At 49.6% G+C, this 115,343-nt stretch carries 103 protein-coding genes, 1 other RNA gene and 1 pseudogene (2 of these 105 cut by a window edge); 43 read left to right on the top strand and 62 right to left on the bottom strand.

Going from position 1 to position 115,343, the window contains the following annotated elements; all coding sequences use genetic code 11:
• A protein-coding gene (locus tag ACO6UX_RS24720; protein ID WP_422451040.1) for a DUF1601 domain-containing protein crosses the window boundary here: on the top strand, nt 1–241 show its 3' end. Its footprint begins 2,636 nt before the window's first position; the window shows 241 of its 2,877 coding nt (coding positions 2,637–2,877); the start codon falls outside the window, past its left edge; the stop codon is at nt 239–241.
• A 328-nt stretch (nt 242–569) separates the two neighbouring features.
• Here the strand turns inward: ACO6UX_RS24720 and ACO6UX_RS24715 are convergent, their stop codons facing one another.
• From ACO6UX_RS24715 to ACO6UX_RS24685, 7 genes are all read right to left on the bottom strand, one after another.
• The gene (locus tag ACO6UX_RS24715; RefSeq protein ID WP_422451039.1) at nt 570–1,316 is read right to left on the bottom strand and encodes a YebC/PmpR family DNA-binding transcriptional regulator; all 747 of its coding nucleotides are present in this window, start codon (nt 1,314–1,316) and stop codon (nt 570–572) included.
• A gap of 60 nt (nt 1,317–1,376) precedes the next feature.
• Nucleotides 1,377–3,161, bottom strand: a complete 1,785-nt coding sequence (gene aspS / locus ACO6UX_RS24710) for an aspartate--tRNA ligase (protein WP_422451037.1) — start codon at nt 3,159–3,161, stop codon at nt 1,377–1,379.
• Between the two features lie 94 nt (nt 3,162–3,255).
• Entirely contained in the window at nt 3,256–3,528 is a 273-nt protein-coding gene (locus tag ACO6UX_RS24705) for an FmdB family zinc ribbon protein (protein WP_422451036.1), read from the bottom strand.
• Nucleotides 3,529–3,741: 213 nt separating this feature from the next.
• Nucleotides 3,742–5,277, bottom strand: a complete 1,536-nt coding sequence (locus tag ACO6UX_RS24700; protein WP_422451034.1) for a hypothetical protein — start codon at nt 5,275–5,277, stop codon at nt 3,742–3,744.
• Nucleotides 5,278–5,361: 84 nt separating this feature from the next.
• Nucleotides 5,362–5,838, bottom strand: coding sequence for a tetratricopeptide repeat protein (locus ACO6UX_RS24695; RefSeq protein ID WP_422451032.1), 477 nt, complete (start codon nt 5,836–5,838; stop codon nt 5,362–5,364).
• A 406-nt stretch (nt 5,839–6,244) separates the two neighbouring features.
• Nucleotides 6,245–7,567, bottom strand: coding sequence for an OprD family outer membrane porin (locus tag ACO6UX_RS24690; protein ID WP_422451031.1), 1,323 nt, complete (start codon nt 7,565–7,567; stop codon nt 6,245–6,247).
• Between the two features lie 395 nt (nt 7,568–7,962).
• Nucleotides 7,963–8,304, bottom strand: a complete 342-nt coding sequence (locus ACO6UX_RS24685; protein ID WP_101746367.1) for an HU family DNA-binding protein — start codon at nt 8,302–8,304, stop codon at nt 7,963–7,965.
• 1,114 nt (nt 8,305–9,418) lie between these two features.
• Here ACO6UX_RS24685 and ACO6UX_RS24680 point away from each other — a divergent pair.
• Nucleotides 9,419–9,679 (top strand): cold-shock protein, encoded by a 261-nt coding sequence (locus ACO6UX_RS24680; protein WP_332328248.1) that lies wholly within the window; start codon nt 9,419–9,421, stop codon nt 9,677–9,679.
• Nucleotides 9,680–9,746: 67 nt separating this feature from the next.
• Here ACO6UX_RS24680 and ACO6UX_RS24675 read toward each other — a convergent pair whose 3' ends face one another.
• The gene (locus tag ACO6UX_RS24675; RefSeq protein WP_209202664.1) at nt 9,747–9,947 is read right to left on the bottom strand and encodes a SlyX family protein; all 201 of its coding nucleotides are present in this window, start codon (nt 9,945–9,947) and stop codon (nt 9,747–9,749) included.
• A gap of 133 nt (nt 9,948–10,080) precedes the next feature.
• The gene (locus ACO6UX_RS24670) at nt 10,081–10,524 is read right to left on the bottom strand and encodes an HIT domain-containing protein (protein WP_422451028.1); all 444 of its coding nucleotides are present in this window, start codon (nt 10,522–10,524) and stop codon (nt 10,081–10,083) included.
• Nucleotides 10,525–10,685: 161 nt separating this feature from the next.
• On the opposite strand from ACO6UX_RS24670, the gene ACO6UX_RS24665 reads away from it, so the two are divergent.
• Both ACO6UX_RS24665 and ACO6UX_RS24660 read left to right on the top strand, forming a co-directional pair.
• Entirely contained in the window at nt 10,686–12,404 is a 1,719-nt protein-coding gene (locus tag ACO6UX_RS24665; protein ID WP_422451026.1) for a proline--tRNA ligase, read from the top strand.
• 231 nt (nt 12,405–12,635) lie between these two features.
• Nucleotides 12,636–13,253 (top strand): lytic transglycosylase domain-containing protein, encoded by a 618-nt coding sequence (locus ACO6UX_RS24660; RefSeq protein WP_422451025.1) that lies wholly within the window; start codon nt 12,636–12,638, stop codon nt 13,251–13,253.
• On the opposite strand, the gene ACO6UX_RS24655 is transcribed toward ACO6UX_RS24660, so the two are convergent.
• The 4 genes from ACO6UX_RS24655 to ACO6UX_RS24640 form a co-directional block, all read right to left on the bottom strand.
• The gene (locus tag ACO6UX_RS24655; protein ID WP_422451024.1) at nt 13,250–13,522 is read right to left on the bottom strand and encodes an acylphosphatase; all 273 of its coding nucleotides are present in this window, start codon (nt 13,520–13,522) and stop codon (nt 13,250–13,252) included. The two genes, ACO6UX_RS24660 and ACO6UX_RS24655, sit on opposite strands and share 4 nt — an antisense overlap.
• Entirely contained in the window at nt 13,515–13,988 is a 474-nt protein-coding gene (locus ACO6UX_RS24650) for a TlpA family protein disulfide reductase (RefSeq protein ID WP_422451022.1), read from the bottom strand. The genes ACO6UX_RS24655 and ACO6UX_RS24650 overlap by 8 nt, the downstream gene beginning before the upstream one ends.
• An 85-nt stretch (nt 13,989–14,073) precedes the next feature.
• Nucleotides 14,074–14,205: a hypothetical protein gene (locus ACO6UX_RS24645; RefSeq protein ID WP_422451020.1), complete on the bottom strand. Its 132-nt coding sequence runs from the start codon at nt 14,203–14,205 to the stop codon at nt 14,074–14,076.
• Nucleotides 14,206–14,211: 6 nt separating this feature from the next.
• Complete coding sequence (locus tag ACO6UX_RS24640; protein ID WP_422451019.1) at nt 14,212–15,447, bottom strand: YihY family inner membrane protein; 1,236 nt, start codon at nt 15,445–15,447, stop codon at nt 14,212–14,214.
• 169 nt (nt 15,448–15,616) lie between these two features.
• Here ACO6UX_RS24640 and arsC point away from each other — a divergent pair, with 169 nt between their 5' ends.
• Together arsC and ACO6UX_RS24630 are read left to right on the top strand one after the other, a co-directional pair.
• Entirely contained in the window at nt 15,617–15,964 is a 348-nt protein-coding gene (gene arsC / locus ACO6UX_RS24635; RefSeq protein ID WP_422451018.1) for an arsenate reductase (glutaredoxin), read from the top strand.
• Between the two features lie 2 nt (nt 15,965–15,966).
• Nucleotides 15,967–16,329 carry a DUF2069 domain-containing protein gene (locus ACO6UX_RS24630; protein WP_422451016.1) on the top strand — a complete coding sequence of 121 codons (363 nt, stop codon included), beginning with the start codon at nt 15,967–15,969 and terminating at the stop codon, nt 16,327–16,329.
• Here the strand turns inward: ACO6UX_RS24630 and ACO6UX_RS24625 are convergent.
• The 3 genes from ACO6UX_RS24625 to ACO6UX_RS24615 form a co-directional block, all read right to left on the bottom strand.
• The gene (locus tag ACO6UX_RS24625) at nt 16,315–18,342 is read right to left on the bottom strand and encodes a hypothetical protein (protein WP_422451015.1); all 2,028 of its coding nucleotides are present in this window, start codon (nt 18,340–18,342) and stop codon (nt 16,315–16,317) included. The genes ACO6UX_RS24630 and ACO6UX_RS24625 overlap by 15 nt on opposite strands.
• A gap of 97 nt (nt 18,343–18,439) precedes the next feature.
• Nucleotides 18,440–19,156: a DnaA regulatory inactivator Hda gene (gene hda / locus ACO6UX_RS24620; protein WP_101746377.1), complete on the bottom strand. Its 717-nt coding sequence runs from the start codon at nt 19,154–19,156 to the stop codon at nt 18,440–18,442.
• 513 nt (nt 19,157–19,669) lie between these two features.
• Complete coding sequence (locus ACO6UX_RS24615) at nt 19,670–20,836, bottom strand: ankyrin repeat domain-containing protein (protein ID WP_422451014.1); 1,167 nt, start codon at nt 20,834–20,836, stop codon at nt 19,670–19,672.
• Nucleotides 20,837–20,882: 46 nt separating this feature from the next.
• On the opposite strand from ACO6UX_RS24615, the gene ACO6UX_RS24610 reads away from it, so the two are divergent.
• Nucleotides 20,883–21,065, top strand: coding sequence for a hypothetical protein (locus tag ACO6UX_RS24610; RefSeq protein WP_422451012.1), 183 nt, complete (start codon nt 20,883–20,885; stop codon nt 21,063–21,065).
• 98 nt (nt 21,066–21,163) lie between these two features.
• Here ACO6UX_RS24610 and ACO6UX_RS24605 read toward each other — a convergent pair whose 3' ends face one another.
• On the bottom strand, nt 21,164–22,327 hold the full coding sequence (locus ACO6UX_RS24605; RefSeq protein WP_422451010.1) for a DUF2066 domain-containing protein: 1,164 nt from the start codon (nt 22,325–22,327) through the stop codon (nt 21,164–21,166).
• A gap of 345 nt (nt 22,328–22,672) precedes the next feature.
• Between ACO6UX_RS24605 and purM the strand changes: the two genes are divergently transcribed.
• From purM to gloA, 4 genes are read left to right on the top strand one after another with little or no spacing between them, the layout of a single operon-like run.
• Nucleotides 22,673–23,719 carry a phosphoribosylformylglycinamidine cyclo-ligase gene (purM, locus tag ACO6UX_RS24600; protein WP_422451008.1) on the top strand — a complete coding sequence of 349 codons (1,047 nt, stop codon included), beginning with the start codon at nt 22,673–22,675 and terminating at the stop codon, nt 23,717–23,719.
• On the top strand, nt 23,694–24,473 hold the full coding sequence (gene purN, locus ACO6UX_RS24595) for a phosphoribosylglycinamide formyltransferase (RefSeq protein ID WP_422451007.1): 780 nt from the start codon (nt 23,694–23,696) through the stop codon (nt 24,471–24,473). Before purM ends, purN begins: the two co-directional genes overlap by 26 nt.
• Nucleotides 24,470–25,333: a DUF3108 domain-containing protein gene (locus ACO6UX_RS24590; protein ID WP_422451005.1), complete on the top strand. Its 864-nt coding sequence runs from the start codon at nt 24,470–24,472 to the stop codon at nt 25,331–25,333. Before purN ends, ACO6UX_RS24590 begins: the two co-directional genes overlap by 4 nt.
• A gap of 40 nt (nt 25,334–25,373) precedes the next feature.
• Nucleotides 25,374–25,781 (top strand): lactoylglutathione lyase, encoded by a 408-nt coding sequence (gloA, locus tag ACO6UX_RS24585; protein ID WP_163372178.1) that lies wholly within the window; start codon nt 25,374–25,376, stop codon nt 25,779–25,781.
• 332 nt (nt 25,782–26,113) lie between these two features.
• Here the strand turns inward: gloA and ACO6UX_RS24580 are convergent, their stop codons facing one another.
• Nucleotides 26,114–26,242: a hypothetical protein gene (locus ACO6UX_RS24580; RefSeq protein ID WP_422451003.1), complete on the bottom strand. Its 129-nt coding sequence runs from the start codon at nt 26,240–26,242 to the stop codon at nt 26,114–26,116.
• A gap of 121 nt (nt 26,243–26,363) precedes the next feature.
• On the opposite strand from ACO6UX_RS24580, the gene ACO6UX_RS24575 reads away from it, so the two are divergent.
• The 3 genes from ACO6UX_RS24575 (at nt 26,364) to ACO6UX_RS24565 (ending at nt 27,828) form a co-directional block, all read left to right on the top strand.
• Nucleotides 26,364–26,558: a hypothetical protein gene (locus tag ACO6UX_RS24575; RefSeq protein WP_422451001.1), complete on the top strand. Its 195-nt coding sequence runs from the start codon at nt 26,364–26,366 to the stop codon at nt 26,556–26,558.
• A 483-nt stretch (nt 26,559–27,041) separates the two neighbouring features.
• Nucleotides 27,042–27,275 carry a hypothetical protein gene (locus ACO6UX_RS24570; RefSeq protein ID WP_422451000.1) on the top strand — a complete coding sequence of 78 codons (234 nt, stop codon included), beginning with the start codon at nt 27,042–27,044 and terminating at the stop codon, nt 27,273–27,275.
• A 25-nt stretch (nt 27,276–27,300) separates the two neighbouring features.
• Entirely contained in the window at nt 27,301–27,828 is a 528-nt protein-coding gene (locus tag ACO6UX_RS24565) for a murein transglycosylase domain-containing protein (protein ID WP_422450998.1), read from the top strand.
• Between the two features lie 189 nt (nt 27,829–28,017).
• Here the strand turns inward: ACO6UX_RS24565 and ACO6UX_RS24560 are convergent, their stop codons facing one another.
• A complete protein-coding gene (locus tag ACO6UX_RS24560) occupies nt 28,018–29,427 on the bottom strand; it encodes a glycosyltransferase family protein (RefSeq protein WP_422450996.1) in 1,410 nt (469 codons plus the stop codon).
• A 99-nt stretch (nt 29,428–29,526) separates the two neighbouring features.
• Between ACO6UX_RS24560 and ACO6UX_RS24555 the strand changes: the two genes are divergently transcribed.
• On the top strand, nt 29,527–30,894 hold the full coding sequence (locus tag ACO6UX_RS24555) for a hypothetical protein (protein WP_422450994.1): 1,368 nt from the start codon (nt 29,527–29,529) through the stop codon (nt 30,892–30,894).
• A gap of 74 nt (nt 30,895–30,968) precedes the next feature.
• Here the strand turns inward: ACO6UX_RS24555 and ACO6UX_RS24550 are convergent, their stop codons facing one another.
• The 5 genes from ACO6UX_RS24550 to ACO6UX_RS24530 all read right to left on the bottom strand — a co-directional run bounded on the left by ACO6UX_RS24550 (nt 30,969) and on the right by ACO6UX_RS24530 (nt 37,122).
• Nucleotides 30,969–32,201 (bottom strand): hypothetical protein, encoded by a 1,233-nt coding sequence (locus ACO6UX_RS24550; protein WP_422450992.1) that lies wholly within the window; start codon nt 32,199–32,201, stop codon nt 30,969–30,971.
• A 216-nt stretch (nt 32,202–32,417) separates the two neighbouring features.
• Nucleotides 32,418–33,245 carry a TIGR02452 family protein gene (locus ACO6UX_RS24545; protein WP_422451125.1) on the bottom strand — a complete coding sequence of 276 codons (828 nt, stop codon included), beginning with the start codon at nt 33,243–33,245 and terminating at the stop codon, nt 32,418–32,420.
• Nucleotides 33,246–33,499: 254 nt separating this feature from the next.
• Nucleotides 33,500–34,678: a hypothetical protein gene (locus ACO6UX_RS24540; RefSeq protein WP_422450991.1), complete on the bottom strand. Its 1,179-nt coding sequence runs from the start codon at nt 34,676–34,678 to the stop codon at nt 33,500–33,502.
• A gap of 208 nt (nt 34,679–34,886) precedes the next feature.
• Nucleotides 34,887–35,594, bottom strand: coding sequence for a hypothetical protein (locus ACO6UX_RS24535; RefSeq protein WP_422450989.1), 708 nt, complete (start codon nt 35,592–35,594; stop codon nt 34,887–34,889).
• A 313-nt stretch (nt 35,595–35,907) separates the two neighbouring features.
• Entirely contained in the window at nt 35,908–37,122 is a 1,215-nt protein-coding gene (locus tag ACO6UX_RS24530) for an argininosuccinate synthase (RefSeq protein WP_422450988.1), read from the bottom strand.
• A gap of 299 nt (nt 37,123–37,421) precedes the next feature.
• On the opposite strand from ACO6UX_RS24530, the gene pyrC reads away from it, so the two are divergent.
• Together pyrC and rnt are read left to right on the top strand one after the other, a co-directional pair.
• A complete protein-coding gene (gene pyrC, locus ACO6UX_RS24525; RefSeq protein WP_422450986.1) occupies nt 37,422–38,459 on the top strand; it encodes a dihydroorotase in 1,038 nt (345 codons plus the stop codon).
• A 133-nt stretch (nt 38,460–38,592) separates the two neighbouring features.
• On the top strand, nt 38,593–39,192 hold the full coding sequence (gene rnt / locus ACO6UX_RS24520) for a ribonuclease T (protein ID WP_209278595.1): 600 nt from the start codon (nt 38,593–38,595) through the stop codon (nt 39,190–39,192).
• Between the two features lie 60 nt (nt 39,193–39,252).
• Here rnt and ACO6UX_RS24515 read toward each other — a convergent pair whose 3' ends face one another.
• Nucleotides 39,253–39,789 carry a methylated-DNA--[protein]-cysteine S-methyltransferase gene (locus ACO6UX_RS24515; RefSeq protein WP_422450984.1) on the bottom strand — a complete coding sequence of 179 codons (537 nt, stop codon included), beginning with the start codon at nt 39,787–39,789 and terminating at the stop codon, nt 39,253–39,255.
• Between the two features lie 252 nt (nt 39,790–40,041).
• Here ACO6UX_RS24515 and ACO6UX_RS24510 point away from each other — a divergent pair, with 252 nt between their 5' ends.
• The 4 genes from ACO6UX_RS24510 (at nt 40,042) to ACO6UX_RS24495 (ending at nt 43,511) form a co-directional block, all read left to right on the top strand.
• On the top strand, nt 40,042–40,806 hold the full coding sequence (locus tag ACO6UX_RS24510; protein WP_422450982.1) for a hypothetical protein: 765 nt from the start codon (nt 40,042–40,044) through the stop codon (nt 40,804–40,806).
• Between the two features lie 116 nt (nt 40,807–40,922).
• Nucleotides 40,923–41,597, top strand: a complete 675-nt coding sequence (locus ACO6UX_RS24505) for a type 1 glutamine amidotransferase domain-containing protein (RefSeq protein ID WP_422450980.1) — start codon at nt 40,923–40,925, stop codon at nt 41,595–41,597.
• Between the two features lie 240 nt (nt 41,598–41,837).
• A complete protein-coding gene (locus ACO6UX_RS24500) occupies nt 41,838–42,890 on the top strand; it encodes an NADP-dependent oxidoreductase (protein WP_422450979.1) in 1,053 nt (350 codons plus the stop codon).
• A 12-nt stretch (nt 42,891–42,902) separates the two neighbouring features.
• Nucleotides 42,903–43,511: a glutathione S-transferase family protein gene (locus ACO6UX_RS24495; RefSeq protein WP_422450977.1), complete on the top strand. Its 609-nt coding sequence runs from the start codon at nt 42,903–42,905 to the stop codon at nt 43,509–43,511.
• A gap of 265 nt (nt 43,512–43,776) precedes the next feature.
• On the opposite strand, the gene ACO6UX_RS24490 is transcribed toward ACO6UX_RS24495, so the two are convergent.
• The 4 genes from ACO6UX_RS24490 to clpB form a co-directional block, all read right to left on the bottom strand.
• Entirely contained in the window at nt 43,777–44,739 is a 963-nt protein-coding gene (locus ACO6UX_RS24490) for a hypothetical protein (protein WP_422450976.1), read from the bottom strand.
• Nucleotides 44,740–44,831: 92 nt separating this feature from the next.
• Nucleotides 44,832–45,515, bottom strand: coding sequence for a hypothetical protein (locus tag ACO6UX_RS24485; RefSeq protein WP_422450974.1), 684 nt, complete (start codon nt 45,513–45,515; stop codon nt 44,832–44,834).
• 621 nt (nt 45,516–46,136) lie between these two features.
• Nucleotides 46,137–46,940 carry a Cof-type HAD-IIB family hydrolase gene (locus ACO6UX_RS24480; protein WP_422450973.1) on the bottom strand — a complete coding sequence of 268 codons (804 nt, stop codon included), beginning with the start codon at nt 46,938–46,940 and terminating at the stop codon, nt 46,137–46,139.
• A 137-nt stretch (nt 46,941–47,077) separates the two neighbouring features.
• Nucleotides 47,078–49,660, bottom strand: a complete 2,583-nt coding sequence (clpB, locus tag ACO6UX_RS24475) for an ATP-dependent chaperone ClpB (RefSeq protein WP_422450971.1) — start codon at nt 49,658–49,660, stop codon at nt 47,078–47,080.
• Nucleotides 49,661–49,884: 224 nt separating this feature from the next.
• Between clpB and ACO6UX_RS24470 the strand changes: the two genes are divergently transcribed.
• A complete protein-coding gene (locus ACO6UX_RS24470; RefSeq protein ID WP_422450970.1) occupies nt 49,885–50,259 on the top strand; it encodes a hypothetical protein in 375 nt (124 codons plus the stop codon).
• 147 nt (nt 50,260–50,406) lie between these two features.
• On the opposite strand, the gene pgeF is transcribed toward ACO6UX_RS24470, so the two are convergent.
• Together pgeF and rluD are read right to left on the bottom strand one after the other, a co-directional pair.
• Nucleotides 50,407–51,159, bottom strand: a complete 753-nt coding sequence (gene pgeF / locus ACO6UX_RS24465; RefSeq protein ID WP_422450969.1) for a peptidoglycan editing factor PgeF — start codon at nt 51,157–51,159, stop codon at nt 50,407–50,409.
• Nucleotides 51,160–51,176: 17 nt separating this feature from the next.
• Nucleotides 51,177–52,148, bottom strand: coding sequence for a 23S rRNA pseudouridine(1911/1915/1917) synthase RluD (gene rluD / locus ACO6UX_RS24460; RefSeq protein WP_422450968.1), 972 nt, complete (start codon nt 52,146–52,148; stop codon nt 51,177–51,179).
• A gap of 249 nt (nt 52,149–52,397) precedes the next feature.
• On the opposite strand from rluD, the gene ACO6UX_RS24455 reads away from it, so the two are divergent.
• Nucleotides 52,398–53,330 carry an outer membrane protein assembly factor BamD gene (locus ACO6UX_RS24455; protein WP_422450967.1) on the top strand — a complete coding sequence of 311 codons (933 nt, stop codon included), beginning with the start codon at nt 52,398–52,400 and terminating at the stop codon, nt 53,328–53,330.
• Nucleotides 53,331–53,366: 36 nt separating this feature from the next.
• Entirely contained in the window at nt 53,367–53,567 is a 201-nt protein-coding gene (gene yacG / locus ACO6UX_RS24450; protein ID WP_422450966.1) for a DNA gyrase inhibitor YacG, read from the top strand.
• A 144-nt stretch (nt 53,568–53,711) separates the two neighbouring features.
• On the opposite strand, the gene ACO6UX_RS24445 is transcribed toward yacG, so the two are convergent.
• From ACO6UX_RS24445 to secA, 4 genes are all read right to left on the bottom strand, one after another.
• Nucleotides 53,712–55,175 carry a hypothetical protein gene (locus ACO6UX_RS24445; RefSeq protein WP_422450965.1) on the bottom strand — a complete coding sequence of 488 codons (1,464 nt, stop codon included), beginning with the start codon at nt 55,173–55,175 and terminating at the stop codon, nt 53,712–53,714.
• A gap of 204 nt (nt 55,176–55,379) precedes the next feature.
• Nucleotides 55,380–56,345 (bottom strand): Nudix family hydrolase, encoded by a 966-nt coding sequence (locus ACO6UX_RS24440; protein ID WP_422450963.1) that lies wholly within the window; start codon nt 56,343–56,345, stop codon nt 55,380–55,382.
• A gap of 59 nt (nt 56,346–56,404) precedes the next feature.
• Nucleotides 56,405–57,622, bottom strand: coding sequence for a bifunctional glutamate N-acetyltransferase/amino-acid acetyltransferase ArgJ (gene argJ / locus ACO6UX_RS24435; protein ID WP_422450961.1), 1,218 nt, complete (start codon nt 57,620–57,622; stop codon nt 56,405–56,407).
• A gap of 133 nt (nt 57,623–57,755) precedes the next feature.
• Complete coding sequence (gene secA, locus ACO6UX_RS24430) at nt 57,756–60,497, bottom strand: preprotein translocase subunit SecA (protein WP_422450959.1); 2,742 nt, start codon at nt 60,495–60,497, stop codon at nt 57,756–57,758.
• 317 nt (nt 60,498–60,814) lie between these two features.
• Here secA and cysK point away from each other — a divergent pair, with 317 nt between their 5' ends.
• Both cysK and metX read left to right on the top strand, forming a co-directional pair.
• A complete protein-coding gene (gene cysK, locus ACO6UX_RS24425; protein ID WP_422450957.1) occupies nt 60,815–61,771 on the top strand; it encodes a cysteine synthase A in 957 nt (318 codons plus the stop codon).
• Nucleotides 61,772–61,778: 7 nt separating this feature from the next.
• Complete coding sequence (metX, locus tag ACO6UX_RS24420) at nt 61,779–62,861, top strand: homoserine O-acetyltransferase MetX (RefSeq protein ID WP_422450956.1); 1,083 nt, start codon at nt 61,779–61,781, stop codon at nt 62,859–62,861.
• Nucleotides 62,862–62,915: 54 nt separating this feature from the next.
• Here metX and ACO6UX_RS24415 read toward each other — a convergent pair whose 3' ends face one another.
• From ACO6UX_RS24415 to rnpB, 18 genes are all read right to left on the bottom strand, one after another.
• Complete coding sequence (locus ACO6UX_RS24415) at nt 62,916–63,851, bottom strand: M23 family metallopeptidase (protein ID WP_422450954.1); 936 nt, start codon at nt 63,849–63,851, stop codon at nt 62,916–62,918.
• Nucleotides 63,852–64,226: 375 nt separating this feature from the next.
• Nucleotides 64,227–65,141 (bottom strand): UDP-3-O-acyl-N-acetylglucosamine deacetylase, encoded by a 915-nt coding sequence (gene lpxC / locus ACO6UX_RS24410; RefSeq protein WP_422450952.1) that lies wholly within the window; start codon nt 65,139–65,141, stop codon nt 64,227–64,229.
• A gap of 102 nt (nt 65,142–65,243) precedes the next feature.
• Complete coding sequence (ftsZ, locus tag ACO6UX_RS24405; protein ID WP_422450950.1) at nt 65,244–66,431, bottom strand: cell division protein FtsZ; 1,188 nt, start codon at nt 66,429–66,431, stop codon at nt 65,244–65,246.
• Between the two features lie 77 nt (nt 66,432–66,508).
• Complete coding sequence (gene ftsA, locus ACO6UX_RS24400) at nt 66,509–67,744, bottom strand: cell division protein FtsA (protein ID WP_101746660.1); 1,236 nt, start codon at nt 67,742–67,744, stop codon at nt 66,509–66,511.
• Nucleotides 67,745–67,797: 53 nt separating this feature from the next.
• Nucleotides 67,798–68,613 carry a cell division protein FtsQ/DivIB gene (locus ACO6UX_RS24395; protein WP_422450949.1) on the bottom strand — a complete coding sequence of 272 codons (816 nt, stop codon included), beginning with the start codon at nt 68,611–68,613 and terminating at the stop codon, nt 67,798–67,800.
• The gene (locus ACO6UX_RS24390) at nt 68,606–69,541 is read right to left on the bottom strand and encodes a D-alanine--D-alanine ligase (RefSeq protein WP_422450947.1); all 936 of its coding nucleotides are present in this window, start codon (nt 69,539–69,541) and stop codon (nt 68,606–68,608) included. Before ACO6UX_RS24390 ends, ACO6UX_RS24395 begins: the two co-directional genes overlap by 8 nt.
• Before the next feature lie 33 nt (nt 69,542–69,574).
• The gene (gene murC, locus ACO6UX_RS24385) at nt 69,575–71,032 is read right to left on the bottom strand and encodes a UDP-N-acetylmuramate--L-alanine ligase (protein ID WP_422450946.1); all 1,458 of its coding nucleotides are present in this window, start codon (nt 71,030–71,032) and stop codon (nt 69,575–69,577) included.
• The gene (murG, locus tag ACO6UX_RS24380; protein WP_422450944.1) at nt 71,025–72,146 is read right to left on the bottom strand and encodes an undecaprenyldiphospho-muramoylpentapeptide beta-N-acetylglucosaminyltransferase; all 1,122 of its coding nucleotides are present in this window, start codon (nt 72,144–72,146) and stop codon (nt 71,025–71,027) included. The genes murC and murG overlap by 8 nt, the downstream gene beginning before the upstream one ends.
• Nucleotides 72,139–73,383, bottom strand: a complete 1,245-nt coding sequence (ftsW, locus tag ACO6UX_RS24375; RefSeq protein ID WP_422450943.1) for a putative lipid II flippase FtsW — start codon at nt 73,381–73,383, stop codon at nt 72,139–72,141. Before ftsW ends, murG begins: the two co-directional genes overlap by 8 nt.
• A complete protein-coding gene (murD, locus tag ACO6UX_RS24370) occupies nt 73,377–74,807 on the bottom strand; it encodes a UDP-N-acetylmuramoyl-L-alanine--D-glutamate ligase (RefSeq protein ID WP_422450941.1) in 1,431 nt (476 codons plus the stop codon). The genes ftsW and murD overlap by 7 nt, the downstream gene beginning before the upstream one ends.
• Before the next feature lie 22 nt (nt 74,808–74,829).
• Nucleotides 74,830–75,912: a phospho-N-acetylmuramoyl-pentapeptide-transferase gene (gene mraY / locus ACO6UX_RS24365; protein WP_422450940.1), complete on the bottom strand. Its 1,083-nt coding sequence runs from the start codon at nt 75,910–75,912 to the stop codon at nt 74,830–74,832.
• On the bottom strand, nt 75,912–77,327 hold the full coding sequence (locus tag ACO6UX_RS24360; RefSeq protein ID WP_422450938.1) for a UDP-N-acetylmuramoyl-tripeptide--D-alanyl-D-alanine ligase: 1,416 nt from the start codon (nt 77,325–77,327) through the stop codon (nt 75,912–75,914). The genes mraY and ACO6UX_RS24360 overlap by 1 nt, the downstream gene beginning before the upstream one ends.
• On the bottom strand, nt 77,324–78,907 hold the full coding sequence (locus ACO6UX_RS24355; RefSeq protein ID WP_422450937.1) for a UDP-N-acetylmuramoyl-L-alanyl-D-glutamate--2,6-diaminopimelate ligase: 1,584 nt from the start codon (nt 78,905–78,907) through the stop codon (nt 77,324–77,326). The genes ACO6UX_RS24360 and ACO6UX_RS24355 overlap by 4 nt, the downstream gene beginning before the upstream one ends.
• Nucleotides 78,908–78,918: 11 nt before the next feature.
• Entirely contained in the window at nt 78,919–80,754 is a 1,836-nt protein-coding gene (locus tag ACO6UX_RS24350) for a peptidoglycan D,D-transpeptidase FtsI family protein (protein ID WP_422450935.1), read from the bottom strand.
• Nucleotides 80,751–81,062 (bottom strand): cell division protein FtsL, encoded by a 312-nt coding sequence (gene ftsL, locus ACO6UX_RS24345; protein ID WP_101746671.1) that lies wholly within the window; start codon nt 81,060–81,062, stop codon nt 80,751–80,753. Before ftsL ends, ACO6UX_RS24350 begins: the two co-directional genes overlap by 4 nt.
• A gap of 2 nt (nt 81,063–81,064) precedes the next feature.
• On the bottom strand, nt 81,065–82,006 hold the full coding sequence (gene rsmH, locus ACO6UX_RS24340; protein ID WP_422451123.1) for a 16S rRNA (cytosine(1402)-N(4))-methyltransferase RsmH: 942 nt from the start codon (nt 82,004–82,006) through the stop codon (nt 81,065–81,067).
• 105 nt (nt 82,007–82,111) lie between these two features.
• Complete coding sequence (mraZ, locus tag ACO6UX_RS24335; RefSeq protein ID WP_101746672.1) at nt 82,112–82,567, bottom strand: division/cell wall cluster transcriptional repressor MraZ; 456 nt, start codon at nt 82,565–82,567, stop codon at nt 82,112–82,114.
• A 485-nt stretch (nt 82,568–83,052) separates the two neighbouring features.
• Nucleotides 83,053–83,461, bottom strand: an RNA gene (rnpB, locus tag ACO6UX_RS24330) — RNase P RNA component class A.
• A gap of 341 nt (nt 83,462–83,802) precedes the next feature.
• On the opposite strand from rnpB, the gene ACO6UX_RS24325 reads away from it, so the two are divergent.
• Entirely contained in the window at nt 83,803–85,095 is a 1,293-nt protein-coding gene (locus ACO6UX_RS24325) for an ankyrin repeat domain-containing protein (protein ID WP_422450934.1), read from the top strand.
• Between the two features lie 150 nt (nt 85,096–85,245).
• Here the strand turns inward: ACO6UX_RS24325 and rsmI are convergent, their stop codons facing one another.
• Nucleotides 85,246–86,091 carry a 16S rRNA (cytidine(1402)-2'-O)-methyltransferase gene (gene rsmI / locus ACO6UX_RS24320; protein ID WP_422450933.1) on the bottom strand — a complete coding sequence of 282 codons (846 nt, stop codon included), beginning with the start codon at nt 86,089–86,091 and terminating at the stop codon, nt 85,246–85,248.
• 465 nt (nt 86,092–86,556) lie between these two features.
• Here rsmI and ACO6UX_RS24315 point away from each other — a divergent pair, with 465 nt between their 5' ends.
• Nucleotides 86,557–87,582, top strand: coding sequence for a hypothetical protein (locus ACO6UX_RS24315; protein WP_422450931.1), 1,026 nt, complete (start codon nt 86,557–86,559; stop codon nt 87,580–87,582).
• A 266-nt stretch (nt 87,583–87,848) separates the two neighbouring features.
• Here the strand turns inward: ACO6UX_RS24315 and ACO6UX_RS24310 are convergent, their stop codons facing one another.
• The gene (locus ACO6UX_RS24310; protein WP_422450929.1) at nt 87,849–89,021 is read right to left on the bottom strand and encodes an RNA-guided endonuclease TnpB family protein; all 1,173 of its coding nucleotides are present in this window, start codon (nt 89,019–89,021) and stop codon (nt 87,849–87,851) included.
• A 65-nt stretch (nt 89,022–89,086) separates the two neighbouring features.
• Here ACO6UX_RS24310 and tnpA point away from each other — a divergent pair, with 65 nt between their 5' ends.
• The gene (tnpA, locus tag ACO6UX_RS24305) at nt 89,087–89,515 is read left to right on the top strand and encodes an IS200/IS605 family transposase (RefSeq protein WP_422450927.1); all 429 of its coding nucleotides are present in this window, start codon (nt 89,087–89,089) and stop codon (nt 89,513–89,515) included.
• Entirely contained in the window at nt 89,515–89,769 is a 255-nt protein-coding gene (locus tag ACO6UX_RS24300) for a hypothetical protein (protein ID WP_422450926.1), read from the top strand. Before tnpA ends, ACO6UX_RS24300 begins: the two co-directional genes overlap by 1 nt.
• Here ACO6UX_RS24300 and ACO6UX_RS24295 read toward each other — a convergent pair.
• The gene (locus ACO6UX_RS24295; protein ID WP_422445646.1) at nt 89,766–90,950 is read right to left on the bottom strand and encodes an ISAs1 family transposase; all 1,185 of its coding nucleotides are present in this window, start codon (nt 90,948–90,950) and stop codon (nt 89,766–89,768) included. The two genes, ACO6UX_RS24300 and ACO6UX_RS24295, sit on opposite strands and share 4 nt — an antisense overlap.
• A 448-nt stretch (nt 90,951–91,398) precedes the next feature.
• Between ACO6UX_RS24295 and ACO6UX_RS24290 the strand changes: the two genes are divergently transcribed.
• The 7 genes from ACO6UX_RS24290 (at nt 91,399) to ACO6UX_RS24260 (ending at nt 101,051) form a co-directional block, all read left to right on the top strand.
• Nucleotides 91,399–92,154 (top strand): efflux RND transporter periplasmic adaptor subunit, encoded by a 756-nt coding sequence (locus ACO6UX_RS24290; RefSeq protein ID WP_422450924.1) that lies wholly within the window; start codon nt 91,399–91,401, stop codon nt 92,152–92,154.
• On the top strand, nt 92,151–95,171 hold the full coding sequence (locus tag ACO6UX_RS24285) for an efflux RND transporter permease subunit (protein WP_422450922.1): 3,021 nt from the start codon (nt 92,151–92,153) through the stop codon (nt 95,169–95,171). The genes ACO6UX_RS24290 and ACO6UX_RS24285 overlap by 4 nt, the downstream gene beginning before the upstream one ends.
• 72 nt (nt 95,172–95,243) lie before the next feature.
• A complete protein-coding gene (locus tag ACO6UX_RS24280; RefSeq protein WP_422450920.1) occupies nt 95,244–95,921 on the top strand; it encodes a response regulator transcription factor in 678 nt (225 codons plus the stop codon).
• Nucleotides 95,921–97,186: a histidine kinase dimerization/phospho-acceptor domain-containing protein gene (locus ACO6UX_RS24275; protein ID WP_422450919.1), complete on the top strand. Its 1,266-nt coding sequence runs from the start codon at nt 95,921–95,923 to the stop codon at nt 97,184–97,186. Before ACO6UX_RS24280 ends, ACO6UX_RS24275 begins: the two co-directional genes overlap by 1 nt.
• Nucleotides 97,187–97,274: 88 nt before the next feature.
• Nucleotides 97,275–97,409: a hypothetical protein gene (locus ACO6UX_RS24270; RefSeq protein WP_422450918.1), complete on the top strand. Its 135-nt coding sequence runs from the start codon at nt 97,275–97,277 to the stop codon at nt 97,407–97,409.
• A gap of 65 nt (nt 97,410–97,474) precedes the next feature.
• Nucleotides 97,475–99,841, top strand: a complete 2,367-nt coding sequence (locus tag ACO6UX_RS24265) for a hypothetical protein (RefSeq protein ID WP_422450917.1) — start codon at nt 97,475–97,477, stop codon at nt 99,839–99,841.
• A 184-nt stretch (nt 99,842–100,025) separates the two neighbouring features.
• The gene (locus tag ACO6UX_RS24260; RefSeq protein WP_422450915.1) at nt 100,026–101,051 is read left to right on the top strand and encodes a hypothetical protein; all 1,026 of its coding nucleotides are present in this window, start codon (nt 100,026–100,028) and stop codon (nt 101,049–101,051) included.
• A 12-nt stretch (nt 101,052–101,063) separates the two neighbouring features.
• Here ACO6UX_RS24260 and ACO6UX_RS24255 read toward each other — a convergent pair whose 3' ends face one another.
• The 3 genes from ACO6UX_RS24255 to ACO6UX_RS24245 form a co-directional block, all read right to left on the bottom strand.
• Nucleotides 101,064–102,002 (bottom strand): hypothetical protein, encoded by a 939-nt coding sequence (locus ACO6UX_RS24255; RefSeq protein ID WP_422450914.1) that lies wholly within the window; start codon nt 102,000–102,002, stop codon nt 101,064–101,066.
• 553 nt (nt 102,003–102,555) lie between these two features.
• Nucleotides 102,556–103,512: a hypothetical protein gene (locus ACO6UX_RS24250; protein ID WP_422450912.1), complete on the bottom strand. Its 957-nt coding sequence runs from the start codon at nt 103,510–103,512 to the stop codon at nt 102,556–102,558.
• Nucleotides 103,513–103,550: 38 nt separating this feature from the next.
• Nucleotides 103,551–104,201: a hypothetical protein gene (locus tag ACO6UX_RS24245; RefSeq protein ID WP_422450911.1), complete on the bottom strand. Its 651-nt coding sequence runs from the start codon at nt 104,199–104,201 to the stop codon at nt 103,551–103,553.
• Between the two features lie 278 nt (nt 104,202–104,479).
• Between ACO6UX_RS24245 and ACO6UX_RS24240 the strand changes: the two are divergent.
• The 5 genes and pseudogenes from ACO6UX_RS24240 to ACO6UX_RS24220 form a co-directional block, all read left to right on the top strand.
• Nucleotides 104,480–104,668, top strand: a pseudogene (locus ACO6UX_RS24240) (transposase); the annotation flags it as partial.
• A gap of 166 nt (nt 104,669–104,834) precedes the next feature.
• Nucleotides 104,835–106,814, top strand: a complete 1,980-nt coding sequence (locus tag ACO6UX_RS24235) for a penicillin-binding protein activator (protein WP_422450909.1) — start codon at nt 104,835–104,837, stop codon at nt 106,812–106,814.
• A complete protein-coding gene (locus tag ACO6UX_RS24230; protein WP_209201170.1) occupies nt 106,792–107,166 on the top strand; it encodes a YraN family protein in 375 nt (124 codons plus the stop codon). The genes ACO6UX_RS24235 and ACO6UX_RS24230 overlap by 23 nt, the downstream gene beginning before the upstream one ends.
• Before the next feature lie 98 nt (nt 107,167–107,264).
• Nucleotides 107,265–107,849: a phosphoheptose isomerase gene (locus ACO6UX_RS24225; RefSeq protein WP_422450907.1), complete on the top strand. Its 585-nt coding sequence runs from the start codon at nt 107,265–107,267 to the stop codon at nt 107,847–107,849.
• Between the two features lie 40 nt (nt 107,850–107,889).
• On the top strand, nt 107,890–108,474 hold the full coding sequence (locus ACO6UX_RS24220; protein ID WP_422450905.1) for a BON domain-containing protein: 585 nt from the start codon (nt 107,890–107,892) through the stop codon (nt 108,472–108,474).
• Nucleotides 108,475–108,721: 247 nt separating this feature from the next.
• Here the strand turns inward: ACO6UX_RS24220 and ACO6UX_RS24215 are convergent, their stop codons facing one another.
• The 3 genes from ACO6UX_RS24215 to ACO6UX_RS24205 all read right to left on the bottom strand — a co-directional run bounded on the left by ACO6UX_RS24215 (nt 108,722) and on the right by ACO6UX_RS24205 (nt 112,424).
• Entirely contained in the window at nt 108,722–110,005 is a 1,284-nt protein-coding gene (locus ACO6UX_RS24215) for an ankyrin repeat domain-containing protein (RefSeq protein WP_422450903.1), read from the bottom strand.
• 162 nt (nt 110,006–110,167) lie between these two features.
• Nucleotides 110,168–111,562 (bottom strand): hypothetical protein, encoded by a 1,395-nt coding sequence (locus ACO6UX_RS24210; protein ID WP_422450902.1) that lies wholly within the window; start codon nt 111,560–111,562, stop codon nt 110,168–110,170.
• Nucleotides 111,563–111,821: 259 nt separating this feature from the next.
• The gene (locus ACO6UX_RS24205) at nt 111,822–112,424 is read right to left on the bottom strand and encodes an NADPH-dependent FMN reductase (protein WP_422450900.1); all 603 of its coding nucleotides are present in this window, start codon (nt 112,422–112,424) and stop codon (nt 111,822–111,824) included.
• Between the two features lie 168 nt (nt 112,425–112,592).
• Here ACO6UX_RS24205 and ACO6UX_RS24200 point away from each other — a divergent pair, with 168 nt between their 5' ends.
• Nucleotides 112,593–115,343, top strand: partial view of a hypothetical protein gene (locus ACO6UX_RS24200; protein WP_422450898.1) — the 5' portion only. 2,697 nt of this gene lie beyond the right edge of the window; the window shows 2,751 of its 5,448 coding nt (coding positions 1–2,751); it begins with the start codon at nt 112,593–112,595; its stop codon lies beyond the right edge, outside the window.

Raw genomic sequence — 115,343 nt, 5'->3', positions numbered from 1 at the left:
GAAAATCGTTATTGATCAAATAAAGACAAAGTTAGCAGTCCTGCCAGAGCCCCATGGCTCTGTGTCACTTAATAGCGGCGGGGGGGCAAACGATGAGGCATACGTTACTGCCGATGAAGGAGAGCAATTCTCAGATGACTGTTACTTTACTGCGGAAGAATATTTAGAAGAACAGACAGGTAATCCAAAAAAGAGAAAAAGGAAGAGAAAAAAAGCCAGTAAAAACTCATTATGGGGATAATGACCGGAGTTTGATGTAAAACAAAACCCAACAGATGAACACACCCCTCGTTTTTGATGCCATCGGACCACGTTGCGAGGCGTCATCAGTGGTTTACTTGCGTTCATCTCCTGATCTCACACCTGACGCAGTCAAGCTGCGCCTTTTCCGTAGTGCTCACCTCCATCTCAGTTGCAGTTATGAGCAGAGCGACTCTGCCCCCGTGTCACACTGTGTCCTTTGTGGTTCCAGTGCTTGTAAGGCTTTCGCGACAGCCACGGACCGTGGAAACGAGTCTGTAAAACCCGGAGCAATCCGGGCTTTCACTTAACTCAATCCAGACCAGAACTCAGCCCAGTTGCTCCATGATTTCTGCAGAAATGTCCGCATTGGTATAGACATTCTGAACATCATCCAGATCTTCCAGACGATCAATCAGTTTCATGACTTTCTCGGCACCTGCCAGATCAAGCTCTGTCTGGGTAGAAGCGATCATGGCGACTTCACCACCGGCAGGAGTGAGCCCGGCCGCTTCCAGAGCATCCTTGACGGCCATAAACTCAGTCCACTCGGTCAGCACTTCTACTGAGCCATCATCATTAGTGACGACATCTTCAGCACCGGCTTCCAGGGCTGCGTCCATCAGCTGCTCTTCATCAACACCTTCTTCAAAGAAAATCTGACCTTTACGCTCGAACAGATAAGCAACGGAACCATCGGTACCGAGGTTACCACCATGCTTGGAAAAAGCATGACGAACTTCAGCCACCGTCCGGTTGCGGTTATCCGTCAGACACTCAACCAGCACCGCGATGCCACCAGCCCCGTACCCTTCATAGGTGACTTCTTCCATATTGGAATCATCTTCACCACCGGCACCACGGGCAATTGCGCGGTTAATGGTATCCCGGGTCATATTGGCAGCCAGGGCTTTATCAACGATCGCTCGCAGCTTCGGGTTATCCTCAACATTACCACCGCCCTGCTTGGCGGCAACGGTCAGTTCCCGGATGATTTTGGTAAAGACTTTGCCCCGCTTGGCGTCCTGCGCAGCCTTACGGTGTTTGATGTTGGCCCATTTACTATGACCTGCCATAAAAACCTCTATTTAAACGCTTGGCTGGCAGCCGCTCCACTGAGAGGCTGCCAGGATGAATCAGTGACTGGTTGCAGATGCCGGATCGCGACGAATGCGCAGATTCAGATCGCGCAGCTGCTGACTTTCCACTTCACCCGGAGCCTGGGTCAGCAAACAGGAAGCTGACTGGGTTTTCGGGAAGGCAATCACTTCACGAATGTTAGTGGTACCACACAGCAGCATCACCAGACGGTCCAGGCCGAACGCCAGGCCACCGTGAGGAGGCGCACCGTACTTCAGGGCATCCAGCAGGAAGCCAAACTTCTCACGCTGCTCTTCTTCCTGGATGTCCAGCACACGGAATACCGCCTGCTGCATGTCCTGACGATGAATACGGACAGAACCACCACCCACTTCATATCCATTCAGAACCATATCATAAGCACGGGACAGTGCCTGAGACGGATTAGCTTCCAGCTCTTGGGGAGAACAGGTTGGTGCTGTGAATGGATGGTGCAGCGCAGTCAGGGAGCCATTATCGGTCTCTTCAAACATCGGGAAGTCAATAACCCACAACGGTGCCCAGTCACAGGTATAAAGATTCAGATCTTCACCCACCTTGCAACGCAGAGCACCCAGCGCCTCATTCACAATTGTTTCTTTATCCGCACCAAAGAAGACAATATCGCCATTGGCAGCGCCAATACGGGACATGATGTTCATGGTGACATCATCTCCCAGGAACTTGATGATTGGCGACTGAAGGCCTTCAACCCCTTTCTCCAGCTCATTCACCTTGATCCAGGCCAGACCTTTGGCGCCGTAGATGCTGACAAACTTCGTGTAGTCGTCAATCTGCTTACGGCTCAGCTCGGCACCGCCGGTCACTTTCAGTGCGGCAACCCGGCCTTTAGGATCTTCTGCCGGGCCTTTAAATACCTTGAAGTCAACGCCGGCCATCAGGTCTGCCACATCCACCAGCTCCAGGGGAATACGCAGGTCTGGCTTGTCAGAACCATAACGGCTCATGGCTTCGGCATAGGTCATGCGTGGGAATTCGGTACCGAGATCCACGCTCTTCACTTCCATAAACAGTTTTTTGATCAGGGACTCGGTAATGCCCATGATCTGAGCTTCATCCAGGAAGGATGTCTCAATATCGATCTGGGTAAATTCCGGCTGACGGTCAGCACGCAGATCTTCATCACGGAAACACTTGACGATCTGGTAGTAGCGATCAAAGCCAGACACCATCAGCATCTGCTTGAACAACTGAGGAGACTGGGGAAGTGCGTAGAAGTGCCCCGGATGCACACGGCTGGGCACCAGGTAGTCCCGGGCACCCTCCGGAGTTGCACGGGTCAGCATCGGTGTTTCGATATCCAGAAAGCCGTGCTCTTCCATAAAGCGACGGACTACAGCGGTGGCTTTGCTGCGAATAATCAGCTTTTCCTGCATTTCAGGACGACGCAGATCAATGACCCGGTTACGCAGGCGCACATCTTCACCCACGTCGGTATAACCTTCGATCTGGAAAGGCGGAGTCTGGGCCTGGTTAAGGATTTCCACCTGCTTACCCAGCACCTCAATCTCACCGGTAGACATATTGCTGTTCACAGTGCCTTCCGGACGGGGACGCACAATACCGGTAATTTTCAGGACATATTCGCTACGCACCTTGTCAGCCAGTGCAAACGCTTCTTCAGTATCAGGGTCGACCACCACCTGAGCCAGGCCTTCACGGTCACGCAGGTCCAGGAAAATCACGCCACCGTGATCACGACGGCGATGTACCCAACCGCAGAGGGTGACTTCCTGCCCATCATGGGAAAGATTCAGTTCGCCGCAATAATGGCTGCGCATAATATACCTCAAATCAGGAATTCAACTGGATTTCATCCTAACAGCCGCCGGGCTGAAAGGAAGTGGATCAATTACTGGTTGCCGAGCAACGCTATTATTCACTGGTTGCAGGGCAACCGGCACAACTGCTCTTGCTGTCTTTGCCAGGACAGTGGTTATCACTGGAAGACAGGTTTTTCTTACTGCCTCCTTTGAAGTCGGTTTCATACCAACCACCACCTTTCAGCCTGAAGGCCGGCGCGCTTAACAGCTTCTTCAGTGCGGCCTGACCACAGACCGGGCAATCACGCAACGGTGCATCACCGAATTTTTGAATCGCTTCCGTCACTTCGGAGCATTGCTCACACTGATACTCATAGATCGGCATTGACGCTGGCCTACCCTTTCACTTACAACAGTAAGCACCATTGATATCGTATTGAATTGGGCGCTTACGTATACTGATTCGCAGAAAAACGGCCATTATACCCCAAAGACCGGCAGAGTCAGCCGTTGCCAGACAAAAAAAGCCGCACTGGTCACCAGTACGGCTTATCAAATAGAACGAACAACACTGAATCCCTATCGTAGATATTGCCTCTTAAACCGGATGAGATTTAAGCATATCCGCCTCATAGCGCTCCTGATCCCTGATCGCCTCGACAACCATGGCCTCGACCTCTCGCTCTGCTTCAAGAAGCTGGGCAAGTTGATTGGTCCCAACAGAATCAACCATGTCCCCATCCGATCTCTTTTCCAGCGCCTCTTGCATATCAGCCATTCGCTCTTTTAACAGGAGCATTGTAAATGCCTGTGGATTATTAGCCCCTTCAAGACTGAGACTGTCGCCAAGATAGGGCTGATCGACGGGATTTTCTTCACTGGCTGTCACTGGTGGCTCTGCCGGGGGTATCGGAGACTGTGCATGTTTGGTGCCTTCAAGACTATCGCCAGGATTTGGCTGATCAGTTGCATTTTTATCATTGGCCGTTACTGGTAGCTCTGCGCGCAGCATTGGAGCCTGTGAATTATCGGCATCCTCAATACTGGTACTATCATCAGGATATGACCGATTGACGGTATTTTTTTCACGGGCTGTCACGGGAGGCTCTGCAAGCAGCACCAGAGCCAGACCTTCAGCAGCATCAGTTAACTGTTGTTCAGATGGAGCGGCCTGATTGCGCACAGAGTCCAGCGCAGAGGTGTCACGGGCCGAAAAGAAACTGAACAGGTTATCAACGACCTCCGGGCTTACCAGCGATTTCAAGGCCTCAGGAGAGCCTTTACCTCCCCGGGGCTGACGACTTTCAATGTCACGATCCGATACCCGAAGAATCTCCCTGTCATAGTCAGCAGCAATAAGACTGGTCAGCCTGGAGCGAACCTCGTCACTGTCAAAACGCTTTTCTAATACTTTTAATTCATGTTTAAGTTCATCCAGCTGCTCTTCACCGGATTCCAGAGATTCCGGACTGATAGCCTTCACCAGGGGAACCGACAGGTCCCTGACCGCATTATCATCAGAACTCGAAAGCAGCGCCTCTTTTGCAGTCAGTCGCACCTCCGCGGCCATTTTCCTCCCTTTTAATGATTCTATTTCAGCATCCAGTGCTGGCTTCTGATGGTCAGGAGCCCTGTCCCGTTCTGACTGCTTGCTGTTGATCGAATGCTGCGTAGACTCAATCGTTTTTCTCATTGCACTAATGTCTGATGAAAGAGAGACTTGTGCCTGTCGATCCGCAGCCCGTATTTCAATGGTTGTCACACTGTTGAGTACCTTAAGGTCATTAATCGCACCTCTTAAGGACAACAGCAGGTTCTGGGTATCAGAAAGATCAAGCTCCCCCGGGGTCATGGCATTATTCTGGGCAATCGTGGCACGAAACGAATCCAGCCTTGACTGCAAGGTTCTTGCCAGATAGTCAACACCGTTGTTGCCACTATTTGCCGGTGCATTCAGCTGGACACCCGTCTGACTTCCGTCCGGACCTAGCCCCCCAGATTGTGAGACAGAATTTGCTGGACTGTAGCCACTGCTTACCCCATTCCCGGGATTTGCCGAAACATTGCCCGGTGTGCCCGGAGCAGGCGTTATTCCTGTTTGTACACCACCCGGTTCTCCAACTGTGTTCGACATAATAACGCCCTCCCTGACTCTGACGCCTGAAAATCACCCTGCCCGGTATTCCTTACCGGGCAACAAACAACCCCTGAAACATCTTCACTGCAATTTGCCACGAACAAAACTGGTCAATTTTTTCGCCTGCTGAAGCTCATCTTTCCAACGGACAGACTGGCTCGCTCTGGTCACCGCCTCAGATAAGGCTTTTTGAGCCAGAGACCAGCGTTTGATCTCAATAAAGCATTTAGCCATCATCAGTGAAGCCCTTGGGTCCTTCTGATCAAGCTTTTCCCCATGAGCCAGCGTTGCCGCAGCCTGGGCAAACAGGGAAAGCTCATACTGAGACAAGCCCAGGCCAAGAAAATAGGAATAGCTGGTATGATCAAGCAGACAAAGATGTCGAAAGACCTTTAAAGCATCGGTAAAATGGCCGGAATTAAATTGGGCAAAAGCCAACCTGTACATAGCATCAAGCTGACATTGATCCAAATTACGAAGTTCTTTCATGGAGCCACCTTTAGCCAGATAAGCGAGCCAAAGTGACGCTGAGGACGGCTGATCAGCCTTATTATCCATAACCCTCAAAAGCCTCATCCCTGATAAAATTGTGTAAGGTATTATTCCATTATAACCAGTTTATATTTATACCTATTTATCATTAATAGCAGCAAGGCTGAAAACCGACCTAATCGCTTTAAAAATCAGATGTTTATATAAAGTTCTGTGCTATCTTTCTTTCACTCAGAACCTGAATTAAAAATCAGTCGTATGGAATTTGCGGATACTTACAGATGGACTGAGGGCTCAGAACATACAATAACTCATTGATAAAGCCATCACCTGGATAAGCCATTCAGATAATGAAAGACTTGTATGCACTGACATACTCTGATTACAAGGCATCTGGAATATTGATTCACTAATTTTTAAGCAAAAAAAGAGGGCATCCGCCCTCTTTTTTTTAACTTAAGCAGTTAACTGCTTAGAATGCAGCTACAGAGTAAGTCAGGTACAGACGGTTAACGTCTTCATCGTACAAATCGCCCGGAACATTTCCACCTGCATCAGTACCATTTGCTCTGTAATTTACGTACAGCCAAGCAAGAGACAAACCTTCCAAGGATCCATCAAATGCGTAAGAAGCGAAGCTACCATATTCCCGACGCTTAAAGTTGGCGATGTTATCAGCATCGTCCCCCTTGGCATACCATAAATCCCAACTCAGACCTTCCAATCCTTGATCTGCAAAGTTAAAACCACCAGATACAACGTAAGCCTTTTCCCCTTCCTTAGCATACTTCTCCCACTGGTCAAGACTAGAGTTGAAGGTATCATTGTTACCAGCTACATAATTAGGATTAAAGTTACCATCTTTGGTTTTGTTGTAGCCTAAACCAACATACGCATTGCCATAATTGTAAGTTGCATTAAGGTTATAGTACTTCGATTGGTAGTCATCACCAGACACATCACTTTTCACTTTACCGTAGCGTGCATCAAGATCAACAGAGCTCATCTCATCTAACTCAAAGCTATACTCCGCTTTCAGAAAGCTCTGCTTAATTAAATCTTTCGACTTGCCATACTCCGCAGTCAACCCTAAACCTTCGTACGAATAATTAGCCCCAAAAATACGGATGTTTTTGACAGGGACCTTGACGTCATCGGACTCACCATCTGTGCCTTTATCATCTACTACGTAAAGATCATTACTGAAGGATGAGTCATTACGATCACTGAAACCTGTAATTTCAGTAAAGTAAACATTTGCACCTTCAAAACCCACGGAAAGATCGTAACCAGTAGAACTAGCTGCAAGGATTCGAGAACCAGAATCTGAGTATGTTTCAGTACTACGCTTCTTGACACCTACAGTGCCGACCAATTCTACTCCACTAAAAGTATGCATTGCTTTCAAATAAGCCTGTTGAAAGCCAGAGATAGAATGGGAATCAGTTAAGGTATCAGCAATATCATCACCATTAGCATCAATGTATGAACCAGATACATTCGACGCAGAGTAATTCAGACCTTCTTTCACTTTCAAAGGCCCTGCATAACCAGCAGTAACAACCGCACCGACAAGATCATTAACATAACCACTGTCAAAGTCAGCTACCAAACCATGCGCCCATTCATTACGCTCATAGCCATTGTTATCTTTGGCTTTTTCTTTCCAGTAATAATTCTTATAGGTAAACGTCAGACTCGGATCCATAGTCACTGCTTCAGAAGCCTGAACAGAGGTAGCGGCGACAGCTGTAGCAACGGCTACACCCAGTGCGCTTTTAGCGAGGGTTTTCATAATCAGAATTGCTCCCTGAGTACTTTGTGTTGTGTTTATTATTGCGACTACCACCAACTGACATAAGCAGTTCCCCTTGGCGATATACATCCTGTTCGCAACGAGAAATTATTTTTCTACAACCCTGAACAAATTGCAACCATAAAAAAAGGAGCCGGTAAGCTCCTTTGGTTTTGCAGCTCTTATAAGCAGCCTGGTAAATGGTTTCAATGCAATTGATGGGTTCCTTCACTGACCTCCATACTTCGTTCGTCCTGAGCGGAGTCGAAGGGCGTAAGCTCCATGCCCTGAATAAAGACTGTGCCAACCACCCTTCGTCCGTTCACCCTGAGCCGAGCCGAAGGGCGCTCAGGGTGAACGGAGATTGTACACATCAAACTCATTGAAATGATGCACTACGATGCTGCAAACTCCTTCAGCTTCTTCAACGGCCTTACCTTCACCTGAATAGAAGCAGGCTTGGCTGGCACATCCATTAATTCGCCGGGTTTGAAAGGGTTTGGCACACCTTTTTTGGCTTTTTGCGCCGGTTTTTTCTTGGTCACGATTTTTAACAGACCGGGCAAGGTAAACTCACCACACCCCCGTTTTTTAATATGGCGCTCAACCAGTTCGCTCAATTCATCCATTACCGCACTGACCTGCTTTCTGCTAAGCCCGGTATTCTCGGCAATTTCTGCCAGCATCTGGGTTTTGCTGTATTTTTCCTTGATTGCGGGTGCTTTTTTCCCAGCCATAGTCGTACTCTCCTGATGAAAATTCCTTTTAAGCCTTCCCTTTAGGCTTTCCCTTCTAAAGAGGGCATTGAGCGCTTGCCAATGTTTTTGCTGTTATCTGATTAAAGCAATCTGCTTTGACCAGCTAACGACAACCATCAGCGACTGCATTATCTGCCACAGCACCAGGCGGATTTGGTACCTCCCTTTCTCAATAAGACATGACCAGAGTTGCCTTATCACTCCATGAGTACAACGTTATCTATTAACAACCTCTACACATTTCTACAACTTTGCGAACACCATGCTTAATAGAAGACGGCAGCAGTAGATATTCAAGGTACTGAATACCACTATAATATCGGTATTTTTCCACGTCGAGCATTTTTTACCAAAAGATTCACACCCAAATAACAGAGTCAATCAACCCTTCCAACAACCCACCAGAAGGCTCACAGCGCTGTTTACAGACTCTTTCACGCCTGCCTGCACCGTCCGTGAAGTATCTCGACTCATGTTAAATGTCAGGCAGGCCTGTCAATATTTGAGAAATAAACATCATAAAGGTACATTAACACTGATATGGGAAACCATGTGTTCCATCATAATAAGTTGCACAACGTGTTTGTCGGGCTCAATGTTGTCTGGTCATGATTAAAAAATGCACGACAGCTTTACACCAGATTCTGTTTTCACGGATGGCTTGTGGTTCTGAAAAGCCTACGCGTAGAAGGGCTCGATGTTTTCAACTGATACTGATAACAAATTAAGGGAACATGCCTTGAAACATTTAAAAATAGCTCATCTTTTAACCGGCCTGTTGGCATTTTTTTTCGTCATTGCCATCATGACCAACCTCTACCAGCCATCAACAGCCGCTGCCAACCCGACCAACCCGGTGGTTGCACTATTACTGATGGCCGCTTCATTAAATTTAATGACAGGAGCCTACCTGAGCAGACGCAATGGCTTCCAACGGTGGCTGCAGATAGCCGGGTCCGTCTTGCTGTTTTCAGCGCTCTTTGCAGCGGTTGGTTTCGCCTATAACAACACCCTGATGATCTCTGGCGTGACTCTCGACCAGATGACGCTGTTTTCAGTCAGCACCGGCACCCTGTTTCATGTTATTGCCAACCTGCCCGGCAGTTCCGGCTCAGCGGCGGAACCGCTTGATGACTCCGGACGGGAAACCGGCTCGGTCAAATGGTTCAATATCACCAAAGGGTTTGGCTTTATTACCCGTGATATGGGGGAAGATGTCTTTGTCCATTACCGTGCCATACGTGGTGAAGGACACCGAACCCTGAGTGAAGGACAGCGGGTTGAGTTTATTGTGGTTGAAAGGGACAAAGGCCTTCAGGCGGAAGATGTGATTGCCGCACCGAAAGGAAGATAGGCATTCCGGTCTTCTGGCTGGCAAACGTTATTCCGGCCAGAAGAATCCAGAGCCGTCTAATCATCAATCAATAGTGGGGAGGAGGTAACTCTTCCTGGCTTTCCAGCTGTTCAGCCACCATCTCTTCAAATTGCTTTTTCAGTTGCGCCATGGCTTCTGTTAACCGGTCAATATCTTTCTGCTGCCGGGTAACCACTTCATTCAATTGAGCAATCGTATCCTCCTGAAAACTCAACTGGGTTTGCAGCTCAAGCAGTTCATCTTGCATCGTTTGTTACTCCCACAGGCAGCCAGCCAAACCACTTCCGGTCATTAAACAAGATCGATTACAGGCAACCGGAAGCAGATTAATCTGCGCAGTCTACTCCTTGAGCTTCTGCCTTCCAAATTTACCTTACCTGTTAAGCCCACTGGAAAGAAGGCATATCGGTAATGCCCGTTTTCAGCTTGTGCATCACCTCTGCGAGCTGTTCATCCGTATAAGGCCGGGCTGGATGCCTGCCCCACACCGGCGCTGGCCAGGCAGCATCCGCCGTGAAACGGACGACATGATGCACATGCAGCTGTCGAACCACGTTACCCAACGCGGCCACATTCATCTTGTCTGCACAGAACAGCACCTGCAGCATTTCCGCCAGATATGAGGATTCGAAAAGCAGCTGTTGCTGGGCCGCCTCATCCAACTGATAAATCTCTTCCACCCCCTGGATACGGGGAACCAGGATAAACCAGGGATACTGGCTATCGTTCATTAGCAAAAGGCGACAAACAGGAAAATCACCAATAACCACACTGTCTCTTGCCAGCTGGGGATCCAGTTCAAAGCTACTCACGGTACAGCCCATCCAGAGAAAATAGAATAGAGAAGGTATTTTTCAGAACAACCAATCAACAACAGGGGATTTTGCAACAGCGGTTGGTATAATAACCGATTGGCCTTAAAATGCCGCATTAATTGACGTCAAATTTTGACACGCTTTTTTTGAACAGCCTGGTAAATGAGCACATGAGAACCAGTCAGTATCTGATTCCAACCCTTAAGGAGACGCCTGCCGATGCCGTGGTCATCAGCCACCAGCTGATGTTGCGTGCCGGTATGATCCGCAAACTGGCATCCGGCCTCTATACCTGGTTGCCTCTGGGTCTCAGGGTCCTGCAAAAAGTAGAAAACATTGTTCGTGAAGAGATGAACCGCTCTGGCGCACTGGAGACCCTGATGCCCGCCGTTCAACCGGCGGAACTGTGGCAGGAAACCGGTCGCTGGGATCAATTTGGCGCTGAACTGCTGCGTTTTCAGGATCGCCACGGTCGTGATTTTGTGATTGGCCCAACCCATGAAGAAGTCATTACTGACATTGCCCGTAACGAGTTGAACAGCTACAAGCAGCTGCCAATCAACCTGTACCAGATCCAGACCAAATTCCGTGACGAGCGTCGCCCACGTTTCGGCCTGATGCGCGGCCGCGAATTCCTGATGAAAGATGCCTATTCATTCCATGCCACTGAAGCGTGTCTGCAGGCAGAGTATCAGAATATGCACACGACCTACTGCCGCATCTTTGACCGCCTGGGTCTTGAATACCGTGCAGTGCAGGCTGACAGCGGTGCCATTGGCGGCAGTGGTTCCCAGGAGTTCCATGTACTGGCCGAGTCCGGTGAAGATGCCATCGTATTCAGCGACCAGAGCGACTATGCAGCCAACATTGAGAAAGCAGAAGCTATTGCCCCTGCAGGTGAACGCCCTGCCCCCTCTGAAGCGATGACACTGGTGGACACTCCGGATGCCCGGGCCATCGATCAACTGGTAGAACAGTTCAACCTGCCTGTTGAAAAAACCATCAAGACCCTGATTGTTGCGGCTGCAGAAGACGCTGACAGCGAGTTCATTGCCCTGCTGATCCGTGGCGACCACGAGCTTAACGAAGTCAAGGCGGAAAACCTTGCGGATGTGGCTGCTCCCCTGCGCTTTGCCACCGAAGAAGAAGTTAAAAACATCATGGGTGCCGGCCCTGGCTCACTTGGCCCGGTTAACTGCCCAATCCCGGTGATTGTCGATCGAACCGTAGCGAAAATGGCCGACTTTGGTGCCGGTGCCAATATCGAAGGCAAACACTACTTCGGCATCAACTGGGAGCGTGACTGCACCTTCAGCCGCGTTGAAGACCTGCGCAATATTCAGGAAGGTGACCCAAGCCCCTGCGGTAAAGGACAGCTGTTTATCAAGCGTGGTATCGAAGTTGGCCATATTTTCCAGCTGGGTACCAAATACAGCGAATCCATGAACGCCACGGTTCTCAGTGAAAATGGCAAGAGCATTCCGCTGGCCATGGGCTGCTATGGCATCGGCGTTTCCAGAACCGCCGCCGCCGCCATTGAACAGAATTACGATGACCGTGGCATTATCTGGCCGGAAGCCATCGCGCCTTTCCAGATCGCCCTGGTACCTCTGAAGATTGAAAAATCCGAAGCAGTCCGTGAAGCGGCCGAAAAACTCTACCAGGAACTGACCACAGCAGGCTTTGAAGTGCTGATGGACGACAGAAAAGCCAGCCCCGGAGTGAAGTTTGCCGATATGGAGCTTATCGGTATTCCGCACCGCGTGGTTCTCAGTGACCGTGGCCTGGCGGATGGCATGGTGGAATACAAGCACCGGACTGCAAACGATAAAGAAGATATTCAGCTCAGTGAAATTATCGAACTGCTTAAAGAACGCACAAAACGCTAACGGTACTTTAACTGCTGACAGCCTTTTACCCGTGATAAGTAGTTGGCCAAATGGAATCGTATATTTCTGGCTAAGTGGGCAGTTACTATGCAAGGCACAACGCAGGGAGCATAGCCTTAGCTATGTGACCGGAGTTGTAACGCCGCACGACTGCATGGATGCAGGAGCTAGAGCAACGCAGGAGCAGTTGCCGGGAGTGACTGTCCACTTAGTAAGAAAATAGGATTTCATTTGGTTAACTACTTAAGTAGCTTGCTGAAAACTGCCACCCCCAAAGCCCGATTCCGGGCTTTGGGAATTGTGGCCGTTCTTGTCATGGCTCTTGTTATGCCAGCAGCCAGTCAGGCGGAATGGCACGACCCGATTTTACAGGAAGTGCTGTCACGCTCACTGGATCAACCCAGCAGCTTTGACGATCAGTTTGACGCCGAGGTCTGGCTGGTTGATATGTCTGCCCGTCTGGCCCGGTTTATTAAAGACCCGGACCTTCGGCTTGAGGTGCTCAGGATGATTCACTTCGAAGCATCCAAGGTAGATTTACAACCGGAGCTGGTGCTGGCACTGATTCAGACAGAATCTGCCTTTGACCAGTATGCAGTGTCTTCGGCTGGTGCCCTGGGTTTAATGCAGATTATGCCGTTCTGGAAAAATGTTATTGGCCGGGATAAGGACAACCTCATCACCATTCAGACCAACCTGCGCTATGGCTGCACCATTCTCAGTTATTACCTTAAGAAAGAAAATGGCAATCTGACCAGGGCTCTGGCCCGATATAATGGCAGCCTGGGCAAAACCTGGTATCCGGAGCGCGTACTGACCAACTGGGAACGTCACTGGGTTGTGAATTAACCCGTGGTAAACGAGTCAAACGCCTGCAGCGACTCTTCGGTAATGGAAATATTAACCACCCTGGCCAGAGGTGGTCCTTTATGAAGCCACTCTTCCAGCCTGGCAACGGCTTCTTCTGAGCCACACATCAACACTTCAACCCGTCCATCCGGCAGATTTCTTGCCCAGCCACCGATGCCCAGGCGACGGGCTCGCTCCTGGGTTGAGCCTCGAAACCAGACACCCTGAACCCTGCCTTCAACAAAGGCTCTTTTGCATACATCAGCCATTGGACGAGGTTTCCTGTAATTGGTGTTTACTTAACTTGTGAATCTGCTCTTCAAGGCTTTTCCTGGTCTGTGGTCCAAACAGTTTGCTCACCACTTTACCTTCTGGCGAAATAATATATGTGGCGGGCAACACTTGGGGAGGAGGCTCGTTCAACACCGTCAGTGGCGACTCCCGAAGCACCGGAAAGAGAATATCCAGGGCTTTTGCCTTCTTGATTAACGCCTCCCCCTGACTGTTGTCAAAATCAACGCCCAGCACCCTGACCTGACCATCATTGGCCAGCTCATTCAGCTCCGGAATCTCTTCCCGGCAAGGGTCACACCATTCTGCCCAGAAATTCAACGCGAGCCATTGACCATTTTCGCTGGCAATAGCAACAGGGTTGCCGTTTAAATCCGCAAAAGTCACTGGCTTGCTACAGGCCACAAGAGCACCCAACAGTACAACCACCAGAAAGTATTCCAATGTTCTTGTTATCCTCACGAATACCTCCGAAAAAACATTCATCGGGAAGGACGCACAATGTTATGCAACTCCCGTTTAACTCGCTCTACCTGCTGCTCATAACAAGAGCCAGAACCACGCCCATCCACCGGGCTCCACAAAGTTCCGGCTTACCAGACAGACGCAATTCAGTATTAGCCAGAGACAGCACCTGATCAAGTTGACCAAAAGCTGCCAAAACCCGCTATTTAGACAGTAACTGATCCAGCGAACAGTCCAGCGCTTCCAGTCTGGCACTGTTTACTGTCTGCAACCTCTGAATCAGATCAGATAACCAGTTCGGATCATCAGCGATAAGAATATTCCGGAGCTGCTCATCCTGAGGCATCGGCCAGGGCAACTGCTCACAGAAAGTAAACAGACTGATGTGTCTGAGATCCCTGGCAAGGAGCCATTCGCCGTCATCGCTCTTGCTGATCAACCCCATTGCCATCAGCCGGGCAGTATGCCCCTCCCAATCATCAAGAGAAACCGGAAGATCACGTTTGCGCAGGTCGCTGTAATGCAACCCCCGTCCCTGCTCAAACTTTTCCTGCAACTGCTTAAGGATTAATAAAATCGAGATTAACGGGTGTGGCCGCTCACCACCGGCCTGTTTGCCATAAAGATCCAGGGATCGAACCAGCACCGCACCAAACAGCACCATCAGCCAGCTTAGATACACCCAGAGCAGAAACAGAGGCACAGCGGCAAAAGCACCGTAAATCAGCTGATAGGTAGGCGACAGAGTAATAAATAAGGTAAAGCCTGCCTTGGCCAGTTCAACCAGAATGGCCACAAAAACCGCACCGACCAAAGCATGACGAACCGGCACTTTTCTGTTGGGCACCGCCGTATACAGCAGGGTAAGAACCAATGTACTGAGAACAACCGGCATAAGGCGCAAAAGCCACTGCTCTGCGCCCAGTATGGCCGTGGTATGAGAAACCAGTTTGAAGGATGCCAGATAAGAAGTCGTAAGAAACCCGGCACTCAATAGCACAGGCCCCAGGCTGAGGATGGCCCAGTACAGCAGAAAACCGGTCATGCCACGGCGCACATGCGCCACCTGCCAGATAGTATTCAATGCCTTATCAATGGTTCTCAGCATCAGAAAGGAAGTGACCAGCAGGAAAGCGATACCGATACTGGTTAATTTTCTTGCCTGTTGGGAAAAATCGTTCAGATAAGATTGAACCATCTCCCCCGTCGAAGGCACAAAACTGGTAAAGATAAAGTTCTGAATGGTGTCTCCAACATCCTGAAGACTGGGCACCGCTGACAGGATACTGTAGGTGACCGTCATCAGTGGCACCACGGCGAACAGCGTCGTATAGGTCAGTGCCGCGGCATTTTCAATGCAGCGGTTATCTAGAAAGCGTTTAATAACCGCCGTGAAAAAACTCTGGAAGGATGACCAGAATTGCAGTACCGGTGCCATGATGAACTCCCTGTCAAACGAGAGATAAGTGTACCGAATTCAGAGGCTGAAAGGGACAGGTTTACTTCCTGACTATACATCCGACATCTATTACAAATGATTTGCAGAGCATCCACAGAGATTGGTAGGCTTTGCGGAAAATATCTATAGTCCTCCAGGCAAGGTCATCATGAGCATTACTATCTTTCACAATCCACGCTGTTCCAAATCCCGTCAAACCCTGAGCATTCTGGAAGAGCAGGGAATCAGTCCTGAGGTGGTGCTGTACCTGGAAAGCCCGCCGGATGCGGATCAGCTGAGAGCCATTCTGGGCAAACTGGGCATCAATGCCCGGAACCTGCTTCGTAAAGGTGAACAGGAGTTCAAGGATAATAACCTCAAAGATCCATCCCTGACGGAAGAGCAACTGATCAACGTTATGTGCGAGTTTCCCAGATTGATTGAGCGCCCCATTGTGGTCAACGGCGAAAAAGCCAGAATTGGCCGCCCTCCTGAGTCCGTGCTTGAGATCCTCTGACAATGCAGCAAAAAGCCAACCAAATCTACCAAGTCTGCCTTGCCCTCTATGCTGGCCTGATTCTCTCTCTGCTGGCAGAAACCTGGTGGTTGAATCCGCCACAGGGTTCGATCCTTGGTATCTCGGCCCTGCAGATACTGCCACTGCTGTTGCCACTTCCCGGCCTTCTGAAGCGTGGCCTGAGAGCAGCCTCCTGGCTCTGTTTTATCCTTTGCTTTTATTTTATCAGCGGCGTTCTTGATGCCTGGTTCAGGCCGGAACAACCCCAGGGCTGGCTGATCACCGGATTCAGCGTACTGCTATTTATTACTTCCATGATGTTTGTGCGCTGGCAGGCTCAGGCGAACAGGTTAGTGGAGAGTTAGTACCGATACAGGCTCACTCCCTTTTCGGTCCGGGCCTGATGATAACTGCAACTCAATATGCCCGGACGCCGTGCCAGTTTCACTTTTCAGGTAGTCGTATCTGGCCTTTTGCAAACTCTCCAGTTGATCAGGCATCTTTGGCCAGTTTTTCAACAACCAGCTTTCGGCTTGCTGAAACCTCTGCCCGGGTGATTGTTCACCCACTTCGGGAATTTTCTGGTGACGACGGGTAGCCAGATACATTTGCTCCACAAGCGATGCCCGCACCCCGGGTGGAATAGTGATCATCTCAGCAGGCTCCACTGAACTGGTCGCTGCGTACAGTTCCAGCAATGCCTTTTCCAGTTCATAACGTGAGAGCTCGGGCCAATCTCTGGATTCAGAAACACCCACATTAACCAACACATTCAACTTTGGTCTCTCGATAAGCGCTTTCTTAAGGTTTACCAGATTTTTTTGTGATCGCTGTGTTAATGTCGCTTTACCCGCTTCATGGTAAAGCACAGGTTCAAGTGCATGACCGCTGGTATGGGAAAGGTAGTCGAACGGAGCTTGGACAATGGCCATAACACGTTGCTCAACCGCCCGATAGATACGCTGTGGTAATCTCGATTTATCGGACTCAAGTGAAAACGGGATAGCCGCTCTACCTGACGAATCGGTTATCAGGGCTTTTAATAAATGGATGGATGAAACCGGCAGGCTGTTTGCGATCTTTTTTGCCTGCCAGTCAGAAATATCAAGCTGACCTGTATGATTTTGACTGTTATAACTCAAGTCAAATTGGCTACCCTGCATATCATAACCGGCAACAGCCGAATACTTTTTTAAAGGACCTGCAAGACGAGCATCGTTGAGCTGAAACGCAAAATCATTATCAGAGCCGGATAATCGACCACTCAACTGCAAATCCCCGATGTTGGCCAGTGCAGCACTGAACTGATAGGTTCGGGAATTTTTTTCTTTCCCCGACATACCATCGGCAACCAGCCTTCCATTTACGCTTTCAAATACCCAGGGTGAATGGCCATTTGCCAGTTCAAGACGACTGTCGTTAATATCAAACGAAGTAATACCAGCCGGTAAGGCTGGCATTAACTGAACCGGACATTCTCCTGCCAGTGTTTCTGGCACTCTCAGATCAAGACCTGAAATAGCCAGCTCTGCCGTAGATTGTGCAGGATCATTGCCATGGAATTGCAGGTTATTCAGATGCCACTGCTGCCATTGGGCAGATAGTCCCGACCACAAGAGCTGCCCACTGCGCCCTTCTGCATTGCCTTTCAGAATCAGGCCGCCCGGCTTATCCCAGGACAGTGATAATGTGGCACTCACTGTCCCGGAAAAACGGTCATTGGCAGACAGTTCATTATTCTGCGTCGCCAATACATTAAGAGGCACAGCTTTAACCAGCGCGGACAAAGGCAGTTCGACCAGCCTCACTTCACCATCCAGCAAGCCTTTACTGACCTGATAAACGCCTGAGAAACTCCAGCTCTCACCATCACGGTTATCTGAATGAATCCTGATTCTGCCACCCTCTTCTTTCGCCAGCGTCAGCTGGTCAACAAAGAGTGGCTGATCTATTCCGGTGATAGAAAGGCGGCCACGATTGATGGACAGCCTTTGAAAGAGCGTCGGCAGAGGCAAGGCAATCAACTCCGGATCAATAGCGATGCTGACATCATCCAGTTCAATCCCACTTAACGATTCAATATTCTCACCAAACCACGCCCCCCACCAATGGCGATAGTTCAACACGACACTGACCTTCTGAGCAGTGAACTGAATCCCTTGCTCTTCCACCCGAATATCACTGCCGGTCAATCGGCGCTGCCATGGATCAAAAGTAATGTCTTTACCAGGCAGGCGTTGCCCGGTCTGTTGGTGAAGGCTGTTCAAAACCCGATCAGAAACCCGGGCAAACCACCACCCAGAAATAGAAAGCCCCCCCAGAAAAAGCAGCCCCAAAAGCCCCACAAACTGAAAACCACCAACCTTTCTCAACCACATAGGCCAGCTCCAAACCTGATGACCACTCCTTAACCCTAAAAATTCCGCAAAAACCAAACCCCAAGGTTTTCACCACACTTGATGCGGAATTTTATGGTCACCACCTCATGACTTCCTTAACAAAGGGGATGGTGAGCTTGCGCTTGGCGCGCAGAGAGGCACTGTCCAGTTTATGCAACAAGGTAAACAGGTTGCCCATATCCCGGGAACCACGGTGAATAATAAAGCGGGCAACGTCATCACTCAGGTCAAAGCCACGGTAATGAGCCCGAAGCTTGAGCGCTGCGACTTTATCCCGATCATCCAGTGGATGCACCTGAAATACCATGCCCCAGCCAAGGCGGGAAACCAGGTCCTGAAGTTGAATTCCCAGAGCCCTGGGAGGATTGTCCGCCGCCACCAGAAACCGGGTTCTGGAGTCCCGGAGCCGGTTAAACAGATCAAACAGCGCTTCTTCCCACTCATCGATACCGGCAACCTCACCAATATCGTCAAGACACACCAGCTGCAGCCGCTCAATACCTTCCAGAAGCTTTGGCGAGTAGTGAACCAGCTCTTTCATGGGCAGATAAATGCTTCGCCCGCTGCGCCGGTCCACCTGATGACAGGCCGCCTGAAGCAGATGGCTGCAGCCGACCCCTTTGGGGCCGTAGAGGAAAATAAACTGCTCGGATTCGATGCCGGGAACCGATCTATCCATATCCAGAAGATTGACCAGCGTCTCATTTCGCCCACTGTAGAAGTTGGCGAACGTGGCATCGTCTCTTAACTGGACACTGAGCGGTAGCTGCACAGGCAAACTCATAATGGACATCAAATCCGTAAAGGTAGTGTGATACTGACAACAAAACTGCAACATTACAAAAGACAGTAACACAATAAAACCGTTCAATTATCAACCGGTATTGACTGATATCAATAGACCGGTCAATAAATCGTCTTCAGCCCTGCTTTGCAACCGCTACGACACTAAGTAGTTAACCAAATGAAATCGTATTTTCTGACTAAGTGGGCAGTCACTCTGCGGCGTTACAACTACGGTCACATAGCTACGGCTATGCTCCCTACGTTGTGCCTTGCATAGTAACTGCCCACTTAGCCAGAAATATACGATTCCATTTGGCCAACTACTTATATGGGCTGTTTGTTAACAGAGAAAGAGTATGACAACAACAGGACAACAAAAGTGTATCAGTCTTTCTCTTCGGCTGCTCCGGCATGGCAAAGATTGCTGGCCTTGTCGTTTCTATGCAGGTGGTGCAAGAGTACCATAATTATCTCGGCCTTGGGCAGGCCTATAAGCAAGTAGTAACTTCAAAGGCGATAGTTATATACCCCAGGATTCTTCATGAAACCAATCCACAGAATCAACCGGAGATGGACTGCCCCATGTCAGGAACCAATCTTCACGATCTTCAGTTTCATATTCAGATCTATAAAAGGCCCGGAGTTCTTCCTCGTTATCCACAAGGATGGGTAATTGAGTCTGAGCACAATAGTTTTTCAAATTTGCCGACAGGGGAAGCTGATCAAAACCTCTATCTAACATCTGTCGTTGAATGACTCGACGACACTGGCTTTTCAGAGAAAAAAAAGTTTCTGGTAGTTCAGGCGATAAAAGATCCCCATACCTTTCTTTTAATAATGTTAATACCGTCTTGTAGTGAGAAACATCAATGCCTCGCAATGAGCAATACTTATCGACATCCTTAAACGACAAAAAGTTCTTCGGCATTTTGTCGTACAAATACCTGAGTACGGACTCATTCCCATACACAGCTGCAAACAAAAAAACCAGCCCTTCGTTTTGACAGGTCGCTTTTTCCCAGCCTTCACCCAGCAAAACTCGAATATACTGCAAGCACCCATTCTTGATGGCTATTATCAGCGGAAACCAGGCATTCATGTCGCATTGATCAACAGGAGCCCCATGTTCAATCAGCAACACCAGTAGATCGGGTCTCTCAGCACCATCATCATTAACCAGTATATTGAGGGCCGATAATTCGAACAGATTAACCAATGTCACATCTGCCTGATAATCAAGCAACAATCTGACAATATCCTCATTTTTTGTCTTGCAGGCTTTCATCAGGCTTGTCCAGCCATTCACATCCCGGGCATTAACGTCTGCCCCTGAACGCACTAGCAGATCTACAGCATCGGCATTACCCTCTTGTGCCGCCACATGCAAAGCATTCGAACCCAAAACCCTGTTAATCTCAACCGTCTCAACCTTGAGTATAATCCTGGCAAGCTCCAGAAAATTTCTTTCAATCGCCAGCATTAAAGGAGTACACCAACGACGCGAAGTTTTACTGATTACCTCCATATTAAAATCAAGAAGAGGCTCGTGGATTAGGGATTGGACCACTTCACTATCATTATTTTCGATAGCGGTGAGTAAACATTCGGCAGCATGACCTCCATCACTATTTAACTCAGACTCCCTGCCCCACTGCTTTGCCTCCCCCTGCGACAAAAGCGCTGGCATCCTCTTTTTGCCACACTTGGAAGGTTCATTATTTTCACAGGGGCAAATGGTCAAATCGGGTAAGGAAACCGACCTTCTGACCGGTTCACCAATCTCTGAAAAACGATTGCTCAAGCCAGGGCAGGTCGGGGTATTTTCCAGAGACCAAAGTGACCGGCTAAAACACGATAATGGTTTAGTATTTCTGGCTACAGGAGCTACAACCTGTGCATCCCCGGTATTGCTTTGATACCGCAAATAACTCCAGCCGGTTGTGCAAGAACTATCACTACTAATCACATGGACCACCGCATAGCGTAACTCTGACGGCAAACAGTCAGGAGCCTGTCAGTAGGACCAACTGTAGCGCATAGTTGCCGAAGAGTCAGAACCCGGTGCAACCGGCCGGAGGTTTCGACCCAGGGCCAGGGCATCGGCCAACTGGCTTTCAGAGCCATCAATAACCAGCTCCAACTCAATCGTTGAACCTGCCACCCGATGAACAGACACATCACGAATGGCGGTTATCCGCTCAAGGTATTTATTCAGGGCGGCATAATCGTCCAGACTGGCAACATTCTCAACCACCAGCAGAGTCTTGCCACTGGCATCGGAGACATTAATGGCATAGTGACGGGACAAGGTTGTGCCTACCAGATCAGCGGCCAGCTGTGTCAACGCAACAGCATCCAGGCCATTAACCGCCACAGACTGACTCATTCCCCGGAATATCAGCGTCAACCGACCATTGTAGCGTTCGTTTTGCGCCAGAGCGTCCGGTGACAGAGCACGGGACAAACGCCCGGTCAGAATCGATTCAGAACCATAACGCCGGGAAGCGTCCTGCAATTTGTGGGTAAAGCCGCCCCATACATCAACAGTTGAAATCGCCCCGGCATCTTCAAAGTCCATCAAAGGAAAGAGTACCGGCAAGCCCCGCCCCTGAAAGCTCTCGGCAAACACCGCGGGTAGTGTCCCTGAAGCATTGACGATTGAGCGCTGCCCACCGCTCTCCATCGCCAGCCACACCAGTGTCGATGGTCTGCTCTGTCCCCAGATGGCAACACCGGCACTGCGCAGCAGGCGGTTAATTGCCTGGTCATCAAATACCGCCTGCAAATACTGCTGACGGTTGAGGGAGGACGCCTGATCAGCAGAAGAGCTGCGGAAACCAAACTTGCGAATATAGGCTTCCGGCTTGGCCAGTGCACTTTTTACCACACTGTTGGCCAGTACCTCACGCTGTCCAGCCACTTTCACCAGCACCTCCGCCAGAGCCTGGGACATGGCATCCGCCCGCTCCTGATAACTTTGTCCGGACACTGGCACTTCCTGACTGTATAACCCTTTGACCAAGGCTGCATGGGTATTTTCAGGCAATATGGAAAATACCAGAAGACCCACCACCAGAGTGGCCGCCTTAACGGCTGAACGGGCTTCAGGGGCAGACAAGAAGGTCAGCGGACTGATCAGGTTTTGCAGGAGAGCGTTGCATCGCTTAGCCACAGGCATCAATAAAATCCTGTACATAAAAATCAAATGAACATCATTCTGCCATAAATCCGGCAAAAAATACTGCATTTGCCAACGTCTGGACAACTGCGGGCATTGAAAATGCACTATGGTAATCACTTCTAACCCTGAAATCAGATCCAAATTACCAAAAATTACCACCAGACATCAGCGACAATGCGGTAACAGCATTGCGATAAATACCGCAGCCTCCTAGAATAGCCGCCTTCATCCACCCAAACCGTGTTGGACTGAACACCGCCCCCGGTCAGTGAACAGTCCGGATTAAAACACTGTCGGCACCGCCGGTGGTAACAAGCTCTGGCAACAAGCGGATTGATATCAATGAACAAATCGGATTCCAGAACCTCCCTGAGTTACAAGGATGCAGGTGTCGATATCGACGCTGGCAACGCTCTGGTTGAGCGCATTAAACAGGTAGCAAAGGCCACCTCCCGCCCTGAGGTAATGGGTGGCCTGGGCGGTTTTGGAGCGCTGTGCCAACTGCCAGCCGGGTATAAAGAACCGGTTCTGGTTTCCGGCACCGATGGCGTGGGTACCAAACTGAAGCTGGCCATGGACCTGGGGATGCATGACCATATTGGCATCGATCTGGTGGCCATGTGCGTCAACGACCTGCTGGTTTGTGGTGCCGAACCGCTGTTCTTTCTGGACTATTACGCCACCGGCCAATTAAATGTCGATGTGGCTGAACGCGTGGTCACCGGGATTGGCAAAGGCTGTGAACAGTCTGGCTGCGCCCTGATCGGGGGTGAAACGGCGGAGATGCCCGGGATGTACCACGGTGACGATTACGATCTGGCGGGTTTCTGTGTCGGCGTGGTTGAAAAGTCTGAAATCATTGATGGCAGCAACGTCTCCCCCGGTGACGTGTTAATCGGTTTGAAATCCAGCGGACCACACTCCAACGGTTACTCACTGATCCGCAAGGTTCTGGAAGTAGCCGGTTCAGACCTCAGCGCCCCGCTGGCAGGCAAGCCTCTGGCAGAACACCTGATGGCACCAACCCGCATTTACGTCAAATCACTGCTGCAGCTGCAAAAGGAACTGCCGATCCACGCCATGGCCCACATCACCGGGGGCGGCTTGCCAGAGAATCTGCCAAGGGTTATTCCCAAAGGCTGTCGTGCGGTGATCAACACACAGAGTTGGGAAATCCCGGCCGTCTTCCGTTTCCTGCAGGAAAAAGGCAATATTGAGACCTTTGAACTGTACCGTACCTTCAACTGTGGTATCGGTATGGTGCTCTGCATCCCACAAAACCATCGGGAGCAGGCAATCAGGCGTCTGGAAGCGCTGGGAGAAGAAAGCGTCATTATCGGCCATATTGAATCCGCAGACAGCGATGGCGATCCTGTGGTATTTCACTAACCGTCCTGACCAATATCTGGCCCGGGTGCCATGTCACTCTGGCCAACCGGATTCCAATCACAAAACCATTGAAAGCATTCAGGAAACAGCAGTGAGCGAGAAAAAGCGAGTTGTCGTTCTGTTATCAGGCAACGGCAGTAATCTTCAGGCACTTCTGGATCAAGAACATCACTACAGTTATCAAATTGTCGGGGTCGTCAGCAACGTACCAGAGGCTTACGGGCTGGAAAGGGCCAGACAGCACAAAGTGGCTGCCCTTGGCCTGGACTACAAAATCTTTTCCTCCCGGGGTGCCTTTGACCAGAGACTCGTCGAAGAGGTTAATCGCTTTGAGCCGGACCTGGTGGTACTGGCCGGATATATGAAAATTCTAAGCCCCGAGTTTGTGGAAAAATTCGCTGGCAGATTGATCAATGTTCACCCATCCCTGCTCCCGGAATACAAAGGTCTTGGCACCTATCGCCGGGTACTTGCGGATAAAAAAAACCGCCATGGCTGTACTGTTCACTTTGTCACACCAGAACTGGACAGCGGTGCCCATATCATTCAGGCTTCAATGAGTGTCGGGCCCGGCGATAATGAAGAGGGTCTGAAACAACGTGTCCAGGCCATGGAGCACCAGATTTACCCCCTGGCCGTACATCTGATCACCTCCGGCAGGCTGCAACTGAAGGGTGACAACGTGCTATTGGATGACCACCCTGTTGACCCACTGGGCTATCAACTGCAGGAAAACGCCCTGGAACTGGCATGATCAATCCGATTCATACGCTTTTTCATCGCCACACAGTGAGCATGAAAGATTCCATAACAACCCATCCCGGCAACTATGGCCCGGGCACTCTGAGAGCGGCACTTGCCCTGACCCTGGTGCTGGCGGGCAATACCGGCTTTGCTGCCTCCCAGACGAAAAAACCGGATAGCGCTTTCACGCTCAAGCCATACTCCGCAACCTATAAAGCATCCATCAAGGGGATGCCCTTTGGTGGCTCCGGCGAAAGATCCCTGAGACAAAATGCTGATGGCACCTGGACCCTTGAGTTCAGTGCCGATGCGGCATTTTTCGGGATGAAAGAGACCAGCCATTTTGCCAGTCAAGGTGTAAAACTGATCGCCAGCCAATACGTGCAACAAAGAACGGGGCTGGGCAACAAACCAACGGAATATGCCACCTTTGACTGGTCCAGCAATAAGGTCAACTGGCAACAGGGGGACCGGCAGTGGTCGATGGACCTGAAACCGGAAACCCTGGACAACCTGAGTTACCAGCTGAAACTGCGTATGGATCTGGCGGCTGCCCATGGCCAACCACTAAGCTATGACGTTGCCGATGACGATGAAGTCTATCAACGCCAATTCACCATCGAAGGTGAAGAGATATTAAAAACGGACCTTGGCAACCTGAAAACCGTCAGAGTCAAAATACACAGAGACAGTGATGAACGGGCCACCTGGATCTGGTTTGCCAAAAACCATGACTACTTTCTGGTAAAGCTGCTGCAGGAAGAAAAAGGCACGGCCTATACCATTGAGATCAAAGAGGCTGCCATTGACGGCAAGCCACTGAAAAAGAAACCAACCACCAAACTGTCAGAACGCCCCAAACATCCCTGATCACTACTTTTTTAATATCTGCAACCTGAAGGAGCCTGAAATGCGATTTCTTCACACCATGCTGCGTGTTGGTAACCTGGATCGATCCATCGAGTTTTATACGGAAATTCTCGGCATGAAACTGCTGAGAAAACACGACAACGAACAGTACCAGTACACCCTCGCTTTTGTTGGCTATGCCGATGAGTCTGAGCAGGCAGTGATTGAACTCACCTACAACTGGGGCACTGATCAGTACGATCTGGGCAACGCCTTTGGCCATGTTGCCCTGGGCGCTGATGATATTTATGCCACCTGTGATGCCATCCGTAAGGCCGGCGGCAAAATTACGCGGGAACCAGGCCCGGTGCTTGGGGGGACCACTGAAATAGCGTTTGTGGAAGATCCGGATGGTTACAAAATCGAGCTGATTCAAGCCAAAGCCGCGTCTGAAGGGCTTAACGGCTAAGAGGCTGGTCGAGAATAGTGCCCGCCCGTAGCGAGGACGGCAGTTTTTGAAACTTTTTAGAAAAAAGGAGGTCAAATAGTGAGGTGCAAATTTATAACAATAAAATTCTGATGGAGGAAAACACTATGGGGCCACTATCCACTTTTATAGATCGCACTTTTATAGATCGCTATTTATTTCCCCCTGAGTGCAAATCCTGTTGTCCGATTACTGCCGGTGTTTGTGCATTGGCAGGTGGTGCGGCCGGTGGGATCACTGCGTTGTTTGCTGGTGCTAAAACGATCGAGGCATTTGGTACCGGCTTCGGGCTGGGTGCGACAATCGGGCTCACCTCAGCCACCCCGATCGCCGCTGCATGCATTGCCTGTTGTCGCGATGACAATCCAGGGGACGACACTAATATCGCTGACAATCGTGACCGAAATCCACGCCCCCTTAACTCCAGAGTGGTCATCACTCATCAGCCGCACATGACTGTGAATGTGAATAAGTTGACTTCCGGCCTTGGCTTGAGATTCCATCTTAATTATTCGGGCAGAGCACATGCACTTGCCACACATCAGCTGAGTAGCGATTATTGCGGTGGATACTACGATGGTGGACATGGTGGATGCGACAGCAGTAGACATGGCGGATGCGACAGCAGTAGACATGGCGGATGCGACAGCAGTAGACATGGCGGATGCGACAGCGGTGGCGGTGATGGTGGCTGTGGTGGTGGTGGTGGTGGTGGTGGTGGTGGTGGTGAATAAAACCCGCGAAATTCCCAATCCATAGCGCATAGTGTCTGAGTGAATATGGGTGGGGCCGCCTAATGCATAGTTTCAATGAATTTGGCGAGTACAATCTCCGTTCACCCTGAGCGGAGTCGAAGGGTGCTTGCCACGATCTATCAGAGTCCGGAGCTTCCGTCCTTCGGCAGCCTCAGGACGAACGAAGTGCAGAGGCACGACAACCCATCAAATTCATTGGAATCATGTACCAGGTGGGGCCGCCAAGGTGGGGCCGCCAAGGTGGTGCCACTGGTGCCTTCCAGACAAACCATGCCCGACCGGTGCCACAAATATAATAATCTATTGATTTATATCACTTCATTGTAACATTTCAATATCTTATAAATGCCTTGCGATAAAACCCCAGCTCAAAATTAATACTTCTGCTTTAGTGTATTCGATTCGGCAATAACGTTTGCAGAGGACCCGGACGGCTACAAAATCCAGAAAAGCAATCACAGAACCGATAAACGACATGGATGCCATAATGCCCCGTCTTCACCACCTCATCTTATTGACTGCGTTATCTTCACCTCTGATCACCGGTTGCTCTTCCGGGCAGGCCAATAGCCATGCCGCCAATTACGTTACCAACGCGGCACTGAAGGAGCTTGGCCCTGCCGGTAATGCCATTGCCATGGACCGGGAAAAGGACGTCATTGCTTTTGAGGCACTGGTTCGCATCTTAATCAAGGAAGCCAGGGTGGCCTGGGGGGGATGAGAAAAAGGCCAGCAGTAAAGAGTATGTGAAATACACCAACCACTACCGAACCCGGGTATTTGTTGATTTTGACTCCGGTAAGGTTCATGTGGAAACCCTGGATCGCACGGAAAGCAGCTTCAACCCCTATGCCGTCAGCTCGTCAAATGCCTATGGCCTGATGCAGATCATACCCAAAACGGCAGGTCGGGATGTGTTTGACAAGGTTAAAAAACTGCCCGGCCAGCCCAGCAAAAACTGGCTCTTCCAGCCCAATAACAATATTGATACCGGAACAGCGTATCTGTCGCTGCTGGAAAATCATTACCTGAAGCAGATCCGTGATCCACTGTCACGGAAATATACGATCATCTCCGCCTATAATGGCGGCGCTGGTAACGTGTTCGCCACCTTTGACCGCAACAGCCGTGACCGCGCCATACAGAAAATCAATGGCCTGAAGCCAAACCAGGTATATTGGGCGCTGACACAGAAACACCCTCGAGGAGAAAGCAGGCGTTACCTGGAAAAAGTCTCTACCGCTCAGAAGGATTTTTATCAGGGAAATATTTAGGTTGCGTTTTTCGATAACCTAAGTAGCTGGCCATATGGAATCGAATATTTCTGGCTACTTGGGCTGGTACTATGCGAGGCACAACGGAGGGAGCATAGCCGTAGCTATGTGACCGGAGTTGTAACGAAGCAGAGTGCCAGCACAAGGAGTCAGAAATATATGATTTCATATGGTTAGCTACTTATATGTTCACCTCGCTTGCTGACTCTGCCAGAGCTTTTCAGATAATTCAGCAACCGTCTCTCTACGACCAGAAACAACCCAGCCGGCCAATGCATCCGCTACATTGGGATATGGATTAGCCTCTTTACGCTGGGCGGTTTCTATAAAGTTCTTCAGATTTTCATAAGTCAGGCAATAGAACACTTCAGCCAGCTGTCGATTTTCAAGTGTATAGGCATTGGATAATTGTTCTATTTGTCCCTTGAGTGGTTTAGTCAGAATAGGTAATCCAATGTGCATGCATTCAGCGATAAGCGTAAATCCACAATTGCAAATCACCCCTCTGGATGACTGTAGACTTTCTTTAAAGCCTTTTACGCTCATTTGAAAAAACTCCGCATTACCAACAACCTCCGGTGCCCTGGGACCATAAATTTTAAAACGATATCCCGAAAATTTATTCAATAAATGAGCAACATTATCCTGATTTTCAAAGGGCAAATAGACAACAAGATGATTTTTATCCGGGCATGGTTGCATTGTTGTGTCGATGATCGGAGGCAAGATGGACTGATTGTTAAAATTAACCCAATGAAGCCCGATAGTTTCTGTGGCTGGAGCAAAGAGTTTCACCGCCAACCTTGAAATGGAAAATCTCCGCAATATGGGGACATCGAAATCAAACGAATACTGATGACCAAAGCCAACAACTGCCTTGTTAGCTAAATACCCAGCCCAGGCCGTGACCGGTTCAAAGTCAGAGATAATAAGGTCATAGTCCTTCACATTTAACGTCCAGACATCACGTATAAATCCAAAGCTGTCATGCATTAAATGTATGAATGTCTGAAAAAATTTCAAACGGCCATTTTCCGATATAACAGTAAATCCATTGCGGTGCAAATAATCACCAAACACCTCCATATCATTAAGTTTATTCTTCTGACGACCTGAAACAAGATATTGAACTTTGGCTCCACGATCGGCCAATGCTTTGGCAAGAAGACGAGAGCGTGTCAAATGACCATTACCCATTCCCTGGATACCGAATAAAATTTTCACCTCTGTCGGTTGTTCTTCACCATCGTACAGCTGTCTAATAGCCTCTTCATAATCAGATTCAGGTAAATTGTGCCGGGATAGATAATCGGAGCAACCGGACCGACGTTGTTCAATGGCATCATAGTGTGACAAAAAGGTTTTAAGTGCGTCATCTGATACAGGAAAAACAAGACGATTGATCGACAGGTGATCAGCTGTTAAATGTTGGTTAAAGTATTCAACCAAATTGTCCGTAAGAACCGTTTTAATGTGTTGATACCTGGGCGAATAAGCCCGACATATCCGATTCCATAGTTTAACAGCGTTACTTTGAGTTTCGTTACGCTGATAACTATCAAACTCTGGGCGCAATGCATTAATTGCTAATGTATTCATGGTAAATTCTCAGTAAATTTTGTGATAATTGGACTATAAATACATGCGACGCATATTCTGTAATCTTGAAATGATGTAATTATATTGAGGATCATGTATATGACACCTTCAGGAGTTCAATGCTTTTGTAATAACCTTTTCCCATCGAAGGACGAATTAAAACAGCATATAAAAGAAAAGCATCTACTACCTGCATTTAGCTGTAAATCAGTTTCGTTTTTTGAAAAAGACAAAGAAATTCCTGACAGCTCCACCTCTTTGGAATATACCAATACACTTGAAATGGCCAAAAGAATGTGTATTGAATTAATGGATTCTGAGCCAAAAGATACTGACATCTCCCTTGATCATATACGACGATGCACCCGTTTAATTCAAAGAGAAATCAGCACTATCAAATTAAAAAATAACTACTCGTCTTATTCAGTAGTAATGAGATCGCTATTACGTGGACAAAACCCTGAAATTTTCAGTCTTTTAAAATTTTATTCGATCAACATCCATGATGTTGTAGTAATTGCTTTTAATGGAAGCAGTATGCACTGTACTACAACCGCTTATTCCGATATTGATTTATATATAATTACAAAAAACACCAAGCCGGTTAAACGATTTCACGACTTTAGCCTGGATACAAAAAGATTATCAAAAAAATATCTGCCAGAATTTCGCGGTACGTGCCACAGGTTTGAAAAAAATACAGAAAAAGATATCGATATCATAATATGCTCTTTGCCTGTATTTATTTGGCAGTGCTTGAACTATAACCCTGCCGCTCTGGATTTACTGCATATTAGTGACGAGTTGATTTTATATGAGGGAAGTGATGGCTTTTTTTCAGAATTAAGAGAAAATAAAGATACATTTTACACAAATTTTTTATCCTACACTGGATTTGCAAAGGATCAAATTAAAAAACTGAAAGCTATCAATCCTGAAGAATTGACCCCTGATAAAGATCGACTGGATCAGTTATCTGACCTTCTTGAAACACTGAAAATGAACATTGCTGACAGACTTGAAGATATTTTGGAAAACATCGACGACATTGATGAATTAATTACCCGCAACACCGATAAAAGCCTGATCTATTCAATAGCAGGTTTACAATTTGATGCAGGAATTAAAGTCAAAAGGGTCATCAGACCATTAGAAAACCAGTTAAAAAAGATTAAAGAGGGTGCAACAAATAGTAAACAGTTATCGACAGTTATTCGCCTGATAACTCAGATCAAAGAGCTATACACTAATGGTCATTTTGAATACCCACTACCAAACAGTACTCTTATGATGAATTTAAAATCAGAAGCAAGCAGTGATGAAGATACTAAAAAAGTGGATGAGATGATAAACGAATTCCTGTCCCAACATAAAGAATGGTCAAAGAACAGTCGATTTGCAGATAGAGGGGATAAGGATTTCTGGAAAAAATGGCTAAAGGAAAAAAGTATTGATGAAGAAAAATAAGTAATAGCCAGCACAACAGTGACAACGTTTATGAAACACTTGGGGTAATTTGGGCGTTTTAGAAAAATATTCGGTTAACCCTGATCACATATATAAACATCACCCGCATTACTTTCACAATTTAACACCTGACGCCCCCAATGAACATATTGATTCTGTACATTTACAACACTATCCCCCAAATTAGTTCTTCCACATGCATTGACAAGCAAACTATCAACTTTAACATTTATATCTCCCATATTGGTATGAAGCCTTCCTCCGGATTTAATTCTGTAGCTACGATGGGTAACAATATCTCCCATATTAGTATGTAATTGCATTCCGCCAACAAATGACTCCGGGATTCTCAGCTGAACATTTTCATTACAATGGAGGCTCAGATTATTATTTCTGAGATTTGGTGCTCTGGATGATATAACTGACACCTGATGCTGGTTTACGGGGCATTGTCCTTTGATAAGGATATCTCCCTGATTGGTATGTATATCAATAAAATCAACATTATCTTCTCTAAACTCATATTCGCTGACAGGGGCTCTTTGACGGCCCGGAGTTGTAACCGTTACATTGTGACCAGACACAACCTCACCATTATGAATAACAAGATTTGAACCTCGAATCTGTCTTCCATTAAGATTGATACCATCTCCGGCTACTACATGGAGAAGATTACCGGCTGATCGGATGCTCATACCAATGTCAGGAAAAGAGTTCACAGAGTAAGGGCCTGAAGCTTGAAAGTTGAAGGCTCTATTGCCAAAGGAAGAGGAAATATGACCCGATTCTGAAGATGGCAAAGAATTTACATTGTCATAGCCTCCAGTATTCTCCACCATTTCATTTTGCCTGACTGGCTGGCAGGTTCTATCCGTACTTGGCGAGGCACTGGAATTAATCAGTTGTATCGCGTCATTCTGCGCCTTACCTCTACGCTTATCGATACTTGTGACGGTAGATGGAACATCGTTAAAAAGGCCTACACTTTCCTCTATTTGATTATTAATTATACGATCTTGACATTTTAAGTCATCTTGAATTGAGCCCTTAAACTCTAACCTGTGGATTGGACATTTTTTGGGATCAGGAAGTGACAGGTAGCAATCTGCGCATAAAACTTTATCACAGCAACGAGTAGACAGTGGTTTTTCATATACATCCTGACATGACAGGCATTCAAGCTTTGAAAGAAACTTTACAGCAGCAGCTTTTTCTGACCCATCTTCTGCAGATGTTAATGATTTTCGATTACCCTTTAACGACAAATAGTCAATTGTTGTCGTCTGGCTTGCACCGGCAATATTCATAGCTCTGAAACCTCTGATCCTGTTTGCTTCCTCAGACCATCAAAATTTGCTTTTTATCCCCGTCACACGAGTAAAAGACAAAGATTCAGAGGATTTGTATGCAGAAGAAAACGGATAAAACCGGGTTCCACGAAATGCGAGGCCAGATAGGAACAGAGGTATGATCATTGACAAAATCACCAACACTTCCGGAACACCAGGACTTCTATACCCTGTTCACGACAGATGGCCTTTAAACACCCGCAGCATTTGCGGATCAGTAATCGGAAACGACACAGAGACAAACCGCTCTTTAAAGTCATCCTCAGCCAAAAGAGACGCGAACAACCGCGCAATATCAGCTGCATCATGGCCAAAGATCCCACAGCCCCAGGCTCCAAGAATCAAATGTTTCACACCATTATTGGCAGCGACGGCCAGGATCTTTCTGGCACGGTTATACATTGTCTGCTGGAGAGTCTTTTGCTTGATTCCTTTGCAATAAGGCAGGTCCACTGCCGCAGCGGTGATAAACGAGATCAGGTAAGGTTCTTCCGGATTGCCGTTGTCATCTTTAAAGACTGGAACATCCGGTGAATACAAGATCGTATCAGAATAAAGTCCTCGATTGGTGTATTGATATTGGTTGTTATAAGCATACATCTGCTTTCCTGTGTCACTGTCCAGAGAAGCAAACAGTGCAGAGGCTCTTGCCAGGCTATCTTCCTGGGTGTTGGTCCCTTCCCGGAACATCCCCCCGGGCTGAACAGCAGAGGCAAAATTCAGGCAAGCCACGTGGTCTTTGCCTTCCTCCCTGACAAGCCGGTGACACGCTGCCAGAGAGGTTTCCCTGATAACCTGGATATCAGTATCGGGAAAGAAGAAACCTGCGCGGGGCTGAAGGGTAATGGCGTCGTTGGGAGCATAGAACCGGGTATTGTCAATACACCGGTCAATGATTGCTTTAAGATCTATTGTTTTGCCATGTAATCTGATCGCTTGATCGTTCAATATATCTACTGTATTCGTTGCTATTTCTCTGAACTTTGCCTGCTCTGGATTCATGGCGCATCGTTTAGGCGATGATGCCACTGTCCTGATGCTAATGGGTTTTCCTGAACGACCTGAAAGCACCTTGGCTGAGGAGGCTAACGCTCCGGCAGCGCGGAGTTTCTGCTGTTTACTCCGGCAAGATTGAGGCACTTTTACAGCAGGCTGACTGGTCACCGGTGGCATTTTATACGACCTCATTGTATAACCGATTACCCAGTATGGCCTGCTTTTTCAATTTCACAGATTTAATTATTAAAAATGAGATATCAATGAGCTATCAATGAGGTAGCGGAAATATTTTTTGGAGATCTGGCTTTCATGAACAGGCTCATCACATCCAGGAATACCTGTTTTTCACCCTTGAATGTTATCAGTTCATATTTCAGAAAATTATCCATGTTTATCATTGGATCAAAACAGAATTCAACGCCTTTACCAAGACAATAGCTTAAAGCACTGAAGACTCTCTGATCCTCAATATTTGCCTGAACTTTCGTATTAAAATCACCACTGGACGGCAAGTCCAATCTGTTTTCTCCCGGTAGCAGAATTTCCATCTTAACTCCTTTATCTTCAGGTAAAAGATACACGGAAAATAGATGTTCACTCCTCAGGGAAATACTCATCCTGGTTGTAGAGTAATCCGCTAATCTGGCACACTCAGCATGTGAAAGTTCTTTTCTGCGAAGCGAACGGATAAGTAAGTCGACTTCCTTTTGCATGGTAGTGCCATGCATAATGCCTGCTTTAAAAGTAACTGCATTTTTTCTACAGGTAACCCCGTCTATTGCCCCCTCTGGAATATGCAAAAATAGATCCGTTGACTCCCTCTTGCCTCCGTAGCCTATCGAGACATTGTACGCTCCCCCCTCCCGCTTAACAACGGTTCTATCCTCAAACCATTCAGGCTCTAATTCATCGACATGTTTTTCTAATTTATCCAAAAATTCAGATCTTTCTTTTGTCCACTGTTGCGCTAATAGCTCTTGTTGCTTTTGTAATCCCTTAATTTCATTAGGTACTTCAAAATCACCATGAGACTGGAAAAGACGGCTTATCTGCTCTTTAATGTCTTCAGCCCCTGCCACTCTATTCGCTTTAAACAACCTGGTTAATGAAGCCGATACCGCCTCTCTCTTCTCTTTGGGCACAGATTCAATCACATAAACAATTCGTTCAAAATTTGTTTTTTTTGGTTTGCGATCACTGGCAACACTGGCGAGAATTTCCAGCGTACTCACTTTTTTAGGATTCACCTGATTAATTGAGTCTTTAACTGGCTCAAGTTGTTTTGTAACAAGCCTGCCAAAAGCTGACACGACCTCTTGAACACCTGCCTCGCCCGGACTTTCTGCAACAGGATCTCCCTTACAACCAGCACATTCTGTTGTTGCACCTTCAGCAAATCTCTGACTTGATAGATGAGATACAGAAGCATCATACATAATATAAACACCTAAATTAGTTATAAAAGGTTATAGACAACCTCTTCAACCAAAAGTTCAAGATCAAGGTAAAAGGCGTTGTGATCTCACAGTAGGGTGTAAACCCGGCTTCCCGACTGGTCGGACAAGCTCAATAGGAAGTAAACAGAAAAAACTTCTCCATCCTTAACCGGCTGGGACAATGGGAAACTTGAGTAATTATTAGTACTTATTTGATGCGTAAACCCTGTCTTTTCAGCAGTTCTTCCACAATTTTGGGAACGCCTTTACCATGATTGGTAGAAGAAACAAAACTCAGTCGTTTCCGGTCAAGCTTGCCATTCTTCTGGAGGTTCGGTAGCTTCAGCAGAGCATCCACGTCCCCGGCTTTGGGAAAACCATAAGCATGACAGATAGAAGAAATGGATTTAACAACTGGAGAAAGTGCAATTGCTTTGATATCACAGTCGTCAGTACTCAAAAACTGGTTAATTTTTCGCTTCGTTTTTTGGGTCCCTTCTCCGCACAATAGCATGCTGGTAATCGTACCTGTATTCTTAACAGCATCGTTCAAATGACTAAAATAAATACCTAGCTTAGAGAACAGTTGCATCTTCGACTCATTCGGGCAGGAATGAATCAGTTTATCTAACGTGGGTTTGATGATGATGTTTCTTTTCCGGCAAAGGACCTTCAGTTGTTCTAAAGCGTTAATCGACGGATTGTGCTGGTGCTCATTTTCATGCTCTGCTCGTCCTCTTTTTGATTTCTCATCCACTGATGAACCGGCAATTTGAGACACTTTTCTCTTTAAGAGTGCTACCTCTGGAGAGGGTCCGGAGGTATCAATGGGCGGGAGGGTCAGTTCAACAGGTTCTTGTATTGATAAGTCCCGACCTGAATAGCGAGACCTCGATGGTGTGGTGCTATCAGTCACAAGAGGTAATTCTGCGAAATTTGTACCTCCCGTCGTCTGCATTAATTTATGATAAGTTCGGAACATTATCTGTAAATCTTCTTCATTAAACGACGATATTAGAATAAATATTAAGCCTGGGACAGAAGCATTCCCAAGAGGCTGTCCGAGAATAGCTGAGCAAGATGAACACTGCTGAGGGTAGTTTAGTTGAAAATAAACTGTTGCCCTGTTTTGATCAGTTCAGCCCAACAGGGCCGAACAGCCTGGTAAAAGGTGGATTAATACAATAATACTGATAATGGCCTGCACCCGAAATGCAGGCCTGTCATTTTCAGTCTAATTTTCGTCCTTTATTCGCCGCAATCCTTAACCGCAATGCATTCAGCTTAATAAACCCTTCAGCATCCCCCTGGTTGTAGGCTCCGGCATCGTCCTCAAAGGTCGCGATAGTTTCGTCAAACAGCGAGTCATCAGAACGTCTGCCAACCACCGTGACATTGCCCTTATACAATTTCAGGCGAACTTCACCATTCACGGGCTCCTGGCTTTCATCAATCATCTTCTGGAGCATTTCCCGCTCCGGTGACCACCAGTAGCCGTTGTAGATCAGTTTGGCATAGCGCGGCATCAGCTCATCTTTCAGGTGCGCCACTTCCCGGTCCAGGGTAATGGATTCAATGGCCCGGTGCGCTTTAAGCATAATGGTGCCTCCGGGTGTTTCATAACAGCCCCGGGACTTCATGCCCACATAGCGGTTCTCAACAATGTCCAGACGGCCAATGCCATTTTCACCACCAATCCGATTCAGGAAGGCAAGCACCCGGGCTGGCGTCATTGCCTCCCCATCAATGGCAACAATATCCCCTTTGCGATAGCTCAGATTCAGATAGGTCGGCACATCCGGGGCGGATTCAGGCGCTACCGACCAGCGCCACATCTCTTCTTCCGGCTCCGCCCATGGGTCTTCCAGAATGCCGCCTTCGTAGGAGATATGCAGCAGGTTGGCATCCATGGAGTAAGGCGATTTACCTTTCTTGCGCTCCACCGCAATACCGTGCTCATCGCAGTAAGCCAGCAGTTTTTCCCGTGAGTTCAGGTCCCACTCACGCCAGGGCGCAATCACCTGAACCCCCGGTTTCAGTGCATAAGCACCCAGCTCGAATCGCACCTGGTCATTCCCTTTACCGGTGGCACCGTGAGCAATGGCATCGGCACCGGTTTCATTGGCAATCTCAATCAGGCGCTTGGAAATCAGTGGCCTGGCAATGGAGGTTCCCAGCAGGTATTCACCCTCGTAAATGGTATTGGCACGGAACATGGGAAAGACAAAGTCACGGACAAACTCTTCGCGCAGATCATCGATATAGATCTGTGTAATGCCAAGGGCTTCTGCCTTGGCCCGGGCTGGCTCTACCTCTTCACCCTGCCCCAGGTCCGCGGTAAAGGTAACCACTTCACACTGATAGGTGTCTTCCAGCCATTTTGCGATCACTGAGGTGTCCAGGCCGCCGGAATAGGCCAGAACCACTTTATTAATTTTTTTCATTGCTCAACTCCAACGACATACCGCAACAGGAATCTGTCAACAGTGAAGGATAAATATTCTTTTTTTGTGAATAATAATTCATAAATAGCGCTTCGCCAAGACGCTTTCATCATTATTTGGCCTAAGCCGGAGTCAGTGTAGATAAAGCCCGGGAATCATAACATCAAAAGGCCAGAAATACGGGTTAAAGCGCTGCTTTTATGCCTCTTTTCTCAGGCCCCTACTATCAAAATGGCCTTTTTTTCGCTAGGATGCCCATCCGGTTCGATCATATATAACCGGAACAGGTACCTTCCAAAATGAGCCAATTACTGACCATTACCCGCCCTGATGACTGGCACCTCCACCTTCGTGATGGCAATGTTCTGACGGAAACGGTGGCAGCCACCGCCAGAACCTTTGGCCGGGCGATCATTATGCCCAACCTGGTACCACCGGTAACGGATGCCGATCTGGCCAGCCAGTACAAGGCGCGTATTCTCGAACAGGTATCTGCTGATTCGGCATTTCAACCATTAATGACGTTGTATCTGACCGATAAAACGTCCCCTGAAACTATCCTGAATGCCCATCAACGGGGTGATGTGGTGGCACTGAAACTCTATCCTGCCGGCGCAACCACCCATTCTGATGCCGGCGTGACAAACCTCGAGAACATTTACGGCGCTTTGGAAACCATGGCGGAGTGTGGACTGCCATTGCTGGTGCATGGTGAAGTTACCGATGCCGACATCGATATCTTTGACCGGGAAAAGACCTTTATTGACCGCCACCTGGTTAAACTGGTGGAACGCTTCCCGACCCTGAAGATCATCATGGAACACATCACCACGGCTGATGCTGCCCGATTCGTCAGTGAAGGGGGAGAAAACCTGGGGGCTACCATTACCGCCCATCATTTGTTGTATAATCGCAACCACATGCTGGTTGGTGGTATCAAACCCCATTATTACTGCCTGCCAATTCTCAAGAGAAACCGGCATCAGCAGGCGCTGCTGGAAGCCGCAGTAAGCGGCAATCGTCGCTTTTTCCTGGGAACCGACTCTGCTCCCCATGCCATTGGAGCCAAAGAGTCCCCCTGTGGATGTGCAGGCTGCTACACAGCACCGGCAGCCATTGAACTCTATGCCGAGGCCTTTGAAATGATGGGCGCTCTGGATAAACTGGAAGCCTTTGCCAGTTTCAATGGCCCCGATTTCTATGGCCTGCCCAGAAACCAGGACACCATTACCCTGGTGAAAGAGGACTGGGTCATGCCAGAATCCATTGCCTTCGGTGATAACCGGGTGAAACCTCTGAGAGCCGGAGAAACCGTATCCTGGCGGCTCAAATCATAGCCATTGGCTAAAGCAGCCGTGAGCCGAGGAAAAATCCCACTCTTGCTGCCCTAATAACCTGGTGGCAACCTGCGGTATTTTTTGACAGTTAATGAGTAAGGAGAAGCCTTTGAGGGCCGATGACAGCCACTCCATGGCCAACAGATTCCGCGGCTTTCTGCCTGTGGTAATCGATGTGGAAACCGGCGGCTTCAATGCCGCTACAGATGCACTGCTGGAAATTGCAGCCACCGTGATTGAAATGGATGAGCACGGTTTTATCCACCCGGGCCCATCGGAGTCGTACCATATCAAGCCATTCGAAGGTGCCAATATTGAGCAGGCCGCTATCGACTTTATTGGTATTAACCCCTTTCACCCGCTGCGGATTGCCATGGCGGAAGAGGAGGCCATAAACAAGATTTTCCGTTCCGTCCGTAAGGCGGTAAAAAGCCAGGGATGCAACAGGGCAGTACTGGTTGGACACAATGCGTCGTTCGACCTGGGGTTTGTCATGGCGGCAGCTGAGCGCTGTGATGTGAAACGGAATCCGTTCCATCCGTTCTCCTGCTTTGATACCGCTACGCTGGCCGGTCTGGCCTATGGACAAACGGTGCTGGCCAAAGCCTGTGTCGAAGCGGATATTGATTTTGATAAATCAGAGGCTCACTCAGCCCGTTACGATACGGAAAAAACCGCTGAGCTGTTCTGCACCATTGTGAACCGCTGGAAAGACCTGGGCGGCTGGCTCTGACAGCACCCCTTACCTGGCTGGCCTTTTTCTTAACCATGAAAAGCCAGCCACATCCCCTGATTATACCTCTTCCCTTCTATTACCCTGCTCAAGATCCAGCAGATACCTCTTCATCTCAACCCCATAGGCATAACCGGTCAGTTTACCGTTTTTTCCGATCACCCTGTGGCAGGGCACAATGATCGCCACCGGGTTGGCACCATTGGCGGCTCCCACGGCCCTGACCGCTTTGGGCCGACGGATGCTGCTGGCAATATCCTGGTAGGAACAGCTCTTGCCATAGCCAATCTGCTGTAACGCACTCCATACCTGCTGCTGAAAGTCGGTACCACGAAGATCCAGCGCCACTGTGAAGCGGGTCAACTCTCCGCGAAAGTAGGACTCCAACTCATCTCTGGCCTGAGCCAGATGACCATTAATAGCCTGTTGCACGGCAACTGATGTATGTTCAGCCGTGCTGGCTTCAGCCTGCAAGCCATGATTATTGGTACGTTTAACAGAAACAACGCCATCAGCAGAGGCCATAACGTTGAGACGCCCGACAGGTGACTCCACCCACTGACAACCGACCAGATTCTCTTTATGCATAGCGTACATAGGCGCATCACCAATTTCAGTGTATTTTGGACCAGGGTAAAATCGTGCATCCTTCAAGTAGCCAGAAACATTTGCTGCGCCATTTGCTGCACCATTTGCTGCACCATTTGCTGCACTATGCCCCGCTACTGTAGATTATGAGATTGATAAATTATCATAAAAAGCAACTGAGTCATCTGGCTTTAAACAATACACGACAACAAAAAATGATGTCGGTACAAAACACACCATTTCGATGAAACAAACAGGGCGATGCAGAAGGAAAAGCAACGCTCAGATCAAACTACTATCAATTTAGCGGTACCGAATAATAAAGCAAGAGGATTAGCCATGGACCCGGTCAATAAACCAACCTCTCCCTCACCACAGAAATTTCTACCCAACAAAGACAACGTCCGGGCAGCCAGTGCCGGGAAGTTATTTCATGGAAGGAAAACCGCTATTTGGCAAAGCGTCCGGACTCTTTTCAATAAACTTATTTTCTGGCTTGAAAAACCATTAAAAACCAGAACCATCAAAGTTCATGTCGCGAAGAGTAATGCTTTATCAGCGACCGAATTTAATAAACACTGTTCGGAACTTTTGCTGGCGATGATTGATGGAGACAACAGACGGCTGCCGCAGTTACTGGACGAAATCAGATTGAGCATCCCCACGGCCATCCCGGGTAAACAGCAACAGGAAATTGAGAGTTCAGAGATCATAGATCTGTTTGGAAAATGGTCTGAACAATGTACCAAACCTGCACTTGCACAATCACTGCGAAGGGATCTGCTCAACCCGGAATCCAACATAAGAAAGATATGGACGTCACAACGAGTACTTACGATGGAACCAAAAGACTTTTCACCTAAAACCTTTCAACGCCTCAATGATATCGAAGGACTCATGGGACAATTGGCAATAACATTATTCCCTAAAGAAATTGAACAGTTAATGCAGGATGTTGAATCCTGTGAAAGCAAGATAACATCCTCGCGTTTCTTGCAAAGATTTGCAGCAAATATCACCACTTGATAGACGAAGGTGGTCAGGGGCGAAAGAATTTAAAAAAATCACTATTATCACCCCGGGGGCAGGAGTATAGTCGTCGCCATAAGAATAGTTATCCATGTCGGTAGAGAGGGACCCCCATGAAAAGAATTCTGATTCCTGTTACCAATCACGCAACGCTGGGTACTACTGATCAGGCCAACGGTACATACTCGCCCGAGTTAACCCATGCCTTACAGGTATTTATGGAGCATGGTTGCACCTACGATATCACCTCCATTCATGGTGGTCAGGCACCACTGTATGGAACCGATATTGATGGTGATGAGATCAATAGTCGTGTTCTGGGTAATGAAGAATTCCAGAACCGTATCAACAACACAATCCCGGCCTCAGACATTAACATTGATGATTACGACGCGGTCTTCTATCCGGGAGGTTTTGGCCTGCTGTCTGATTTGTCGTCAAATGAGACGGTGGCCAGGTTAAGTGCCAGTCACTATGAAAAAGGTGGGATTCTGGCTGCGGTTTGTCACGGACCTGCGGCGTTATTACCGATTACACTGAGTTCAGGTGAGAAGTTACTGACCACCAAATCGGTCACTGGCTTTACCCGTGAAGAAGAAATTGATTTCGGCACCATCAATGACATCCCATTCCTTCTTGAGGAATCTCTCGCTCGCAATGCCGTCCGCTACAACAAAGTTCAGCCATGGCAGGAGCTGGTGATCGAAGATGATCGCGTGATCACCGGGCAGAATCCGGCGAGTGCTCATGCAGTGGCTGTTGCGGTGATCCGGTTGTTAAGTCGTTAACTAACTACTCAGGTGCAAACTGCAGACATTGATGTTCAGGACGGTAACCTTCAGAATGCTTGCCGGATTACGCTTAATCAAGCAGGCTATCCAGCCAGTGTCTTACGTTTGAAGCACTGATTTTACTGTCCTGGCCATTACCTGTCTCACAGTGCGATTTTTGATCGAGGTCTTCTGGCAAAAGCACTCTTCTTCAGCTTTTGCCCCATTCATCTAATACATATTTTAATGGAGTAAACCGTGGATACTTTAAACCAATCCCAAAACACCAATCGACAAATCCTGCTGGCGTCCAGACCCTCGGGGGCACCAACAGTTGAAAACTTTAAGTTAGTCAGCAGTAGCAAACCTGAGCCGGCTGAGGGCGAAGTATTGTTGCGAACGGTCTATCTGTCTCTCGACCCTTATATGCGTGGACGGATGAATGATGCCAAGTCGTACGCCGATCCGGTGGCTATTAATGAGGTGATGGTTGGGGGCAGTGTTTGTCGCGTCGAGCTTTCCAGGAATGCCAATTTTGCCGTGGGTGACTGGGTGGTTGCTGGTGGCGGCTGGCAGGATTTCAGCGTGTCCAATGGCGCTGACCTGGTCAAAATTGACAGTACGCTGGTCAAGCCTTCGTATGGCCTGGGTGTGCTGGGTATGCCGGGGCTGACAGCCTATATGGGCTTACTGGATATTGGCCAGCCTGAAGCGGGTGAAACCGTAGTGGTGGCAGCTGCCACAGGTGCTGTGGGCAGCCTTGTCGGTCAGATTGCCAAAATAAAAGGATGTAAGGTGGTCGGTATTGCTGGTGGCGCTGAAAAGTGTGACTACGCAGTTAAGAAATTGGGCTTTGACGCTTGCCTTGATCATTATTCAGAAGATTTACCAGCACAGCTGGCCAATGCCTGTGCAGACGGTATTGATGTTTATTTTGAGAATGTCGGTGGGCGTGTCTTTGATGCTGTTATGCCGCTGCTTAATCCTTCCGCCCGAGTTCCCTTATGTGGCCTGATTTCCCAATACAATGCCACTGCCTTACCGGAGGGGCCAGACCGGATGTCCGCACTGATGGGTACGCTGTTAGTCAAGCGCGTTAAAATGCAGGGTTTCATTGTATTTGACGACTATGGCCACCGGTATCCCGAGTTTTTCGCTGCTATGCAACAGTGGCTGTCTCAGGGACAAATCCATTACAAAGAGCATCTGGTGGACGGCCTGGAAAACTCGGTTGAAGCCTTTATTGGTCTTCTTGAAGGCAAGAACTTTGGCAAGCTTGTAGTTCGTGTCGGTCCCGACAACCTGGCTTAACAGGGGTTTTCCATGATTACTGTACATCACTTGAATGCATCCCGTTCGACCCGTGTGATCTGGCTTTTGGAAGAACTGCAAATGCCATATCAGTTAGTGCATTATCAACGGGATGAGAGTACCCGTTTAGCGCCTGCCAGCCTTGGAAAAATTCACCCCCTCAATAAAGCTCCGGTGATTGAGGACGGTGACGTGGTGATGTGTGAGTCCGGTGCCGTAATGGAGTACATTCTCGATCAGGACACCGAAAAGAGACTGCGCCCGGACGCTGGCACGCCCGGCTATTACCGCTACCTGGAGTGGCTGCATTTTGCCGAAGGTTCTCTGAGCCTGCCTCTGATTGCCAATCTGCTACTGCAGATGGAGCAAAGAGACGGTACCCAACCGCTGGACGGCTACCTTGCTAAAGAACTTGCCCTGGATTTTTCGTATATCGAATCCACCCTGGCGAATTCACCCTATTTCGCGGGCGATACCTTTAGCGCAGCGGATATTATGATGACCTTTATGCTTGAAATTGCCCAATCTCAAGGCGTGCTGGAAGGACGCACTAATACTCTCGCTTACCTTGAGCGCATGCACCAGCGAAGTGCTTATCAAAAAGCCAGAAGCTTTGGATAGCTATGATACTGAGTCAGTTTGAAAACCAGGAGGCTGACCGAGAATAGACTGCCCTACTGCGGTGGCAGCAAATTGGTCTAAAAAGTCGGAAATTTTTAGCAAATAGAACCACTATTCACTAAAAATTTCCGACTTTTTATCCTCAATTTTCTGCCATCCTCGCTACGGGGTCGCCTAGACGGGCGCTATTCTCGGTCAGCCTCCCAGGCGTTAATACCCGTTCATCCTGAGCTGTCGAAGGATAGTGCCACCGTACTTCGACAAGCTAAGAAACAGAGACCGATGAAAGCTCATTATTTTTTGTTTTATCCAATTCTTTTTGAAAGGCAGTCGCTTGCCTGGCAGCAATTCTTGCTTGCTCTCTATCACCGGTTTTTTTGAAAACGTGATAGTAACTCTTCTGGTAAACCCTCTGGTATGCCCTCTGGTAAGCCCTGCGTTTCTCGGATTTCGCATAAGCCCGTCGGACAGCCTTCCCTTTTTCGGACTGATTGTAAATCTTATTATTAATCTTCTGGGCAGCCCTACGCTTTTCGGACCGTTCGTAAGCCTTTCGGGTAGCCTTCCCTTTTTCGGAATGTACATAAGCCTTCTGGGAAGCCTTCCGTTTTTCGGACCGTTTGCGAGTTTGCCGACACACCCGTTCTTTATCTGGCTCACGGCAAGCTTTCCGTTTTTTGGACTGGGCATCAGCCTTCTGGTACGTCTTATCATGAGATATCGTCACAGACTCACCAGAGCCGGAAGTAGAAGCTTTAACATCCGACTCATTTACTGCAGTGCCTTTCAGTGTTGAAGCAGGTGGGGTGTGATTAGCATTGATAGAATATAAGTGAGCATTCGCTTCATCTCTCATACTCCAAACCCGATCAATTCTTCCTTCAGATGGAGCGGTAAGGATTTTAGTATTTTGGTCGGCTTGCCGGTATGCTCCAAGTCTGTGTGATAAGTCTATCGGTTCACCCTGTTCAGATTCTTGAAGATAAATAGCCCTGTCTGGCACTTTTTTAAAATGAACATCCCTGACCGGGTTATTGAAGCTTGCACCACATGGCACCAAAATACCTAAATATCTGACTGGTACAGTTTGTTCAACCTGCAGTCCAAATGCTAAACCTCTGTGCTGCGGCCAGCCATAAAAAACCAATCCATTGTTCGATATAACAGGCTCGTACGCTTTGTGAAACTCCAAACGCAGAAAGTGTGAGTTAAAATATGGATCAGTCATTGAATAATTGAATAATTGAATAATTGAATAATTGAATAATTGAATCTGAGATTATGACTGTTCTTTACTTAAAAAGTTCCCCTTTGATTCAGTCAGCTTGAAAACCGGGCAGGTGGGGAGGGCAATGGAGTTTGCTTCAGACTCATCTTTCTTGCTCTATTCGCTTCTTTTACAAAGGCAGTAGCTTGCCTGCCAGCGATTCTGGCTTTTTCTATATCGCCGGTATTCTTCAATACCGGATAGTAAGCCTTTCGGTAAGCCTTTTGGTAATTCCTTACATAAGCCTTCCGGCAATCCTTCTTGAAAGCCTTTAGCTTAACAGACTCCTCATGAATTCTCTGGGCAGCCTTCGCCGGTTCACTGGACTGTTCGTTGGCCTTCTGGTTAGTCGTGCGGTAAGACCTCTGGTAAGCCTTACGATAAGCCTTATATTTCTCTGACCTGCGGTAAGCCTTGTAGTAGGCCTTCCCCTTCTCTGACTGACGGTAAGCCTTGAAGAAAGCCCTGTAGTAAGCCTTCCCCTTCTCAGACTGACGGTAAGTCTTCTGGTAAGCCTTCATTTTCTCTGACCTTGTGCAACCCTTCTGGTAAGTCTTATCAGGGATAGTGGCCAGAGGTTCATCGGGAGTGTGCTGAACATCAGCAACTGATAAGCTTTGCGAGGTGAATTCCCCTGAACCTGAAACATTATTTCCTACAGTGCCTGTCAATGTTGCGGTGGGTGGGGGATGATTAGCATTAATGGCGTATAAGTGAGCATTCGCATCACCGGCCATACTCCAAACCCGATCAATTCTTATTTCTGATTGACCGGTAAGCGCTTTAGTATTTTGGCCGATTTGTTGGTATGCACCGGGTGTATATGATGAGCCTGGCAGTTCACTTTGTTCAGATTCATGAGAAGCAACAACATTGACTGGCATGTTTTTAAAATGAACATCACTGAATGGGCTATTGAAGCTTGCACCACATGGAATCAAGGGGTTTAAATACTTGACGGGTGCAGTTTGTTCAACCGGCCGCCCAAATGCTAAACCTCTATGTTGCGGCCAGCCATGCACAACCAATCCATTGCTCGACATAACAGACTCATAGGCTTTGTGAAACTCCAAATATAAGGAGTGAGAGTTAAAATATGGGTCAGTCATTGAATAATTGAATAATTGAATAATTGAATAATTGAATCACAAGCTAGGACTGTTCTTTCTTGTAAAAGTTCCGCTATAACATGAACTGCCCAGGGTTTATGTCAACCCAGCATAAAGAAATGCAATAGATATGAACAACGATGATGTAAAGCTGTTGACAAGCCAGCGCACGGCTGACGAGGAAGACGGTGGTCACCGTTGCTGGCTATGCCAAAGCAGCCATGCGCCAGGACCACCAACAGGAAATAGTTAAAGGCCGTAGAGCTTCGCCAGGTACTCAGCCACCGAGTGGTCATCACAATGACCAATACGCTCAAGTCCCGGCAGACTGTTCACCAGCGATGGGTCAGCATTACCCATCACCACACCTTTGCCGACGCTGGACAGCATCTCAAAGTCATTCATACCATCACCAAAAGCGATGGCATCCTGCAGACCATAACCTTTCAGCTTCAGCACCTCTTCCAGTGCTGTCCCCTTGCAAACGCCCGGTGCCATAATTTCAAAACACTCCGGCAGAGAGTAGGTCATATAAAACTGATCACCGTAAAGTTCACGGGCCCGGTCAGACAGTGGCAATAAGTCAGCGTGGGATTCCGCAACAAAAAAGATCTTCTGGATGGCACTGGTTTCAACCGCATCAAAATCAGCCATATGATAGGTAAAGCCGCTCGCCTTGCTGAACCCATGTAGGTCCTTATGCTCAACCTCAACCCGCCACTGCTCTCCCTGATAAACGCTGGTATGAACCTTATCTGCAAAGGGTTTTCGCAGGGACAATAATGGCTGCACAAATTCGGGGTTAATATCGTGCTGAACAATCATTTCGCCCTTCGGATTATGCACTCTGGCACCATTGCTGGTGATCAGATACATATCCACGCCAAGCTGTGATCTTATTCTTTCAACATCCTGAAAGTGGCGGCCAGTGGCAAAAATAAATTTGATACCTTTCTCACTCAGGCACCGAATGACGTCACGGGTTCTGGGAGAAAGTTCATGCTGTTTGGTGAGCAGAGTTCCATCAAGATCGGATACAACCACTGGATACATATAAATACCTCTATGCAAATCCTATTGCAGAAAACAGAGGAAGAGTATCCTGAGGAAGCAGGCAGTCCCTTCCCTTGAAAAAAATACCCGCTAACGTAAGTCCTGGTGGAAAATCGTTCAATCCGTAGTTTTCTCAATCAGGAGAACGCCAGCGCCCCATCCTGCACTGCCACGTTAATGGTATCACCTGGTTTATATCGACCAGATAGAATAGCTTCAGCCAGCGGGTTTTCTATGCTCCGTTGAATAGCCCGTTTCAATGGCCGGGCACCATACACCGGGTCAAAACCGACTTCTGCCAGCTGATCCATTGCCTCATCAGAAAGCGCCAGCCGTAGATTATTGTCCGCCAGCCTGCGATCCAGGTTAGCCAACTGTATGCTGGCGATGGATTTGATCTGGCTGGCACCCAGCGGATGGAATACCACTACCTCATCAATCCGGTTAACAAACTCTGGCCGGAAGTGCGTGCCTACCACCTCAATCAGGGTACTCTTCAGCTGTTCAAAATCGGTTTCACCGGTCTCTTTGTTCTGGAAGGTCTGAATAAGGTCAGACCCCAGGTTTGATGTCATGACAATAACGGTATTTTTAAAGTCTACCGTTCTCCCCTGACCATCGGTCAGACGACCATCTTCCAATACCTGCAGAAGAATATTAAAAACATCCGGATGCGCCTTCTCAACTTCATCCATCAACACCAGAGAGTACGGCTTACGACGTACGGCTTCGGTCAGGTAGCCACCTTCCTCATAACCTACATACCCCGGAGGCGCACCTAACAGGCGGGAAACCGAGTGCTTCTCCATAAACTCTGACATGTCGATACGGACGATGGCATCTTCCGTATCAAACAGAAATTCAGCCAGCGCCTTACACAGCTCAGTCTTACCAACACCGGTTGGGCCAAGGAACATAAAGGAGCCGTTAGGGCGGTTGGGGTCCGCTAACCCGGCCCGGGAGCGCCGCACCGCATTAGCAACCGCAATCACTGCCTCATCCTGGCCAACCACCCGTTTATGGAGCGCATCCTCCATACGCAGCAACTTCTCTTTCTCGCCTTCCAGCATCTTGGCAACCGGAATGCCTGTCCATTTGGACACCACTTCGGCAATCTCTTCTTCCGTTACCCGGTTTCTCAGCAGCTGATGTTCGCCGGTTTCCAGGGCATCCGCCTGGGCCAGCTGTTTATCCAGTTCCGGCAGGGTGCCATACTGAATTTCAGACATTTTGGTTAAATCCCCTGCCCGTCTGGCGGCTTCCAGCTCAATCAACAGTTTTTCTTTTGCTTCACGCAGCTTCTGCCCCCCTTGCAACTGGGCTTTTTCTGCTTTCCAGACATCTTCCAGGTCAGAGTACTCGCGCTCCAGTTCACCAACCTGCTCATTCAGCCTGGCCAGACGCTCCCTGGACGCTTCATCATCTTCTTTCTTCAGGGCTTCCTGTTCTATTTTGAGTTGAATCAGGCGACGTTCCAGTCGATCCATGGCTTCCGGCTTGGAGTCCATTTCCATCCGAATACGGCTGGCGGACTCATCAATCAGATCAATCGCCTTATCCGGCAGTTGTCGATCAGTGATATAACGCTGGGACAGTTTGACCGCAGCAATAATGGCCGGATCAGTAATATCAACCCCGTGATGCGCCTCATAGCGTTCCTTCAGGCCACGGAGAATGGCGATGGCATCCTCTTCCGTGGGCTCATCCACCAGCACCTTCTGGAAACGCCTTTCCAGGGCTGCGTCTTTCTCAATATATTGTCTGTACTCATCGAGGGTCGTGGCACCGACACAATGCAACTCGCCCCTGGCCAGCGCAGGTTTCAACATGTTCCCGGCGTCCATGGCTCCATCCGCTTTACCGGCACCCACCATGGTATGTATTTCATCAATAAACAGGATGATCTGACCTTCCTGTTTGGCCAGGTCATTCAGCACCGACTTCAGCCGCTCTTCAAACTCGCCACGGAACTTGGCACCAGCGATCAATGCGCCCATATCCAGCGATAGCAGCCTTTTTCCTTTCAAACCTTCAGGCACTTCACCATTGACGATACGCTGGGCCAGTCCTTCAACAATGGCGGTTTTACCGACGCCCGGCTCTCCAATAATCACCGGATTATTTTTGGTTCTTCGTTGCAGAACCTGGATCGTCCGCCGGATTTCATCATCCCGGCCAATGACCGGATCCAGCTTACCCACTTCTGCACGTTCGGTCAGATCAATGGTGTATTTGCTCAGGGAGTTTCGGGAATCTTCCGCATTCGGGTCGTCAATAGACGCGCCTCCGCGAATATTTTTAATAGCGTTTTCCAGCGCTTTCTGGCTGACTCCCTGACTGCTCAGTAATTTGCCCAGCGGACCACTGTCTTCCATCATGACCAGCAGCATGGTTTCACTGGAAATAAACTGGTCACTGGCCTGCTGTGCTTTTTTGTCCGCAAGGTTCAGCATTCGATAGAGGGCCTGGGACGTCTGAATATCACCGGTCGGCGATGACACCCTGGCCAGCTGTTCCAGCATGTCGGTCAGCTCACCACGAAGGGTGTTCACATCAAAGCCGACCTGCATCAGCAGAGGCTTGACCGAGCCTCCCTTCTGGTCGATGAGCGCAAGCAAAAGGTGGACGGGCTCAATCTGACTGTTATCTTTGCCAATAGCCAGAGACTGGGCATCAGACAGAGCTGACTGGAGTTTGCTGGTCAGCCGATCCATTCTCATAATGACCTTCTCCTACTCATGATCTCACTTCCGGTTTTTACTTTTAAATAGCCAGAAACAGATGATTTCATATGGTTAGGTATCTATATAGTGCTGGTGTGTGGCATTTCAAGGATGAACAGTAAATCGTAACTGCGAAAACATCTTTTTATTTAATCAACAGGAACCAATCACGCTTATTGCCAGTCTGCTCTTTTTGAACCCACCATAATGAGAATGAACTGATGAACTGTTTAGCTGGGATCAGCCGGTTAAATTTCAACCGGCAAAACCCTCAAAATGTTTCGACTCCAACAGATGCCTACCAAAAAAAACCACCAAACACCATTAACCAGTTTAAACACGGACAAATAGCAACAATAAGTTCACCAACCCGGCATTTACAAAGTTTCGATAACCTGACCGGAGACTTCGTAAGAAAAACATCCATTGCGCAAGTACCCTCAGAAAGCCAATGGATCGAACTGGCTGTTCGCAAAGTAGAACCAGCACCAGAGACGCCCCTTATGAGCACTTTCCAACCGATATCTGAGCCAGCAGATAACTGTTACCCACAAGACAACCGTTGTCTGATCAAACCCGACACCGATAAACAATAGGCTTCAGAATCCCATGACCACCATTGGACTGCTAACCGCACCTATACCAAACCACTCCCCCCCATTCCTGAATGAACCTTTCCCCTCCCCGAAACAGAAGCAGGAAACATTTAAGCGGGAAGGCAAAAGGCTCCGGGGAGGTCTGTATCAGGCCAGAGATGGCACTCTCCAGATCAGGGAGGCCATCCTTCCCGACGCATTTCCATCGCGACGGTAAGAATAGAAAAGATCAGACTGGTCATAACTACAGAACTCACCGCCGTACACCTTGTTAATGCCAAGCCTGCTCAGCCGCCTGCGCGCCAGCAAATAAAGATCGGCAAACCAGCGATCACCACGGCCGGGAATAAATGCTTCAGAGCAACCAGCATCTTCCGCCAGGAACTGCTCCCTGACTTCCAGTCCAACCTCAAAATTATGCTGACCGATGGCAGGCCCCAGCCAGGCCATAACGGTTTGGGGTGGCACTGCCATGGAATGCACCGTCGCTTCAAGAACCCCGCCCACTAACCCTTTCCAGCCAGCATGAGCGGCCGCGACCACCGTTCCTTCCAGGTTACAGAACAGAACCGGTAAACAGTCTGCCGTCAGCACAGCACAGGCTGCTCCCGGTTGGCAGGAAACCGAAGCATCTGCTTCCGTTTCCTGCTGATCAGCATTGGCATCAGCAACGGCAACACCATGCACCTGTCTTAACCACAGCGGGGATGTTGTCAGATCAAGGTCCTGCTCCAGTCGCTGCCGGTTTGCCCGAACCGTGTCCTGATCATCACCACAGTAGAGCCCGAGGTTGAAGCTGGAAAAACCAGCGTCACTCAGCCCACCCTTTCGGGTAGTCACTAACGCTTTAACACCCTCCGGTGCAGGCCAGTCGGCCCAGAGGAAGCGCTCACTGCTCACTCACATTCTCCTCTGCCTTAATCTGAGAGCGGCTCATTGGCAGCCAGACTGTCCAATAACATTTGGAAATCATCGGTCAGGGGCACCTCCCATTCCATATACTCACCCGTGGCCGGATGTATCAGACCAAGCTGACGGGCATGAAGGGCCTGTCGTCTGAATGCTCTCAGAACGACTTCCAACGCAGCCGGGCATGACTTGGGCAACTTAAGCCCCCCACCGTAAAGGTCATCACCCACCAGGGGGAAGTGCTGGTGACTCATATGCACACGGATCTGATGAGTTCTGCCCGTTTGCAGGTTAAGTCGGATATGGGTGTGCGCCTTATAACGTTTCACTACCCGGTAATGGGTAACAGACGGTTTGCCACCGCGCACAACGGCCATCTTCAAGCGGTTTTGCGGGTGTCGGCCGATCGGTGCATCAACCACACCCCCTCCCGTCATTACCCCTCGCACAACCGCCTCATATTCGCGATGAACCGTACGATCCTGCAGCTGTGCAACAAGGTCGGTGTGCGCTGCCGGGGAACGGGCAACCACCATCAGGCCGGTGGTATCCTTATCCAGCCGGTGCACAATGCCAGCCCGGGGCAACGCTGCATTATCCGGATAGTGATACAACAGGGCGTTGAGCAGCGTCCCAGTATAATTTCCTGCAGCGGGATGCACCACCAGACCTGCTGGCTTATTGATCACCATGATATGGTTATCCTGATAAACAACGTTCAACGGGATATTTTCCGCCGTCCATTGCCCTTCAGGCTGAACCTCAACGGACAGAGATAACTGTTCCCCGCCATAGAGCTTCTCTTTTGGTTTTCGGGCATCGCCATCCACCACCAGAAAGCCCTCACGAATCCACTCCTGAAGCCGGGCCCTGGAAAACTCCGGAAAACAGGCCGCCGCTATCTGATCAAATCGACGACCACCCTGATCATCAGGCACCGTGACACTCTCTTTGATGACATGTTTAGTAACTTCGCCCATTCAGCAACACTCAGTTCATAAATCTACTTTCAGTACCGACAACGCAAACCGCACATACCTGTAACCAGAACGCCGTAAAATCTTGTCTTTTCGTTTTCCGGCAGACTATGTTTAAATGCAGCTTTAGTAAGTCTTTTTATCGGTTTGAAGAGTTTATCACAAGAAGACTCTGAAGCCTGAGTGGTTGTCGAAAGCGACAGAAAATGATGTGTAAAGAGCACGGGACAAGTACGGAAACCAATCAACACCATGACCATCTTGACTGCAAAATTGCCCAGGGTACTGCCCCCGTTTCTCACCAGATCCATTTTGATGGTGTTTGCCACTATCCTTCTGGCGGGCTGTGCATCCACCGAAAATAAAGAGCAACTCCCGGAAGCCCTGTCTGAGCCTGAGCTTTACCAACTGTCCAGCAAGGCGCTTGAGGACGGTCGCTATTCCGAAGCCATTAAATCTCTGAGAACCCTGGAGTCCCGCTATCCTTTTGGTTCATTTGCTGAACAGGCACAACTGGATATCATTTACGCCTATTTCAAAAATGCCGAGCCGGAAGCCTCCAGGGCTGCCGCTGACCGTTTTATCCGCCTGCACCCGCAACACCCTGATGCAGACTACGCCTATTACATCAAAGGGCTGGCGTCCAACACTGCGTCCATGGGTCTGCTGGAGCGATACCTGCCAATGGATCTGACCCGCCGTGACCCTGGCCAGGCCCGGGTATCATTTAACGAGTTTTCTGAATTGCTGAGCCGTTACCCCGAGAGTAAATACGTGCCGGATGCCCGCCAGCGCATGGTTGCCCTCCGTAACCGGCTGGCCGAGTATGAAATTCATGCCGCTAACTATTATCTGAAACGTAAGGCCTATGTCGCTGCGGTCAACCGTGGGCGCTATGTTGTCGAGAATATGCAACAGACACCTGCCGTTCCCGAAGCCCTGGCCATTATGGTCGAAGGCTATCAACATCTGGAACTGCCAGAACCCGCCGGTGAGGCCCTGGAGGTGTTGAGGCTGAACTACCCGAACCACCCGGCACTGGACAAGAATGGCAATTTTGTAGGTTACAAGGTGTTTGAAGACGTTGATCCATCCATCTGGAGCACGCTAACCTTCGGCCTGATTGGCCGCTCCAAACCCAAAATTCAGGACGCACCTCCACCACAGCCACCTGTGGTGAATTGAGGCGATATACCTTTTCCAAGTCTATCTGGCTAGCACATGACCAAAACCGTTAAATGCCCACAGTGCGGAACAGCCGTGAAGTGGGTTCCCGAAAGCAAGTACCGTCCCTTTTGCTCAGAACGCTGCAAGCTGATTGACTTTGGTGCCTGGGCAAAAGAAGAACATACCATTCCGGGTGATCCGGCCTTTGATGACCTGATGTCCCAGGAGCTTGATGAGGTGCCCACCCGGCATTAAGTAGTCATGTTCAGGGCCTGTTGACGCTCAGGACGATATGCAAGCCAATAAAAAAACCGGGGATATCCCCGGTTTATGGCACTAATTTTCAAGCTTTGCTGCCATGGGCAAACGATGGCTTGAGATCAGGTGAGTCTCGAAGATTTATACCCCCTCTTCACCATTATTAGTCTTCACAGATTCCGAATCTTGCTTATCAACAGAAACCTCTGCACCAGGTTGGTTTCCAGTGGCATTTTGACCCAGCGGAGACAAGAGGATCACAGCAGGTTCTTCCGGTTGAAAATACAGGGCAGAATTATCAAACGACAAAGGCTGCTCACCTTCACCGCCTTCACCGCCTTCAATGCCTTCAATGCCTTCAGCTTTACCTGCATTATCATCGACGGAATGCGAGTCAAAATCCTCTTCGTTGATCTGCCCAAGACCATTAATTTTTGACTCTGATTCCCTGGCACACTCCTCCAGAGCCTTAAAGGCAACATGAACACCTTCTTCAAAATCCACCCTTTCATTATAAAATTGATCCATGCGATCCAACAAAATGTTCAACTGGCTTAAATTGATACTAACAACCCTCTTAACAGCCCCCGGCGCTAAAACGGTAAGGTTAAAGATTGGATCCTTCCCATCCTCATTCATTTCAACCTTTACAACAGAGTTAATATCTAAATTTTGCAACTCTTCACGACTTACCAAATTTTCCTCAGCCAGCACATCTTTCGAATCTTTCGAATCTTTCGAATCATGCATAACTTTGAAATCTTTAAAAAGGTCATTCAGATATTTCTCTTGCCAGGTTTTTTGCCGTTCCTTCGTCAACTCTTCTGCCATAAAACGGGTTATTTTCTGTTCCCTTACCAACTCTTTCTCCGTAGAAATAGACCTATTTGTTTCTCTGAAAGCATGTAGAAAATTAATACCTGCGATACTCCTTAAACTTTCAGTTTTATTCTTATGATGAATAGCAACAGCCTTGTAGTTTTCCCGATCCGTCTGCAGTTCTTTCAGTATTCTTTCCTGCCGTTTTAATCTTACGCCGTTGAATTGAAGCTCCTTATGCTGCCTGCGGATACAACGAACTTTAGATTCGCGCTCTTTATTGAATTTATCCTGTGCCTTCTTTAAAAGCTCTTGCTTTTCTTCATGAGCAATACGAACCAGAGCGTCAGCTTGACTTTCAGCACAAATATTAAGGTCCTCTTTTTCAAGCTTTGCTTGCCTGGCATCCGCTTCTGCAGCAGAAACCCTCTTAAGCAGTGCTTCTTTATCCGCTATCAGTGCTTCTTTATCCGCTTTCAGGGCCGCAAATTCTTCCATGGTTGGAATTTTCTTTTCAACTGCCTGTGTGGTTTCAACACGCCTGTCAGAAAGGTCTTTACCTCTAATACCGTGGATGGCATCACCAACCAGGGAAGGCAAGATTCCAAAAGGCACAAAGACTGCTGCAACTGCACGTCCAAGCCATTTACCGAATGTGCTTCCTTCGTCAAATTTTCTGGAAACACTATCGGCAACTTTGTGGCACCATCTCACGATGGTCCAATCTCTTTTGCGGGGTTCCACAACGGTTACTTGAGGTGCAGGTGCACCGATTGAGCTAGGCATAATAACTTCCTCTATTGGTTGTTTGTGATTTTTTAAAGTGATACTGATGTTTTAGAGAGGAAAATTATGAGTTGGTTCAATAGTCAGTTATAATTTTTAGGAATTAAATAATTTCTAGTTATTTAAAAATCATAATAAAAGCAAAACTGACCAATAATTGATAGGCCCTATAGCTCTGATCAGGCGTTCCGAAGCCAGAGAAAATCAGCCCCAAAAAGCCTGAATGGCGGCAATTCCCCGGGCACCCAGCTGCCGGGCAAGATGCGCATCTTCTGGATTCATCCCCCCAAGCCAGAACACAGGGACTTTTGCCATGCCAGTCAGCATTTTAGCCCGCTCCAACCCAAGAGGGCTGGCCTCAGGATGGGAAGCGGTTGCCTTGACCGGTGACAGGGTAATAAAGTCCACCGCCATTGCCTCAGCCGCTTTGATCTGCGCCTTATCGTGACATGAGGCGACCAGAAGCTGGCCGCTATGGCGCTTTTCAGGTTTAACCGGCAAACCCAGCTGACGGGAGGTCAAATGCAGTCCATGGCACCATGACTCTGACAAAAGGGAGAGATCCCCTTTGATGATCAGCGTCCCACCAGCGGCCTGAACGAAACTTGACAGTTCCCGCGCCAGCCGGAGATAGTCACCCGCCTCAAGCCAATGAGCCCGAAATTGAATCAGGCGAATACCGTTATCCAGCGCTGCCAAAACGCTGTTAAAGAGTGCTTCTTTTTCCGCAAAATGCCCGGTAATCATATAATGGTCAGGAAGTTGCAGCGCCCGGAGAATCACCTTATTGGCTTCAGGAAACTCATAGTCATTAAGACAATCCTTCTCAACCCACTGAATCAACTGACCTTCATTGCCTTTCGGCTCGCCCTGAATACCACTGACCACCCAAGTATCCAGTAATACGGACTTATCAGGGTAGTCATGGCGAATTTTGATGAGTGGTGAAAAAGTGGCAACGCCGATATCCAGCTCTTCGCGAAGTTCCCGGCTCAGGGCGACCCTGATATCTTCCCCGGGCTCGACTTTACCGCCGGGAAACTCCCATAATCCGCCCATGTGTTTATCTTCAGGACGTTTGGCCAGTAAAACCCGGCCATCGTCCCCAAGAATCACAGCAACTGCCACACGAACCACGCTTCTATTGTCAACCTTGCTTTTTTCGACCATAGCTTTTCGTTAGTAGCCTTTTCGTTACCAGCTTGTCAATAATCATTGAGGCAATGGATTCAGGTGCGATACTCGGCATTGATCTTTACATACTCATGGGATAAATCGGTCGTCCAGATCTCTTCGGTGCAATGGCCTGCGCCCAGGGAAATCCTGATCAGGATGTCCTCCTGATCCATTACTTTCTGGCCGGCCTCTTCGGTATAACCCACTGCGGGCTGGCCGCAGTCAACAATGGCGGTATCCCCCAGCCAGATGGATACACGGTCAATCTCAAGCGTAGGAATGTCAGCCCGGCCAACCGCTGCCAGAATTCGCCCCCAGTTTGGGTCACTGGCAAACAGGGCGGTTTTAACCAGTGGCGAATGGGCGACGGTATAAGCCACTTCCAGGGCGTCCTGATGGGAGGCCGCCTCTGCCACTTTTACAGTGACAAATTTGGTGGCTCCCTCGCCATCCCTGACAATCGCCTGGGCAAGCTCAACGGCCACCTCGCGAAGGCTCGCCGCTAACTTCCCGGCCAACCCGGAATCTCCGGCAGTGATTGCATCATTACCAGCCGCCCCTGTGGCAACCACCATAAAGCTGTCATTGGTCGATGTATCACCATCGATGGTGATCCGGTTAAAGGATTGGTTGGTAATGTCCAACAGCAGGTTTTGCAAAAACGTTTGTTCAACCGCCGCATCCGTTGCGATATAAGCCAGCATGGTGCCCATATTGGGCTTGATCATTCCGGCCCCCTTACTGATTCCGGAGACCGTATAGGTGGTTCCCTCATGTTCAAATTGACGACTGCTGCCTTTAGGTCGCGTATCGGTGGTCATGATGCCTTCAGCGGCATGTAACCAGTTATCTTCTTGCAAATCAGACAGCGCCGCTGGTAGTGCTGCACAGAGCGTATTGACCGGAAGCTGCTCACCAATCACGCCGGTTGAAAACGGCAGGACCTGACACTCATTAACGCCGGACAACGTCGCCAGCTCGGATGACGTCTGCCTGGCTGCCACCATTCCCTGTTCACCGGTGCCTGCATTGGCATTGCCGGTGTTAATCAGAAAGTAACGGGGATCACCGGTTAAGCGTTCCCGGCTTAAATGAACCGGGGCCGCACAGAAACGGTTAAGGGTAAAAACCCCGGCCACGGAGCTGCCCTTATCCCAGTTCATAACCACAAGATCCCGGCGGCCGGGTTTTCTGATACCCGCCATAGCCGTTCCCAGGCGAAAGCCCCTGACCGGTTTCACTGCCGCCCATTCCCCAGAACCCGTTGCCATGATTGACTCCATTGGTGATATCGTTGCTTATTCTTGACTGATTTTGTTGTTACGCCTTGAGCAGATGCTGATGCACAAACAAAAACGGGTCAGCCTGTTAAAGCTGACCCGCAGTTTAAGTTACCTGCCCTGATCAGGCAATTTTACCGTGGCACTGTTTGAACTTCTTACCGGAACCACATGGACACGGATCGTTCCGCCCCACTTTACGCCCTTCCCGGACAAATGGCTGGTGAGCTTCCTCTTCGGGTGCTTCCTGCCCGGTTGCTTCTGCTTCTACACCCTGGGCCCTGGCATGCTCAAACTGCATTCTCCGGGCCATTTCCTCACGACGCTGTCGTTCCATCTCAGCGGTTCGATCATCTTCCTGCACCTGTACATGGGAGATAATACGAATCGTGTCGTACTTGATATCCTCAAGCATCTGCTGGAATAACTCAAACGCCTCACGCTTGTATTCCTGTTTGGGGTTCTTCTGGGCATAACCACGAAGATGAATACCCTGTCTCAGGTGGTCCATGGTGGCCAGATGCTCTTTCCACTTGTCATCCAGAATCCGCAGCAGAATATGCTTTTCAAAGTTGCGCAGAACTTCAGCACCGGCCAATTCTTCCTTCTTGCGGTAGGAATCGATTACCCCCTGGAGAATACGCTCACGGAGCGCCTCTTCATCCAGACGATCATCTTCATCCAGCCACTGCTGAACCGGCATACGCTCATTGAGCTCGCTGGCCAGTTTCTCTTCCAGACCTTTCACATCCCACTGCTCTTCCAGGCTCTGGGGTGGAATGTGCTGACTGATCAGGCCACTGACCACGTCTTCACGCAGTGCTTCAATACTGGAAGAAACATCCTCTGCACTGAGCAGTTCATCCCGTTGATGATAAATGACCTTACGCTGGTCATTGGCAACATCATCATATTCCAGCAGCTGCTTACGAATATCAAAGTTGCGACCTTCCACTTTACGCTGGGCTTTTTCGATGGCATTGGTCACCATGCGGTGTTCAATGGCTTCACCTTTTTCCATGCCCAGGGCTTTCATAAAGTTCTTGACCCGCTCAGAAGCAAAAATCCGCATCAGGCTGTCTTCCAGAGACAGATAAAAACGGGAAGAGCCCGGGTCGCCCTGACGACCGGAACGGCCTCTTAACTGGTTATCAATACGTCGTGACTCGTGACGCTCGGTACCGATAATATGCAGACCACCGGCTTCAAGCACCGCCATGTGGCGTTTCTGCCAATCCGCTTTGATCTGATCAATTTGCTCCTGGGCCGGGCTACCCAGCTCGGCAACTTCTGCCTTCCAGTTACCGCCCAGCATGATATCGGTACCACGGCCCGCCATATTGGTGGCGATGGTGACCGCACCGGGGCGACCAGCCTGGGCGATGATATCGGCTTCTTTCTCATGGAATTTGGCATTCAGTACCTGGTGAGCAATGCCCGCTTTATCAAGAGCTTTGGACAGATGCTCAGAAGAGTCGATAGACGCCGTACCCACCAGAACCGGACGCTCAGCTTTCACCGTTTCCTTGATATCTTCAATAATGGCGTCGTATTTTTCCGCGATCGTCAGATAGACGAGATCATTGCCATCCTGACGAACCATCTCCTTGTGGGTAGGAATAACAATCACGTCGAGGCCATAAATCTGACGGAACTCGAACGCTTCGGTATCGGCAGTACCGGTCATGCCGGAGAGCTTGTCATAATTCCGGAAATAATTCTGGAACGTTGTGGAAGCCAGAGTCTGGCTCTCCGCCTGAATGCGCAACCCTTCTTTCGCTTCAATCGCCTGATGGAGACCTTCCGAGAGACGACGGCCCGGCATGGTACGACCGGTGTGCTCATCTACCAGCAGAACTTCATTATTCTGAACAATGTATTCCACATTGCGGTTAAACAGCACATGGGCTTTCAGGGCTGAGTTCGCATGGTGCAGCAGGTTCAGGTTGTTGGAGGCGTAAAGGCTTTCCCCTTCCGGCAACAAACCTTCCTGTTGCAGCAGCTCTTCAATAAACTGATGGCCCAGTTCATTCAACTCAACCTGGCGGGTCTTCTCATCGACTGAGTAATGACCGGTAAATTCAACGGTATTGGGATCCTGGTCTTCAGGAATGGGCTCCTGCCGTTGCAGCCTGGGAACCAGCTGATTCATCTTTTTATAAAGTTCTGAGGAGTCTTCAGCCGGACCGGAAATAATCAGCGGTGTTCTGGCCTCATCAATCAGAATCGAGTCAACCTCATCGACAATGGAGAAGAAGAGATCACGCTGGAAGCGATCTTCCTTCCGGAAGGCCATATTGTCACGAAGGTAGTCAAAACCAAACTCGTTATTGGTTCCGTAGGTGATATCCGCCTGATAAGCCTGACGCTTCTCTTCCGGATCCTGCTGCGGAACAACAATGCCCACGCTCATCCCCAGAAACTCATAGAGCGGGCGCATCCAGTTCGCATCACGACGGGCCAGATAATCATTCACGGTAACCACATGAACGCCCTGACCGGGAATGGCGTTCAAATAAGCAGGCAGGGTGGCCACCAGTGTCTTACCTTCACCGGTGCGCATCTCGGCAATGCGCCCTTCATGGAGGGTCATGCCACCAATAAGCTGGACATCAAAATGACGCATGCCCATCACCCGCTTGCCCGCCTCACGAACCACAGCAAACGCCTCAGGCAACAGGTCATCAAGGGTTTCGCCTTTGTTGAAGCGCTCGCGAAACTCTCCGGTTTTAGCCTTCAGCTCATCGTCGCTCAAAGCCGCCAGGCTTTCTTCCAGGGCATTGATTGATTTGACAATCTTACCCATCCGTTTCAGCTGGCGGTCATTCCGGCTACCAATAACTTTCTTAATTAACGAAGCAAACATAAGTTGTTAACAGTCTCACACTCTGTTTCCGGAGCTGTCCTCCTACCGACAAATCCGGGCCGGAGCAGACAAGCGCACAATAGTCCAACATTCTATGACAATCACGGCAAAGTCTCACCTATATTAGCTGTATTTCTGTGCTGTCCATTAAGCTGAGTCGGTAAAAAATATTCAATGCTTTCAAGCTGCTTTAGATTTTTGCACTGGCATTGAACTGACGGCATACTGGTGCGCCTGAAAATCTGATCACCCCTTTGGCAACAGAGCTCAGAAAAATCTCAATCAGGGTGGCGAAAGACAGCAAGAGACATACCCTTATGATTTACAATTCAATTTTAGAAACAATCGGCCAGACTCCCATCGTTAAAATCAATCGCCTGGCACCGGCACACGTCAACTTCTACGTGAAGGCCGAGTACTTTAACCCTATGGCCTCTGTAAAGGACCGATTGGCATTTGCCATCATCAACGACGCCCGGCAAAAGGGTGAACTTGAAGAAGGCCAAACCGTCGTAGAAGCGACCTCCGGTAATACAGGTATCGCCATGGCCATGGTGTGTGCGGCATTGAACCATCCTTTTGTGGCGGTTATGACCGAAACATTCTCTGTTGAGCGTCGCAAAATCATGCGTGCCCTGGGTGCCAAAGTTGTACTGACGCCGGCTGCCGAGCGTGGTACCGGCATGGTGCGGGTTGCCAAAGAGTTGTCCGAGAAAAACGGCTGGTTCCTGGCTCGACAGTTTGAAAACGAAGCCAATCCTGAATATCACCGAAACACCACCGCCCCTGAAATTTTGCAGGATTTTGCCGGCAAGCGGCTGGATTATTTTGTCAGTGGCTACGGCACTGGCGGTACCATCACCGGTGTCGGTGAAGTACTTAAGGCTGCCCGCCCAAACATCAAAATCATCTGCACCGAACCTGCCGGTGCGGCATTGCTCAGTGGCAAAGAGTGGGCACCGCACAAGATTCAGGGTTGGACGCCGGATTTTATCGCCCCGGTCCTTAACCGTGACGTCATTGATGAAGTATTGCCAGTTAATGACGTGGTTGCCCGTGATACCGCGCTTGAACTGGCCCGCAAAGAAGGCATCTTCTGTGGTATCTCTGCCGGTGCAACGGTTGCGACTGCACTTGAAGTGGCTGAAACTGCACCTGAAGGCTCTACCATTCTGGCCATGTTGCCGGATACCGGCGAACGTTACATGTCTACTTTCCTGTTTGATGATATAGCCGAAGGCTCAGACGACGAAGTACTGGAAACTTTAAAGTAATACTGTCTTGAGTTATTCGATACAGAACCTCGAAGACGGCTCCAGCCTGTTTACAAGTACGGAGCCGTTCACCCTTGCCAATGGCCGGGTATTGGAACACTGGCAGTTGTGTTACGAAACGTTCGGCCATTTGAATAAGCAAAGGGATAATGTTGTTCTGATTCATCATGCCTTGAGTGTAGGGCCCCATGTCGCTGCCACTAAAGCCAATCCGAAAAAGGGTTGGTGGCAGGCCATGGTAGGACCAGGCAAAGCGATTGATACCGACAGGTATCATGTTATTTGCATCAATAATTTGGGCAGTTGTTTTGGTTCAACCAGTCCGGTGACCATTAACAAGGAAACCGGCAAGCCCTGGAGAGGGGACTTTCCGGAGGTGGTAATGGAAGACATGGTGCACAGTCAGCAGTTATTGCTGGACCACCTCGGCATTGAGAGCCTGTATGCCATGATCGGTAACTCAATGGGCGCTATGGTTTCACTGACCTGGGCAATTGCTTACCCCGATTCGGTGCAAAGGTTACTGTTAACCAGTTCGTCCTATAAGGCATATCCGGCCAATATTGCTAACCGTCGGATCCAGCAGGAATCGATTCGGCTGGATCCGGCTTTTCAAGATGGCAATTATGAACCGGATGCCCAGCTGAATGGATTTCGATTGGCACGAAAGCTTGGGCTTTATACTTATCGTAACGCCGCCGAATGGAACCGACGCTTCAATAGTTTCAACAACATCGGTATGCGTGATGATGAAATCAACAGCTATATGGATTATAACGCCGATCTGTTTTGCCGCAGCTTCGATGCCAATTGCTATTTGGTGCTGACCGCCGCAATGGACCGATATGATGTGACGCAACAATACGAATCGCTCGCAGCCACTTTCGGCAGAATCACCGCTAAAACCACAGTAATTTCGGTAGAGAGTGATATTCTGTTCACTCCGCAACAACAGCAAGAGCTGTACCAGGGTCTGCTAAAGGGACGGGTGGACTGTCACTATATCAATCACCCCTCCCAATATGGCCACGATGCCTTCCTGGTAGAAACCGGAGCCTTCGATCGCTACCTGCGGGTATTTCTCGACTGAAAGCTGAAGTTAAAGAATACCCGCCCTGAGCAAGAAAAAAATCAGCCTTAAATTCTACTTACTTGCTCTGTAGATATATCTCGAAGGGTCCTGAGGCTTGCCATTTTTCAAAACCTCAAAGTGGACATGTGGTCCGGTTGACCGCCCGGAACTGCCCATTTTGGCAATGGCCTGCCCTCTGGTGACAATATCACCGACCTTGACCAGATTTTCATCATTGTGGGCATAACGCGTCAGATAACCATTGCCATGATTGACCTCCACCAGAAGCCCAAAGCCTGAGCGGGTGCCTGACCAGACAACAACACCTGCCGCCACGGAAATAATATCCGAGCCGCGCTTACCGGCAAAATCCACACCATTATGCCAGGCACCCTTACCGGTAAACGGGTCGGTACGGCGACCATAACGGGAAGAGAGCCAGCCTTTTCTGACGGGCAACCCCGCCAGAAATGCATCGTCGTGAAGGGTTCTGCTGGAAATAAGATTATCCAGAAGGTCCAGCTGTTCTTCGCGGTTATCAATCTGATCTGCCAATTGATCAATAGCCTCAATCAGACTCACCTTGCTGTAGGCTGCTTCTGCTTCAGCAAACTCCTGAGGGCCACCCAGTGCAGGCGCTTCATTGAAGTCAAACTCACCGTCATCCAGTTTTGCCTTGCTGGTAAGGCGTTCGCCAAGGGCATCAAGTCGGGTCATACGCCCCTGAAGTTCAGACAGCCTGAGCATCAGGGCATCCAGCTGGTTTTGTGCCTGCTGACGAACCAGGCCAAGATCCTGTTGCTGTGTATCCAGAACCTGTTTCCAGTTTTTGACGCCTTCACTGGTTAACATGTGCTCCTGGTTATTGGTCAACCAGGCATACATTGCGCCACCACCAACGGCCATGGAGAGCAAAAAAGCACAGCAAAACAGAACCCCTACCCGTTTTCCACTTCCGGAATAAGTTCGGGTTCGAGAATGATCCTGGTTAACAACAATAATTTTCATCAGCAACCCTTAATGCCAAACCCGCAGCATATCTCCACTATTGTATTTCAGGAGCATGCAAAATACAGAACCAGAGGACGGATTTCCTCACTTCTACAGCTACGCTCGTCTACATTCCACCCTGCCCAGGAGCCACCTGATACTGATGTTATCGTTGTAAAACGGTATTTTTTAATGCGGTCAACGACAGTTCAAGGTCAAAAAAACAGTACTCTTGAACAACATGCACTTATCAGAAACCAGTTCGGGATAAAGACTTTTTACTGACAGCCTCCTAGAAAAAAGGCCACTATATTGTGGCCTGATTCAAGACTAAAATTGTCCAGCCTCGCAAAAAATCACGTAACAGATCAGCATTAACTCAAAAAGCAGTCATCAGGCCGTTACAGCAACGGGCTTCTGATAGGAGATCGGAGAAACCTCAGCCTCTTCGAAAGTCACTATCTCCCATAACTTCTCATGGGCAAGCAACGTTCTAACCAGTTTATTGTTAAGTTCATGGCCAGATTTATGACCGATGAACTGACCAATCAAACTATGCCCCAGCAAATAAAGGTCGCCGATCGCGTCCAGCATCTTGTGCTTGACAAACTCATCGTGATAGCGGAGGCCATCTTCATTGAGAATTCGGTACTCATCGACAACAACCACATTATCCACGCTGCCGCCAAGGGCCAGATTCTGGGCACGCAGGTACTCGACATCACGCATAAAGCCGAAAGTACGGGCCCTGCTGACTTCCTTCACAAAAGAGGTACTGGAGAAGTCAATCGACGCTGTCTGGGAGCGGCTTTTGAAAACAGGATGATCAAAGTCAATGGTGAAACTTACTTTGAAACCGTCGTATGGTTTGAAGGTTGCCGTTTTATCCCCATCCGTCACCGTCACATCTTCTTTGATGCGAATGAACTTCTTGGGCGCATTCTGCTCCTGGATACCTGCGGACTGGAGCAGGAATACGAATGGACCAGCGCTGCCGTCCATAATAGGAACCTCGTGGGCACTGACCTCAACGCAGGCGTTATCAATACCCAGCCCGGCCAGGGCGGAGAGAAGGTGTTCAACAGTGTCAATTCGGGTGCCGTCTTTATGCAAAGACGTGCACAGTGTCGTCTGCCCGACATTCAGGGCATGTGCCGGAATTTCAATGACCGGGTCAAGGTCTGTACGACAGAAAATGATGCCGGTATCTACGGGAGCAGGCTTAAGAGTAAGGTAAACCTTTTCACCGGAGTGAAGGCCCACGCCCGTAGCACGAATAATATTTTTCAGTGTACGCTGTCTGATCATGATAACGCTGTTCCGCGACCTGAAAGGTCCCTGTTATTTGGATGCAACGTCACATTGTAACAAAAGTAACAATTGAGACAAGTTCGCATTTATACGCCCTGATTAATCCGCCTGACGCCTCAGAAATGCCGGTATATCGAGGTAATCGACACTATCTCCGGTCGCCACCGCTGCCCGTTTACCTTCTTGCCGCGGACCCACTTCCTCTTCCTCCTTCTTTTTGTCACGCAACAGAGGAGAAATGTCCAGCCTGCCATAGTCAGGTGTGCCGTCTTTGTTTTTTGGCGGTGCTTTTTCAACCACCTTCAACTGTTCCCTGGCAACGCCGCCAGCACCAATACCGGTTGCCACAACAGTCACCCGCAGCTCGTCCGTTAATTCCGAGTCAATAACAGTGCCGATAACAACGGTTGCATCGTTAGACGCAAACTGACTTACAACGTCGCCTACCTGGTTGTACTCACCAACGGTAAAGTCAAGGCCGGCAGTAATGTTAACCAGAACACCTTTGGCTCCCTGGAGATCAACATCTTCCAGCAGCGGACTGCGGATGGCTTTCTCAGCTGCTTCTGCTGCACGGCCGCTACCCGTGGCAACTCCGGTACCCATCATCGCCATACCCATTTCTGACATCACCGTGCGAACATCGGCAAAGTCAACGTTGATGAGACCATCACGGGTAATCAGTTCAGAAATCCCCTGCACCGCACCCAGCAGAACATCATTGGCAGCACCAAAGGCATTGAGCAGACTGACATCACTGCCAAGCACTGGCAGTAACTTTTCATTGGGAATGGTAATCAGCGAGTCCACATGTTCCTGAAGCTCTTTAAGACCTTCTTCGGCAACCGCCATTCTGCGCTTGCCTTCAAAACCGAATGGCTTGGTGACCACGGCCACGGTCAGTGCGCCAAGCTCCCGGGCTATCTCGGCAACCACCGGAGCTGCGCCGGTCCCGGTACCACCGCCCATGCCAGCGGCAATAAAGACCATATCCGCACCTTTGAGGAGCTCGGCGATACGCTCCCGGTCTTCCATCGCCGCCTCGCGACCGACATTCGGGTTCGCGCCTGCACCAAGCCCTCGTGTGATCGAGGCTCCCAGCTGCAGGTGAGTATGGGCCTGCAAATGCTGCTTTTTCAGCGCCTGGGCGTCAGTGTTTGCACAGGCAAACTCAACACCTTCGAGCTGACTATTCAGCATGTGGCAGACTGCATTACCACCACCACCACCGACACCGATAACTTTTATGACCGCTTCCTGCGGTACGTTATCCACCAATTCAAACATGGTCATCTCCTTTTTATCACCCTTAATCTAACAAATACTTACCAATACCGTTACTGAAAAACTGCGCTGCTACACACTTAAAAGTTCTGAAACCAGCGCTTCATCTTGTCCATCAGCCCAGCATCCTGAGGTTTGCTGGCGATCGACTTTTTCAAACCATCTTTCTGCATTTTCTGGCCATAGTGCAAAAGCCCGACACCCGTTGAATAAATGGGATTACTGACCACATCACTCAGCCCTTTCACTAACTGCGGCACACCCAGCCTGACCGGCATGTGGAAAATCTCTTCTGCCAGCTCAATAGCTCCCTCAATCTTGGAAGTACCACCGGTCAGAACGATACCTGCGGGGATCAGGTCTTCGAAACCACTGCGCCTGATCTCTGCATTAATTAACGTAAACAGCTCGTCATAACGAGGTTCTACCACCTCTGCCAGTGCCTGCCGGGAAAGCTCCCTGGAGGGTCGCTCACCGACACTGGGAACTTTAATGGTTTCATCGGCTCCAGCCAGCTGGGCCAGGGCACAGGCATATTTAATCTTTATGTCTTCGGCATTTTGCGTCGGTGTCCGCAAGGCCATGGCAATGTCATTGGTCACCTGATCACCGGCAATGGGAATCACTGCCGTATGCCGAATGGCACCGTCGGTAAAGATGGCAATATCTGTCGTGCCACCGCCGATATCCACCATACAGACGCCCAGCTCTTTCTCATCTTCGGAAAGCACCGAATAACTTGAAGCCAGCTGCTCAAGAATAATATCGTCCACTTCCAGACCACAGCGACGGATGCAGTTCTCAATATTCTGGGCCGCATTAACAGCGCAGGTCACCAGATGAACCTTGGCTTCCAGCCGAACACCGGACATCCCGTGAGGCTCCTTGATCCCCTCTTGGTTATCAATGGCATACTCCTGTGGAAGAATATGCAGAATCCGCTGATCCGCCGGGATCGCCACCGCCTGGGCGGCGTCAATCACCCGGTCAATATCGGCACCATTCACTTCACGCTCACGTATCGCAACGATACCGTGGGAGTTAAGACTCTTGATGTGATTGCCGGCAATACCGGCATAGACCGAGTGTATCTGACACCCGGCCATCAGCTCAGCTTCTTCAACGGCTCTCTTAATGGCATGGACCGTAGAGTCAATATTAACCACAACGCCACGCTTAAGCCCGCGGGAAATATGCGAGCCGATGCCGATGACTTCAATGTCACCCTCAGCGTTGAGCTCTCCGACAATAGCCACGACTTTCGAGGTGCCTATATCCAACCCAACGATCAATCTTCCATTATCTGCCGCTGTCATGGCATCAATCTTCCCAAACTTCTCTAACGATCATAAATCTGAGCCTGGCTGACTTATTTTGACCCCGTGTTAACCAGCGTCTCACTCCAGGCAACCGAAGCACCGTTCAAATATCGCAAATCTACCCGCTTTACCTGATCCCAGCGAGACTCCAGCCTGGCATGATAAAGACGGACAAAACGCTGCAGTCTTTCCATCCTTCGGTCACGACCAATATTGACCTCAACATGTCCTATGGTAAATCGCCATGAGCCACTATTGCTACGTTTCAGCATGGTCAGCCTGAGCCCCATAGGCCGGAGCAACTGACTGATGGCCAGATATTGCTGCATCACCTCCACCGCCAGCTCTTCCGGGCCACCCAGAACCGGCATGGCGGAAAAACCGGCAATATCCTCTGGTGCAAACACCTCACCTTCATTGCTGATCAGGGCGCTGCTGCCCCACCTCGCCACCGGCTGCTGTTCGGTCAGGCTCACCTGGACACTGTCAGGCCACTGTCGTCGAACCGAGGCGGTCTTAATCCAGGGCATTGCCATCAGAACCTGCTGCATCTCGCGCAAATCCAGGGCAAAAAAACGGTCCTGTAAGTGAGGCTGCAAAACACCCTCGACTTGCTCTCTGGATAAATACTCAAAGCCTGCATGCACTTCCACCCGTGCTATCGGCTGATTCAACCAGTTCACCAACCACGGCATTGAGCCCAGCAAGCCTGCCAGCAGAACAAGAGACACCAGAACCTGAAGCACTCTTTTCCACGGCAGTGTTTTTTTCCCTCTGCCAACAACCTGTTTACCGTCCCTTCGGGATGCGCCCCGTACTTCCCCCGACCAACCGGCTGAAACAGACCAACCTGCTCGATCAGACATCCGCTGTTTTCAATATTTCAATCACCAGTTCATCGAAAGATAAACCGGCATCCGCTGCGGCCATCGGCAGCAGACTATGATCTGTCATCCCCGGAATAGTATTGACCTCAAGCAACCAGAATCGTCCCTGCTGATCCTGCATAAAGTCAACACGCCCCCAGCCTGAACACCCAAGGGCTTCAAATGCCGTCAGAGCAACCGCCTGCAGTTCCTGCTCCTTAACAGAAGTCAGGCCACAGGGAATGGTGTAGCGGGTATTATCCGACAGATACTTGGCCTGGTAATCATAAAATTCACCCTCTGCCTCAATTCGGATAACAGGCAGTGGCTGACCATTAAGAATACCCACCGTAAACTCAGGCCCATCGATAAACGACTCCACCAGAACCGCCCCCTTGTGCTCCGCTGCACGCTCGCAGGCAACTTCAAGGTCTTCCCTTCGATCAACCCGTGCCACACCAACACTGGAGCCCTCCATGCTGGGTTTGACAAAGGCAGGCAACAGCGACTCGGCATGGCCAAGATTGTCAGCCCCCATAACCAGGGCAAATTCCGGTGTTGGCAGCCCAATGGATTGCCAGAGCAACTTGCAGCGGTATTTATCCATCGCCAGGGCCGATGCCATAACACCACTGCCGGGATAGGGAATACCCATGGTTTCCAGCATTCCCTGTATCGTTCCATCTTCTCCCCCACCGCCATGCAAGGCAATGAAGGCATAGTCAGGTGCATATTGCTGAAGCTGCTCAACAACATTCTCACAGGTATCAATCAGCTGGCATGTCACACCCTGGCGATGCAACGCGGCATAAATACGCTCACCACTGGTCAGGCTCACTTCCCTTTCTGCGGAGTTTCCACCGAAAAGTACAGCAACCTTGCCAAAAGCTTTTGGATCGAAGTGATCACAACTCCGGTCGTACTTCATGCACTGTTTTCCTTTACTATTCAATTCGTAGCTTTACTGTTCTGTCTTCGGCAGAGCCAACTCAGCACTGGCCAGCCTGAGAGCCAGTGCGCCAATATCCCCGGCTCCCTGAGCCAACAGCAAGTCCCCATCCTGAAGTACATCCGCCAATACTGACTCAACGTCTTCAGGACGGGCAATAAATATCGGATCAACCAGTCCACGCTGGCGAATACTCCGGCATAGTGAGCGACTGTCCGCCCCTGCAATCGGTTCTTCTCCGGCAGGGTACACTTCCATTAACAGAAGAACATCAACCCTGGACAGCACATCGACAAAATCCTCATACAGGTCACGGGTGCGAGAGAAACGATGAGGCTGGTAAATCATCACCAGTCGTTTGTCATCCCAGCCATCACGAACCGCTTTAATGGTCGCATCCACTTCCGTCGGGTGGTGGCCATAATCATCCACCAGCATCACGTCGCCAACCCGGTTAGTAAACTCTCCCAGCACCTGGAAACGTCGACCAACACCATCAAAACGACTCAGCCCTTCAGCAATCACCTGATCCGGAATGCCTTCATCAGCCGCCGTGGCAAACGCGGCCAGAGCATTCAGCACGTTATGGCGTCCGGGAATACCCAGTTCAATGGTCACAGGGGGTTCTTCGACATCAGTGCGACGAACCAGGTCAAACGAGGTTCTCATGCCCTGCTGACGAACATTCACTGCCCGGAAATCCGCGTCTTCACTGAAACCATAGGTAATCACCTGTCGTTTGATTTCCGGCAACAGTTCCCGAACAACCGGACAGTCGATACAGACAATCGCCACACCGTAAAAAGGCAGATTGTGCAAGAAATCAATAAATGCTTTTTTCAGCTTGCCAAAGTCACCGTCGTAGGTAGACATATGGTCAGCATCAATATTGGTGATAATGGACACCATCGGCTGCAAATGCAGGAAAGAGGCATCAGACTCATCCGCCTCGGCCACCAGGTAACGGCTGCCACCCAGTTTTGCATTGGTACCGGCCGAGTTGAGCCTGCCCCCAATCACAAACGTCGGGTCCATACCACTGAACCCGAGAACCGAAGCCAGCAGACTGGTGGTAGTGGTCTTGCCATGGGTACCCGCCACCGCAATGCCGTGGCGATAACGCATTAATTCCGCCAGCATCTGGGCCCGGGGAACAATGGGCAGCCGACGTCTTTCCCCCTCAACCACTTCCGGGTTATCTCCGGCAACCGCAGTTGAGGTGACAATAACATCTGCGCTGATCACATTGTCGGCACGGTGGCCAATAAACACCTCAATCCCGAGCCCTTCAAGGCGTTCAGTTACTGATGATGCACGAATATCCGAGCCAGAGATTTCATACCCCTGATTCAGCAGAACTTCGGCAATGCCACACATGCCGGAACCACCAATACCGACAAAATGGATTTTACGGATACGCCTCATCTCTGGCACCGCCACAACGGGAATCCGACTTTTTACATCAGGCATAAGAGACCTCCTTACCAGCCGCTTCAAGACAAAGCCTGACCACGTCATCAGTCGCCTGTGGCAAACTGGCCGTTCTTGCTGATGAGGCCATTCGTTCAAGCTGTTCAGGATTATCTGCCAGCTTCAAAATCATGTTTGTCAAACTGTCCACATTCAAATCTTTTTGCTGAACCATCAGGGCTGCACCTCGATCGACCAGGTAACGCCCATTCATTGTCTGATGATCATCCACCGCAAACGGGAAAGGCACCAGAATTCCGGGTTTTCCTGCCGCTGCCAGTTCTGCGATGGTTAATGCGCCAGAGCGGCAGATGACCAGATCCGCCCACTCATAAGCCTGAGCCATATCATCAATAAACGGCTCTACCCGACCGGAAACGCCGAGCTGCTGATAATCTGCCAGGCACTGCTCAAAGGTTCCCTTACCGGTCTGGTGCCAGACGTCAATCTGAGCACCACAGTTTTGTAAAACCCGGGGAATCATCTGGTTGATTGCCAGGGCTCCGCGGCTCCCCCCAACGACCAGCAGCCTTAAGGGAGTGCGTGGTAAATGGGCAGGAACGGCGACAATCTCCGGACGCACCGGATTCCCGGTCAGCATTACTTTTCGGGCAATGCGTGAAGAGAGCCCAGCAAAGGTTCCCGGAAACGCTTCAAGCACCCGGGTAGCAATCCTGGCCAGCAGTTTATTGGTCAGACCTGCCACGGCATTTTGTTCATGAACCACCAGGGGAATTCCCAACAACCGCGCAGCCACACCACCGGGCCCTGTGACATAGCCCCCCATACCAACAACACAAACCGGCCGGTGTTCTCTCAGAACCCGAACGGCCTTAAATAATGAAACAGCCAGACGCCAGGGAGCTTTCAACAGAAAACTCAAACCTTTGCCCCGCAGGCCGGTGACCGGAATAAAGCTGATATCAATCCCATGCCCGGGCACAAGCTCGGCTTCCATGCTTCCGGGAGTGCCCAGCCAATGCACCCGGTACCCCTGCTTAATCAACTCCCTGGCTGTAGCCAGCCCCGGGAAAATATGTCCTCCGGTGCCCCCTGCCATGATAATCACTTTGGGTGCCTCCGGAGGCGTTTGAGAAACTGCCTGCTCAGCCATTTGTATTACCTCCAGCGGCTTCACTCGTCTTTCGCTCCTGAGCTTTACGCCCCGCAACCGGCTTAACCTCTGTGGCTTTAGTCAGACGACGTTCAAAATCAATGCGCAACAAAATACCAAATGCCAGACAGTTGACAATTAAACTGCTGCCTCCATAGCTGATCATGGGTAAGGCCAGCCCTTTAGTGGGCAGCAGTCCGGTATTCACAGAAATATTAATCAACGCCTGACAGGCAAAAAGCAGGGCAATACCATAAGCGACAAAGCCATGGAATAACATCCCTCTGGCTTCCGCTCTTGAGCCCAGCTGCAATGACCGCCAGGCAACAAACAGAAACAGCCCAAGCAGCAGCAACGAACCAATCAGGCCAAACTCTTCTGCCAATACGGCAAAAACAAAATCCGTGTGCGCCTCCGGCAGGTAAAACAGCTTCTGGATGCTATTTCCCAGCCCTTCACCCAGCCAGGCTCCCCGACCAAACGCGATCAGAGCCTGGGTTAACTGATAGCCACTGCCAAAAGCATGGGCCCAGGGATCCATGTAGGAGGTGATACGAGCCATACGATAAGGCTCCATCCAGATCAACAGAACAATCAGGATAATTACGCCGGCAATCATGACCAGAAACTGGTGGAACCGTGCGCCCGCCATAAAGATCATCCCCATCACCGCCACGGTCAGCACCACCAGCGCACCAAGGTCCGGCTCCGCAAGCAGCAGCAAAGCCAACCCGGTGAGCACCAGCATGGGTTTGATAAAGCCACTCCAGCGCGTACGCACTTCATCAAGATGTCGCACCAGGTAGCCTGCCAGATAAATCACCACACACAGCTTGGCAACCTCTGAGGCTTGCAGGTTAAAAAAGCCAAGGGGAATCCAGCGGACACTGCCATTAATTTCCCGACCCACAATCAGCACCAGCACCAGCAGAAAGAACGCAACCAGCAAGCCAACCCAGCTCAACTGCTGAATCCGGCTGACAGGCACCAGCATCATGACACCCATGGCACCCAGCCCCACCACCATAAACAGAAACTGCTTAAAGACGACTCTGAATGGATCACCAAAGGTAGCACTGGAAACATCCATGGAGGCTGAACCCACCATCACCAGACCAATGGCCAGCAAGGCAAGCACAGCCCCGAACAGGACCATGTCAACATTCGTGGACCTTGACCCTTCCTGTTCTATGGACTCTTTCTCCGTGAGAAAGCTGTGTCGAACCCGTTTCAGCATACAATCAAACCATTGACCAGCTCTGCAAATCGGTCACCCCGATGCTCAAAGCTGTTGAACATATCAAAACTGGCGCATGCCGGTGCCAACAGCACGGCATCACCGGGCTCGGCCAACTGTGCAGCAAGACTGACGGCATCATCCAGACTGGCAACCTTATGAATCTCTGCACTGCCCTTCACGGCCTGCTCAATGGCGGGCCCGTCACGCCCAATCAGGATCAGATGACTGACATAACGCGCGACCGCTGGCTGCAAATCCGAGAAATCCGCACCTTTGCCATCACCACCGGCAATCAGAATAATCTTGCCTGCCAGCCCATCGCCCAGGCCTTCAATAGCCGCAACGGAGGCACCGACATTGGTGGCTTTGGAGTCGTTAAACCAGGCAACGCCATCCTGCTCACCCAACCATTGGCAACGGTGCTTCAACCCGGGAAAGGCCATCAGCGCTTCGAACATGGCATTGGCATCAAGACCTATCGCCTCGCCCAGGGCCAGAGCAGCAAGGGCATTCAAATAATTGTGACGGCCTTTGAGTTTCATCTGGCGGGTATTGATCTGCTTTTCCAGCCCCTTGCTCAGCCAGATGCCGTCATCGTCAGCAAGAAGCCCCATCTGACCAAGATCCGGAGACCCACTGGTAAAGGTCACAGCTCCCGCAGTCACTGGAAGCAACGGGGAAGTAAGAGGATCATCCCGGTTAAATACGGCGGTTCCGCACCCTTTGTAAATGCGCTGCTTGGCCTGGTGGTATTCAACCAGCGTCGGGTAACGATCCATGTGGTCCGGGCTGATGTTCAGAACCGTCGCTGCCGTTGCACGGAGGCTATGGGTGGTTTCCAACTGGAAACTGGAAAGCTCCAGAACGTAAACATCAATACTGTCATCATCCAGCAAATCAAGCACCGGGGTTCCGATATTACCCCCTACGCCGGGCTTAAGCCCTGAACAGCTGACCATTTCGCCAACCAGTGTGGTCACCGTGCTTTTGCCGTTGGAGCCGGTAATGGCGACGAGCGGCTTCTTTGTTGAAACAGCCGAAGCAGCATTGACCGCTCGACAAAACAGCTCAATATCACCAATGGCAATAGCGCCATTGTCCATCGCCCTGGCAATCGCCGGTTCCGACAGAGCAATACCCGGACTAACCACCAACTCATCAGCAGCCATTAACCATTGCTCGTTGAAACCACCGGTATGCAGAGGTACATCAGGAAATAGCTGACGACATTCCGCTTCCCCCGGAGGCGTTTCCCGGGTATCAATAATTTTGAACGGCAACCCCTGGCTATGAAGATAACGGGCACAGGACAACCCGGTCTTGCCAAGACCGATAATCACACGATGACAACTCGAGCCAATCAGCCCTGATGGCTCGTTATCTGCTGCAGCTGTTTTCTTAACAAGAGTGCTTCTTGTCACAATCCCGTTACCCTTAAACCCGTTAGCGAATTTTCAACGATGCCAGTCCAATCAGAACCAGCACAATAGTAATAATCCAGAAGCGCACGATGACCCGGGGTTCAGGCCACCCTTTCAACTCAAAGTGGTGGTGCAGCGGTGCCATGCGAAATATACGACGACCGGTTAACTTGTAGGAGCCCACCTGCAAAATGACAGAGACCGTCTCCATAACAAAAACACCGCCCATAATAATCAGCACGATTTCCTGGCGGACGATAACCGCAACAACCCCGAGGGCAGCACCCAGCGCAAGAGCACCCACATCGCCCATAAAGACCTGGGCCGGGTAGGTGTTAAACCAGAGAAAACCAAGGCCTGCCCCGGCGATGGCAGCACAAAATACCATCAGCTCTCCGGCTCCCGGCACCGCAGGAATCAGCAGGTACTGGGCAAAGGTTGCATGTCCACTCAGATAGGCAAATACCGCCAGGGCTGAAGCCACCATCACAGTGGGCAAAATAGCCAGACCATCCAGGCCATCCGTCAGGTTGACGGCATTACTGGAACCGACAATGGTCAGGTAGGCCAGCACCACAAAAAATGGCCCCAGCTGCAACGTGGCATTTTTGAAAAAGGGAATAATCAGGGTTGTTTCTGTCGCGGATGGCGCGGTAAAAAACAGGAAAAAAGCGGCACCCAGGCCAGCAACCGATTGCCAGAACATCTTCCATCGAGCGGGCAGACCACGGGAGTTCTTTTCAACCACTTTGCGGTAATCATCCACCCAGCCAACCGCACCGAAAATACCGGTAACAAACAGCACAACCCAGACGTAGCGGTTACTCAGATCGGCCCATAGCAAGGTGCTGATGGCAATGCAGATAAGAATCAGGGCACCACCCATGGTCGGGGTGCCAGCCTTGCTTAAATGGCTTTGCGGACCATCATCACGGACCGCCTGGCCAATCTGGTAAAAACTCAGTTTGCGAATAAAGTGAGGCCCAAGCCATAAGCTCATGGCCAGAGCCGTGAGGACCCCGAAAATACCTCGCAACGTGAGGTACTTGAACACCAGAAATCCATGGTAATACTGGGCTAAATAATCTGCCAGCCAGACCAGCATCAGGCATCTCCCTTGTAATCAGACCCAATCAGAGCCTGGATAATGTCCAACATCTTCATCCCTTTTGATCCTTTCACCATGACAGCCATACTGTCGCTGTTAGTAATGCTCTGAAGCTGTGCTTTCAGAAAGGCAATCAACTCGTTTTTATCGTCGAAGTGCTGTCCGCTGCCAAAGGCTTCACTGGCCAGGCGTGCAGAAGGCCCGAAACTCAAAAACTGCTGAATACCCAGTTCTTGCGCATAGCGGCCAATGTCCCTATGACGTTCATCGGATATCTCACCCAGGTCCAGCATGTCACCCAGAACCATAATGGTCCGGCCGCCACAGTCCGCCAGCTGCTCCAGTGCCGCCAGCGTCGCTTTCGGGTTGGCATTGTAAGTTTCATCAATCAGGACTGCACCGGACGAATGAACAAAGCGTTGTCCACGCCGCTGATAAGGTCGGGCATTTTCCAGTCCACGGGCAATAATGTCCAGCGACAACCCACAGGCAAGTGCAACCGCCGCCGCGCAACAGGCATTGGTCACCTGGTAGCGCCCCCAGAAGGAAAGCTGCAGCGTTTGTTGCTCTGGCTGCTGCCCCTTTCGGCGGATATGCAGCGTAAATCGGGTGCCTTCCTGATTGGGCGTGATATCACTGGCAAAACAGTTCGCCTCAGGACTCTGGGCACTGAAACTGATAATGTGTCGACCCGGCTTTTGCAGAACCCGGTCACACCACTGACCGTAGAACCGGTCATCCATATTCAGAACAGCTGTACCATCATCCGGCAGAGCATCCAGAATAAACCCTTTTTCCCAGGCAACCCCTTCAACACTCTTCAAATCCGCCAGATGGGTTTCAGCGGCATTGACGATCACGGATACGTCAGGGCTGCCCATATTGGCAATGTATTCAATTTCGCCGGGAGCACTGGTACCCATCTCAACCACGGCAAACTGATGGGCTTCGTTGATTCTTAACAACGTTAAGGGTGTGCCCAGCGCATTATTGAGGTTGCCCTGCGTTGCCAGCGTTGGGCCAGCTTCGGAGAACATGGCCAGCAACATCTCTTTAACCGATGTTTTGCCGCAGGAGCCGGTAACACCGACCAGACACCCGGAAAAGTGATTGCGATTGGCAGCACCCAACAGCCCAAGCGCCTGTTCACAATTGGTTACCACAATCTGTGGCAAGGCAGCACCAGAGACATAGTGCTCTGTCAGGGCAGCAACAGCGCCTGCCGCCTGTGCTTGGCCCAGATAATCGTGACCATCAAAGCGGGGACCTTTGATAGCAATAAAAAGATCACCCGGTTGCAATGTTCGGGTATCAATACTGACACCGGTAACTGACAGCTCATCATTTGGCAGATCATGTAACTGACCGTTAACAATCCCGGCAACTTCGGCAAGGCGCATCGATTCAATCATGCCTGCACATCCTCTTGAACATTTTGCAACCGAGCGCCTGTGCATTGCGATTGCAATACCCGCTGCACCTGTTCTGCATCATCGAAGTGATGTCGAACACCATCAATTTCCTGATAGGTTTCATGCCCCTTGCCCGCGATCACGATAATGTCACCGGCACTGGCGGAAGTAATTGTGGAACGGATGGCTTCAGAGCGATCAGCAATCACCTGAATGCGCTGACGGTCATTCTCTGTAATACCGTCCAGCGCATCAGTGATGATCTGGCGGGGATCTTCAGTTCTGGGATTATCACTGGTCAGCACTGCTTTATCCGCACCGTTCAAAGCGGCGAACGTCATCAGAGGTCGCTTACCTCTGTCCCGGTCACCACCACACCCATATATACAGACAATTTTCCCGGCTTCTTGTTCGCAATCTTTTTCGGAAGGGGTCATTCTCTTTATTTGCGCACGGTGCTCACGCAATGAAGAAAGCACACTGTCAATGGCATCCGGCGTATGGGCATAATCAACCAGCACCAGCGGCTGAGTGCCACCACCAAACTGCTGCATCCTGCCGGGAGGGGCAGAAATCGCCGGAATAGCCGCCAGAATGCGATCAAGTGCATACCCCTGAACACCCAACGCAGCAATAACCGCCAACAGATTTTCCAGGTTAAAACGTCCCAGTAATGAAGTCGCCAATGTACCCACACACCAGGGCGTATGAAGGGTTGCCCTGAAACCTTGCGGTAACGTTTCAATGTTACTGAGATACACATCTGCCGAAGCATCTTCCAGGGACCAGGTGGTGATATTGGCATTCTGTGGGCAGGAGGAAAGCATCAGCGGTGCAAACTCATCGTCCTTGCCAATAACCGCATACCGGTATGTACACTCGGAAAACAGCCGGGCCTTGGCCGCTGCGTAGTTCTCCAGGGAACCGTGATAATCCAGATGATCACGACTGATATGGGTAAACAGCGCCACCTCAAAAGAGACCCCGGACACCCGTCCCTGATCAAGCCCGTGGGAGGACACCTCCATAGCCAGCGCCTCTACGCCATCCGCTACCAGTTGCCCCAGGTACTGCTGCAGGGAAATCACATCACTGGTGGTATTTAAGGAAGCCTCCATCTGCCCCGGCAACCCGCGCCCCACGGTGCCCATTAATGCACAGGGCTTGCCCAGCTGCCCGAGGATTTCAGAGATAAACCAGCAACAGGAGGTTTTGCCATTGGTGCCGGTAACACCAATAACGCTCAACTGTTCAGAAGGTTGCCGATAAAAACGATCAGCCAGGGACCCAACCTTGCCACTGAGGCCCGGAACAAAAAAAACGGACTCATTGCCTGCCGCAGCAGACAGATCAAACCCTTCGCTATCATCCACCAGCACCGCTGCGGCACCTTTCTCCAGGGCATCAGCAATGTAGTTGCGGCCATCGGACTGAATACCGGGAATCGCAATAAACAACTCACCCCCGGTAATCTTGCGACTATCGAGGGTCATATGATTCAGCTTCCTGTCTACCGCTACCACCGGTAGCTGCAGTTCGGCAAGCACGCCATTGAGAGTATTCTCTTGCTCAGCTGTCATTGCTTTTCGCTTTAACCTTCTTCCAATGGTGTAGAAATTTGCTCATCCCGATCATGGGGATTAAATGCCATACGCCGATCTGCCCCCGGATTACCCAACTCACCAGGCTCAACCCCCAGCATTCGCAGCGCCCCGGCTGCCACCTTGGAGAATACCGGCGCGGCAATCAGGCCACCGTAATAGTTCTTGCCAGAGGGATCATCAATAATGACCACCATGGCAAACCGTGGATTATCAATAGGTGCCAAACCGGCAAACATACCTATGTAGCGATCCTTGATATAACCGTTTGGCCCCACCTTTCTGGCCGTTCCGGTTTTCCCGCCAACCTCAAAGGCATCGATCATCGCCCGGCCACCGGTTCCGCCATGAACCACCTCACGAAGCATTTTCCTCAGATCATCCGCCACCTGCTGATCCATTACCCGAACACCGTCGGGCACCACATCTCTCTTGATCAGCGAGACAGGGCGCATCATGCCACCGGAGCCAAGTACGGTATAGGCCTGAGCCAGTTGCAACGGTGTCACGGTCAAACCGTAGCCAAAGGATAAGGTGGCAATCTCGATATCACTCCAGCGATCCCGATAGGGCAAATAGCCCGGATTTTCTCCGGGAAAACCGGTGCCGGTGCTTTGACCAAGGCCAACCCTCTGCAGCAAATCCAGCATCTTATCCGGACCAATGGCCAGCACCATTTTTGACACCCCGACGTTACTGGACTGTCTCAGCACAGTGGTCACATCAATAGCACCGTGATTCCGGTTATCCTTTACCTGATCCCTGCCAAGTCGCAGGTAACCGGGTGCGGTATTAATCACTGAGTCTTTGTGAAACTGACCAGACTCCAGGGCAGCCGCTACCGCAAAAGGTTTCATTGTTGACCCCGGCTCGACCATATCGGTCACCACCCGGTTGCGCATCTTATGGGCCTGCATATCCGCCCGGTTATTCGGGTTGTAGGCAGGCTGATTGACCATTGCCAGCACTTCCCCGGTCTTGACATCCAGCATGATCAAAGAACCCGCCTTGGCCTTGTGCTGCTCAACCGCCTTTTTCAACTCCCGGTAGGCCATATACTGAAGCCTCAGATCAATACTGAGCATCAGTTCCTTGCCGGGGCTGGCACTTTTCATCAGCTCAGCCTGTCGGGCAAGCTGGCCTTTGCGGTCTTTCAGCACCCTTCGCTGACCTGGCTCACCGGACAGCCAATCATTGTAGGCCAACTCCAGACCTTCCTGACCAGACTCATCGATATTGGTAAAACCCACCAGATGGGCGGTCACCTCGGCAGCCGGGTAGTAGCGCCGGTGCTCATTGATCGCCCGGACACCCGGCACTCTCAAGGCCATGACCGTTGCCCCCTTCTCCGGTGTCAGCTGCCGTTTTAGGTAGATAAAATCCCGGGTTTTGGCCGCCTGCACACGATCCGATAGCCACTTATGGGAAACGCCCAACGCCTTTGCCAGGTCCTGCCAGCGGTCACTGGCCTGATACAGTACTTCAGGGTCAGCCCAGATCGTGACAACCGGCGTGCTGACCGCCAGCGGGTCACCATTGCGGTCAAAAATTACGCCTCTGTGCGCAGCCACTGACTCATAGCGAACAGAACGCTTATCACCTTCATTTTGCAGAAAGTGCCGATCCAGCAATTGCAAATCGACAATTCGGTAACCAATGGCCAGCCCTGCCACCAGCAGGACCGACTGCAGCATTTTCAGCCGCCACTTCCGGGTCAGGCTATTCACCATACGGCCAATCCAGACAGTCCCCTTGCCAGCCTTGCTCTCGGCCGCTGACCGGTTTCGCGGTGATACTTTCTGTCCCTGAGTTCGCCCCTGAGTCATGGCAGAACCATCTCTATCTGGCTGCTCTTTGGCACATCCATGTCCAGTTTCTCCCTGGCAACCTGTTCAATTTTTCCCGGTGATGTCAGTGTGCTGTGTTCCAGCAACAACTTACCCCACTCAACCTGTGCACTGTTCCGGTTCTCAAGCTCCTGCTGAATCCGGTTATTCAGAAGACGGTTCTCGTAGGAAACGTAACCCACAGACAATCCCGACAATATCACCAGTAACAACAGCAAAAGCGCAGCACCATAAGATCGAAGAAGATGCAGACACGCCAGAAGACCACTATCCATCATCAGGCCCATGATCAAACCAGCTTTTCTGCCACACGCATAACTGCACTTCGTGCCCGGGGATTTTCCTGCACTTCCTGCCGGGAAGGTTTGATCGCCTTGCCCAGACTTTTCATCCGCCGATTCAACTGATCTTCTGTCACCGGCAGCCAGCTTGGCAGCTCATCCCCCTTTTGATGCTTGCGGATAAAGCGTTTGACAATCCTGTCTTCCAATGAGTGAAAGCTGATAACCACCAGTCGGCCACCGGGCTTCAATTTTTCCAGAGCCCGATCCAGACAAAGCACCAGATCCTCCAGCTCCCGGTTGATATGGATTCTGATCGCCTGAAACGCACGGGTCGCCGGGTGCTTACCCTTCTCCCTGGTGGGGCAGGCCGCTGCAATAATATCGGCAAGCCGTCGTGTGGTCAGAATCGGTTCAATATCCCTTTCCCTGACAATGGCCCTGGCCATCCTGCGGGAAAAACGGTCTTCGCCATATTCCCAGATTACCCGGCTGATCTCCTGTTCTTCTGCCCGCGCCAGCCAGCCAGCGGCAGTCTCGCCATCCTGGTGATTCATCCGCATATCCAGAGGTCCCTCCTGCATAAAGCTGAAACCTCTTTCCGGATCATCCAGCTGGGGCGAAGAAACCCCAAGATCCAGCAAAATCCCATCCACCAACTGGTCACTGTGCACGGAATCCACATCGGTAAAAGAACCGTGATGAATTGCAAAGCGTGGGTCCTCACTGGCCAGCTGGACACCGGTGGCAATGGCCAATGGATCTTTATCAATACCCACCAGCCGTCCCTGCTCTGACAGGGTGTTCAAAATCAAACGACTGTGCCCGCCTCGGCCAAAAGTACCGTCGACATAGATTCCGGCTGGATCCGTCAGCAACGCATCGACAGCCTCATTCAGCAGCACTGTTTTATGCACATGGTCAGCCACCTCATTTTGGGTCGCTACCATTTCCTTGCCACCTTTGCTGACATCTGCCTGACTACCAACACGATTTAACGATTTCATAAACTTTTCACAAAGCTTTCTTAACTCAAAAACAGCAAAAAAAGTGATTTACAAAGAGAGCGACTGCAATTCCATCGGAATCTCTTCTGATTCACTGGCTTCTTTCAGGTATTGGTCGCGGCGCTCATTCCAGCAACGCTCATCCCAAAGCTCGAATTTCTTGCCCTGACCCAGCAAAATACTGCGCTTTTCAAGACCTGCGTAGTCACGCAACAGTGGAGGGATAAGAATACGCCCATTGCCGTCCAGCTCTACATCGGTGGCGTGCCCAATCAAGAGCCTCTGAATCCGGCGGGTCATTGGATGAAAACTGGGAAGTGCTTCAATTTTCTGCTGAATAAGCTCCCACTCATCCAATGGATAAATCAGCAAGCAAGGTTCGTCGGTGTCAATCGTTGCCACCAGGGCACCACCGCAGCGATCCCGCAACACCTGCCGATAACGGGCTGGTATGGCAAGACGCCCTTTGGCATCCAGATTAATGGCATTTACACCGCGAAACACATTACCTTCTCCCTGGTCCCCGAACCCCTGAAAACCTTAAAGTGACCATCAATTATAAAAAGCACTAATGAGAGCCAACTCCATTCGACCACCCATTTCGCTCCACCTGTTTCGTTCCACCAATTGGCCCCGCCAATTCGCCCCACAATAATCCACTTTACACCACTAAAGCACACTATAGGAATCTGAAAAACCCACGTCAAGCAGGGGTTCTACCTCTTCCCCGTCATTATTGGACAACCCAATAAAAGAACAGTTTGAAAAATGAATAGCGAAAGCCTTTAAACAAAGGGCAAAACAGAATCTATGGAGGAATTAAAGAACTATGGTTCTATTTTTTTAAAGGCAGCAACAGCGGGTACAAAACACTTTTATTGCGATAAAGACTTTGGATTTAAAGACAGTGAGACAAAGACAGAATCGCGTCGGGGGCAACAGACACCCTGGAAACGATCAGGAAAAGCAAACTTGAAGCGGAAAAAAGAGTCGCGAGCCGGCCTGTAAGCCGGGTTCTGTCCAGCCTGCCAAAGCAGGCCTGGGCAGTCATTCATCTGGGATGTCTGTCACCAGACACCTCAAGCAACCTACCCGAATCCAGTGCGGGTCACACCTATAGGATTCCTATTTGGTCTTGCTCCAGGCGGGGTTTACCGTGCCATGGACTGTTACCAGCCATGCGGTGCGCTCTTACCGCACCCTTTCACCCTTACCGGCCAACTTCTTTACAACAAGCGTTGAAAAGAACACTGGCTTAGGCGGTCTACTCTCTGCTGCACTTTCCGTAGGCTTTCGCCCCCCAGGCATTACCTGGCACCCTACCCTCTGGAGCCCGGACTTTCCTCCCTTCACTCTGATCAAACAACCAGAATAAACAGCGACTGCCCGGCCAGCTCGCGGCGGCGAATATTACTTGTGAAATCATCAATAATCAACCGTAATAACAATCTACTCGGTTTCCGGGTTGGCAAAAACCGTTATCCATATACCCTCTTCCGGCGAAACCACCTTTAGGAGTTGTCCCGGAATAAACTTCATCATTTTACTTAGTCTGGTAAAAAGCCGCCGCCCGTTTCCCGCTGCCCGCAAAAGCACAAGTGGTTGCGGCTTTTCGGGCAGCGGGAAACGGGCAGCAAACCGGTGTCGGGTCTTGAATTTTAACGACAATCGTCTTGTTAGAATTCTATTTACTATGAAACTCTCTCTGCTCATTTTTGTCCAAGTCAAGGAATTGGGTCGTGGCGTTCGGTAAAGCAATGATCAGTGTCAGGGAAAGTGCGTCAGATTTATCTTTTAATTGTTCTCTCTGTGAAAGTAGCGACGATCGTATCGGACAACAGGGTGGGCGACTGGTCAAAACTTCTTGCCCGTCATCACACGTTTTCCATCTGGAATGCATCACCAAATGGCTTGACAGTGAACAGCAGGCCGAAAAAAGTCTTAACCTGCGCGAATGCAATCAATGCAAGCAACCGTTACTGCCATTGATTCCTCTGGGTGGGAGTCACGTCCTTGACGAGGAATCACCTTATTGTGAATCCCTGATGCTTCATGCCTGCCGTACCGGTAATCTGACAACGCTGAACTGGCTGCTGGCCGAAGACGAGACTCTGGCAAATCGGACTTATCGTTCGGCGCTCACTGGTCAACCTGAGTCCCCGTTAGCTGTCGCCATCCAATACTGCCACCATGATTGCGTCCGGGCCCTGGTCGAAAGCGGTGCTGTTGTCAACACTGACGATCACGATGATCAGACACCCCTGCACCTTGCGGCCCGGTCGGACCGCACCGATTGCTCGCAAATGCTGAACCGGGCCGGGGCGAATATTATTGAAGAAGATAAGGCTAACGATTGCTTCACGCCTCTCCACGGTGCTGCCTTCTATAACCGCACAGACACCGTCACGGTCAAGGTATGGTCGGACAGGGACCAGTCCCTTGACTTTGATGATCTCCACTTTGCTATCCGCAATGGCAACACAAAGATAGTCAAGATGTTGCTGGTCACTAACCCCTCTCTGGCCAAAGCCAAGAGTAACAATGGCAGAACGGCTCTCCACCTGGCTGCTCTTGAAGGCAACACTGAGGCCATCCAAATATTGCTGGCCACTGACCCCTCCCTGGCCAATGCCAAGAATAACTATGGCAACACGGCTCTCCACCTGGCTGCTCTTGAAGGCCACACAGAGGCCATCCAGGTATTGCTGGCCTTTGCCCCCTCCCTGGCCAACGCCAAGAATAACTATGGCAACACGGCTCTCCACTTGGCTGCTCATCAAGGCCACACAGAGGCCACCCGGGCATTGCTGGCCATTGCCCCCTACCTGGTTAAAGATAAAGACAACAAGGGCTGTACGGCTCACCACCTGGCCGCCCTTAATGGTCACACAGAGACCCTCCGGGTATTGCTGGCCATTCCCGGCATCAAAGTCAATGTGAAGACAAACCCTGACCAGACGGCTCTGGACCTGGCTACCCGGAAAGGTCACACCCCGTGCCAGGAACTCCTTATTGAAAATGGGGCCCATTAATCGTCCTGCTTTGTGCAGTGAGCAATAAAATAGCGGAACATAATTGATCAATGGCCGGTAGAGTCTGCCCCGGGTTCTGCGACTTTGGTCAGACTCTCAGTTTTTAACAAACAGAGGAAGATATTCAGGGACAATTCCCGGGAACAGCAGCTACTCCCCCTTCTTCATGTCCAAACCCAATTCATAGAGGTCTTTCTTTCTCAACCCGGTCAGATCAGCGACCACGGCAGCCGCTTTTTTAATGGGTAAATCCTGTAACAGACGTTGCAGCATTTTTGCAATGTCAGGGCTGATTTCAGAATCTTCTTCCTCCTTAAAGCCCTCGATCAGCACCACAAACTCGCCACGCTGCTGATTGGCATCGGATTGCAAAACGGCCTGAATCTCCGACACCGTCCCGGTCATCACGGTTTCAAAGGTTTTGGTGATTTCCCGGGCAAGAGCAATGTACCGGTCACCACCGAGCACCGTTGCCAGATCTTCCAGAAGTTCCATAATCCGGTGTGGCGACTCATAAACCCCCCAGGTACTGGCAAAAGCCGCCAACGATTCTATTCGCTTGCGACGCCCCGCCCCTTTTGCGGGCAGAAAACCTTCAAAATAAAAACGATCCGTGGGCAAACCACTGACTGACAGCGCGGCGATAAATGCGCAGGCCCCGGGAATGGGAACCACCCGAAACCCGGCCTCTCTCACCGACCGGACCAGATAAAAGCCCGGGTCAGAAATTAACGGCGTACCGGCATCACTGATCAGGGCAATGGTCTCCCCCGCCTGCATACGTCGCACAATCATCCCTGCCTGATGTCGTTCATTGTGGTCATGGCAGGGAATCAGCGGAGTATCAATACCAAAGTGATTCATCAAACGCTTACTGTGCCGGGTATCCTCTGCGGCAATAACGTCAACCTGACGAAGCACCTCTATGGCTCTGGGCGTCATATCACCCAGATTACCCATTGGCGTAGAAACTATATAAAGAAGCGGGTCAGACATGACAAAAAAAAACCGATATGAATTTTCAGGCAATAGCTTACCATTTTGACCACTTCACATCCGAAAAAAATCCAGACAGGATCAAAACCCTGACTGCCATTGTGGCAGAAGACTTTAGCCCCAGCGACGAACATGAACACCCGCAATAAGTCACCAGACGCCATTGTGAACTCACGACCCCAGGTAAGTGTACTGAACTTTTTTTTAATCAATAGGTCAATGAGTGGTGAATGCTTTTTTCCACACAATGTGTTTTTCCTGCAATTACAGAGATAATCTATGATCACGGGCACTTCTACTTTCACCTGTTTAAATACTGATGCTCCCCCCACTTACCAGGAAGCCATCGATGACAGTCTTTATTCCATTGAACAGCTGGCAAGAAAATTTATTGTCAACGCCGAAGCAATCCGTAAATCCAACCAGGGGGACATTAACCAATGCAAAAAATCACTGTTTGCCAGAATGATCAAGCAATTAAATGAGCGCATCCCCAGACCTTTTATACTCCCGACTGAACTGAGCGCACTAACCAACCCAAAGAATTTTAGCCATTGCGATTGGAAAAAGTGGCAAGACAACGTCGACCAGAAGGATTTTGATAAGGGATATGGTGCCATCGAGGAAATAGGAGACAAGATCGGATCGGAGGACACAGAAAAACTTCTGTTTGCATTTTTACCAACATTGGACCCGGAGTATTATGACTTTTTTTCCATAACTTCTATTTTAAATAAAGAGAAGCCTTTTCAGCAGTTGGCCGGGCTGATGCGAGGCCGATGTATACCCGCAAAAGACTTTATTACGAAAGCCATCTCAATGGGACTCGTGGACGAAGAACTGGTTAACAAGATATACGCCCGGGGTTCTGAGGATCAAGCCAGTTCAGTAAACGACGAAACACCCGATAGCCAGCTGCCGGATTACAATACTGCATGCAACCAACTTGAGGTCGTCTCAGCCTGTGATCTGGCTGGAGAATTCATAACAACCGCTATTACCAGCGGGAGAGATACTGATGCCGATAAAATTGAACTAATGCATCAGTTTACTTCCATTCTGAATGAAACCCACAGGTGTGGTGTCAGTGTCATAGGCATTAATCCGGGGCAGTTCGGCAAGAATCCGACCAAAGTGATTAAGTCAGATTGGTCAAGCTGGCAAAAGGCCGTTTATAAAGAAATTAAAAAAAACAATACCTGGATACCAAAGAATGAAAAAATTATTGAAAAGGTTAAAAATAAATTATTAAACAGTAACCTCGACCCTGACATTCTGTACACTGCTTTCATGTCAAACCCGGACATCCTTGATTTGAACTTCAAACTTGAAAAAAAAGCACCCCACAGTGATGAGTTGCTTGATTCATCGTTCATGTACTGTGAATGCACCTGTCAACCAATAACTAAAATCATCACTGGTTTGATTAAGTCAGGCTGTTTAACTCAAAAAACCATTAATAAGATTTATTCACTGGGCATCAAGTCTTAAAAATTCAGATTACCAAGGCTGAACAAGATGAGCACTTCAGTTTAATTAAAAAACTACTGACGTGCATCACTCTCAGTTGCCCAATATCGCTGAGCAGCCTGGTTTTACTATACGACAGAAAATATTCCGCTTCTGGATTTGATCCTCTCAATGATTCCAGCCTTGGCTGGAGCTGGAAACTTTGATAGCCGGGTTATTTGTTCGTTTTTTGAGCTGCTGGGCCAAACTGACTGCTCCCCGCCCTATCGGGTGAGGCTTCTGACTTCTTAGGCAGCAACCGACAGTACGTCGGATTTACGCAAGCCTCCATCAGCAGAAACGGACAGTCCTTCCGCCTTCAATTTCAACATGCCTTGCTTCTTAATGTTGCGAGCTGCATTGATGTCTCGATCATGGGTAGCTCCACAAGAACACTCCCATGACCGGATATTCAATGGTATTTTTTCCTGCTTCAAATCGCAGACAGAGCAAGTTTTAGAGGATGCAAACCACTGGTCTATCTTCACCAGATGCTTGCCTTCCTGTTTTGCTTTGTATTCGAGTTTGGTTATCAGGGAATGCCAGCCAGCATCAGCAATAGAACGAGCAAGGCGCTTGTTCTTGAGCATGTTTTTAACCTTCAGTGTCTCTACAATCACCGCTTGGTTTTCGTCGATGAGTTTCTTTGACAGCTTGTGCTGAAAGTCGTTACGGGCATTGGCTACACGCTCATGCGCCTTTGCCACCAGTAAGCGGGCTTTGTGTCTGCCTTTTGAGCCTTTCTTGCAGCGAGACAAAGCCCGTTGTTTCCTTTTCAGGTTACGCTGTGCTTTCTTCAGAAAGCGTGGGTTTCCTGTCTTATGACCGGTACTGGTGATAGCCAGATCAGTAATACCCATATCCACGCCGACAACCTGACTACCTTCAAGATTATCAATCGGCTTTAGTTGTTCCTGAGCATCATTAGCCAATATGGAAGCAAAATACTTGCCGGTTGGTGTTCTACTCAGAGTAATAGACTTCACCTTGCCTACTATTTCTCGATGCACTTTAGCCTTGATGGGCTTGCACTTCGGCACTTTGACCCAGTTATCACCGACAGCAACAGACATACAATGGTAGCTGCTTTGCTTGCCATGCTTTTTCTTGAAACGTGGAAACCTTGCTTGCAGTTTGGGATTGAAAAAGTTTTGAAAGGCGTTATCCAGATTGATAGTGGCCTGTTGTAGCGCAATAGAATCAGAATTTTTCAGCCATGCGTATTTTCTGCTTTTCTTGGCTTTTGCCAGTAAAGGCTTCAGATGTTTTTTGGGTGAGAGACTTTGCCCACGAATCTTGTAGCAATGAACCTTGATAGCCAGAGCCTTGTTCCATACGAACCGTACAGCATCAAACTGACGGTCTATAAATTCCGCCTGTTCTGCTGTTGGGTAGATTCGTACTTTGGTAGCTCGCAACATGTTATGTTATTTCAGTGCTCAATAATATAAACTGTATATTACATACGTTTTACCGAGATTTTCAAGTGAGTGTACATAATAAAGATTTACTCAAAGGCTACCTTCGCAAACGACATAGCGTTACCAAACTGGTTGTTCATTTGGTGTTCACGACAAAGTACAGACGGAAACTATTTGACGGTTATATGATCCAGCAGTTACGGGAATCGTTCGAGAATGCGTGTGAAAAACTGGAATGCCAGTTACTTGAAATGGATGGGGAAAAAGATCACGTACACCTGTTGGTGGCCTATCCGCCCAAGCTGGCTATCAGTGTCATGGTGAATAATCTCAAGTCAACCTCATCAAGACGGTTGCGAATACTGAATACGCACCTTACAGCTCAGAGTAAATCAGGATTAATGTGGTCAAGATCTTATTTTGCTTGCAGTGCTGGCGGTGCAACGATTGAGACTCTGAAGGACTATGTTAATAGCCAGAATACACCAGATTGATGGCGGAAGGCTCTACACCTTCCCGTCTTATAGCCCAGGGTGGTCGCATCAGATGCACCATAGTTCATATTTTTGCTCTACTCATGACTGCCAACATTGCAGATCGAATATTCTCAGACAATCCAGCGCGTATTTTAGGCAGGATTGATGAAAAGAAACCAAAATATGGAAAATTGACACAAAAGGCCACCGGCCTCACACGAAGCTTGTACCTTGTGCTGCTTCTGCAGCCTGAATTTAAACTCGCTGTTTAGTCAGGATAAAACTTCTCAAGTACCAGCTCGGTTCGATAGTCCTGATCTAACCCTGCCAGTTCAATCCGGCCTGACATACTCTCTTTCTCAAACCGGCTACTTTGTTTGTGTACATTAAAACACCACCGCCTTACAGTCGCAACGTTCTTTGCCGCTGTTCGCTCATGGATTTTAGAGGCATCTTCTTGAAAGCTGACATCCAGTGACAAGTGTTGTCCATTTTCTATACTCCAATGATTGCGTACTGCTGCCAGCACACTGGAGGCTGTCATCTCTCGGCTCTCTATATAAAAATGCAATTCAGTTGTTTGTTTTTTACCAACCAATCTGTCTCTCTGGATAACCGAAAACTGCTTAAGGCCAGGCCACTCATGCTTGGGGTCTATATCCTCAATGTCGTTAAAAACCCAACAACGCCGGTGTTCTTGACGCCCCCGATTTTTCTCCATCGATTCTGCAAAGGCTGGTTCGTCATCAGCAGGTTCCGGATCATCCGGGTGTTCTTCAATGTACTTTGAAAAATATGCTTCGATATTACTGCTCAGAGTCGGCTGATTGTCCTTGGCGCAGAGCAGGTAATCAGCTTTTTTATCAATGATTTTTTTGCAAATATTTTTCTGACACCCCATGGCATCACTGGTAATCAAGGCTCCTTCGAGAAAAAGCACATCGATAACTTCGGGAATGGCAGTAATCTCATTGGACTTCTTATCAACGGGGGTAAAACCTAATATAAGCTTAAGTTCTGAACTGTAAGCACTGACCATATGGACCAACTTCTTGCCTTTAGCTGGACGTGAGCCACGCAGAGCCTTGCCGTCAATAGCTATGACATTGTCGTTTTTTTCTGGATGAGGCCCCATTTTACGAGCATTTATCTCAGATATTGTGTCGCTTACCCAATCGATAAATAACTGCGTAAAAGCTTCTGGGTCAAGCAGCTTGCATACTGTTGCAATAGTGTGATGGGTAGGGAAGCCAAATTTATAAGGAAAAAACTGACGAAACCAGCGTCGGTTGTATTTAGCGAACCGCTCCATGCCTTGCCATGTGGTGTAACCACTCAAAATACTGACATAAACGATAAATAAGACTTCTGGAAGAGGGTATGTAACGTGTATATCGCTACGAGGCTCAGTTAGCGATTGAATCCTGACGACCATTGGTGTGTAGTTGGCCATTGTCGTACCTCTGGCTATACCGGAGGTATGTTAATAGTACATATGTGCACCTCATGCTACCGCCCTGTCTTATATCCCCGCCCGCATTGGGCGAGGGTTTACGACGATTTTGCTAAGCAGCATTCTGTTTTGGGTTGCTTCTGCCACAACTATATGAAACAGTACATCCCCCTTGCCCGTATTACTCCCCTTGGCTCAGCTCTTTCTTATCCAGCTCAAGGGCAACGTGCGCTTTTATATTATCTTTCCAGTCTTTTACCGGTCAGCAATGCAGACTGTATATAGACCATTTTCACATAACCAACGTTTTTTTCACGCTACCTGCCATACGATCACCAACCGGATCAAAACGGAAAAAAGAGACACTGCTTTAACGAGATTTAAAATTTGGAGTCTGATCACTATCATGAAAAAAATTGTATTACTTACATGTCTTTTATTTTCGTCATTGCTACGCGCAAATGAATTCGATCCCGGTCAGTACAGCGTTGCACCACTGTTGCCCGAAAAGTTGGTTGTGGTCCGTAGCCAGGTGTCCGGTGTTGTCGATGCCTACAACTTTGAAAATGGGGATCCGGTCAAAAAGGGCAACGCTCTGTTAGCCATCTCCGCCAGGGATTACACGCTCAATCTCAATCTGGCCAGATATGAGCTGGATGTGAGCAAAAGTGAGCTGGCAACCCAGCAGAAACAGTTGGCACGCTTTCAGTCCCTGTACAAGACCAAAGGTATCTCCGCCAGTGATCTGGATAACCAGACACGGTTGACCAATATCAGCCAGGCACAGCGTAATGCCAACAATGTCCGATACGACATTGCCCGGGAAACCCTCAACAAGTCTGCTCCCAAGGCACCGTTTTCCGGTGTGATTGTTGAGCGTACTGTCGAGCTTGGGCAGTTTATCTCTGTCGGTGATCCTCTCTATACCATCGTTGATACCCAGCAGCTCAAAGCACGCTTTCATCTTCTGGAAGCGGACTTTGCTCGCCTGAAAAAAGGCGACCAGCTGAAGGTGGTTGTGCCATCCATCGGGCAGTCATTGACCGGTCATGTGACGGTACTCTCTCCTGCTATTCAGGCAGATGCCCCCGGATTTCTGGTGGAGGTCACCGTCAATAACCACGAAGGCAAACTGAGTGCTGGTATGGAGTCTCGTGTTTATCTGGAAGTCACAAGCCGTACATCCGTTGGGGAAGCACGATGAACACATTGCTGGAACTGTTATCACTGCGCAAGTTTGCTGCCAAGGCGCTGACCTTTCTGATCATCGCTACCGGGGTGTTTATCGCCATTGGCCTGCCGATGGCAGAAAAGCCCCGTTACGACATGATGAGCGGCAATATCACCACAAGTTATCCCGGTGCCACGGCACTGGATATCGAGAGCAATATCACCAGCAAGATCGAGAAAGAGTTACTGTCGATATCCAGCATCAAGGAATTTACCTCCACGTCTGAGAACGGTAGCTCCAGTATCCGGGTGACTCTGGAGAGCGATGTCTCCGATCCAAATGCGACCTATCAGGATATTCGTGATGCACTGACCAAGGTCTCTGGGCTGCCCGCCGGTGTCACCGATGGGCCAACCTTTTCTGCGACAAAGTCCTATAGCCTGGACTTTATGGTGGTCGGTATCGCCGGTTCCGATGCGGTGTCGTACAGTGAGTTGCGAAAGCAGGCCAGGGATCTGGAGCTAAAAATACGGCAAATTGAAGGTATCGGTGATATTCATACCACAGACCTTCGTGATCCCGAGTTTCTGATCGCCCTGGAACCCATATCCCTGAAGCGCTACGGTCTGACCGTCGATGAAGTGGCCGCACTGGTTGCCCAGCGTAATGCACTGATCAGCGGTGGTCGTCTGGATCAGCTGAAAAACAGCCCTGAGCTGATTACCGCTGCCGAGCTGAAAAGTGTCGAACAGTTGCGGGAGATGATGATCGGTTTTGCCCCTCGTCTGAAGCTCAAGGATGTGGCCGGAGATATTCGGGAGAGTTTTGCAAAGGGCGAGGTCTACGGTTCGATCAATGGCAACAAGAGTATTGTTTTCGACCTGCGCACCAATGAGAGTGGCGATGTACTGAGTACGGCTGAAAGCGTCCGCAATCTGCTGGCGAAAGAGCAGGAGCTGCTGGGCAAGAACTATACGCTGGGTGTCGGCTTTGATCTCTCTAACGAGATTCAGGAGAAAGCCTCGATTGTACAGAGTAATGGTCTGATTGGCCTCGGTCTGGTGCTGGTAACTCTGGCACTGTTCCTGAGAAAGCGGATCGCCCTGTGGGTGGCAATATCTATCCCGGTCTGTATTTTCGGTACCCTGGCAGTGTTGCCGGCCTTTGGTCAGATTCTCGATGTCTTTACCCTGTCTGCACTGATCCTGATTATCGGCATTATTGTCGATGACGCGGTCGTGGTCAGTGATCGTATAGTGGCACTGGTGGAAGAGGGCTACGAGCTGGAACGTGCCGTCACCGAGGGTATAAAAAGCGTGTTTCCGGCGGTGCTGGCCAGCGTGCTTTCCACCATGATTGCCTTTGTGCCGCTGCTGTTCCTGCCCGGTAACAGTGGCAAGATGATGTATGTGATTCCGCTCACCGTCATTATCGCTCTCTGTTTCTCGTTTATTGATGCACTGTTGTTTATCCCGGCACACCTGAAAGGCGTGTTCAAGCAGGGAGAGGTGATTGCCAAAAAAGGTTCCAGCCAGCTTAAGTGGCTGAATACCATCGTTGCCAGCCTGATTCGCAAGCGTGCTGTTTTCCTGCCGGTTATGGTGGCCACCATTATTGGTCTGGGGGTGGTTTCGTACCAGAGTCTGACCTATCTGTTCTTCCCGGTCGATGGTGCTTACCTTATCGAGATGGAAGGGGAGGCGGATACTGAACTTTCCCTGGATGAAGTCTGGAAAGAGACCCAGGCACTGGAAAAGATTATCAAGAATACCCCGGAAGTGGCGGCCTGGTACGGTCAGGTCGGAACACCGGTCAGCACCTGGGGTGTCTCCCTGATACCGGCCAACCAGCGCGATCGCAATGCCGAGCAGATCGTCGCCGACTGGGAGAAGCAGGCCGAGAGTATTACCGGCCTTGCCCAGATCGAGTTTGATGTCGATGGCGGTGGTCCGCCAGCTGGTCGTCCGGTAGACCTGCGGGTTGTCGGCGGCAGTGACGAAGGCCGGGAGAAGTTGGCCAATGACCTGGTGGCATTTTTGCAGGAGATACCCGGCAGTCATCGGGTACGGCGAGATCTCAATGCGCCATCACCACAGGCGCAGGCAGTGTTGCAGTACGACTGGCTCAACTATCACGGTATCAGCGCTACGCAGGTCGGAGATATTATCAAGTACGCTATTGATGGCCAGCGCGTGACGCGGGTCTTCAACGGTGAGGAAGAGGTTCACTTTCGTGTGGCGCTTGACGACAATGATCGACTGTTGGCCGAGCTGGATGACTTGCTGGTGCGCGGCAAGAATAACCAGCTGATACCATTGCGCGAGCTAGTACGCTGGGAATTTACCAATGCTCTGGCTGGTATCGACCATTACAACGGCAAGCGGGTAATTCGGGTTTCGGCGGGTCTGGATACCACCATAACCGATCCGGTGGCGGTCTTTGATCAGGTGCAGACCCGGTTCGCTACCGCTAACATGAGCACCGATTATCAGGGTGCGAGTATTATCGTTACCGGCCAGATTCTGGAAACTCTGGAGGCGGAGCGAGGATTTTCTGTTGCTATCGGTTTTGCCCTGTTTGGCATCCTGCTACTGCTGTTGCTGCTGTTTGACCGTGTCTTCGAAACATTGATCGTACTGTCTGTTATTCCTTTGGGTATCTGCGGTGCACTGTTTATCCTGTTCATCCATGGTCAGGTACTGAGCTTCTTCGCCATTATCGGTATGATCGCCCTGATCGGTATTATGGTAAACAACAGCCTGGTGCTGGTATGGCACCTGATGGAGACCGAGCAGGCATGCACCAGGGCGAATATGGTGGAGTTTGTCATCAAGGGCACCCAGAGCCGTGTACGTCCTATTTTGCTGACAACGGTGACCACTGTTGCCGGTCTGACCCCCCTGGCCTATGGCCTTGGTGGCTACGATAACTACATGTCGCCCATGGCGCTGGTCGTTGGCTGGGGCTGCGTGATCTCGATGATGGTAACATTGACTGTGATTCCTTCCCTCTACCTGCTGGTTAAACAGCGGCAGTTTGGTAAGGCCTGATCGTTGATCTTTATGCGGGGACTCAATAGTTGAGTCCCTTTTTTTATTCTGGTTTTTATTCTGGAGCGGCCAGTGGAAAGAATACTGTTGATTGAAGATAACCGTGAAGTGGCAGGTGTTATTTTTGATTACTTTGAGAGCCTGGGTGTTGAGCTGGACTATGCCGATAATGGCGAACAGGGCTTGCAGCTGGCGATGACGGAGAAGTTTGATCTGATCCTGCTTGATCTTATGTTGCCCCGGATGGATGGCCTTACTGTCTGCAACAAACTGCGCGATGCGGGCAACAATACGCCGGTATTGATGCTGACCGCGCTGGATAATCGGGAGGATATGCTAAACGGCTTCAGGCACGGGGCGGATGACTACCTGACCAAGCCCTTTGATCTTGAGATTCTGGAGGCGCGCATGAATGCGCTGATCCGCCGTTACCACGGCAAAACCGCGTCCTCCACGATTACCTTCAAATCGTTGCATATCGATCAGAAGACGCGGCAAGCCTATCGCAATGGTCAGTTACTGACGTTGAACCCCACCACCTACACGATACTGGAGCTTCTCTGCCAGCGGGCACCAGAAGTTGTTACCCGCCAGGAGATAGCCCGAAAACTCTGGAACGATGATGACGAACCCGGCAGTGATGTTATGAGAAGCCATATCTATCAACTGCGCAGCCAGTTGGACAAACCCTTTGCCACACCGATGTTAGTGACCATTCCCAAGGTCGGCTACCGGTTAGAGGAAGTGTGATGCCCATTCGTTATCTGGTCAGCACCAAAACCATGACCGGTCGTCTGGCCGCTTTTTTTGCTGCCATCTCGATTTTTGTCGGTATCGGCACTTTCAGCATGGTGCACTGGGCGTTGCGCTGGTCGGAGGATCGGGTGAGTGAACGGCGCATGCTGATTGATCGTGATGAAGCGATTGCACGCTTTCAGACGGGGGAAAGTGGCAAAATCACGCTCGATGTCCAGACCGTGGCATACAACGATATGTCTCTGTTGCCGCAGGTTTATCAGGTAGTACTTCGTAACGAAAGGCATCACTTGAGAGAGGTCGCTGCGCTTAATGGTGCTGGCGGCGATCTGCTTTACAAAGGCAGTTACTTCGATCAAGACGGCAAGCACGATCTGGTGCTGGTATCAAAAGTTGACAACGTTGAGTTGGGCAAGTGGGAAATCATCTCTATCAGTTCGATCGTTATCTGTCTGGTCTTTTTGCTAATGGCTCTGTTTGGTATTTTGCTCTACCGGCTCTCCAAAAACCTGATCGCGCCACTGAATGCCATTGCCGAACAGCTGGAAAGGCAGACCGGTGATTCCAACGCCGAGTTTACCGTCTCCCGCCTGGCTGCTGATGAGTTCAAAACGTTAACGCGCCATCTGAATCAGTACCGTCTTGATCTGCACCAGACCCTGAAGCGGGAGCAGGCCTTTGCCCGCTATGCCAGCCATGAATTGCGGACACCGCTGACTATTGCCAAGGGGGCAGCAAAACTGCTGTCCCGTGGCGAGAAAACAGCATTTCAGGAACGACAGGTAACGCGCATCACCGATGCTATCGAGCAGATGGGTACCATGGTTGATGCGCTGCTGGCTATGGTGCGTTACGAGCGCAATATGGATGATGCGCCGTTGCGTACAGTGACCAAAACGGAGATAGAGGCCATTATCGCAGTCAATGCTTCGGCTGCCAGAGGTAAACAGCTGCGTACTGTCCTTACCTTTACTGACGAACCGGAAATTCGCGCGACACCTGCTGTCTTGAATATGGTGCTGGGTAATCTGATTCGTAACGCGGTAGCCATAACACCTGATGGGGAAATCACCATTCAGGTCAGCAGGAAGGGTGTACAGGTGATAGATGACGGCCCCGGACTGGGCGACATTCCTCGTAAAAACGGGCACGGGCTTGGCCTGTTGATTGTCGATGATCTGGCCCGTCGTTATGGCTGGACGTTTACCCTTGCCAACCATGCGGGACGCGGCTGTCTGGCCGAAATCGGTTTTTCTTGAATATTTTCCAATTCCTTTCACCCTTTTTTTACACGTCCATGGGTAATCTACGCATATCGATAAACACATGAGTGAACAGGACATTCACATGACTGATATGCCGATGAGCGTTGTTATCATTACGCTGAACGAAGAAAAGAATATTGGCCGCTTGCTTGATGATCTTCAGCAGCAACTTTTTGGATATAGAGGGATGTTTACCCCTCTCCCCACAACACCATAAATGGAACCAAATAATCATATTGAGGTCGAAAGGCGGTGTTTATAGCCAAGTGTGCAGGGTTTATCTTGAAAGCGACAGCATTAACCTACTCTCACCCAAAGCCTGTTTTACGGGTTGGTCGACAAACCGGTTCCAACGGGATTCCTGCCCCCTCCGGCAGCACATTTATCGGTAAAAGAATATCAAATCTTCAGTCTAACAGAGGGAAAACCACTGCCCCGGATGAAGGCAAATGGATTGAGGACGCCTTTTGGAAAAGAAAACCATTAAACGGGCGTCATGTGACCTCGGCGGTGGTGCTTCAAGCTTATTATAAATATGACAAGAGCTCTCTAAGGCCTGGCCTCTTCCTGCAAAAACTTTGCTTGAAGAACATTCTACATGGCAATAAAAAGATTACCGCAGACCAGGTCATGCAAGAACTCAACCGGGAACCAGTTCAAAGCAACAAGCAGGCATTGGCGATAGCACGCTTCAAAGCGGAATGCTGCCATAGAGGTCTGTTGTTGAATAACCAGAAGGTCACACCGGAAGCGGTGGTTGAAGGTTATCAGGCGGCCAATGCCACACTGGAGTTAGCCCGTTTCAAGCAGGAATGTTGCCTGAACCACCTGCCGTTAAATGGCAGGGAAGTCACACCGGATGAGGTGGTTAAGGGTTTCCCGAATAGTCCGGAAGGCAGACTGGGGGTAGCGCGCTTCAACGAGAAATATTACCTGAGAGGGCTGGCGTTGGATGACCAGCAAGTCACGCCGGATACAGTGGCCAGGGGTTATCTGGCCATCAATGCAACACTGGAGCTGGCACGCTTCAAAGAGACATGTTACCTGAAAGGCCTGCCGTTGAATGGCCAGCAGGTCACACCGGACGAGGTGATTACGGATTATGAGACCGCCGGGGCAGTACTGGAGCTGGCACGTTTCAAAGCTGAATGTTACCTGAAGGGCTTGTCTTTAAATGGCCAGCAGCTTGCATCGGGGGCAATAGCCAGGGATTTTCAGGAAGCCAATACGACACTGGACCAGGCACGCTTCAAAGAGGATTGTTGTTTCAGGGGCCTGACGTTGAATGGTCAGCATGTCACACCGGATGCGGTGGTTAAGGATTTTCGGGCAGCCAGGGCAACTCTGGAGCTGGTGCGCTTCAAAGCAGAATGTTGTCTGAAAGGTCTGCCGTTGCATGGCCATCATGTCACACCGGATGAGGTGGACAAGGAGTTCCCGGACAGCCCGGCAGGCAAACTGGGCAAAGCACGCTTCAAAGAGGCATGTTGCCTGAGGGGCCTGCTGTTGCATGGCCAGCAGGTCACACCGGATGAGGTGGTCAGGGACTTTCAGGAAATCAGGGCAACACTGGAATTAGTGCGCTTCAAAGCCGAATGTTGCCTGAAAAACCTGCCATTGAATGGCCAGCCAGTCATACCGGATACGGTGGTTAAGGATTTTCAGGCCGCCAAATTAATACTGGAACTGGCCAGCTTTAAGGGACAATGTTGCCTTTTGGGCCTGGCGTTGAATGGTCAGCAGGTCAAACCGGATTCAGTGGTTAAGGATTATCAGGCCGCCAGGGCCACACTGGAACTGGCACGCTTCAAAGCAGAGTGTTGCCTGAGGGGCCAGCTGTTGAATGGCCATAAAGTTGCACCGGATGAGGTGATGAAGGATTTCCCGGAATGTCCGGAAGGCAAACTGGGGGCGATGCACTTTAAAGAGCAATGTTGCCTGAATGGCCTGGCGTTGAATGGCCAGCAGGTCATGCCGGATGAGGTGGTTAAGGATTTTCAGACCGCCAGGTCGACACTGGAGCTGGCACGTTTCAAAGCGGAATGTTGCCTGAGGGGGCTGTTGTTGAATGGCCAGGAGGTCACACCGGATGAGGTGGTCAAGGGTTTCCCGGTGAGTCCGGATGGCAAACTGAGAATGGCGTATTTCAAAGCGGAATGCTGCCTGAGGGGCTTACCGTTGGGTGGCCAGCAGGTTGCACCGGATACAGTGATTAAGCACTATCAGGCACTTCAGGCCAAATTGGAGTTATCGTACTTCAGAGCGGCATGTTACCTGAAAGGCCTGCCGTTGAGTGGCCAGCAGTTCACACCGAATGAGCTGGACAAGCAATTCCCGAATAGTCTGGAAGGTAAACTGGGGATAGCGCGCTTCAAAACGGCCTGTTTCCTGAGGCAACTCCCGTTGAATGGCCAACTGGTCACACCGGATGAGGTGGTTAAGGGTTACCGGGCCGTCAGGGCAACCCGGGAGCTGGCACACTTCAAGGCGGAATTTTGTCTGAGGGGTCTGCCGTTGAATGGCCAGCTGGTCACACCAAATGAGGTGGTTAAGGAATATGAACGGGGAGGCTGGTTGCACGATCGAGATTTTTTTTATTCTCATCTGCCATTGTCTGCAAAATCTCAGTTAACTTTAAGTATTTCATGATTTCATGAAAGTAACGCCAGTTAAAATATCGATAATGATACTTAAAGGAATAGACTACCGCTCATTAACCACTTTTTGTTGTAGCAAAGAGTGGTATGTTTGATGCCCTCCCCCAGCACAAAATAAATGGAACCTGACAGTTATATTGAGGTCAAATGTCGTTATTTGTAGTCAGGGGATTATTTTGCAAGCAACAGCCTCAGCTTACTATCACCCGGGGCCTGCCAGCCGGGTTGATCAACAAGCCGGTTCAAGCCGGTTTCCTGACCGCTTCGAAAGTACCTTTAACGGTAAAAGAGTCACCAGCCATCAGTATTATGGAGGTGCCACCGTTCCCCCGGATGGCAAAGATGTTGAGGATGCCTTTTGGGAAAAAAAACCATTACAAAAACGTAAAATAACCCCGGCTGATGTACTTACCGTTTATGGAATGGACACCAGTTCTCTTAGAAGCGGCTTCTTCCTGCAAAAGCTCTGCTTACGGAACATGCGATGTAACAGAAGAAAGATTACTCCGGATCAGGTCATTCAGGAATTCACCCGGATGCCAGACCGAAATCATAAGTACAAATTAGCGATAGCGCGCTTTCTGGATCAATGTTGCCTCAGAAGACTGCCGTTGCATGGTCAACAGGTCACACCGGATGCGGTGGTTAAGGGTTATCAGGCAACCGGGGCAGCACTGCCGCTGGCGCGCTTCATAGCGGAATGCTGCCTGCGGAGGATGACAATGTATGGCCAGCCTGTCACTCCGGATTTGGTGGTTAAGTGTTTTCAAGCCGCCAAGGCACCCCTGGGGATAGCGCGCTTCAAAGCAGAATGTTGCCTGAGGAGGCTGCCGCTGAATGGCCAGCCGGTCACTCCGGATGCGGTGGTTAAGGGTTTCCGGGCCGTCAGGGCCACATTGGAGGAGGCACGCTTCAAGGCAGAATGTTGCCTGAGACATCTGCCCTTGAATGGCCAGACGATCACTCCGGATGAAGTGGTTAAGAATTATCAGTCAGTCGGGGCAACACTGGAACTGGCACGCTTCAAAGAGGCATGTTGCCTGAGAAATCTGCTGTTGAATGGCCAGCCGGTCACTCCGGATGCGGTGGTCAGGGAATATGAACGGGGAGGCTGGTGGCGCGAAAGAAATATTTTTTGTTCTCAGCTGGGATTGAGTGCAGGAGAGTCGAAAATTCCTGCCCGGATAACAAGGAGGTATTAGAAGCGTTTAGTTTTAACCACCAGCAGCAAAAGTCCCCCTGCCTGTTCCAACATTACCTGCCCTGCTTTTAAGGGTAGGCAGTGTTGCATAGGAATCTTTATCGCTGACCAGCATATAAACACCACTGGGCCTTATTCCCGTTCGCCTGGCGTAGGCTTTCACGGAAGGGTAGTTGATTCCTGTGTCCGGATTATAACAACTGCCATCTGGCCGCTGCATAATATAGTGATCCCGCCTGACTTTGAGACCATGATCATCCAGACCGAGCATTGAGTAATTGCAAACATGTACAAGCAGCCGCTCATTCCGGCACAACCTCGGCGGTGAAGTGCGATGCACCGGACAATATTTTTTAATTTCTCTCCAGCTTACAGGATCTCTCTGCCCGAAATACCACTCGGTAAGCCATGATGAGCAATATAAGCGACTATCAAGCCCAAGCAGTCTGGTAGCATTCCTGATACCCACCGGACCAGAAGCAGGGCCGTTATTCAGGTCTCCAAGAAGATCAGGCTGCAACTCCCCATTACCACTGACAAGCCTGCCGGTAATTGCATAAATCGCCGCCTCAGCACTTCTGTCCAGAATGGACTGACCATTAAATTGATAGAGTCTATTGTTGGGTATTTGATTTATACCAAGCTCATAAGCTGCTTGCTGCAGGCACCTTGCCGCACAGCTATTGTGATACTGTTGCTTTGGCAAGGTATTGAAGTGGTTTTCACCCACCAATGTTACGCGCCTGCTGTCCAGGTAAGACTTGATAAATCTGGCATCACGCAAATCCCAGATTTGCTGGACCAAATCGGATTCCGGCACCGTCACTTTCCAGCGAAACAGCCAATAGGCAAATCCTTTAAGCCTGCCCAATCCCTTGCCGGTATTGTAGATACAGGATGCAGCATCACGACCGGAAAACTGCACATAACCTTCACTGATAGCAACACCCATATTGTCTTCCCTGAATAGCTGTCACAACCCAACAATGGTTGGGCATTTGGAGTATCTTACTTTGTCATTACCAAAACTTGAGTGACGAAGAAGTAAGCAAACCTGACAATTGATACCACTTAACCTGATCGATCCCCCTCCGGGAGCCATCCGGGACATGATTAACCACCGGCCCCGCTGGGTATGCATTGTGATCACAGATTAATAACCGTCAGTTCGACACGCTATTTGAACACTCTCTGTGCTGGTTCCATGCCTGTCGGCCTCAGGCAAAACTGATTCCTGCCAATAACAGGGAGCGAGCCGCCCGTGACTGGATAGAAAAGCAATACTGGAACGATATAGAGGCTTATTGCGAGACGCCAACAGAGGCTCCAGCTTGAACAGGACTTTAACCACAGGGTGGGTAGATTACCCGGAACTTCGTACGGAACTGGGTAAAATTTATCTGGCCCGTGAGGAATTGCTACCACTGCATAACAACCTGAGTGAACGACAGATCAGGGAATATGTGAAACATTTCCTTGCAATGCGTGGCAGACCATATATGACTCTATCTTTCGACAAACCTGGCTATCAAAGGAAAAAATGAGTCAGATTGAGGACAGTTAATCCACTCAGGGACTGGATCGATCTCTGTTTTATCTCTTCTGACAATGCGAATCGTGTTGAATTGTTCACTATATCTACTGATACTTTCCTCGAGCTTATGAATCGCTATATTTGACAGACAACCAAATGCAGATATATACAACGAGTTCCCGAGATAAAATTGAGAGTGTATTGGTTTAACAACGCCATCAACAGAGGTTTCACAAAACTGGACAATATCGCCCTTTAGGGGGCTTGCCGGGTCGAAGGGGAGTGTTTTTGCCTCTGGCAAAGACATATACCAGTCCTCCCATTGTGCATGGGTACGATCGATATCGTCGTAATAATTTATCCCGAATGCCAAATAATTAGCTAGCATATGACAACTCGCTCCAAGAGTTACCTCACCAGATCCCCACCAATTACGTATTTTGTCCGTTTGCCTGTATGAGATACAACCTGCAACACCTTTTTGCAATATTTGTACAATCCTGGACTCAAAACATTGTTGATACAAAGTCTTATTCTTTTCAGGAATGTCGCCAATGATCGCTGATTCAGTTAAAAGGGGAAAAGCTTTTTCTTGCTCTAAGCTTTCATACTGAACACCATCTATGTCAAAACAATATCCAGATATGGCATTCTCCTTGATAAATGGATAAGGGCAGGAGGCTAACGAATAATATGAAGCGGGTGAGTGTACCCTCTCTAGAGTATCTTCCTCTTTGCGGCTGCCTTCAGCCATCGTTTTTAATGGCTGTTCAACTTTATTTTCACAATTTACGCTAACAATTGTGCGAGACTTCAGAAAAGACGACTCCGCATTTTGTTGCATCTCTGGAATAGATATACCCTCGCCTGCATTTGAGCCCTTATCACTTTGGGGAGAGTTTACAGGCATATGATCGCCCATTGACATTGTATTCAAACCTGTCCGAAGAATATCCATGTTATCTCTCATAAGCAGTTGGTAAGTAACACACCTTCAATTTCTTTTAGGTGAGGCAGATGGTAACGATATTTCTCAACCAGCGTGCCAGCAATAAAACTTACATCGGCAAAGCTACGATCAAACAGGCCGGAGGGTGCTGCTGCCGTGCTCAGGGTTTGGTCTGCCTTGTGGCGAACGACATCTCGCTGGTATTTCAGGATGACGTAACTGCCTGGCCTCTGCGCCAGACGGTGAGTGTATTTGTAATCAATGGTTTCATACTGGTCAGCATTTTTACCCTGCATTTCAGGTGCAGGGATATGAATCAGTTCAACCGGTACGCCTTCTGTGAAGCGTAACCCCTGGTCAGTGACACAGCCATCAGGTCGATATTTTTTTCTGCGCTCGCAGGTAATGGTTTCCATTTCTGGTGGCTGCTCAGATCCAACGCCCTGGAGGATCTCGCCAAATGCAAATTGATTCGGATTGTCGATCAACCGTTTTTCAGACTTTTCATCAAACAACTGTTGTTTAAACCAGTCCAGCTGATGTTTGAGAGATGCGTTTTCCTGTTTCAGGAACTCAGCGACAGATCTCTGTTCATGCAACAACGCCTGGAGCTGTTGCAGGTGAGAAAGCTGAGTGGCAGGCACAGGTGCTTTTTCCAAAAGAGTCATAGCGTTTGACTGTAGACACTATTCAGAATGTTTGCTGGCCGATATATCAGATTTTACATAACGCTTGTGGTAACGGACTGAGCGGGTATCAATGCCATCAATAATCATTTTAAGATCCGTTAATGCGAGTAACTGCCTGGCGACATGATCAGGATGAGAATGGAACTGCCCTTGCTCCAGGCGCTTACTCCAGATGCAGTACCTGTGATTCCGGGAAAAACATGATCAGCGTCGCATGTGGAGGATCACGCCATCCGGTAATTCGAGTTCCATATCCCACTTTCTGTTTGACTACGGCTAACACAGACAACCGAAAGCCAGTACCAGATCTCATTGAAGATTTAACCGGCTGGCTCTATGGGTATAAGGATTATATTTCAGAAAAGTTAGTGGCTTGGTTGAAAGAGAAAGGCTTAAATCTGGTAACGAAAGTGAGAAAGAACATGAAGCCAAAGGGGCTGACAGCATCATATTGATGTTTCTACACTAACAGAACGTGTACCGATGGCTTTCTGAGCGTCGAACTCACGTTAAATAAATTCGAACCAACAATAGCCATAACCTATAGTGTCGATTCCATGGCCTGTGTACAATCGAAGCTACTAATAAAGCCCCCCTGGCCCACGACTGCAAATGATGACTTATACAACCGCTCTGAGTAACAGCCTGCCCCGAAAGCTGGCAGCCATTGCTATCGCTGCGCTGATTCCTGCACTGATGACTGCCTGCTCATCACAGCCCAAAAGCCCACTTGTGCCAATCGCAAAATCGATCAAAAGCATCGACCAGCAGCTGGCCGAGGCAGCGCGACTCAGTTACCCGGAGCGAGCTACCCGGACGCTTGCCATCACCAGAGAGCTTATGAGTAAGGAACCGACCCGCACACAGCAGATTCTGGATCAAATGCCGTACCAGCAACTGCCCAAGCCAATCCAGGCGGAACTGGCGGTTCAGCAGGCTCAAATTGCCCAGATCAACAGTCAGGACTGGGCGGTGTTTGAGTGGCTTGATCGCGAGGCGGTTATTGTCAGTAACAGCACTGCCATTAATGCCCGGGCGCATACTCTGAAAGCACTGGCCTATGCCAGGTTTGGTGAATATCAGGCTTCCCTGGATGAGTGGCTGCTGGCTGGCCCCTACCTGACAGAAGCAGAACGTGAACCCCATTACGACAGTTTCTGGCAGACACTCCTGCATGTCCCGGCAGAGCGGCTCGACAGCCTGTATCAACAGGAAAAGTCACAAAAACTGAAAGGTTGGTTGGCCCTGGCCATAATCTATCAAACCGGTCGCAGCCTGGATCAGCAACTGGCCGGACTTGAACAGTGGAAGCGGGACTGGTCATCCCATCCGGCGCACAAGTATCTGCCCGGGGACTTTGAAACCCTGAAGAGCAGCTCAACCAGGCGTCCTGACAAAATCGCTCTTCTATTGCCCCTGTCCGGAAGGCTGAGCAAGGTCGGTGAAGCCCTTAGAGACGGCCTGCTGGCCTCTCACTATAAAGCCATGGGGTCCGGAGAACCTCTCCCGGAACTTCAGTTTTATAATACCCAGGACACCGATATCAACGATCTCGCCACCCGGGCCATTGAGGAGGGAGCACAGCTGATTATTGGCCCTCTGAGTAAAAGCCGGGTAAAAGCGATCAACAGTGATGTTACCAACCGTATCCCGGTTCTGGCGCTGAACTATATTGAGGACGCAGCCGACCCGCTGTCCGTTGATGGCACCTCGGCAACACCGGCCGGGTATCGTGCGGGTCTCTACCAATTCGGGCTCTCGGCAGAAGATGAAGCCATTATGGCCGCTGAACGAGGCAAACTGGATGGACACATGACGGCCATTATCATTACGCCGAACACCGAGTGGGGCAAGAAAATCAACGCCACTTTTACGGCCCGATGGGCAGAGCTCGGCGGTAAAGTTGTCGGCTCCGGCGAATTTGACCCGCAAACCCAGTTCAGTACCCTGGCTGGCAGCCTGTTGCACACCGATCAAAGCGAAGCGAGAGCCAGACAGCTGAACCGTGTTCTGGGTGAAGAGCTGGGATTCCAGGCTCGTCGACGCCAGGACGTGGACATGGTCTTTATTGGTGCCAGCCCCCAGGAAGCAAGACAGATCAAACCTGCCCTGGCCTATCAATACGCGCGCAATGTTCCGGTCTATGCAACATCCAGCGCATTTTCAGGCATTACCAATACCAGTCAGGATCAGGATATGGACGGGATTCGGGTTCCTGTCATGCCGTGGTTAATTCCCGGAACACCAGACCCGCTGGAACAACAGATCAATACCCTGTGGCAACAATCCAAAGGCCAACTGGGCACACTTTACGCGCTGGGTGCCGATGCCTACAGGCTCTACCCAAGACTCCAGCAACTGGCAAACCTGCAAGGCAGCCAACTGCCGGGAATGACCGGATCATTGAGTATTGCTCCGAGTGGAAAAGTCCGTCGTGAACTCTCGTGGCAAATATTCAGGAATGGCCGACTCACGCCACTCCCTATCGTGAAGCCCAAAACCCCGGAACGTGTCACCTCTGTGAAAAACAGAGTGACCAAACCAGCAACCACCACTACTTCCGCCCTCTATGCCCTGGAAGCTCAACCTTAGTAGCAGAAAGGGTGCCGAGGCAGAAAAAAGCGCCCTGTTGTTTTTGCAGCAGCAGGGACTGACCCTTTTGCATAGAAATTTTGCCTGCAAAGCCGGTGAAGTGGATTTGATTATGCTGGACCATGCCACCCTGGTTTTTGTCGAAGTTCGCTCCCGAAGCCATGTCCAATTCGGTAATGCCGCCAGCTCAATTGACCGAACCAAGCAACAGAAAATTCGCAAGACCGCCGCCGTTTATTTGCAAAAATACCGCCAGCACAGCCACAGGATCTGTCGATTTGATGCAATATCCATTGACAATCATGACGGCACAGGGCAAAACAGCTTAAAATGGATTAAAAGTGCTTTTTAAGAAATGATCTTAGAAGCAGAGAAATCTTCTGATCGCTGTTCAGAAGAGCGACTTCAGAAGAAAGAAAACCGGATGGTTTTCATTTCAAGGTTTCAGGCATGCATGAACGTATAACGCAACACTTTTCCGACAGCATCGACGCCAAAATCCGCTCGGCCGATACGCTCCCTCCGCTCATTGCCGACGCCGCAGAGCTGATGGTTCAATCTCTGCTGAACGAGGGAAAAATCATGGCCTGTGGCAATGGCGGCGCAGCCGGCGATGCCCAGCACTTTGTTTCTGAGCTGCTTAACCGGTTTGATCGTGAACGCCCTGCCCTGCCAGCCCTGTCACTTTGCGCAGACAGCCTGACCATGAGCTCCATCGCTAACGATTCCAGTTACAACGAAGTGTTCTCTAAACAGATACGGGCACTGGGTCATGAAGGTGACATACTGCTGGCCATCTCAGCCCACGGCAACTGCCCCAATATGGTTCAGGCCATACAGGCCGCCCATGACAGGAACATTCAGGTGATCGCCCTGACCGGCAAAGACGGTGGCGACATGGCGCGCCTGCTCCACCCGGAAGAGGTGGAAATCAGGGTGCCCGACATAAGCCCACAGCGCATACAGGAAGTGCATACCCTGGTTATTCATTGCCTGTGCGATCTGATTGATGAGTTCCTGTTTTCCGCTGAATAACCTGGCAAACCTTAATTTTTCACTATGCATGAGGGTCATCATGAAACCTATCGGCATTGCGCTCTCCACCTGTCTGCTCACCGGATTACTGACCTTGTTAAGTGGTTGCGCCGCGCTGATTGACTCCGTTAACGAAGAGCCTGTCAACATTGATAACAGCAAACGGACCTGGGGGTCCTGGGTAGATGACCAGACCATTGAAACCGTCACCGCTGTGAACATTAACAAGGCAGATCCGGCCCTGAGAGGGTCAAGAGTCAAGGTGATCAGCTTTAACGGTACTGTCTTGCTTATTGGCCAGGTTCCCAACGCAAACCTGAAAAGGCTGGCTGGTCAGACTGCACAGAGGGTGGAAAAGGTCCGTCAAGTCTACAATGAGCTGGAAATTGGCCCGAACGCCGATATCCTGGTGCAAAGTAACGACAGCTGGTTAACCACCAAAATCAAAACCTCAATGGTGACCAATGAAGCCGTTGTCGCTGACAGAATCAAAATCAATACAGAACAGGGAACGGTTTATCTGATGGGACTCATTACTCCCAAAATGGCACAGGAGGCCGTATCGATTGCCGCCAATACCTACGGAGTCTCACGAGTCGTAAAGGTGTTTGAGTACGTTCAATAATCAGCATAGAGAAATACCCATCGAACTTTCGATTGGTAAGTAGCTGGCCATATGAAATCATATATTTCTGGCTACTTGGGCAGGTGCTATGCGAGGCACAACGGAGGGAGCATAGCCATAGCTATGTGACCGCAGTTGTAACGAAGCAGAGTGCCTGAACAAGGAGTCAGAAATATATGATTTCATATGGTTAGCTACTTAGGTTTTTTTGATGAGCTGGAAGCCGGTCAACACAACTGATACCCGCTTATCGAATTGCACCGTAAGAAGCATTTTGACCAGCACGCAATGATGAGCATTCACTGGATGAATGGATTTTTCTTTCTCTTATGGCTTTTTTTATCATTTTCACAGTTTCTTTGTCTCCGCGATTGACCAGGGCGGCACTAAGAGGTGCCTTGGTGAAAGAATAACGCCCCAAGTTCAATATTTTCAATTTTTTCTCTGGGTCTGCTCCATTAGCTAATAAGAGTCTGACAATCTCATTATTACCATTCTGAGCTGCATAAAAGAGCGGCGTGGCCCCCTTTTTAGTAGCCAGGTTAACATCAGCCCCTTTGTTGATCAGCAACCGGGTCAGCCCAACATACCCTTTTTCCGCAGCATAAGAGAGCGGCGTGGACCCGTCTTCAGTAGCCAGGTTAACTTTAGCCCCCTTGCTAATCAGTAGCCGGGCCACCTCATCATTATCCTCCTGAACTGCAAAATAGAGCGGCGTAGTCTCCTTATAAGTAGCCACGTTAACTTCAGCCCCTTCGTCGATCAGCAGCCGGATCAGCCCAACATACCCTTTTTCCGCAGCATGAGAGAGTGGTGTGAACCCCTTTTTAGTTTTCAGGTTAACATTAGCCCCCTTGCTAATCAGTAGCCGGGCCACCTCATCATTATCCTCCTTAACTGCAAAATAGAGCGGCGTAGTCCCCTTATAAGTAGCCACGTTAACATCAGCCCCTTTGTCGATCAGCAGCCGGATCAGCTCAACATGCCCTTTTTCCGTAGCAGTAGAGAGTGGTGTGTACCCCTTTTTAGTTTTCAGGTTAACATCAGCCCCTTCGTGGATCAGCAGACGGGACAGCTCAACATACCCTTTTGTCGCAGCATCATAGAGCGGCGTGTACCCTTTGTTACCAGCCTGGTTAACACAAGCCCCTTTGCCGATCAGCAGCTGGGCCAGCTCAACATGACCTGCTTGCACAGCATATCTGAGCGGCGTGAACCCATCTTTAGTGACATAGTCAACATAAGCCCCTTGACCGATCAGTAGTCGAGCCAGCTCAACATGACTTCCAGCAACTGCAATAACCAGCAAGGAAACGATATCCCCGGATTTTTTGGATCGGTAATCCTGGTAAACAATAGATCTGTGCTTTTGCAGTTCCCTATCCAGACGGCCGAGATCACCGACCCTGCAGGCCGCCAGTGGTTCGGGCTCATTGTAGGGATTGGCAAAGCTTGCTCTGGAATTGGCAGAACCGGGTTGATCAAATCGCTGATAGGAGGACAATCCAAAAAACCTGCTAATTGATTCCATAGATCACCTCATTGTCTGGTCTGGTGTAGAAAAGCGCCCTTAGCGGGGATGGCAGAAAATTGAGGATAAAAAATCGGAAATTTTTAGACCAATCGGCAAGGGCCATGGGTGGTAGCCCCCGGCCAACAACCCGAATGTTGTTCAGGTTAAGCCAACCTCCAACTAGCAGTATGGGTTTCTTGAATCATCATCGGCCCCTCCAACCGGTCTGTCACACTGGCCTTTGACATGTGGATGACCTGCATAATTTGCCCATTTATCTTCATAAGCACTCTTACTCTGGAAGGAGTCAGAAAACGAGGTTTTTTTGAATTTGGCCGTCAGCTCTTTGGCCGACACATCAAACAAGCCAAATTTGGGGCGCAGATCCCCCCCCCCAAAAACCAACTGGTTATTATTACCGTTACGACAAAAGGCGCTTGCTTTTAACTCACCGTCCACCCACAGTTTCACCTCCCCGCCAGATGCCCCCCCGGTGGTTGAAAACACACTCTTTTGAACCTGATACTTAATTTCAAACCAGCCTTCAGGCAGAGGCATCACGGCAAGATACTTACCATCCTGAACGCCATCACAACATTTCGCCTGATTGAGCGAGGTGGCCGCCCCTGCAAATGAGGGCATGCACTCCTGATTCCCGGTATTAAACTGCTCATAGTAGGCGCTGGCCTGCAGCGTCAGGTAGTTTTTACCGTCATGACTCATGACCCTCAGGGCAATGGGAGATACACTGCCTGTTTCCCATGTCACCCCTTCTGTTTTCAATGCTTCATAGGTTGCCACCGACGCATCCGGTGTCAGGTGTGACAGATAGCCATCAGCGCTCTTATAAAGCCTGGAATCAACGGTCTCCTCCAGCGAAAACAGCGTTCCCTCAACGGGTTCGTCACCGGTTTGCAGTTTAAGGGACAGCTCACCGTATGAGGACAAATGATTACTGCACTGATACTGATCATGGAATACCCCCATGGCCCTGCCCAGATCAGGATTAGTGACGTCCTCCCCCCGGGGCACAAAGCAGGGACTGACACCAATATCGTTATCTGCTGATACCGTGGCATTACCGTGAGAGTCATGATGCTTCATTCGAAATACAACCTCGTTATCCCGATCAATCTTGACCTCTAAGCTATCCGGCTTCCTGCTGCCACCTACCCGCATGTACGAATCATCCGCCGTAAGATCTTCAGGCCCCAGCGGTCTTTGCGGATCAATAATGACAGGAACCGAAGTCAACCTGCGTGAGACATCCTGTTGCCCGGTATCAGCACTGCGCCGCTCCCGAACATGCTCACCCACGGTGTCACTGTCAGGGCCTGTGGCATCCAGGTGGAGCTTTTTCAGTAATCTGTCGTGTATTGATTTACCGCCGTCTTTTTCTATCTCAGATAAAATCCTTGCCTTACCCACATCCCCTTCGGTCAGAGGCAAGTTCGAGTCGATTGAATCGACAGACTTGGATTGAAATGTTCCAACGTCCGGTGATCCCGGTACCTCAGCACTGACAGGAAATGAGACATTGGGCAAGGGAGCCAGGGAAGCATTGCCAACAGACATTTGAGCACCTCTTCAACTGATGAATTGATATGTGGCGGACTGGTAAAGGGCCTGATAATCGGCTTTAGATGCCTTTGTAGAAAAATGAAAAACAGCAACCACCGATCAACCCCAGACCCGATGATGGACTACAAGTTGACTTAAATAGTTCTATAACAAAAGGAAATTGAACAAGGCGGGAGATAACCATTGAATTCTATGGTGAGGCAATGCGGGAACCGGGAGGCTGTCGAAAACAGTCTCCCGCATATCATCACAGCTACATGCCATTGCGGAATGTCTTGTGATCAACAACCCCACTGTCTCTGACGTGCTGTAACCCTGCTGAATACGCCTTCAACAGTTTAAGGCAGTAATCCACCCGATCCTGCAAATGTTTGTCCCCTTCAGGATCCTCTCCAGTGAACACCTGCCCGACATGACGGACAATCACATGATCAGGCAGATAACAGATACGGCAATTTTTGTAACTACTGGTACGAAGTTCCACCACAGGATAGGCCCCACCCTGCCCGGCAGAAACCGCAGTAATCAATGCGGGTTTATGGCCCAGCTCAGCGGTACCAAAGAGAAGAAAAAAGTTCTTCAACCCGGCCGGTACCATGCCGCTCCACTCCGGTGCCACGACAATCAGCGCATCCGCCTCTTGCAATTTTTGTTTCCAGGGTGCCAGTCTGGCCTGCCACTGCTCATCACCACGCCAGATAGACTCATCCCAATGGGGAAGCGGGTTGCCCGCCAGCGATAAAATCTCAACCGAGTCAAACAGAGAAAGCTCAAGCACACGGTTCGCCAAAACCTGACTGATCCGCTCACTCTGGGATTCCAATCGATGACTGCCACTGATAATTGCAAGCTTCATTTTTCTTCCTATTCTGCTTTGGACAATTGCACTGAGAACTTTAACAGAGAGTTTCAACATCCGGGTTTATTTTTTACCAATCTTGCCAGTTCGTCACTACCCCTTCCTGCACTGCTATGATTAGACCTTTCAGGTATTTTAAATAAGTAAAGTTGGCAAGGTCTCACAATGCAGGTATCAAATGGGTCAAATAATGCAGCGTCAACAGCAACGTTATTAACCGGGGTCAACACCAGCGGTACTGCTCGCACCGATACTGTTGAGACACAATTAAATCATCAGACGCCACCGTTAAATACTTCGCTGGAAAAACCGCTAAGCGGCTATAAAATCGAAGAAATAAACCCTGCTTCACCCGTTCAAGCAACTTCTGAGCATGGAGCAGCATCGAGCCCTCCCCCGGAAATCGCGCAAAAAGACCTGCCGTTAGCCAGTGCGGCAAAAATAACACAACCCTCTCTGGCAGCAACCAAGCGGACTATCTTCTTTGAAGTGCTGACGGAAATCATGTACTTTCACTGTGATCATCCGGAGCAACTGGTTATTTTTGGTTCCTGTGGTATTGACCTGCTACACACTTGTATCAATGAAAATGTGAATGATATTGATATACTGTTGAATGATGAAAAAACCACCAACAATCTGCTTATTCAACTCAATCGAAGACTGCAACAAATTGTGTTTAGCGAAGATTTCCCCTGGAAAGACTGTAGCCCGAACCTCCGTCTTGTTGGTAACCAACCGTATAATGCTGAGCTATCACCTTTATCAGGGCAGTTAACCCTGTTTCATACCGGAAAACCCTGGATCAAAATTGAATGCTCGGTTAAAACCACATGGATGAAACAACTGGACCTCACCCGGGATGATTATGTCATCAAAATCCCCACCCATATAAGCACAGAGTACAAAGGTACTATTCCTGTTTTGTCGACAATGGGTTATCTGGCTCTCGACCTTTTGTCGTTGACAAAACTTCATGACAATTTAATCACAACGACAGAAGACAATCAAAGACTGAGAGTCATACTCAATAGCGCAATAACTCTTTCAAAAATAGAGAAGCACGTTTTCACCCTTTACTATCACCCAAAAAATCCGGGTTTACATAAGTCAGAACCCTTTAAGGCACTGAATAGTGGGTTTGTTGAAGCAATTACTTTAATCAGGAACATCTACTCTGCTGATCAGCTATATCACAGCTTTTTTGATTCACCCTATCAGCTAAAACATTCCAGATCCCAGGAAAAAAGGGCGTTGATCAATATTCTTTCTTCCGATAAATGCAGGCATGAAACGGCCTACTCATTCAATGAACTGATGATTTTACTGAGAAATGATTTTGATCTGGAAAATACGGCAAAAGATGGCAATTGTTTTTACGCGTCCCTGGCCAGTGGACTGAATAAAAACAGAGCAGCAGCAACCAACTTCCTGAAAACCTATAATGTTCTGCTGGGCACCTCGCTCCACAATACTGCGCATGAGCAGGTTGTTATCCGTCCTGACATGGTAAGGCATATAATCCACTGCTGGATAGGCTTTGCACTCAACGCCGGATTGAGCGCCCCTGAGTACGAGGAACTGAATACTCTGATCCTTCCGGAGCCGGGCAAATCCATCCATGACCTGCTGAAGAGCCGACTCATTGCCGATCCGGCAGCTAATCCCAATGATACCGCCCACTACGGATGGAGTTCTCTATTGCACATAATGGCTATTGTCACCGGGACAACCATTATCTTACTGAAAGTCAATCCCAAAAAACAAAATATTGAGAAACATAAGCACAGTATTCATGAAGCCAATCAATTAACGCCAAATCTGATTAAAACACTAAGGGCTAAACAGCCAGCACTGTTTAATAGCGACGCGAATGATGCAAGAATAACCAGTTTATTATTTATTGCTCACTCCGGAGGAGACCATTATTATTCAGCCTCACCATCGCCAGGGCTGATTAACGTTTTCAGACCCTATATGCTGGCTGAACATTATCTTATTATGCCTTTCCGGGTTAAAGAAACTGAGTGTAAACAGCCACCACATCACGCCAGTCAACCACCGGCTCATCAGCAAGCTATCACTGAAGAGACATTGGGCTCTATACACCCAAGCTTAGATGTTGTCGAACAGCAAACCGAAAGCCTACCCCCGGAAAGACCAGTAAGCAGTGTTGCAGAAATAGAAACGCCATCAAAAGAAACAGCAGCCGAACCAGCGAATCCGGCAGAGACCACAGCGTCAGACCGGGAGGAACGCATCAAGAAAAAAATTCAGATCGTGTTAACCATAATATCCAACCCGAAAACCAGTAATAGCCTGAGTAAGAAAAAACTGGACAACCTGGGCGACAGTTTATTTGATGAGGTGTTAAAGGTTATTCAGGAACCCGACCAGACGAATCCGATAACCGTTGACATGAGAGCCTTTTCGGATACGACACTGTTAGCACTGGAAACAGGAAAGCGGTTAAATCACATAGAATCCATACTGTTTCTGGCACTGCATAAGATCATTCATCACTGTGACGCGAACAACCCGATATTCATGACTGAAATACTCAGGGACCTGCATACCGTCAACCGTGCATGGCACATACAAGCCCCCGTTGTACTGGCGATTCTGGCGGCCCGGACCGGATCTCCTGAAGCATTCAATCTTGCCATGCAGCCACTCTACCCGACTTTCTGCAACCAGACATATCATAAGCTGCGCTTCACTCTTCCTGCCGAGTTCGACGAGATCTACCCTGATTACAGGACCATTATTCCCCAACATATTCACAATGCTGGGCATTATATAGAAAAAAAGAATTTTTCTGCCGCTGACTGGCAAGAGATTGATCTGCATTTTCCGGTAAATGAAGAGATCAATAGCTTATTAACCCCGACACAGTTAATCAGTGATTCCCCTGAA

The organism is Endozoicomonas sp. ALB091 (assembly GCF_049310265.1).
Taxonomy (GTDB): Bacteria; Pseudomonadota; Gammaproteobacteria; order Pseudomonadales; family Endozoicomonadaceae; genus Endozoicomonas.
The sequence above is the reverse complement of the archived record's forward strand: the minus strand, read 5'-3'. Positions and strand labels throughout refer to the sequence as shown.

Bases quoted from the DNA above. Each gene is read 5' to 3' on its own strand.
- ACO6UX_RS24315 (WP_422450931.1), top strand. From the start codon at position 86,557: ATGATCAAGCAATTAAATGAGCGCATCCCCAGACCTTTTATACTCCCG.
- ftsA (WP_101746660.1), bottom strand. From the start codon at position 67,744: ATGACAGCGGCAGATAATGGAAGATTGATCGTTGGGTTGGATATAGGC.
- ACO6UX_RS24445 (WP_422450965.1), bottom strand. From the start codon at position 55,175: ATGCCTAGCTCAATCGGTGCACCTGCACCTCAAGTAACCGTTGTGGAA.
- ACO6UX_RS24235 (WP_422450909.1), top strand. From the start codon at position 104,835: ATGATGACTTATACAACCGCTCTGAGTAACAGCCTGCCCCGAAAGCTG.
- ACO6UX_RS24285 (WP_422450922.1), top strand. From the start codon at position 92,151: ATGAACACATTGCTGGAACTGTTATCACTGCGCAAGTTTGCTGCCAAG.
- ACO6UX_RS24715 (WP_422451039.1), bottom strand. From the start codon at position 1,316: ATGGCAGGTCATAGTAAATGGGCCAACATCAAACACCGTAAGGCTGCG.
- ACO6UX_RS24605 (WP_422451010.1), bottom strand. From the start codon at position 22,327: ATGCCTGTGGCTAAGCGATGCAACGCTCTCCTGCAAAACCTGATCAGT.
- ACO6UX_RS24470 (WP_422450970.1), top strand. From the start codon at position 49,885: ATGAACTGTTTAGCTGGGATCAGCCGGTTAAATTTCAACCGGCAAAAC.
- pyrC (WP_422450986.1), top strand. From the start codon at position 37,422: ATGAGCCAATTACTGACCATTACCCGCCCTGATGACTGGCACCTCCAC.
- ACO6UX_RS24675 (WP_209202664.1), bottom strand. From the start codon at position 9,947: ATGCAAGATGAACTGCTTGAGCTGCAAACCCAGTTGAGTTTTCAGGAG.
- cysK (WP_422450957.1), top strand. From the start codon at position 60,815: ATGATTTACAATTCAATTTTAGAAACAATCGGCCAGACTCCCATCGTT.
- ACO6UX_RS24360 (WP_422450938.1), bottom strand. From the start codon at position 77,327: ATGATTGAATCGATGCGCCTTGCCGAAGTTGCCGGGATTGTTAACGGT.
- ACO6UX_RS24640 (WP_422451019.1), bottom strand. From the start codon at position 15,447: ATGGCACCGGTACTGCAATTCTGGTCATCCTTCCAGAGTTTTTTCACG.
- ACO6UX_RS24255 (WP_422450914.1), bottom strand. From the start codon at position 102,002: ATGGGTGTTGCTATCAGTGAAGGTTATGTGCAGTTTTCCGGTCGTGAT.
- ACO6UX_RS24350 (WP_422450935.1), bottom strand. From the start codon at position 80,754: ATGACTCAGGGGCGAACTCAGGGACAGAAAGTATCACCGCGAAACCGG.
- ACO6UX_RS24390 (WP_422450947.1), bottom strand. From the start codon at position 69,541: ATGAAGTACGACCGGAGTTGTGATCACTTCGATCCAAAAGCTTTTGGC.
- ACO6UX_RS24690 (WP_422451031.1), bottom strand. From the start codon at position 7,567: ATGAAAACCCTCGCTAAAAGCGCACTGGGTGTAGCCGTTGCTACAGCT.
- arsC (WP_422451018.1), top strand. From the start codon at position 15,617: ATGAGCATTACTATCTTTCACAATCCACGCTGTTCCAAATCCCGTCAA.
- rnt (WP_209278595.1), top strand. From the start codon at position 38,593: ATGGCCAACAGATTCCGCGGCTTTCTGCCTGTGGTAATCGATGTGGAA.
- hda (WP_101746377.1), bottom strand. From the start codon at position 19,156: ATGTCCATTATGAGTTTGCCTGTGCAGCTACCGCTCAGTGTCCAGTTA.
- ACO6UX_RS24310 (WP_422450929.1), bottom strand. From the start codon at position 89,021: ATGTTGCGAGCTACCAAAGTACGAATCTACCCAACAGCAGAACAGGCG.
- ACO6UX_RS24545 (WP_422451125.1), bottom strand. From the start codon at position 33,245: ATGAATCCAGAGCAGGCAAAGTTCAGAGAAATAGCAACGAATACAGTA.
- ACO6UX_RS24610 (WP_422451012.1), top strand. From the start codon at position 20,883: ATGGTCAAATCGGGTAAGGAAACCGACCTTCTGACCGGTTCACCAATC.
- ACO6UX_RS24570 (WP_422451000.1), top strand. From the start codon at position 27,042: ATGCCCCGTCTTCACCACCTCATCTTATTGACTGCGTTATCTTCACCT.
- ACO6UX_RS24695 (WP_422451032.1), bottom strand. From the start codon at position 5,838: ATGGATAATAAGGCTGATCAGCCGTCCTCAGCGTCACTTTGGCTCGCT.
- ACO6UX_RS24395 (WP_422450949.1), bottom strand. From the start codon at position 68,613: ATGTCTGATCGAGCAGGTTGGTCTGTTTCAGCCGGTTGGTCGGGGGAA.
- ACO6UX_RS24700 (WP_422451034.1), bottom strand. From the start codon at position 5,277: ATGTCGAACACAGTTGGAGAACCGGGTGGTGTACAAACAGGAATAACG.
- ACO6UX_RS24455 (WP_422450967.1), top strand. From the start codon at position 52,398: ATGACCATCTTGACTGCAAAATTGCCCAGGGTACTGCCCCCGTTTCTC.
- ACO6UX_RS24615 (WP_422451014.1), bottom strand. From the start codon at position 20,836: ATGCCAGCGCTTTTGTCGCAGGGGGAGGCAAAGCAGTGGGGCAGGGAG.
- ACO6UX_RS24490 (WP_422450976.1), bottom strand. From the start codon at position 44,739: ATGACTGATCCATATTTTAACTCACACTTTCTGCGTTTGGAGTTTCAC.
- ACO6UX_RS24230 (WP_209201170.1), top strand. From the start codon at position 106,792: ATGCCCTGGAAGCTCAACCTTAGTAGCAGAAAGGGTGCCGAGGCAGAA.
- ACO6UX_RS24210 (WP_422450902.1), bottom strand. From the start codon at position 111,562: ATGTCTGTTGGCAATGCTTCCCTGGCTCCCTTGCCCAATGTCTCATTT.
- purN (WP_422451007.1), top strand. From the start codon at position 23,694: ATGGCGATCCTGTGGTATTTCACTAACCGTCCTGACCAATATCTGGCC.
- ftsZ (WP_422450950.1), bottom strand. From the start codon at position 66,431: ATGTTTGAATTGGTGGATAACGTACCGCAGGAAGCGGTCATAAAAGTT.
- ACO6UX_RS24665 (WP_422451026.1), top strand. From the start codon at position 10,686: ATGAGAACCAGTCAGTATCTGATTCCAACCCTTAAGGAGACGCCTGCC.
- mraY (WP_422450940.1), bottom strand. From the start codon at position 75,912: ATGCTGGTCTGGCTGGCAGATTATTTAGCCCAGTATTACCATGGATTT.
- ACO6UX_RS24530 (WP_422450988.1), bottom strand. From the start codon at position 37,122: ATGAAAAAAATTAATAAAGTGGTTCTGGCCTATTCCGGCGGCCTGGAC.
- ACO6UX_RS24590 (WP_422451005.1), top strand. From the start codon at position 24,470: ATGATCAATCCGATTCATACGCTTTTTCATCGCCACACAGTGAGCATG.
- gloA (WP_163372178.1), top strand. From the start codon at position 25,374: ATGCGATTTCTTCACACCATGCTGCGTGTTGGTAACCTGGATCGATCC.
- rsmI (WP_422450933.1), bottom strand. From the start codon at position 86,091: ATGTCTGACCCGCTTCTTTATATAGTTTCTACGCCAATGGGTAATCTG.
- ACO6UX_RS24270 (WP_422450918.1), top strand. From the start codon at position 97,275: ATGACTGATATGCCGATGAGCGTTGTTATCATTACGCTGAACGAAGAA.
- ACO6UX_RS24560 (WP_422450996.1), bottom strand. From the start codon at position 29,427: ATGAATACATTAGCAATTAATGCATTGCGCCCAGAGTTTGATAGTTAT.
- ACO6UX_RS24225 (WP_422450907.1), top strand. From the start codon at position 107,265: ATGCATGAACGTATAACGCAACACTTTTCCGACAGCATCGACGCCAAA.
- argJ (WP_422450961.1), bottom strand. From the start codon at position 57,622: ATGGCAACGGGTTCTGGGGAATGGGCGGCAGTGAAACCGGTCAGGGGC.
- ACO6UX_RS24215 (WP_422450903.1), bottom strand. From the start codon at position 110,005: ATGGAATCAATTAGCAGGTTTTTTGGATTGTCCTCCTATCAGCGATTT.
- clpB (WP_422450971.1), bottom strand. From the start codon at position 49,660: ATGAGAATGGATCGGCTGACCAGCAAACTCCAGTCAGCTCTGTCTGAT.
- ACO6UX_RS24205 (WP_422450900.1), bottom strand. From the start codon at position 112,424: ATGAAGCTTGCAATTATCAGTGGCAGTCATCGATTGGAATCCCAGAGT.
- murC (WP_422450946.1), bottom strand. From the start codon at position 71,032: ATGCCTGATGTAAAAAGTCGGATTCCCGTTGTGGCGGTGCCAGAGATG.
- ACO6UX_RS24555 (WP_422450994.1), top strand. From the start codon at position 29,527: ATGACACCTTCAGGAGTTCAATGCTTTTGTAATAACCTTTTCCCATCG.
- yacG (WP_422450966.1), top strand. From the start codon at position 53,367: ATGACCAAAACCGTTAAATGCCCACAGTGCGGAACAGCCGTGAAGTGG.
- ACO6UX_RS24625 (WP_422451015.1), bottom strand. From the start codon at position 18,342: ATGTGGTTGAGAAAGGTTGGTGGTTTTCAGTTTGTGGGGCTTTTGGGG.
- ACO6UX_RS24630 (WP_422451016.1), top strand. From the start codon at position 15,967: ATGCAGCAAAAAGCCAACCAAATCTACCAAGTCTGCCTTGCCCTCTAT.
- ACO6UX_RS24580 (WP_422451003.1), bottom strand. From the start codon at position 26,242: ATGAGTGATGACCACTCTGGAGTTAAGGGGGCGTGGATTTCGGTCACG.
- ACO6UX_RS24480 (WP_422450973.1), bottom strand. From the start codon at position 46,940: ATGTATCCAGTGGTTGTATCCGATCTTGATGGAACTCTGCTCACCAAA.
- ACO6UX_RS24295 (WP_422445646.1), bottom strand. From the start codon at position 90,950: ATGGCCAACTACACACCAATGGTCGTCAGGATTCAATCGCTAACTGAG.
- ACO6UX_RS24220 (WP_422450905.1), top strand. From the start codon at position 107,890: ATGAAACCTATCGGCATTGCGCTCTCCACCTGTCTGCTCACCGGATTA.
- ACO6UX_RS24655 (WP_422451024.1), bottom strand. From the start codon at position 13,522: ATGGCTGATGTATGCAAAAGAGCCTTTGTTGAAGGCAGGGTTCAGGGT.
- murG (WP_422450944.1), bottom strand. From the start codon at position 72,146: ATGGCTGAGCAGGCAGTTTCTCAAACGCCTCCGGAGGCACCCAAAGTG.
- ACO6UX_RS24440 (WP_422450963.1), bottom strand. From the start codon at position 56,345: ATGGTCGAAAAAAGCAAGGTTGACAATAGAAGCGTGGTTCGTGTGGCA.
- ACO6UX_RS24415 (WP_422450954.1), bottom strand. From the start codon at position 63,851: ATGAAAATTATTGTTGTTAACCAGGATCATTCTCGAACCCGAACTTAT.
- ACO6UX_RS24250 (WP_422450912.1), bottom strand. From the start codon at position 103,512: ATGTCAATGGGCGATCATATGCCTGTAAACTCTCCCCAAAGTGATAAG.
- secA (WP_422450959.1), bottom strand. From the start codon at position 60,497: ATGTTTGCTTCGTTAATTAAGAAAGTTATTGGTAGCCGGAATGACCGC.
- ACO6UX_RS24495 (WP_422450977.1), top strand. From the start codon at position 42,903: ATGATTACTGTACATCACTTGAATGCATCCCGTTCGACCCGTGTGATC.
- ACO6UX_RS24515 (WP_422450984.1), bottom strand. From the start codon at position 39,789: ATGTACGCTATGCATAAAGAGAATCTGGTCGGTTGTCAGTGGGTGGAG.
- ACO6UX_RS24275 (WP_422450919.1), top strand. From the start codon at position 95,921: ATGCCCATTCGTTATCTGGTCAGCACCAAAACCATGACCGGTCGTCTG.
- ACO6UX_RS24355 (WP_422450937.1), bottom strand. From the start codon at position 78,907: ATGACAGCTGAGCAAGAGAATACTCTCAATGGCGTGCTTGCCGAACTG.
- ftsW (WP_422450943.1), bottom strand. From the start codon at position 73,383: ATGCTGAAACGGGTTCGACACAGCTTTCTCACGGAGAAAGAGTCCATA.
- ACO6UX_RS24550 (WP_422450992.1), bottom strand. From the start codon at position 32,201: ATGAATATTGCCGGTGCAAGCCAGACGACAACAATTGACTATTTGTCG.
- ACO6UX_RS24685 (WP_101746367.1), bottom strand. From the start codon at position 8,304: ATGGCTGGGAAAAAAGCACCCGCAATCAAGGAAAAATACAGCAAAACC.
- ACO6UX_RS24705 (WP_422451036.1), bottom strand. From the start codon at position 3,528: ATGCCGATCTATGAGTATCAGTGTGAGCAATGCTCCGAAGTGACGGAA.
- ACO6UX_RS24245 (WP_422450911.1), bottom strand. From the start codon at position 104,201: ATGACTCTTTTGGAAAAAGCACCTGTGCCTGCCACTCAGCTTTCTCAC.
- ACO6UX_RS24505 (WP_422450980.1), top strand. From the start codon at position 40,923: ATGAAAAGAATTCTGATTCCTGTTACCAATCACGCAACGCTGGGTACT.
- ACO6UX_RS24485 (WP_422450974.1), bottom strand. From the start codon at position 45,515: ATGGCCGGTGATGCGAATGCTCACTTATACGCCATTAATGCTAATCAT.
- ACO6UX_RS24670 (WP_422451028.1), bottom strand. From the start codon at position 10,524: ATGGGCTGTACCGTGAGTAGCTTTGAACTGGATCCCCAGCTGGCAAGA.
- ACO6UX_RS24540 (WP_422450991.1), bottom strand. From the start codon at position 34,678: ATGTATGATGCTTCTGTATCTCATCTATCAAGTCAGAGATTTGCTGAA.
- rsmH (WP_422451123.1), bottom strand. From the start codon at position 82,006: ATGGTAGCGACCCAAAATGAGGTGGCTGACCATGTGCATAAAACAGTG.
- purM (WP_422451008.1), top strand. From the start codon at position 22,673: ATGAACAAATCGGATTCCAGAACCTCCCTGAGTTACAAGGATGCAGGT.
- lpxC (WP_422450952.1), bottom strand. From the start codon at position 65,141: ATGATCAGACAGCGTACACTGAAAAATATTATTCGTGCTACGGGCGTG.
- ACO6UX_RS24300 (WP_422450926.1), top strand. From the start codon at position 89,515: ATGGCGGAAGGCTCTACACCTTCCCGTCTTATAGCCCAGGGTGGTCGC.
- ACO6UX_RS24510 (WP_422450982.1), top strand. From the start codon at position 40,042: ATGCAGAAGGAAAAGCAACGCTCAGATCAAACTACTATCAATTTAGCG.
- aspS (WP_422451037.1), bottom strand. From the start codon at position 3,161: ATGCGCAGCCATTATTGCGGCGAACTGAATCTTTCCCATGATGGGCAG.
- ftsL (WP_101746671.1), bottom strand. From the start codon at position 81,062: ATGGGCCTGATGATGGATAGTGGTCTTCTGGCGTGTCTGCATCTTCTT.
- rluD (WP_422450968.1), bottom strand. From the start codon at position 52,148: ATGGGCGAAGTTACTAAACATGTCATCAAAGAGAGTGTCACGGTGCCT.